This is a genomic window from Lunatimonas sp., assembly GCF_020832325.1.
GTDB lineage: Bacteria > Bacteroidota > Bacteroidia > Cytophagales > Cyclobacteriaceae > Lunatimonas.
The window spans coordinates 1-115,343 of the sequence record NZ_JAFIEU010000008.1; the positions used below are offsets into that span (position 1 = coordinate 1).

At 47.1% G+C, this 115,343-nt stretch carries 90 protein-coding genes and 1 tRNA gene; 49 read left to right on the forward strand and 42 right to left on the reverse strand.

Annotated elements, in window-relative coordinates:
• Positions 1 to 211 precede the first annotated feature (211 nt).
• Positions 212 to 859 (forward strand): hypothetical protein, encoded by a 648-nt coding sequence (locus JJU34_RS02045; RefSeq protein WP_228690653.1) that lies wholly within the window; start codon positions 212 to 214, stop codon positions 857 to 859.
• Here the strand turns inward: JJU34_RS02045 and JJU34_RS02050 are convergent, their stop codons facing one another.
• The 3 genes from JJU34_RS02050 to gltX are packed head-to-tail and all read right to left on the reverse strand — an operon-like array spanning position 860 to position 3,324.
• A complete protein-coding gene (locus JJU34_RS02050; RefSeq protein WP_228690654.1) occupies positions 860 to 1,507 on the reverse strand; it encodes an outer membrane beta-barrel protein in 648 nt (215 codons plus the stop codon).
• Between the two features lie 36 nt (positions 1,508 to 1,543).
• Entirely contained in the window at positions 1,544 to 1,744 is a 201-nt protein-coding gene (locus JJU34_RS02055; protein ID WP_228690655.1) for a hypothetical protein, read from the reverse strand.
• A 41-nt stretch (positions 1,745 to 1,785) separates the two neighbouring features.
• The gene (gene gltX / locus JJU34_RS02060; protein WP_228690656.1) at positions 1,786 to 3,324 is read right to left on the reverse strand and encodes a glutamate--tRNA ligase; all 1,539 of its coding nucleotides are present in this window, start codon (positions 3,322 to 3,324) and stop codon (positions 1,786 to 1,788) included.
• Between the two features lie 152 nt (positions 3,325 to 3,476).
• Between gltX and JJU34_RS02065 the strand changes: the two genes are divergently transcribed.
• From JJU34_RS02065 to JJU34_RS02075, 3 genes are all read left to right on the forward strand, one after another.
• The gene (locus JJU34_RS02065; protein ID WP_228690657.1) at positions 3,477 to 4,076 is read left to right on the forward strand and encodes a hypothetical protein; all 600 of its coding nucleotides are present in this window, start codon (positions 3,477 to 3,479) and stop codon (positions 4,074 to 4,076) included.
• 112 nt (positions 4,077 to 4,188) lie between these two features.
• On the forward strand, positions 4,189 to 4,644 hold the full coding sequence (locus tag JJU34_RS02070) for a hypothetical protein (protein WP_228690658.1): 456 nt from the start codon (positions 4,189 to 4,191) through the stop codon (positions 4,642 to 4,644).
• Between the two features lie 39 nt (positions 4,645 to 4,683).
• Positions 4,684 to 5,121, forward strand: coding sequence for a hypothetical protein (locus JJU34_RS02075; protein ID WP_228690659.1), 438 nt, complete (start codon positions 4,684 to 4,686; stop codon positions 5,119 to 5,121).
• Positions 5,122 to 5,188: 67 nt separating this feature from the next.
• On the opposite strand, the gene JJU34_RS02080 is transcribed toward JJU34_RS02075, so the two are convergent.
• Both JJU34_RS02080 and JJU34_RS02085 read right to left on the reverse strand, forming a co-directional pair.
• Complete coding sequence (locus JJU34_RS02080) at positions 5,189 to 5,638, reverse strand: hypothetical protein (RefSeq protein WP_228690660.1); 450 nt, start codon at positions 5,636 to 5,638, stop codon at positions 5,189 to 5,191.
• Positions 5,639 to 5,709: 71 nt separating this feature from the next.
• Positions 5,710 to 6,018, reverse strand: coding sequence for a hypothetical protein (locus tag JJU34_RS02085; RefSeq protein WP_228690661.1), 309 nt, complete (start codon positions 6,016 to 6,018; stop codon positions 5,710 to 5,712).
• Positions 6,019 to 6,231: 213 nt separating this feature from the next.
• On the opposite strand from JJU34_RS02085, the gene polA reads away from it, so the two are divergent.
• The gene (gene polA, locus JJU34_RS02090) at positions 6,232 to 9,057 is read left to right on the forward strand and encodes a DNA polymerase I (RefSeq protein WP_228690662.1); all 2,826 of its coding nucleotides are present in this window, start codon (positions 6,232 to 6,234) and stop codon (positions 9,055 to 9,057) included.
• 2 nt (positions 9,058 to 9,059) lie between these two features.
• On the opposite strand, the gene JJU34_RS02095 is transcribed toward polA, so the two are convergent.
• From JJU34_RS02095 to JJU34_RS02125, 7 genes are all read right to left on the reverse strand, one after another.
• Entirely contained in the window at positions 9,060 to 9,404 is a 345-nt protein-coding gene (locus tag JJU34_RS02095; RefSeq protein WP_228690663.1) for a HopJ type III effector protein, read from the reverse strand.
• A gap of 63 nt (positions 9,405 to 9,467) precedes the next feature.
• Positions 9,468 to 10,925 (reverse strand): DUF1501 domain-containing protein, encoded by a 1,458-nt coding sequence (locus tag JJU34_RS02100; RefSeq protein ID WP_228690664.1) that lies wholly within the window; start codon positions 10,923 to 10,925, stop codon positions 9,468 to 9,470.
• A 3-nt stretch (positions 10,926 to 10,928) separates the two neighbouring features.
• On the reverse strand, positions 10,929 to 13,274 hold the full coding sequence (locus JJU34_RS02105) for a PSD1 and planctomycete cytochrome C domain-containing protein (protein WP_228690665.1): 2,346 nt from the start codon (positions 13,272 to 13,274) through the stop codon (positions 10,929 to 10,931).
• Between the two features lie 139 nt (positions 13,275 to 13,413).
• Positions 13,414 to 14,946: a RagB/SusD family nutrient uptake outer membrane protein gene (locus tag JJU34_RS02110; RefSeq protein ID WP_228690666.1), complete on the reverse strand. Its 1,533-nt coding sequence runs from the start codon at positions 14,944 to 14,946 to the stop codon at positions 13,414 to 13,416.
• A gap of 109 nt (positions 14,947 to 15,055) precedes the next feature.
• Positions 15,056 to 18,430 (reverse strand): TonB-dependent receptor, encoded by a 3,375-nt coding sequence (locus JJU34_RS02115; RefSeq protein WP_228690667.1) that lies wholly within the window; start codon positions 18,428 to 18,430, stop codon positions 15,056 to 15,058.
• A 168-nt stretch (positions 18,431 to 18,598) separates the two neighbouring features.
• The gene (locus tag JJU34_RS02120) at positions 18,599 to 19,609 is read right to left on the reverse strand and encodes a FecR domain-containing protein (RefSeq protein ID WP_228690668.1); all 1,011 of its coding nucleotides are present in this window, start codon (positions 19,607 to 19,609) and stop codon (positions 18,599 to 18,601) included.
• 222 nt (positions 19,610 to 19,831) lie between these two features.
• The gene (locus JJU34_RS02125; protein WP_228690669.1) at positions 19,832 to 20,431 is read right to left on the reverse strand and encodes a sigma-70 family RNA polymerase sigma factor; all 600 of its coding nucleotides are present in this window, start codon (positions 20,429 to 20,431) and stop codon (positions 19,832 to 19,834) included.
• A gap of 304 nt (positions 20,432 to 20,735) precedes the next feature.
• Between JJU34_RS02125 and JJU34_RS02130 the strand changes: the two genes are divergently transcribed.
• The 3 genes from JJU34_RS02130 to JJU34_RS02140 all read left to right on the forward strand — a co-directional run bounded on the left by JJU34_RS02130 (position 20,736) and on the right by JJU34_RS02140 (position 24,051).
• Positions 20,736 to 22,271: a tyrosinase family protein gene (locus tag JJU34_RS02130; protein ID WP_228690670.1), complete on the forward strand. Its 1,536-nt coding sequence runs from the start codon at positions 20,736 to 20,738 to the stop codon at positions 22,269 to 22,271.
• Positions 22,272 to 22,381: 110 nt separating this feature from the next.
• The gene (locus tag JJU34_RS02135) at positions 22,382 to 23,059 is read left to right on the forward strand and encodes a DUF2182 domain-containing protein (protein ID WP_228690671.1); all 678 of its coding nucleotides are present in this window, start codon (positions 22,382 to 22,384) and stop codon (positions 23,057 to 23,059) included.
• 125 nt (positions 23,060 to 23,184) lie between these two features.
• On the forward strand, positions 23,185 to 24,051 hold the full coding sequence (locus JJU34_RS02140) for an alpha/beta hydrolase (RefSeq protein ID WP_228690672.1): 867 nt from the start codon (positions 23,185 to 23,187) through the stop codon (positions 24,049 to 24,051).
• 386 nt (positions 24,052 to 24,437) lie between these two features.
• Here JJU34_RS02140 and JJU34_RS02145 read toward each other — a convergent pair whose 3' ends face one another.
• Complete coding sequence (locus JJU34_RS02145; RefSeq protein ID WP_228690673.1) at positions 24,438 to 25,769, reverse strand: NAD(P)/FAD-dependent oxidoreductase; 1,332 nt, start codon at positions 25,767 to 25,769, stop codon at positions 24,438 to 24,440.
• Positions 25,770 to 25,942: 173 nt separating this feature from the next.
• Here JJU34_RS02145 and JJU34_RS02150 point away from each other — a divergent pair, with 173 nt between their 5' ends.
• The 4 genes from JJU34_RS02150 to JJU34_RS02165 all read left to right on the forward strand — a co-directional run bounded on the left by JJU34_RS02150 (position 25,943) and on the right by JJU34_RS02165 (position 27,894).
• Positions 25,943 to 26,650 (forward strand): YebC/PmpR family DNA-binding transcriptional regulator, encoded by a 708-nt coding sequence (locus tag JJU34_RS02150; RefSeq protein ID WP_228690674.1) that lies wholly within the window; start codon positions 25,943 to 25,945, stop codon positions 26,648 to 26,650.
• A gap of 30 nt (positions 26,651 to 26,680) precedes the next feature.
• Positions 26,681 to 27,262, forward strand: coding sequence for an inosine/xanthosine triphosphatase (yjjX, locus tag JJU34_RS02155; RefSeq protein WP_228690675.1), 582 nt, complete (start codon positions 26,681 to 26,683; stop codon positions 27,260 to 27,262).
• 76 nt (positions 27,263 to 27,338) lie between these two features.
• Positions 27,339 to 27,653 carry a thioredoxin family protein gene (locus JJU34_RS02160; RefSeq protein WP_228690676.1) on the forward strand — a complete coding sequence of 105 codons (315 nt, stop codon included), beginning with the start codon at positions 27,339 to 27,341 and terminating at the stop codon, positions 27,651 to 27,653.
• A complete protein-coding gene (locus JJU34_RS02165) occupies positions 27,634 to 27,894 on the forward strand; it encodes a hypothetical protein (protein ID WP_228690677.1) in 261 nt (86 codons plus the stop codon). The genes JJU34_RS02160 and JJU34_RS02165 overlap by 20 nt, the downstream gene beginning before the upstream one ends.
• Positions 27,895 to 28,023: 129 nt before the next feature.
• Here JJU34_RS02165 and JJU34_RS02170 read toward each other — a convergent pair whose 3' ends face one another.
• Positions 28,024 to 29,010 carry an NTPase gene (locus tag JJU34_RS02170; RefSeq protein WP_228690678.1) on the reverse strand — a complete coding sequence of 329 codons (987 nt, stop codon included), beginning with the start codon at positions 29,008 to 29,010 and terminating at the stop codon, positions 28,024 to 28,026.
• 73 nt (positions 29,011 to 29,083) lie between these two features.
• Here JJU34_RS02170 and JJU34_RS02175 point away from each other — a divergent pair, with 73 nt between their 5' ends.
• Complete coding sequence (locus tag JJU34_RS02175) at positions 29,084 to 29,989, forward strand: M28 family peptidase (protein WP_228690679.1); 906 nt, start codon at positions 29,084 to 29,086, stop codon at positions 29,987 to 29,989.
• 12 nt (positions 29,990 to 30,001) lie between these two features.
• On the opposite strand, the gene JJU34_RS02180 is transcribed toward JJU34_RS02175, so the two are convergent.
• Positions 30,002 to 30,697: a hypothetical protein gene (locus JJU34_RS02180; protein WP_228690680.1), complete on the reverse strand. Its 696-nt coding sequence runs from the start codon at positions 30,695 to 30,697 to the stop codon at positions 30,002 to 30,004.
• Between the two features lie 87 nt (positions 30,698 to 30,784).
• A complete protein-coding gene (locus JJU34_RS02185) occupies positions 30,785 to 33,259 on the reverse strand; it encodes a bifunctional UDP-N-acetylmuramoyl-tripeptide:D-alanyl-D-alanine ligase/alanine racemase (RefSeq protein WP_228690681.1) in 2,475 nt (824 codons plus the stop codon).
• 179 nt (positions 33,260 to 33,438) lie between these two features.
• Between JJU34_RS02185 and JJU34_RS02190 the strand changes: the two genes are divergently transcribed.
• From JJU34_RS02190 to JJU34_RS02210, 5 genes are all read left to right on the forward strand, one after another.
• Positions 33,439 to 33,780, forward strand: coding sequence for a hypothetical protein (locus tag JJU34_RS02190; RefSeq protein WP_228690682.1), 342 nt, complete (start codon positions 33,439 to 33,441; stop codon positions 33,778 to 33,780).
• A gap of 134 nt (positions 33,781 to 33,914) precedes the next feature.
• The gene (locus JJU34_RS02195; RefSeq protein WP_228690683.1) at positions 33,915 to 34,760 is read left to right on the forward strand and encodes a sugar phosphate isomerase/epimerase; all 846 of its coding nucleotides are present in this window, start codon (positions 33,915 to 33,917) and stop codon (positions 34,758 to 34,760) included.
• A 100-nt stretch (positions 34,761 to 34,860) separates the two neighbouring features.
• Positions 34,861 to 35,346 carry a TlpA disulfide reductase family protein gene (locus JJU34_RS02200; RefSeq protein WP_228690684.1) on the forward strand — a complete coding sequence of 162 codons (486 nt, stop codon included), beginning with the start codon at positions 34,861 to 34,863 and terminating at the stop codon, positions 35,344 to 35,346.
• Between the two features lie 8 nt (positions 35,347 to 35,354).
• On the forward strand, positions 35,355 to 35,969 hold the full coding sequence (locus tag JJU34_RS02205; RefSeq protein WP_228690685.1) for a thioredoxin family protein: 615 nt from the start codon (positions 35,355 to 35,357) through the stop codon (positions 35,967 to 35,969).
• Between the two features lie 125 nt (positions 35,970 to 36,094).
• Positions 36,095 to 36,658 carry a pyridoxamine 5'-phosphate oxidase family protein gene (locus JJU34_RS02210; protein WP_228690686.1) on the forward strand — a complete coding sequence of 188 codons (564 nt, stop codon included), beginning with the start codon at positions 36,095 to 36,097 and terminating at the stop codon, positions 36,656 to 36,658.
• On the opposite strand, the gene JJU34_RS02215 is transcribed toward JJU34_RS02210, so the two are convergent.
• From JJU34_RS02215 to JJU34_RS02240, 6 genes are all read right to left on the reverse strand, one after another.
• Positions 36,655 to 37,992, reverse strand: a complete 1,338-nt coding sequence (locus tag JJU34_RS02215; RefSeq protein ID WP_228690687.1) for a neutral/alkaline non-lysosomal ceramidase N-terminal domain-containing protein — start codon at positions 37,990 to 37,992, stop codon at positions 36,655 to 36,657. The two genes, JJU34_RS02210 and JJU34_RS02215, sit on opposite strands and share 4 nt — an antisense overlap.
• 27 nt (positions 37,993 to 38,019) lie before the next feature.
• Entirely contained in the window at positions 38,020 to 39,189 is a 1,170-nt protein-coding gene (locus JJU34_RS02220) for an AIR synthase related protein (RefSeq protein WP_228690688.1), read from the reverse strand.
• 41 nt (positions 39,190 to 39,230) lie between these two features.
• The gene (locus tag JJU34_RS02225; RefSeq protein ID WP_228690689.1) at positions 39,231 to 41,156 is read right to left on the reverse strand and encodes an OmpA family protein; all 1,926 of its coding nucleotides are present in this window, start codon (positions 41,154 to 41,156) and stop codon (positions 39,231 to 39,233) included.
• A gap of 45 nt (positions 41,157 to 41,201) precedes the next feature.
• On the reverse strand, positions 41,202 to 41,687 hold the full coding sequence (locus JJU34_RS02230) for a hypothetical protein (protein ID WP_228690690.1): 486 nt from the start codon (positions 41,685 to 41,687) through the stop codon (positions 41,202 to 41,204).
• Between the two features lie 168 nt (positions 41,688 to 41,855).
• Positions 41,856 to 42,650 (reverse strand): (Fe-S)-binding protein, encoded by a 795-nt coding sequence (locus JJU34_RS02235; protein ID WP_228690691.1) that lies wholly within the window; start codon positions 42,648 to 42,650, stop codon positions 41,856 to 41,858.
• Between the two features lie 25 nt (positions 42,651 to 42,675).
• Complete coding sequence (locus JJU34_RS02240; RefSeq protein ID WP_228690692.1) at positions 42,676 to 44,001, reverse strand: 4Fe-4S dicluster domain-containing protein; 1,326 nt, start codon at positions 43,999 to 44,001, stop codon at positions 42,676 to 42,678.
• Positions 44,002 to 44,090: 89 nt separating this feature from the next.
• Here JJU34_RS02240 and JJU34_RS02245 point away from each other — a divergent pair.
• Both JJU34_RS02245 and JJU34_RS02250 read left to right on the forward strand, forming a co-directional pair.
• Positions 44,091 to 44,163 (forward strand) — tRNA-Phe (locus JJU34_RS02245).
• Between the two features lie 272 nt (positions 44,164 to 44,435).
• Positions 44,436 to 45,038 carry a DUF6134 family protein gene (locus JJU34_RS02250; protein ID WP_228690693.1) on the forward strand — a complete coding sequence of 201 codons (603 nt, stop codon included), beginning with the start codon at positions 44,436 to 44,438 and terminating at the stop codon, positions 45,036 to 45,038.
• Here JJU34_RS02250 and JJU34_RS02255 read toward each other — a convergent pair whose 3' ends face one another.
• The 5 genes from JJU34_RS02255 to JJU34_RS02275 form a co-directional block, all read right to left on the reverse strand.
• A complete protein-coding gene (locus tag JJU34_RS02255; RefSeq protein ID WP_228690694.1) occupies positions 45,039 to 47,525 on the reverse strand; it encodes a PAS domain S-box protein in 2,487 nt (828 codons plus the stop codon).
• 78 nt (positions 47,526 to 47,603) lie between these two features.
• Positions 47,604 to 51,182, reverse strand: coding sequence for a response regulator (locus JJU34_RS02260; protein ID WP_228690695.1), 3,579 nt, complete (start codon positions 51,180 to 51,182; stop codon positions 47,604 to 47,606).
• A 109-nt stretch (positions 51,183 to 51,291) separates the two neighbouring features.
• Entirely contained in the window at positions 51,292 to 52,323 is a 1,032-nt protein-coding gene (locus tag JJU34_RS02265) for a pseudouridine synthase (protein WP_228690696.1), read from the reverse strand.
• Between the two features lie 185 nt (positions 52,324 to 52,508).
• Positions 52,509 to 53,069: an SMC-Scp complex subunit ScpB gene (gene scpB, locus JJU34_RS02270; RefSeq protein WP_228690697.1), complete on the reverse strand. Its 561-nt coding sequence runs from the start codon at positions 53,067 to 53,069 to the stop codon at positions 52,509 to 52,511.
• 3 nt (positions 53,070 to 53,072) lie between these two features.
• Positions 53,073 to 53,456, reverse strand: coding sequence for a TraR/DksA C4-type zinc finger protein (locus JJU34_RS02275; protein ID WP_228690698.1), 384 nt, complete (start codon positions 53,454 to 53,456; stop codon positions 53,073 to 53,075).
• Between the two features lie 271 nt (positions 53,457 to 53,727).
• Between JJU34_RS02275 and JJU34_RS02280 the strand changes: the two genes are divergently transcribed.
• The 4 genes from JJU34_RS02280 (at position 53,728) to JJU34_RS02295 (ending at position 58,648) form a co-directional block, all read left to right on the forward strand.
• Positions 53,728 to 54,360: a DUF1080 domain-containing protein gene (locus tag JJU34_RS02280; RefSeq protein ID WP_228690699.1), complete on the forward strand. Its 633-nt coding sequence runs from the start codon at positions 53,728 to 53,730 to the stop codon at positions 54,358 to 54,360.
• Between the two features lie 87 nt (positions 54,361 to 54,447).
• Entirely contained in the window at positions 54,448 to 55,542 is a 1,095-nt protein-coding gene (locus tag JJU34_RS02285; RefSeq protein ID WP_228690700.1) for an Ldh family oxidoreductase, read from the forward strand.
• Between the two features lie 220 nt (positions 55,543 to 55,762).
• Positions 55,763 to 56,752, forward strand: coding sequence for a hypothetical protein (locus tag JJU34_RS02290; protein ID WP_228690701.1), 990 nt, complete (start codon positions 55,763 to 55,765; stop codon positions 56,750 to 56,752).
• A gap of 87 nt (positions 56,753 to 56,839) precedes the next feature.
• A complete protein-coding gene (locus JJU34_RS02295) occupies positions 56,840 to 58,648 on the forward strand; it encodes an alpha-L-rhamnosidase C-terminal domain-containing protein (protein ID WP_228690702.1) in 1,809 nt (602 codons plus the stop codon).
• 59 nt (positions 58,649 to 58,707) lie between these two features.
• On the opposite strand, the gene JJU34_RS02300 is transcribed toward JJU34_RS02295, so the two are convergent.
• The 5 genes from JJU34_RS02300 to rhaM all read right to left on the reverse strand — a co-directional run bounded on the left by JJU34_RS02300 (position 58,708) and on the right by rhaM (position 64,938).
• Positions 58,708 to 58,872 (reverse strand): hypothetical protein, encoded by a 165-nt coding sequence (locus tag JJU34_RS02300; RefSeq protein ID WP_228690703.1) that lies wholly within the window; start codon positions 58,870 to 58,872, stop codon positions 58,708 to 58,710.
• Between the two features lie 204 nt (positions 58,873 to 59,076).
• Positions 59,077 to 60,495: a hypothetical protein gene (locus JJU34_RS02305; protein WP_228690704.1), complete on the reverse strand. Its 1,419-nt coding sequence runs from the start codon at positions 60,493 to 60,495 to the stop codon at positions 59,077 to 59,079.
• Between the two features lie 86 nt (positions 60,496 to 60,581).
• Positions 60,582 to 61,631: a GntR family transcriptional regulator gene (locus tag JJU34_RS02310; protein WP_228690705.1), complete on the reverse strand. Its 1,050-nt coding sequence runs from the start codon at positions 61,629 to 61,631 to the stop codon at positions 60,582 to 60,584.
• Between the two features lie 145 nt (positions 61,632 to 61,776).
• Positions 61,777 to 64,593 (reverse strand): glycosyl hydrolase, encoded by a 2,817-nt coding sequence (locus JJU34_RS02315; RefSeq protein WP_228690706.1) that lies wholly within the window; start codon positions 64,591 to 64,593, stop codon positions 61,777 to 61,779.
• Between the two features lie 30 nt (positions 64,594 to 64,623).
• Entirely contained in the window at positions 64,624 to 64,938 is a 315-nt protein-coding gene (rhaM, locus tag JJU34_RS02320; RefSeq protein ID WP_228690707.1) for an L-rhamnose mutarotase, read from the reverse strand.
• Positions 64,939 to 65,151: 213 nt separating this feature from the next.
• Here rhaM and JJU34_RS02325 point away from each other — a divergent pair, with 213 nt between their 5' ends.
• The 4 genes from JJU34_RS02325 to JJU34_RS02340 all read left to right on the forward strand — a co-directional run bounded on the left by JJU34_RS02325 (position 65,152) and on the right by JJU34_RS02340 (position 71,572).
• Positions 65,152 to 65,910, forward strand: a complete 759-nt coding sequence (locus JJU34_RS02325) for an SDR family NAD(P)-dependent oxidoreductase (RefSeq protein WP_228690708.1) — start codon at positions 65,152 to 65,154, stop codon at positions 65,908 to 65,910.
• An 83-nt stretch (positions 65,911 to 65,993) separates the two neighbouring features.
• Complete coding sequence (locus JJU34_RS02330) at positions 65,994 to 69,440, forward strand: ThuA domain-containing protein (RefSeq protein WP_228690709.1); 3,447 nt, start codon at positions 65,994 to 65,996, stop codon at positions 69,438 to 69,440.
• A 190-nt stretch (positions 69,441 to 69,630) separates the two neighbouring features.
• Positions 69,631 to 70,398, forward strand: a complete 768-nt coding sequence (locus JJU34_RS02335; RefSeq protein ID WP_228690710.1) for an NRDE family protein — start codon at positions 69,631 to 69,633, stop codon at positions 70,396 to 70,398.
• 193 nt (positions 70,399 to 70,591) lie between these two features.
• Complete coding sequence (locus JJU34_RS02340; RefSeq protein WP_228690711.1) at positions 70,592 to 71,572, forward strand: YpdA family putative bacillithiol disulfide reductase; 981 nt, start codon at positions 70,592 to 70,594, stop codon at positions 71,570 to 71,572.
• Here the strand turns inward: JJU34_RS02340 and JJU34_RS02345 are convergent.
• Entirely contained in the window at positions 71,562 to 72,905 is a 1,344-nt protein-coding gene (locus JJU34_RS02345) for a HAMP domain-containing sensor histidine kinase (protein ID WP_228690712.1), read from the reverse strand. The two genes, JJU34_RS02340 and JJU34_RS02345, sit on opposite strands and share 11 nt — an antisense overlap.
• An 18-nt stretch (positions 72,906 to 72,923) precedes the next feature.
• Positions 72,924 to 74,585 carry an adenine deaminase gene (ade, locus tag JJU34_RS02350; protein ID WP_228690713.1) on the reverse strand — a complete coding sequence of 554 codons (1,662 nt, stop codon included), beginning with the start codon at positions 74,583 to 74,585 and terminating at the stop codon, positions 72,924 to 72,926.
• 133 nt (positions 74,586 to 74,718) lie between these two features.
• Between ade and cmk the strand changes: the two genes are divergently transcribed.
• The 8 genes from cmk to JJU34_RS02390 all read left to right on the forward strand — a co-directional run bounded on the left by cmk (position 74,719) and on the right by JJU34_RS02390 (position 81,811).
• On the forward strand, positions 74,719 to 75,396 hold the full coding sequence (gene cmk / locus JJU34_RS02355) for a (d)CMP kinase (RefSeq protein ID WP_228690714.1): 678 nt from the start codon (positions 74,719 to 74,721) through the stop codon (positions 75,394 to 75,396).
• Positions 75,397 to 75,407: 11 nt separating this feature from the next.
• Positions 75,408 to 76,307: a 4-hydroxy-3-methylbut-2-enyl diphosphate reductase gene (locus JJU34_RS02360; RefSeq protein WP_228690715.1), complete on the forward strand. Its 900-nt coding sequence runs from the start codon at positions 75,408 to 75,410 to the stop codon at positions 76,305 to 76,307.
• Between the two features lie 133 nt (positions 76,308 to 76,440).
• Positions 76,441 to 77,805, forward strand: coding sequence for a Na(+)-translocating NADH-quinone reductase subunit A (locus JJU34_RS02365; RefSeq protein WP_228690716.1), 1,365 nt, complete (start codon positions 76,441 to 76,443; stop codon positions 77,803 to 77,805).
• Between the two features lie 5 nt (positions 77,806 to 77,810).
• Positions 77,811 to 79,013, forward strand: coding sequence for an NADH:ubiquinone reductase (Na(+)-transporting) subunit B (locus JJU34_RS02370; protein WP_228690717.1), 1,203 nt, complete (start codon positions 77,811 to 77,813; stop codon positions 79,011 to 79,013).
• Positions 79,000 to 79,767, forward strand: coding sequence for an NADH:ubiquinone reductase (Na(+)-transporting) subunit C (gene nqrC / locus JJU34_RS02375; RefSeq protein ID WP_228690718.1), 768 nt, complete (start codon positions 79,000 to 79,002; stop codon positions 79,765 to 79,767). The genes JJU34_RS02370 and nqrC overlap by 14 nt, the downstream gene beginning before the upstream one ends.
• A 27-nt stretch (positions 79,768 to 79,794) precedes the next feature.
• Positions 79,795 to 80,478: an NADH:ubiquinone reductase (Na(+)-transporting) subunit D gene (locus JJU34_RS02380; RefSeq protein WP_228690719.1), complete on the forward strand. Its 684-nt coding sequence runs from the start codon at positions 79,795 to 79,797 to the stop codon at positions 80,476 to 80,478.
• Between the two features lie 13 nt (positions 80,479 to 80,491).
• The gene (nqrE, locus tag JJU34_RS02385; RefSeq protein WP_228690720.1) at positions 80,492 to 81,103 is read left to right on the forward strand and encodes an NADH:ubiquinone reductase (Na(+)-transporting) subunit E; all 612 of its coding nucleotides are present in this window, start codon (positions 80,492 to 80,494) and stop codon (positions 81,101 to 81,103) included.
• A 102-nt stretch (positions 81,104 to 81,205) separates the two neighbouring features.
• Positions 81,206 to 81,811, forward strand: coding sequence for a DUF502 domain-containing protein (locus JJU34_RS02390; RefSeq protein ID WP_228690721.1), 606 nt, complete (start codon positions 81,206 to 81,208; stop codon positions 81,809 to 81,811).
• A gap of 150 nt (positions 81,812 to 81,961) precedes the next feature.
• Here JJU34_RS02390 and trxA read toward each other — a convergent pair whose 3' ends face one another.
• From trxA to JJU34_RS02405, 3 genes are all read right to left on the reverse strand, one after another.
• A complete protein-coding gene (gene trxA, locus JJU34_RS02395; RefSeq protein WP_228690722.1) occupies positions 81,962 to 82,282 on the reverse strand; it encodes a thioredoxin in 321 nt (106 codons plus the stop codon).
• Positions 82,283 to 82,371: 89 nt separating this feature from the next.
• The gene (dnaE, locus tag JJU34_RS02400) at positions 82,372 to 86,658 is read right to left on the reverse strand and encodes a DNA polymerase III subunit alpha (RefSeq protein ID WP_228690723.1); all 4,287 of its coding nucleotides are present in this window, start codon (positions 86,656 to 86,658) and stop codon (positions 82,372 to 82,374) included.
• Between the two features lie 139 nt (positions 86,659 to 86,797).
• Positions 86,798 to 88,477, reverse strand: a complete 1,680-nt coding sequence (locus tag JJU34_RS02405; RefSeq protein ID WP_228690724.1) for a metallophosphoesterase family protein — start codon at positions 88,475 to 88,477, stop codon at positions 86,798 to 86,800.
• Between the two features lie 303 nt (positions 88,478 to 88,780).
• Here JJU34_RS02405 and JJU34_RS02410 point away from each other — a divergent pair, with 303 nt between their 5' ends.
• The 4 genes from JJU34_RS02410 (at position 88,781) to JJU34_RS02425 (ending at position 95,908) form a co-directional block, all read left to right on the forward strand.
• Positions 88,781 to 89,002 (forward strand): hypothetical protein, encoded by a 222-nt coding sequence (locus tag JJU34_RS02410; protein WP_228690725.1) that lies wholly within the window; start codon positions 88,781 to 88,783, stop codon positions 89,000 to 89,002.
• Between the two features lie 203 nt (positions 89,003 to 89,205).
• Positions 89,206 to 92,610, forward strand: a complete 3,405-nt coding sequence (locus JJU34_RS02415; protein WP_228690726.1) for a SusC/RagA family TonB-linked outer membrane protein — start codon at positions 89,206 to 89,208, stop codon at positions 92,608 to 92,610.
• A 38-nt stretch (positions 92,611 to 92,648) separates the two neighbouring features.
• Positions 92,649 to 94,337, forward strand: a complete 1,689-nt coding sequence (locus JJU34_RS02420) for a SusD/RagB family nutrient-binding outer membrane lipoprotein (RefSeq protein ID WP_228690727.1) — start codon at positions 92,649 to 92,651, stop codon at positions 94,335 to 94,337.
• A gap of 197 nt (positions 94,338 to 94,534) precedes the next feature.
• Positions 94,535 to 95,908 carry a metallophosphoesterase family protein gene (locus JJU34_RS02425; protein ID WP_228690728.1) on the forward strand — a complete coding sequence of 458 codons (1,374 nt, stop codon included), beginning with the start codon at positions 94,535 to 94,537 and terminating at the stop codon, positions 95,906 to 95,908.
• Positions 95,909 to 95,960: 52 nt separating this feature from the next.
• Here the strand turns inward: JJU34_RS02425 and JJU34_RS02430 are convergent, their stop codons facing one another.
• The 4 genes from JJU34_RS02430 to JJU34_RS02445 all read right to left on the reverse strand — a co-directional run bounded on the left by JJU34_RS02430 (position 95,961) and on the right by JJU34_RS02445 (position 100,732).
• Positions 95,961 to 97,259, reverse strand: coding sequence for a hypothetical protein (locus JJU34_RS02430; protein WP_228690729.1), 1,299 nt, complete (start codon positions 97,257 to 97,259; stop codon positions 95,961 to 95,963).
• A gap of 139 nt (positions 97,260 to 97,398) precedes the next feature.
• Positions 97,399 to 98,562 carry a DNA-binding transcriptional regulator gene (locus tag JJU34_RS02435; protein ID WP_228690730.1) on the reverse strand — a complete coding sequence of 388 codons (1,164 nt, stop codon included), beginning with the start codon at positions 98,560 to 98,562 and terminating at the stop codon, positions 97,399 to 97,401.
• 11 nt (positions 98,563 to 98,573) lie between these two features.
• Positions 98,574 to 99,824 carry an MFS transporter gene (locus JJU34_RS02440; RefSeq protein WP_228690731.1) on the reverse strand — a complete coding sequence of 417 codons (1,251 nt, stop codon included), beginning with the start codon at positions 99,822 to 99,824 and terminating at the stop codon, positions 98,574 to 98,576.
• Positions 99,825 to 99,856: 32 nt separating this feature from the next.
• Positions 99,857 to 100,732 carry an ROK family protein gene (locus JJU34_RS02445; RefSeq protein WP_228690732.1) on the reverse strand — a complete coding sequence of 292 codons (876 nt, stop codon included), beginning with the start codon at positions 100,730 to 100,732 and terminating at the stop codon, positions 99,857 to 99,859.
• Positions 100,733 to 101,042: 310 nt separating this feature from the next.
• On the opposite strand from JJU34_RS02445, the gene JJU34_RS02450 reads away from it, so the two are divergent.
• From JJU34_RS02450 to JJU34_RS02490, 9 genes are all read left to right on the forward strand, one after another.
• Entirely contained in the window at positions 101,043 to 103,208 is a 2,166-nt protein-coding gene (locus JJU34_RS02450; protein ID WP_228690733.1) for a hypothetical protein, read from the forward strand.
• 96 nt (positions 103,209 to 103,304) lie between these two features.
• Positions 103,305 to 104,714, forward strand: coding sequence for an alkaline phosphatase (locus tag JJU34_RS02455; RefSeq protein ID WP_228690734.1), 1,410 nt, complete (start codon positions 103,305 to 103,307; stop codon positions 104,712 to 104,714).
• A gap of 156 nt (positions 104,715 to 104,870) precedes the next feature.
• Complete coding sequence (locus JJU34_RS02460) at positions 104,871 to 106,109, forward strand: fibronectin type III domain-containing protein (protein ID WP_228690735.1); 1,239 nt, start codon at positions 104,871 to 104,873, stop codon at positions 106,107 to 106,109.
• Between the two features lie 4 nt (positions 106,110 to 106,113).
• A complete protein-coding gene (locus JJU34_RS02465; RefSeq protein ID WP_228690736.1) occupies positions 106,114 to 107,214 on the forward strand; it encodes a sialidase family protein in 1,101 nt (366 codons plus the stop codon).
• Between the two features lie 25 nt (positions 107,215 to 107,239).
• On the forward strand, positions 107,240 to 108,289 hold the full coding sequence (locus tag JJU34_RS02470; protein WP_228690737.1) for a polysaccharide deacetylase family protein: 1,050 nt from the start codon (positions 107,240 to 107,242) through the stop codon (positions 108,287 to 108,289).
• Positions 108,290 to 108,328: 39 nt separating this feature from the next.
• On the forward strand, positions 108,329 to 109,531 hold the full coding sequence (locus tag JJU34_RS02475; RefSeq protein WP_228690738.1) for an exo-alpha-sialidase: 1,203 nt from the start codon (positions 108,329 to 108,331) through the stop codon (positions 109,529 to 109,531).
• Positions 109,532 to 109,903: 372 nt separating this feature from the next.
• A complete protein-coding gene (locus tag JJU34_RS02480) occupies positions 109,904 to 112,147 on the forward strand; it encodes a hypothetical protein (RefSeq protein WP_228690739.1) in 2,244 nt (747 codons plus the stop codon).
• Positions 112,148 to 112,166: 19 nt separating this feature from the next.
• Positions 112,167 to 112,970 carry an aldolase/citrate lyase family protein gene (locus JJU34_RS02485; protein WP_228690740.1) on the forward strand — a complete coding sequence of 268 codons (804 nt, stop codon included), beginning with the start codon at positions 112,167 to 112,169 and terminating at the stop codon, positions 112,968 to 112,970.
• Positions 112,971 to 112,984: 14 nt separating this feature from the next.
• Positions 112,985 to 113,794, forward strand: a complete 810-nt coding sequence (locus JJU34_RS02490; RefSeq protein WP_228690741.1) for an N-acetylmuramic acid 6-phosphate etherase — start codon at positions 112,985 to 112,987, stop codon at positions 113,792 to 113,794.
• Between the two features lie 698 nt (positions 113,795 to 114,492).
• On the opposite strand, the gene JJU34_RS02495 is transcribed toward JJU34_RS02490, so the two are convergent.
• Complete coding sequence (locus JJU34_RS02495; RefSeq protein WP_228690742.1) at positions 114,493 to 115,170, reverse strand: potassium channel family protein; 678 nt, start codon at positions 115,168 to 115,170, stop codon at positions 114,493 to 114,495.
• Between the last annotated feature and the right edge of the window lie 173 nt (positions 115,171 to 115,343).

A 115,343-nucleotide genomic window follows, 5' to 3' on the forward strand; every position in this document is an offset into this window, starting at 1 on the left:
AAAATCAAAATTTTTTTTATCCGATTGAAGAAGCATGGGCCTAATTCAATCGGCAATGGTTGAAGACGCTATATATGTTACCACAATATAGCTAATTTTGCCCTATTGGGCAAAATTTTTAACTCCGTAAAGTAGTATTAAAGACACTTATTTGTCCGTTTTACCCTTTTCAGTATATATAACTATTATCAATCCTTTCTCCATTAAGTCTATGAAAAAACTTGTTTTCAGCATGGTAATGCTATTGGTTACCTCGTTGGCATTTTCACAAACCCACCTGTACGAAAATCCAGATTTTGATCGAATCACCCAGGATCACCAAATCTTGGCTATCCTACCCTTTAAGGCCACGGTCACCCTTAGGCCAAAGCAGATGAAAGAAATCACCGCTGAGCACATGGCAAAGATGGAACTTGCGGAGGGCAGAGAAATCCAGGCAGGTATGTACTCCTGGTTTCTGAAGCGCAAGAAACGGGGCGCGTTGGGTATAGATGTGCAGGACCCCAACACCACCAATGCCCTTCTGGCAAAAGCCAGAATCTCAGAGGACGATTATTCCATGATGACTCCACAGGAGATCGCAGAAGTCCTCGGCGTAGATGCGGTTATCATGGGTACCTTTGAGACTACAAAGCCTATGTCAGACGGGGCTTCTATCGCATTGGGTGTGTTGGTCGGATTCTATGGCAGCACTAACCGGGCAGTAGCAAACATATTTATTTACAACGCGCAGGATGGGGTATTGTTGGTCAACTATAACAAAGCCGTAGCTGGTTCTGTGGGCAGTTCTACAGAAGATCTGGTAAACATCCTAATGCGGAAGGCCTCCCGCAGAATCACTTATACCAAAAAGGTCTGATCACTTAAGAACCCGAAAGAGGTAGGAAAGCGTAAATTCCAACTGTGTAAAGTTCAGGTCAAAAATGCGGTTTTGCGTCTCCGGTCTACCAAATTCATAGGAAAATCGGGCTTCTCCTTGGATCGTATTCTTGCCAAACAATTTTGAAATTCCTACACCCCCGGTTAATCCATACATGATTTTCCGGGGGTCATCTCCAGGCTGTCCATAGGTGGGAATTACCAAGGTGCCTTCGGATACCCGGCTGATATCCCGGACGTTCAGCATGTACCCTACATGCGGGCCTAATTTGATGTGAAAACGCCCAGTATTTCCTATGTAAAAATTGGAAAGTATCGGGATCTTCAAGTAGTCAAAACGGGTTTCGTTGCCCTCGTTTACGGAGTCCACCGCAGCATATCCCGTCGTGAGTAACTGAAATTCAATTTGCCCACCGGCATTTTTCTCAAAAAACTGCTCAATAACAAAGGAATGAGTTTGGGCAGTAAAACCCTTTACGCTTCGTGGAAAGGAACCTAGTGTGACCCGATAAGAGGCGCTAGAAGTAGAATACCCAGTCCGAAAACCAATACTGGTTTGACCCAGCACCGAGAAAATGGTCCCCAAGGCAAAAAAAATCAGTAGTAGCAGGCTGCGTAGAAGATTCATTCCCATACAGGTATCAAAGGTCGAAGAAGTAAGCGCCTACTTCTTTTTTTTCTTTAGCTCATCCAGATCATCCCGGTCTCTTAACTTCTTGTCGTCCACATTCTTATTGAGAAACTCGTTGATCTTATCGATAGAAAAAGAACTGGAAATTTCGCCGAAGGAATTGATATTCATTTTAAATCCCTCCAGCTCCGGATTAACCTTTGGAGTTTCCTCCTTTTTTGATTTCTTACTCATGTCTACTAAATTTAACCGCAAGCCGTCCGGGAATTTACCCATCAAGCTTTCACGGGTAGTATATGTAACGCAAACGCGATTCTTTTGGCCAATTCTTCCTTGCCCAATATCTCAAATACCTGCATCAGGTCAGGACCAGCACCTACACCGGTCACAGCGAGACGAACCGCCTGCATGATTTTACCCAATTTCACCTCAGATTCCTCGGCCGCTTCATGCAGCAAATGCTTTGCAGTATCCGCATCCAAGTCTCCCGCCAAGGCGCTGACCTTTGCCTGGAAAGATGCTAATACCTTCACTGCATCGGCATTCCATTTTTTATCCGCAACTGCCTCGTCGAATGCTTCAGGAGCAAAGAGCATAAACCTGCCTTCCTTCCACAGATCAGCTGGAAAGGTGGCCCGTTCCTTCATGAGCGCAGCAATTTTTTCAGCTTTCTGCTGGGAGATTTCGATCTTTTCCTGAGCTAAATCAGCCAACAGATAAGCCGCGAGCTCGGTGTCAGACTTTCTTCTGAGGTATTGTTCGTTGTACCATTTGGCTTTATGTATGTCGAATTTGGTGCCTGACTTGCCAATACGCTCGATAGTAAATGCCTCCACGAGCTCCTCCACGGAGAAGATCTCCCGATGGTCTCCGGGATTCCAACCTAAAAAAGCTAGAAAATTCAAAAACGCGTCCGGTAGGTAGCCCTGATCTTTAAAACTGTCTGCCACTTGGCCTGTAGCTGGGTCTGTCCACATAAGGGGAAACAACGGGAAACCATGTTTTTCTGCATCCCGCTTGGATAGCTTTCCATTTCCATCAGGCTTGAGCAACAGCGGCAAGTGGGCAAACTCAGGCATGGTATCTTCCCAACCAAAATACCTATACAATAGCACATGCAGGGGTGCAGAAGGTAACCATTCCTCCCCTCGGATCACGTGCGTGATCTTCATTAGGTGATCGTCCACGATGTTTGCCAGGTGATAGGTAGGCATGCCATCTGACTTCATCAATACCTTGTCGTCCAACGTACTTGAGTGCACCATGACCCAGCCCCTAACCTTGTCCTGAAGTCTAACCTCCTCCTTGCGGGGAATTTTCACGCGGATCACGTACGGGTCACCGGATTCCAAACGGGCTTTTACCTCATCGGCAGGCAGCGTCAAAGAATTTTTCATCTGCATGCGGGTGATCGAATTGTACTGGGGAGATACAACCCTTGCAGCCGATAATCGTTCGCGCATCGCCTCCAGCTCTTCGGCCGTGTCAAAGGCATAATAGGCATGGCCCTTATCCAGCAAATCCTGCGCGTACTGCATGTACATCTCCTTTCGCTCCGATTGACGGTATGGACCATATTCCCCCGGGTTCCAAGGGCTTTCATCCGGGCTGATACCCAGCCATTCTAGCGATTCTTTGATATATTCTTCCGCTCCCGGCACAAACCTGGTTTGATCCGTGTCCTCAATCCGGAGCAGAAACTTGCCTCCAGTCTTTCGGGCAAACAGGTAATTGTACAATGCGGTCCTTACCCCACCTATGTGCAGTGCACCGGTAGGAGAAGGGGCAAATCTTACGCGGACTTCTCTACTCATCGTTTCGATATACTATTTTTTCTAAACCGCAAAGATAAAAAATTACGAGGAATGAAAGGGTCTAAGGCCAAAGTATTGTTTTTCCACTCCTTACTAACCTGCACTAAACCTTCGAGAAGATGATTTTGTTGCTACTGTAAATACCCTTAAGAATGACACCAAACAAATCCAACGATCCCATGACCCCTGAGCTGATTCGGCTTATGAAGATATTTGGGGCCGCTTCATTGCTTTTGGTGCTGATCATGTCCTTTTTCAACGAACGAAGGGCATCTAATCGCGGTGATACAGATGAATTCAGTATCACCTCGTCTAGTCGACTGTATTTCAAGAATGTTCGAAGGGCTTACTACGATACCGAAATCCGTGCCGACGCCAAGATGGAACTCTATCGCCTCGGCAGTAGGGTTAGCGATTCTACAGCACTCGTGCTGAACAGTGCACTGATCATCAACAAGGTCAAAGATGCGGCTTACCTGATTTTGGAACCCCAAGGGCAGCTGAAAACAATGGATACTCTCCGTATTCGCTGGACAGAGCCTTCGGGACTTCAGAGAGAAAGTGCCTTCGGTAAAGGGGACCGATATGCTCATTTCTATTTTATTGAGGAAATTTTTCCCCACCTGGAAGAGTCGGTACCCTTTGAGGTGAAGCTTGGAGATGCTTGGGAGCCTATACTCCAAGATGAAAAAGAACGGGATGCCCTGCGGGTCACCGTAAAGGATTTTTTCCGTTTAATTGGCCGTCAATGAGTGACCATTTCGCAGCATTTGACAAAAAATTTCTCTACCTTTAAAAACACCGGCAGACCTAAGGCTGTTTACTGGATGCTTGAAGCAGGTAAAAAACCCAATTTAACCCCATATGGAATTACATCGAATCGATAACCTATGGCATTTCTTTGCGACACAAAACGAGCTGTTCCTCAAAAAGGAGGTTAGTAGGCGTGTCTCTTACCAGGTTCAAAAACAGCATATCGCATTGGTTCACAGCTTCAACCCCAAATTTCCGTTGCAATCTTTCTTAACCGTGCAGCCTAAATCCTTCAGAAACGTGGTAGATACATTTGTCGCAGAAAGAAAGCAGTTTGGAATACAAACTCCTCTAAACCTGTCGCATCAACGCATGTTCTTCCCGAAGGAAATCCTGCTCCTTCGCAATAAATTCAGCCTAAAGGTCGAGCGGGATAGCCATGCTCAGGTCCGAGTGACGCTGACGCCCTTTCTTCCAAAAAACATACAGGATATCCGTACTCCTATAAACCATCTCTCCGAACACCTTTGGGGATTCAGATACTTTTTGGAACTTGTCAAAAATTAACAAAATAAGGAGAATCTTCTCATTAACTTTATCAATGTCATGACAGACACCCCAACGCCACCGGTTTTTGGAATGCCACTACGAGGTATCTTGTTGCTAGCTGGCGTATACACTTTCATTTGGGGGGCCTTTTTCAAGTGGTTTGGCCCTACAGTACTTGGCTGGATGGCCTCTGAATCCGTTCTGAATAGCATTGCATCCACCAATGCGTTCGGAACCTTCGGCATGTTAATCGGCTTTTTGATCTTTCTCAGCGCCTTTTATCCTTTCAGTTGGGTGTATTTAATCGGGTTGGGAATAGTCGGCAAATTGGTCTCCTTAGCGTGGTTTGTGCTCGCCTATTCGGATGTAGTTACCTGGAACAAGCGCTCCTTTTTCTACCTGATAGCCAACGACCTCATTTGGATCATTCCCTTAGCCATTATCGGCTACAAGGCGCTGCAGGGTAGGCGATACCTCGCGACACTGGAGAAATAATGCCAAAAAAAGCCACGGGGACACCCCGCGGCTTCTAACAGTTAACCTAAAAAAAACAACTAAGTATCTAATTTCCCCTACGATTGCTTGGGGCACTTCTCCCACCAGACGCAGGTGCCGATCGCCTCGTACCCGGAGACACGGTGCTTCGGTTAGCCGGCGGGGAAGTACTTCTTCTATTCATTTGTGTGTTAGACCTTTGATTCCTAGGCTGCACACGCTGCTGTTGGTTCGGGGAGGTGCTTCTTCTGTTATTGGGGCTGACTTGTGCCGGCCTCCGATTACTTCGGGGAGCAACTCTACGGTTGTTTTGCAAAGGTCTGTCTTGCTGTATGATTACATTATTTCTGGGAAATAAACCCGGTGTGTAGTACATTCCCGGCGCATAATACATGCCTGGACCGTAATACATCGGATCGTAATATCCATAGGATTGAACTGCTCTATTCGAATTACAAGAGGTAATCAGCAAAAGCCCCATTACAAACAATCCCGATAACATCCATCTTTTCATCATATCCTCCTTTCATCTTTTTGATGAAATATATGAAAAAACCGTGCCAAAAGGATGTTACCACCGCGCCTGTACTAGGTGATCAGTATCAGTATCAGCAAAATGACGATAATGGCGCCCACAGAGAGGTACACACCTCCGCTGATGGCTTTCGCTTCTTTGTTGATTTCCCGGAGCTCTTTTCGTACCTCTCGCTTCTCTGTTTTGCTCAGCTCGGCAAAGTTCATTGCTTTGATCTCTGCTACACGGTCACTAATTTCCTCCATCCGAAGTTCATCCTCTGGGCTTAACGTTTTGGGATCTTTGTCTGCCTTTGCCATGGCTGCCGGAGCCAGAGAGGTGAACAAAAATACAAGGGATAAAAAAAACGCTATTTTTCTCATGTGTTTATAGGATTAAATAAAACATATATTGGCATTCGGAAAGCGGGTGATAGGTGCCTTTAACCGAATTCCCAAAACACTTACCAAATACCGATCCAATTCTGATTGGGCCGGGGAATATTTTGTTCCGCCCATTTAGGGATTAATTTGTAACTTGGCTTTTTATTCAACAAGCCCACCGGCCATCCGGTGTTTTCTACAAACCCGACACCTATGTTAACCAAAGGTTCAAAAAAACTGTTTTTATTGGACGCCATGGCGCTAATTTACCGCGCACACTTTGCTTTTAGCAAAACCCCACGTATCAATAGCAAGGGGCTAAATACTGGCGTGATGCTAGGATTCACCAATACGCTGTTGGAAGTACTGGAAAAAGAAAAGCCTACTCATATCGCCGTGGCATTTGATACCCACGCGCCTACCTTTCGCCACGAGCGATTTGAAGCCTATAAGGCAAACCGCCAAGAGCAACCCGAAGACATTGGAATTGCCATTCCATGGGTCAAGCAAATCGTACAGGCCTTTAACATTCCAGTGTTGGAACTGGACGGCTTTGAAGCGGACGATATCATTGGCACCATAGCCAAAAAAGCGGAGCGAACCAGTTTTGTGGTCTACATGATGACACCCGACAAAGACTACGGCCAACTGGTAGAAGACCATATCTACCTATACAAGCCGGCCTTTATGGGCAATGCGGTAGATGTCATGGGACCAAAGGAAATCTGTGCCAAATGGGATATCGAACACGTGGATCAGGTTCGGGATATCCTGGGCCTCATGGGGGATGCCGTAGACAATATCCCGGGCATCCCTGGTATAGGTGAAAAAACCGCCGTAAAACTGCTAAAAACCTACGGAACCATCGAAGAATTGCTCAAAAACACGCAGGACCTAAAAGGCAAGCAGCGTGAAAAGGTGGAGGAATTCGGGCAGCAGGGGATTCTGTCCAAGGAATTGGCCACTATCAGCCAGGACGTGCCGATTGACTTTGTGGAAGAGGAACTGCGCTACGACGGTCCCGACGAGGAAAAACTCAAAGCACTCTTTGCCGAATTGGAATTTCGAACCCTTACCAAACGCGTATTCGGCGAGGCCATGAAAAAGCCCAACTTGCGCGTGGACGAGCAACTGGGTCTGTTTACCGGCATAGAGGAAAAGGCGACGGAAAATACCGATGCGGCTTCCGCAGAGCCACTGCCCTTGACGGCCGCACCCGATTCCCAAGACACGCTCCACAGCCGACCCCACAGCTACCACAAGGTATCGGGCAGGGAGGCTGTAGGTGAATTGGTAAAGTACCTGCTGCAGCAGCCGGAGATATGTTTCGACACCGAAACTACTTCGTTAAACCCAAACGACGCCGAACTGGTGGGGATTTCCTTTGCCTATATTCCAGGAGAGGCCTACTACCTTCCAGTCCCCGCAGAAGTAGAAGCCGCCCGGGAGATTCTTTCCTGGCTGGAGCCTGTCTTTTCAGCTGAAAAAATCACCAAAATCGGACAAAACGTAAAATACGACCTCCTAGTTCTGAAAAACTATGGTGTGGAAGTCAAAGGAAGGCTCTACGATACCATGCTGGCGCATTACCTGATTGAGCCGGAGGGAAAGCACTCCATGGATTGGCTGGCGGAGCAATACCTTAATTACAAGCCCGTCTCCATCACCAGTCTGATTGGCAAGAAAGGTAAAAACCAGGGAAATATGCGGGACGTAGACGTGGATGAAGTAGTCGATTATGCTTCCGAAGACGCGGACATCACCCTACAGTTAAAGCAGGTGCTGGATCCCTTGGTGAAACAACAGGGTGTAGAAAAGCTGCTGCACGAGGTAGAAAACCCCCTGATCGAGGTGCTTACCGCCATGGAATTTGAAGGCGTGAAGATAAATACCGCAGCGCTTTCCGAATTGTCCGCAGAATTGGAAAAGGAAAGCCGTGTCTTGGAAGCCCGGGTGTTTGAATTGGCTGGGGAGACGTTCAATTTGAGTTCGCCCAAACAACTGGGTGAAATCCTCTTCGTTAAGATGAATTTGGACCCCAAAGCGAAGAAAACCAAAACCGGGCAGTTTGCTACCGGGGAAGAAGTGCTTAGCAAAATGGCCGGAGAGCACGAAATCGCCCAAGCAATTCTAGATTACCGGCAGATGGTCAAACTCAAATCCACTTATGTGGATGCTCTACCGGGGCTGATTAACCCCAAGACGGGGCGCATCCATACTACCTACAATCAGTTTGTCGCCGCCACTGGAAGGCTTTCTTCCATAAACCCCAACCTTCAAAATATCCCCATTCGCTCCGAACGGGGCCGTGAGATCCGAAAGGCCTTTGTCCCTCGGGATGAAGATCACCTGATTCTGGCAGCGGATTACTCCCAAATTGAGCTCCGTATCATGGCGGCCTTTTCGAAGGATGAATCCATGATTGAGGCATTTAAAAACGGGAGGGATGTTCACGCAACCACCGCGGCCAAGGTCTTTCAAGTACCCCTAGAGGAAGTCACCTCCGATATGCGCCGTAAGGCCAAGACAGCAAACTTTGGTATCATCTATGGCATCTCCGCCTTTGGGCTATCCCAACGCCTGAATATTCCCCGAGGAGAAGCCAAGGAAATCATTGATGCCTATTTCAAGGAATTTCCAGCTGTAAAGGACTATATGGACCGCAGCATCGAAAAAGCCCGAACGCAGGAATATGTCGAAACCATCCTCGGACGAAGGCGCTACCTCCGTGATATCAACAGTCGCAACGCCACCATGCGTGGATTTGCCGAACGGAACGCGATCAATGCACCTATACAGGGCTCTGCTGCCGATATGATCAAAGTGGCCATGATCAACGTGCATCACTGGATGAAAAAAGAACAGCTCCGATCCAAAATGATTCTTCAAGTACACGATGAATTGGTGTTCGACGCCCACCGATCCGAGGTAGAACTACTCAAGCGGGAAATTCCGCGCCTCATGGCAGAGGCGGTGGACATTGGGATACCCGTCGTAGCGGAAGTAGGGATAGGTAAAGACTGGCTAGAAGCGCATTAGAATTACTGGGACGGTTTAATTTGGAGCGGTGTGCCGTCGAAAGCCACTCCACTCCATCCATACCGCATAAAATTCCGAATATTTTGGTGGTCATTGCCCTCCAGATTTTTCAGCACATCGGTGCGATAATAGTCCCCAAATAACTGGAGGGTAGTTTCTGCATCCAAGCCCTGTTGTTGTGCAAAAAACAGAAGTTTACAGCTTCCGTTATTCTGACCTGCCTCATTGACTGTATCTCCGTTCGTAAACCGGGTAGGGCGGAATTCATAATGTGCATCGATATGGGCAATCACCTCAGAAAAGGTAATTTCTTGAGGATTTTGACGAATTTGGTCCAAGAGATTCATGTGTTTTTAGGGTAAAGATACGGAAAGAACACGAAGCTCGCCGAAGGAAGGAACAACTTTTGTCTATACAAGCAAGTCATGCACTACCCTGCCGGCCACATCGGTAAGCCGGAACCGCCTACCTAAATGCTTATAGGTTAACTTCTCGTGGTCCAAACCGAGTTGGTGCAGCATGGTAGCATGAAAATCATGTACGTGGACAGGGTCTTTGACTATATTGTAGCTAAAGTCGTCGGTTTCGCCATACACAAGACCGGGCTTGGTGCCTCCACCTGCCATCCAGATGCTAAAGCAGCGGGGATGGTGGTCCCTGCCGTAGTTTCCTTTGGTAATGGGTCCCTGGCTGAAACAGGTACGGCCAAATTCACCACCCCAGACGACCAGGGTTTCGTCCAATAAGCCCCGCTGCTTTAAGTCCAATACCAACGCCGCCGAGGCCCTATCCACATCTTTCGCCTGCCCTGTGATTTCCTTTGGCAAATTTACGTGCTGATCCCAACCCTGATGATAAAGCTGCACAAACCGGACACCACCTTCGGAAAGTTTCCGTGCCATCAGGCAGTTGGCGGCGAATGTACCGGGGGTTAGGCAGTCCTCCCCGTACATATCGATAACCGATTGGGGCTCCTTACTGATGTCCAGCGTCTCCGGTACAGCTGTCTGCATGCGGTAGGCCATCTCGTACTGCTGTATTTTGGCAGCGATCTCCGGATCATGCAATTCCTCGTAGGACCATTGATTTAGCTGTGCCAGCTTGTCCAACATCTCCCTGCGATCATCCCTGCCCATGCCCTTGGGATCCCTCAGGTATAGCACGGGATCCTCACCGGACCCGAACTGTACTCCTTGGTGTATTGGATCTAAAAATCCATTGGACCAAAGCTTGGCATATACGCCTTGGCTATTGCCCTTTCCACGGGAAATCAGTACAGTAAAGGCAGGAAGGTTGCTGTTTTCGCTCCCCAGACCATAGCTTAGCCAAGATCCCATACTGGGACGGTTGCCCTGCTGGGCTCCTGTCTGAAAGAATGTAAGGGCTGGATCGTGATTGATGGCCTCGGTATGCATGGATTTCACGATGCAGAGCTCGTCCACAATCTTGGCGGTATAGGGAAAAAGGTCGCTTACCCAGGTACCGGATGCACCGTATTGCTTGAAGCCGGTAAAAGAGCCTACCAATGGCAGGCCTCCCGGTTGGTTGGCCGTGAAGCCAGTTAGGCGCTGACCGCCTCGTACGTCCTCCGGTAGGTTTTCTCCCACCATTTTCTCTAGCAAGGGTTTGTAATCGAAGGATTCCAACTGAGAAGGTGCTCCGTTTTGGAACAGGTAAATCACCCGTTTGGCCTTGGGCGCAAAGTCAGGAATGCCCGAAAAGGGCAAACGCTCGGGTGCTGCCGACTGTTTAAAAAGATCCGGTATCAATAAGGATCCCAAGGCAACTCCTCCCAGTCCAAGGCTCACTTTTGAGAGAAACCTTCTCCGGGTTTGATTTAGTTGGTATTCGGTCAGTTCCTTGGACATGGCTTAGGATCGATTAATGGTTTCTTCTAAATTATAGAGTGCGGTGATCACCTGCATGAGGGCTGCGGTGGTAATGGGATCGATCTCTTCCTCGATCGGGTATTCTCCCACGTCCAGCAGTTCGTTGGCCTGGTCTAGTGACGTGGCAGCCAGCCTGCTGTGGTAATAATCCAAGAGCAATGCTTTCTCCTTTTCTTTGGGGTGGCGGCAAACGATCACCCGAAATGCCCTGCTGATTTTATCTTCCACCGACGAGGGTTCCAATTCGAGGCGAGAGGCAAAAACCCGGGAGGCCTCCAAAACGGTCGGATCGTTCATCATCACCAATGCCTGTAGTGGGGTGTTCGTATTGCCTCGCTCCACCTCGCATTGATCCCGGTTACTGGCATCGAAAATAAGCATGAAAGGAGGTGGAACCGTTCTTTTGACAAAGTTGTATAAACCCCTGCGGTACAAAGCAGCCCCAGTGTCCTGTTTGTATTCGGATAGGGTGGATCCCCCGGCCGTAGCTCCTTCCCAAAGCCCGGGAGGCTGATAGGGTTTCACACTAGGCCCGCCCAGTTGCTGCACGAGCAGACCACTAGATGCCAATACCATATCCCGGATAAATTCTGCCTTCAAGTGTTGCCGGGAAAACCGGGTAAGGTAGGTATTCTCTGGGTCTGATTCCATTCGTTGTCGATCGGCAACGACCGACTGCCTAAAGGTAGCCGAAGTGACCAATTGCCGCATTAGGCGCTTGATATTCCAGCCGTTTTCCATAAAATCACGCGCCAGCCAATCCAGTAGTTCTGGATGGCTGGGGAGCTCACCCTGCATTCCAAAGTCACCCGGAGTATTGACAATTCCACGGCCAAAAACGTCCTTCCATATCAGGTTTACAAATACCCGCGCGGTGAGGGGATTTTGGGGATCAAACAGCCAATCCACGAGGCCAAGGCGGTTTGGAGGGGTGGAAGACGGAAACGACAATATGGCCTCTGGCGTGGCCGGAAAAACCTCTTCGCCGTAGGCATCGAATATGCCCCGTTCGCGGACATGGTTTTTACGCAGCGTATCCAATTCCCCCATCACCGAGACGATCAGTCGGGCCGTATCCTGCTTGTTGACAAAGGACAGGACGGAGTGCACATCTTCGTCCGTGATTTCCATCAATGGCTTTTTCGCATAGGATGCGGATGTGCCGACTAGGGGGTCAATGGGTGTGGTCGTGGTTCGTCGCTCGTCAATATTATTAAAAAACGAAAACAGCTCGTAATACTCCTTTTGGGAAATGGGATCGTACTTGTGGTCGTGGCAGGCGGCACATTCTAACGTAATCCCAAGCAAAGCCTTGCCGAGTGTATTGGTGCGATCGGCCACGTAGGTCACACGGTACTCTTCCTCGTCGATGGCTCCTTCCTCGGTGATTTTGTGGTTTCGATTAAACCCGGTTGCCAGGAGTTGCTCTTTGGTGGGGTCAGGGAGTAAGTCGCCGGCCAGTTGCCAACGGATAAAGGTGTCGTAGGGCAGGTTTTGGTTGAACGCATGGATCACCCAGTCCCGCCATGGCCATTGGGTTCGTAGGTTGTCCAACTGGTAGCCGTAGGAATCGGCATATCGGGCCACATCCATCCACAGCAGGGCCATGCGCTCGCCATAGGCTGGGGAATCCAGCAACTCATCGACCAAGCGTTCATAGGCGTCCTCCCGTTTATCTGACAGAAATGTTTCCATGCGTGCCAAGTCGGGAGGCAGACCGGTCAGCTCAAAATTTACCCTACGCAACAGGCGTTCCCGGTCAGCGACCGGATTGGGTGTCAGGCCGAGGGACTCCTGTTTGTGCAGTACAAAGAAATCGATGGCATTTTGGGGCCAGGCTTTGTTTTTTACGGTTGGTATTTCAGGTTTTTGTGGGGGTACAAATGCCCAGTGCTTCTCGTACGTTGCCCCTTGCTTGATCCAGGTTTCAATTAGCTTTTTTTGGTGGGATGTGAGTGTCAGGTGGGAAGAAGGGGGAGGCATCACTTCCATTTCATCTGAAGAGAAGATACGGTTCCAAACCTCCGATTCCCGGGGTTTGCCGGGCACAATGCCGTATTTGCCGGGGTTTTCGGCCAAGGTGCTGTAGGCAGCGTCGGCCAGGTCTAGCCGAAGGCCCGCTTCCCGCTTGTTGGCATCTGGCCCATGGCAGGCAAAGCAGTTGTCTGAAAGGATGGGGCGGATATGGAAATTGTAGCTGATCACCTGAGGGATCTCCTCTGTACGGGAAGAAGTACTCCGGTCGCAGGACAACATACCCCAAACCATCAGGTAGATGGCGGAGCAGATGGGCAATAGTTGGAATAGTTTGGGATGCGGGATTGTCATTTTTGTGCTTGTTTTCTGGCACCGTTCCAAATGGAACGGTGCCAGAATTAAAGAATTCGTATAATCTCGAATTGGGCCTAAGTTAACCAAAAACACGGATAGTGGAATAGTCCTTTTTGTTTATCCGGGTTTTAATTGGCTAATAACCTGGGTTTTGCTCTAGATCCCCTATTCTTACTTCTCTTAAGGGAATTGGAAATAATAGTCGTTCAGGCGTAACGTTGTAGCTAACTTCTGGTAGGTATGCCTGGCCTTGATAGAAATTTTTTAGATAAACCCCGTGTGCATTCATGACTTCTATTGCTTTTCCGGTTCGCACTAGATCTAGCCATCTTTTGTTCTCAAAGGCTAATTCTACACGTCTTTCCTTTGCGATAACTTCCCTAAGTGTGGCCTGATTGGTGGTTGTAACCTCACCCAATCCTGCCCTTGTTCTAACGCGGTTTAGGTATTCCAGAGCCTCTGATGATTTATTTTGTTCGTTTAGCGCTTCAGCAAGAGATAGCAGTGCCTCTGCAAACCGGTAAACCGGAAAATTATCGTCGGTATTTCTTTCCAACGAATGGGGATTTCGGTATTTGTTAATGAAGAGGTAAGATCTCTTCCCCGGCGTAGGAACGTAGTTAACGGGACTTTTTAACGTTTCGATAAACATGTTACCAATCTGCCCGGTTCCTTCGACTACACCAATAGACGCCTCCAATCTTAAATCTCCAGGTTCATAAGCGTCCTTCATTTCAAAAGTCGGCGTGTTCCATCCCCCTCCTTGAAGATTTTGTGAGGGGATTCCCGTAATCAAGCTAACATTTGCAGAAAGCGGAATAAAATTATAAAGAAATTCGCTTTGTTGTCCTTGATTTCCTTGCTGAAATTGTACTTCGAAGATAGATTCAACGCTATTTTTGTTGTTCAGTCTATATATGTTATTATAATTGTTTAGTAAAGAATATCCCATACCCAAAACTTGTTTCAATTGGTCTTCGGATTTGGGATAATCTTTCATGGTCAAATAGACGTCGGCCAATAGCATTCGAGCAGCTCCTTGGGTTGCTCGTCCACTTTGTGGAAAGGACGGTGGGCTAAGTTTTTGAATTGCGTTTTCCAAATCCCTTATAATTGCTTGGTAAACCTCATTTACAGTAGATCGGGGCAGATATGCATCCGATGCACCTCTGACAGGGGATAAGTAAAGCGGTACGCCACCAAAATACCTGACCAAGTCGAAGTAGAATAAGGCTCTCAAGAAACTTGCCTGCCCTTCGATTCGATCCTTTGCCTCTTGCGAAAAAGAGCCGTCTTGAATAGTGCCGAGAATTTCGTTGGCTCGCGCGATACCCACATAACAGGAGTTATATTTATTTGCCACAAGACCACTGTTTACATCGTCCATAAAAAAATCTGCATATTCCCGTTCTACAAATCCGGTGCCTCTATTGGTGATATTGAATTCTAGGTGGGTGTTGTCAGATCTCATTTCGCCCATTACCCACGCTGGTATTGATCCGTGGGTCGCCCGTAGAGAAGCATAGGCACCGACCAATGCCTGATTAAAATGTGCCTCTGTTTGATAGAAATTACCTGATGTGATGGAGCTTTCTGGTACAAGATTCAGAAAATCGTCCGAACAAGACGCCATCATCGTCGATATAATAAATATAATTATCCTTTTCATGTTTCTATATTTTGCTTTTAAGTGGTCACATGGAATCTCGCAAATTTACTAGTCATCCCAGTGTGTGACGGCTACGTCATGCTCGATTTCATCTTCTTACTACATGTTGTTAGAAATTAAAATTAATACCTAAAGCATAGGTTCTAGGAACAGGGTAGGGGCTGACGTCCATCCCCTCTCGAAGACCATTAAGGCCCTGCAAACTAGCTTCTGGGTTTGCTCCTTTGTACCTTGTAAGCACGAGGGCTTGCTGGACACTGGCAAACACTCTTGCTGATTTTAGGTATTGGTTTATTGTTGGTATAGTGTAACCCAAAGTGAAATTTTTCACTGTGAGATGCGATGCATCTAAAGCAAGACGATCTTGAACTACCCTTGGGAATGCAGTCGTCCCTGAAAGGGATCGACCTATTATCCCTTCTCCTGGATTCTCGAGCGACCTCCATCGGTTAGCCATGTATTTTTCTACATTGAAGATCCCCTCCAGGGTCTCTGTCCATTCTGCAAGCGCATAGTACATTTTTCCTCCGTAGGATCCTGACATTACGATGTTCATGTCGAAATTTTTGTAGGTAAAGCTGTTGTTAAGGCCGAAGAAAAATTTTGGGTTGGGATTACCTATATATGTTTTGTCATCAACGTCGATGATTCCATCGCCATTTATATCTTTAAATCGGATAGTTCCAACTCTTGAAGTGACATGCTTTGGCTGTGAGTCAAATTCCTCTTGGGTCATATAGATGCCATCAAAGACATATCCGTAGAATTGGCCTATCGGCCTGCCAACCTCTGTCTTCCAGATAGCGGTTCCATAGTCTCCAATACCTCCTATGGGTGTGTTGTTTGTTCCTAATTGGATGACCCGATTTCTATTGAATGAAATGTTAAAATCGGAATTCCAGGTAAATGAATTGCTTCTTAAAACCCTTGCGTTTATTCCAAATTCATAGCCCCAGAAATGAAATTCGCCTATATTATCCTGAATATTTGAAAACCCTGTTCCTGTTGGTATGTCGACCTGGTATAACATATTCGTAGTTCTCTTGTCGTAAAAATCAAGCACGAGAGATATTCGATCATCAAAGAGCCCGATATCTAAACCTATATCGGTACCGATTGTGGTTTCCCATGTCAGAAACGGATTTCCAAGAGAGATTGGGCTTCTCCCTTGAACCAGGGCATTTGAAAAGACATAATTGGTAGAAGCAATATTCCCGAATTGACTGTAGTTACCGATATTGAAGTTTCCAGCGTGGCCATATTCTGCCCTCAGTTTGAGGTAACTGACTTTTGGTAGGCCCATTGCGAAATTTTCGTCTGAAATGATCCAGCCACCGGATACAGAAGGAAAGGTACCCCATCGGTTTTCTGATCCGAACCGGGAAGAGCCATCTCTTCGAGCCGATACTGACAGTAGGTATTTTCCTTTGTAGTTGTAATTGATTCGGCTAAACATCGATAATAAAGACCATTCGGAGACATTACTATTCCCATATCGAATAGCCGCTGCATCAATCCAACTTACCTCGTCGTCCGGAAAATCGGTGCCCGTCAAGGTGTTGTTTTCCATCCGGTATTTCTGGGCAGAATATCCAGCTATCGCATCAATGGAGTGGTCCTTTATCTTTTTTGTATAGTTCAGCGTGTTTTCAGTAAGCCATGAATCATAGGTCTGGGTTCCATAGGAAGCTGTAGCTAACCTCGGAGGAGCCGCAAATATCCCTCCCGAAGTGGATGGGTTGAATACTCTTCGTTTGCTTGCGCCCAAATCAATGGATACTAAACTTTTGAAAGTAAAATCGGAAAGTAGGTTTGCTTCAAAAAAAGCATTTGAAAGCAACCTAACCGTAGCAGAACGGTCGAAAGTTTCGAGCATCGTTTTTTTCCAGTTGGGAAACGTAAATAGCCCTGGGCCGGTAAAGCTGAGCTTTTGGTTTCCATTTTCATCGACGTCATAGGGAGAAAATATCGGCGGCGTGATAATAGCTGCATAAAGAATATTATAAAACCCATCAGTTGCCTGATTTTTACTTGTCTGGTAGGTAGGTGCCAGGTTTACACCTACCTTCATGTTGTTGTTTATCTTGTATTCGTTGTTGGTACGAAGGGAGAACCGGTTAAAGCCTGTATTGATTACTGCTCCCCGTTCCTCAAAATAGCCAACCGTCGTTGCCGAGCTAAAGTTGTCTTTGTTGGCCATGAAGGAAAGGTTGTAGCTATTTTGGGTACCTCCTTGCAGCAGTTCGTCGTACCAGTCGATGTCCGGGCCGTCCCAGGCTTCGGGGTTTTGGTACAACTCTGGAATTCCGCCAGTGAACCCTTCATATCGGATCCTATCTTCATAAATGGCTTTTCGGTCAGCTAAAAATTCTCTTGAATTCATAAGCTTTGCCCTCCCTCGCTGCGGAACCTGCGTGACCCCCTGAATCACATTTACCTGAACAGCAGTCTGGCCGGATTTTGCTTGCTTTGTTGTAATCAGAACAACGCCGTTCGCCGCCCTTGATCCGTATAGTGCTGCAGCCGACGCCCCTTTTAGCACAGAAAAGCTTTCTATCTCGTTAGGGTTTATATTATTTATGTCACCGACTATAGGGAAACCGTCCACCACAAACAAAGGGTTGTTGCCGGCGTTGATGGAAGCTGCGCCCCTAATCCTGATGGCCATTCCTCCTCCGGGCGTACCGGATGCCTGGCTTATTTGCACTCCTGCGATTCGTCCTTGAAGCTTTTGTGCAAATTGACCCACCGGTTGGTCTTCAAGTTGAGTTGCTTCCAACGTCGCTACCGAGCCTGTCACTTCACGTTGAAGCTGCGTACCATACCCTATTACGACGACCTCCTGCAAAGCGGACATGTCCTCTTGCATCACAATATCTATTACACTCCTCCCTCCAATCGATACCCGTTGGCTTTCAAAACCGATAAAGGAAAAAACCAAGGTAGCACTTTCATATACCCGTAATGAGTACTTGCCGTCAATATCTGTTGCCGTACCAATTGGAGTGCCGGGAACTGAGACTGTTACACCGGGAAGTGGTTCACCTTTTGCATCCACTACCCGACCAGATACCACTACATCTACTACCTCATTAGCCATCACAACCGGCTCGCTGGTGCTGGATGGTTTTTTGACGTGGATATTTTGGTTCACCTGCAAAAATTCTAGATCCACCTGCTGGGCGACTTCGACTAATAGCTGATACAACGTTTGCTGACGACGTTCTAATGAAACTGAGATAGTTTTGTTGATCTCGTGATTGGTATAAACGAAATTGTAACCAGTCTCCTTTTCTATTTTTGAAAGGGCAGATTTTAATGGAACATCATCAAAACCGATGGAAATAGTCACTTCATCGATGCCTTTGACTTGGGCATTCCCGCTTTCTGCAAGTAAAAAACTCATGGAAAGACATTGGCAGAGCAGTATGGGAATTATTCGTTTGGTCATATTGAGTACGTAAAATAGTACTATCTTTTTCATATCTTTGGGAAGGTTTATTGTAACATATATTGACATTGTTGCGATAGACGCCGCCCAGTGGATCTGTGGATTTGGTCGTTTACATTCCACTTGGCTGGCTTACTGAGTAGCAGGTGGCATTCGCGTGTCACCTGTTTTTTTCGTTTGATTTTTTAGCTCATAGGCGACTTATGGTTTTATAAATCTGACATGGATTACATTTGTATCGATTTCAAATTGAAACCTCGTCGAAAAACTAAGGCCTGTAAGGATGTTTTTGAGAGTTTCGTTATCAAATCTGCCAGAAACCTGAAGATTTGAAGGAGGTGAATTTTCCAAATGGAATGTAACGTCGAACCAGTTTTCCATCACTCGGATCGCTTCATGAATGGGTGTATTGTCGAAGATGATCAATCCTTTTGTCCAAGCTGTGATTTTTTCATTGTCAAAGGCTTTCTTTTCAGATAGTTTGCCTTGGACTACGGATACCGATTCTCCCACTCCAAGATAAGTATCGGTCTCCCAGCTGTCTATGCTGACTACCTTTACATTTCCCGTGATTAAGTAAATATTAATCCGCTCCTGGGAGTACGCATCAATATTGAATGAAGTGCCGAGGGCAGTGGTAGAGGAAGTACCCGCATTTACAATAAAGGAACGGTTTGGGTCTTTGGTTACCTCAAAATAAGCCTCACCTTCTAGAAACACCTCTCTATAAACACCGGAAAAATGCTCTTGATAATACAACTTACTTCCGGAATTTAGAATAACTTTTGAGCTATCCGGTAGCAGGATAGTAGATTTTACTCCCGATGGCGTTACATGTTCTGTATATACCAAGGGGGTTTCTTTTGAAATGATTTCTTCCCGTGAAAGTAAACTTGCCAAAATACCGACCGAAAACGCCAACCCCAAAATAAATGCAACCCTATAGCCTTGACCAAATAAAGTGCGTCTTACAGGCATTCTGTCCATTCGTTTGATTGTGCTCTGGGAATTTAGCGGAAATACCTTGGTGCTTTTCCGGAAATCTTGGCTTATATTGGTAGTAGCGTCTATGCGCTCCCAAAGGGATTCCTTTTCAGTGTCGGACAGATGGTAGGTGCTACTTGGAAGGTTGACTACCAAGTCTCTCGCCAGTTTGATCTCCCTGATTTTTTCCGGATAAGCATCAATTCTGTTCTCCCAGGTTAAATTCAAGTCCGAATTTGGAGTTAAGACCCAATTCCGAAAGCTTGGGTCAAGAACAAAGTCATCAACACTCCAATTTGATATATCCATTCCTACTGTCATCTATCGACATAAGGAGGAAAACGGCGAAAGTTCACCGCCGATATTAAAAAATATTATTCCACCGGGAATTTCCCCGATTTCTGTATTCGTTGTATAAAGGTTTTAATCTAAAATAATCTGCTAAAAAAATTATAAAATGCAGAAAAAAGTGATGACGGCCATGCTTTTCCTTAAGTTGGAGATGGCCTTGCAGGCCAAGTTATAGACTGACTTCAAATGTAGATTCATGACCGAAGAGGTTTCTTCGTAAGTAAGTGATTCAAAAAAAAGCAGGTGGATTACCTCCTTCTGTCTAAGGGGTAATTTTTCATAGGCTTCCATCAGCCGTCTTCGGATATCCTGATTGCCCTGTTCACGCACCAGTTCAAACTCATAAGAATCAACGCTGATTTGTTCCTCAAAATCATTCACATGGCTTCCATGTATCCTACCCACATTGCCTGCCAAATCCCGGTGAATTTTATTGCTAATCGATCTCAATAAATAAAGTTTCACGTTGTCAGTAACTTTTAAACCTGAATGGTACTTCCATAAATTCTCAAATACCTCATGAATGCAATCCTGTACGTAGCTACTATTTGGCTTTATCGCCATTCCCACGCGAAACATATCGCCAGCATATGCGTCATAGATAATGGCTAAACCCTTTTTTTCACCTTGCCTAAGCATTTCCCAACCTTCTAAAATGCCTATTTTCGAGTGGGTCGAAATTCTATCTAAGGGTAACATGTTGAAAGATTGGGTTTTTTGATATTCTAATATATGGAATAGTTTGAATAAATAATTTGATTTCTAAACTTTTTTCAATCGTTACTTTGGCATGTACGAAAAATACCGAATACTATGACTCGTTTGCCTTTTAACACTTTTCGATTGCTCCTGGAAAAAATGAAATTTCCCGGCAAATAGAATTTTACCGATTATTATCAGTAAATTACACAAGTGGAGTCCAGCTACCACCTTCCAAAAAATGGGGCTATTCCGAAAAGCCATACGAGCAGACAAACCTTTCTAAATTATAACCGCACCGATTATGGCACCATTTACACGAAAGAATGCTTGGAATAACCAAGGCACATTTGCCAATCCTGATCTGCTGTGGTATGCAAAAGGGGTAGGTGCGATGCAGGCCAAAGCGCTTAGTGATGAAAACAGCTGGTGGTTTTTTGCCGCTATGCACGGCGAATACCTCGCTGAATCGAAGTTTCCCGGATGGGGACAAATCCCGGGATTACCGAGAGTACCTTCCAACCCCGTTCCCTCCCCCGCTATACAAGATGAATTTTGGAATCAATGTCAGCACCAAAGTTGGTTTTTCGCACCTTGGCACCGGGGCTACCTCATTGCCTTGGAGGCTCAGATCCGTACTGAAATAGTCGGCATGGGCGGACCAAGCGATTGGGCCTTGCCTTACTGGAACTATTTTGGCCCGAATGATCAATACAAAATACCGCCGGCCTTTACTCAGCAATCCCTGCCCGATGGCACTACAAACCCCCTGTATGTTACCGCCCGATACGGCCCAAAGGGAAACGGAACCGTATACATAGAGATTCCACCCATATCAAAGGCATGTCAAAGCAATACCGTTTATACGGGTACCAATGCCGAAACGCCGAGTCCAGGGTACGGCGGTCCGTCCACGGGCTTTTCACATGGCGGCAATGTAAGCGGAAACCTGGAGAGCAATCCCCATAACCTAATCCATGTGCAGGTAGGTGGGCAGGTTAGTGATACACTTTGGGGACTTATGTCCGACCCCGGAATCGCTGCACTCGACCCCATATTCTACCTGCACCACTGCAACATCGACCGCATGTGGGCTGCCTGGAATGCCGCAGGTAATAAAAATCCCACCGATACCAATTGGCTCGGAGGACCCGCATCCACCGGCGACAGACCTTTCGTCATGCCCATGCCCAACGGTACCACTTGGAACTACAGCCCCGCGGATGTAAATAGTCTTAGCAGTTTGGATTACGAGTACGACGATCTTTTCAGTGGCATCTCAACCGTAACCGTAAATGCCCTTACAAAACGAATGAATATACTAGGCGTCCAACCAACAGACGCGTCAACGGATACTACCATGGAACTCATTACCAATTCAGAACTTGTGGGTGCCAACGACAAAACACTCACCTTGGATGGTGCAGGCTTGCAGACCACCATTCGGTTTGACAGCGGTGCATGGAAAAAGGTTTCCAAGAGCTTTCTGAACGCATCGGAAACCACTATGCCGGATCAGATTTATCTACAGATCGAAAATGTGAAAGGAAACGTGGATGCAAATATTCTGACAGTTTCCGTTAATCACCAATTGGCGGGCCATATTTCTCTGTTCGGATTACGCAAGGCATCGAAACAGGACGGACATGATGGTTCAGGACTTTCCTTTATACTTCCCATCACACCGATTATCGACAGCCTACATCTAGAAAATTCGCTGAACCTCGAAGCATTGGATGTGAAAATTCTTCCCAGTAACCCCATTGGGGAAAAGCAAAAGATAACCGTGGGTAGGATCAGTGTTTATAGGGAGCAGCAGCTGTTGCAAAGACCGCTGTGACGATGAGGAGTGCCCCGCAAACGCGAAGAGCTATTTGCTTCTTCCTCCTTGGCCTAAGCGTCCTTTGCTGGATATGGCTGTTAAAAAACCCAGGGAACCTGTTGCCTTCAATGCATTCTCATGGGCTGCATACCGGACACGGCCATTCCCATGCCATGCACACGGGCGTAGACGACCCGATGATTGGCATGATGATCGGATGGATTCTGATGGTGTTGGCCATGATGTTGCCCAAATTGATTGGAGCAGTTGAATATATCTATCAGCGAAGCTTGAAACGTAGGCAACTGGATCTTTCCGTACTCTTTGTGCTCGGCTATGCAATGGTATGGACGGTAGTTGGGTATCTCATGAATATGCTGATCCTGGCATTGAAAGAGGTGATGCCACAAGCATATATGCCGGCTCTCCTGATCGGCCTCATCGCATTGATATGGCAGGCCTCACCTATTAAGCAACATTTCTTAAATCTCGGACACGCCCACAGGCCCCTAAACGCTTTTGGCTACAAGGCAAGTTTGGATGCTTGGCTATTTGGCACCACCCACGGTATGTATTGTGTTGGTTCCGGATGGGCACTGATGTTGTTTCCTATGCTGCTTACCGAGGGGCATCAGGTGGCCATGCTTTTTGTCGCCGTTATCATGATCAGCGAGCACATGGAACACCCCAGGGTACCGCGATGGCGCATAGACTTCCGGGTAAAGTTGATGCGGGTTTTGGTGGCACAGACCAAAATCCGGCTAAAGCAGGGATCTCTCACACCTAAATGGTATACCTCTGGCTAATCAAAGTCGATTGCTTGATAAAACCAACCGCCAACACGGTAAATCGTGTGCAACGCGATGAATCAAGCTATTCCACCGGATTGATACCGTGCAGGTTAAGAGCACCCATAAAAACTAAAATACAGATGAAGCCCCTCTACAAGACCCCGGAAGCGAAAAAAACCATCTTAGCACTCTACGACCAAAAACTACAAAGTCTTGGCATACCCTACCAAGAAATGGATGTGGAAACGACGTTTGGTAGAACGCGTGTAATCCGAGCCGGACGGGCAGGCGGAAAAGCCGTGGTTCTATTTCACGGAATCAACGCAGGGGCCCCCGTGACCTTAGAGGCTGTAAAGGCTTTGTGTGATACGTACCAGTTTTATGCATTTGATACCCCCGGGCAAACGACCAAAAGTGAGGAAGCCCGCTTGGATACGCGCGGTGACGCATTTGCGCTTTGGGCAGACGAGGTGTTGGACAAGCTTTTCTTGGATACGGCTGACTTTATAGGTATTTCGTATGGTGCGTTTATTCTCCAAAAATTGATGATCTACAAACCCGAACGGCTAAAGAAATGTCTACTGATCGTCCCTGCCGGCCCGTCAAACGGACCATTTTGGACCTCAATGACCAAGCTAACCGTACCGCTGATCCGATTCATGCTTACCAAAAAAGAAAAGCATCTACGTGCCTTTACAAAAGCTTTTGTCCCTGAAGAGGACCAGCACATGCACCAACTTCAACGGGCACTGCTAACCGGTGTACACATGGACTTCCGGAGACCTAGGCTTACGCTTTTCAAAGAAGTCCAACACTTACAGAATCCGGTCTATCTGATGGTGGCAGGAGAGGATGTGTTTTTTCCCGGTAACCTCGCCGCAAAAAGAGCCCGGCGTATATTCCCCAATCTAATAGAAATCTATACGCTAAAAGATAGTAAACACATCCCGAGCGCCAACCTATACAACATCATGCAGCAAAAAATCAAATCCTGGTTAGAGGATTGAGGTAGTATATTGTAGGTGAAATGAATACAAAGAGGAATCTTTCCGAATTCGAATATCCGACCCAGAGCACATCGCATCAAATTTCCAAAGGAATCACCTCAGATTTATAATCCCCATAGGTACCTCTACTAAGTATCCATTGTATGTCTTGCTATTGTAGCAGGGTTACTTTCATTTTTTTTCGCCTAAAATGATACAATTTGATGAAATGGGAATAGATTTCATGTGTCTATAATTGTTTTTCAAAGCTCAGATGGAATCTCGCATGGGAAATAATCATTCCAGTGTGTGACGGCTACGTCATGCTCGATTTCATCTGATTGTTGTTTTGGTCGGTGTGGAAGATATTTCTTTTGGCCTCCAAGATTTGTTTGGCACTGATTTGCTCAGAAGCGGTTTTGTCTGTTTTCTTTTTGCATAACAGACGGATCTTTTTTGCGAACAGGTCGGATCAGTAGCCGCAGGCTGGGATCGAATGCGAGATAATTCCAGGCCCAATCCATAAAGATGAAGAGTTTGTTCTTTACGCCCAATATGGCCATCAAGTGTACAAAAAGCCAGGTGATCCATGCCAGGAATCCCTGAAATCGTATAAAAGGAAGGTCCACTACCGCCAATTTCCGGCCTATTGTGGCCATGGAGCCCAGGTCTTTGTATCGAAAAGGACGCCATGCCCCGTTTTTAAGCAGGTTTTTGGCGAGATTCTCAGCTTGTTGCAGAGCGACTTGGGCCACTTGAGGGTGGCCTTTGATATGGTGGTCGTCGATCATCAAGCAGCTATCACCAAGCGCAAATAGCGATTCATTTCCCTTCACCCGATTGTAAGAATCAACGAGATACCGTCCTGTCGGGTGAAGCTGTTCTTCCAGTATGCCAGATAGTTGATTTGGTTTAATGCCTGCGGCCCAAAGCAGTGAGTGGGTCGCAATGCGATTTCCCTGATGGAGCGTAACTTCCTGCCCATCGTAGTCTATCACGCGGGTATTAACCAATACCTCTACGCCCAGTTTTTCCAAATAGCTTCTCGCTTTACGTTTTGCAGGGGATGACATACTAGCTAGCAAATCCGGGCCCGCTTCAATAAGAACCACCCTCATATTGGCAAAACTCAGTTCCGGATAGTCTCTTGGAAAGACATTGTTTCGTAACTCGGCCACAGCACCAGCCAGTTCAACGCCGGTAGGACCTCCTCCTACAATCACCACGTTCATCATGGCCTTCCGATAGCTGATATCCGAAGTGTTGATGGCAGTCTCGTAGTTTTGAATAATCTTGTTTCGGATATAGAGCGCTTCTGATACCGATTTCATTGGACTACTGTATTTTTCGATGTTTTTCATGCCAAAATAGTTGGTATCTGCTCCCATAGCGAGTACCAAAAAGTCATAGTCTATGTATCCGACATGGGTGTAAAGTCTACGGGCTTTTTGATCGACTCGCTTGGCGGAAGCCATTCGAAATATGACGTTTTGGGCGGCGTGGAAAACCTTTCGTAGCGGAAAGGAAATCGCACTTGGTTCCAGTCCTGATGTGGCTACTTGGTAGAACAGTGGTTGAAATTGATGGTAGTTGTTTTTGTCCAAAAGGATTACCTGGAATGGAGACTTTCGCAGTTTGCGGGCGAGTTTGAGCCCGGCGAAGCCCGCTCCTACGATGACGATGCGTGGACCTTTGTGTTCCGGGATGTTTGGGATGGCTTGATCAACGGTTTTGCTCATAATTGACGGGGTTGTTTCTTATGTTTTATACGGTTTTTAGATCGATCAGCACCATTAAATAAAAGATTTTTTGGTTTAGAGGGGTATTTTTGTGGAATTGATTATTGTGGGTACCTAAACGGTGCTGTTTCGAAAAATTTGTTAATTTTACCACGCTAAATAAATCAATCTATATGGGAAGAGCTTTTGAATTTAGGAAAGAGCGCAAATTCAAACGTTGGAGTAAGATGTCCAAAGTCTTCACCCGCTTGGGCAAGGAGATTGTAATAGCTGTGAAGGCAGGGGGTCCCGATCCCACCACCAATGCCAAACTACGGACGGTGATCCAAAACGCTAAAGGAGCGGCGATGCCGAAAGACCGTATCGAGGCTGCGATCACCCGGGCAAGTAATAAAGATGAAAAAGACTACGAGGAAGTCGTATACGAGGGATATGCCCCACATGGTGTGGCCATTATCGTGGAGACGGCAACAGACAATATAAACCGTACCGTGGCAAATATTCGCCATTACTTCAGCAAGGCGGGGGGATCTTTGAGCACCTCTGGTTCCGTGAGTTTTATGTTTGAGCGAAAGGCAGTTTTTCGCTTTGCAAAAGCTGAGTTTGACATGGAGGAGCTTGAGTTAGAACTAATCGATTTTGGCCTTCAGGACATTGATGAAAATGAAGGAGAAATTTATATTTACACAGCATTTGAAGATTTTGGGAATATGCAAAAAGCACTTGAAGACCGTCAAATAGACGTTATCAGTGCGGATTTTCAGCGTTTTCCAATGTCCTATACCGAGCTGACCGCAGAGCAGGAAGAGGACGTTAACAAGATGATTGAGCGTATGGAAGAAGATGACGACGTCAATCACGTATATCATAATATGGCCTAGGGGCCATATTTTTTACCACCAATCAAAGAAATGGCATTTCCAAAACGAAAGAACCTACAGGAGATCCTTCCACAAGGAAGGGAAAAACTGATTGTAGTAGGGAGTAAGAATCCAACGAAAGTCCAATGTGTTGAAGATGCTTTTCAGGCAGCATTTGAGGATCAGCCGATCGTTCAGGGATTAAATGTTGATACGCAAGTGGGTAGGCAGCCTTTTGGGGATGTCGAAACCTACACCGGTGCCTATAATCGTGCTTCTGCTGCCAAGAGGGCGTTTCCTGAGGCAGACTATTGGGTAGGAATTGAAGGCGGTGTAGATGAAGTCGGCGATCAGATGGTTGCTTTTGCCTGGGTAGTGATCCTAAATGGAGGTACGGTAGTCGGCAAGGCCAAGACCGGTACCTTTTTTCTGCCGGAAGCCGTGAAGGTTTTGGTGAAAAAAGGTATGGAACTTGGAGAGGCGGACGACGTGGTATTTTCTAGGGAAAACTCCAAACAACGGGGGGGTGCTGTTGGGCTACTGACGAAGGGAATCGTCAACCGATCCCTATTTTACCGGCAGGCGGTTCTTTTGGCTTTAATACCCTTTCTGAACAAAGAGCTGTACCAATAGCGCATAGATGAATTCTATTGGGTGATTCATAGGTTATGCATTATCTTTGCGCTGTCAAAAAAATTAGCCATAACACATGTTACAAGAATTAGAAAGCGATACTCTACAGGAAATTCTGTCCGAAAATGAGCTGGTACTGGTTCAGTACGGAGCCACTTGGTGTGGCAACTGCCGCATCATGAAGCCCAAGATGAAGCGACTAAGCAACGAATTTGAGCAGATCAAATTCTTGTATGTAGATGCAGAGAAGTTGCCGGAATCGCGTAAGCTGGCTAAAGTAACCAATCTGCCTACTTTTGCGGCATTTAAGGGGGGTGTTTTGGTAAACCAAACCCAAACGAATAAGGAAGAGGTACTAAAATCCCTGGTGCATGAGATTACCGATAATTAAGCATGTCCTAGGCTTTATCGAAAACAACGATGAAGATTGGGTGGTGGAGACGATTGAGCTGCTGGAATCTATGACCGAAATCTCCTCCCTCAAGGACGAGGAATTGGATGTGATGGGGGAGTTGCTCTCCAACTTGCATGGTACACTGGAGGTACAGCAAATGATAAAGGGCGGCATGGATAAGAAAACGGCCATGAATACGTTTATGAAACGGGTGGTTGGTTCCATCGATTCCGAATAACGAGCTACACGTAGAAGGAGAAAGGTTGTTTATCACCCACCAAAAACCAATTACCTCTATATGTGTTAAGCATGCCAGTTTCATGGCATGCTTTTTTTAGTTTGACAGGGAGGTAGCCGATGGCTGGGACTAGGGCGTTATTTGCCGGAGAAAATTGACCAATGCGTCCTGCCAATCCGGAGCGGCATCCCATTCCTGCCCGATATAAAGCTCGTTCCTTACCAGTAATTTGATATAGAATTTGATCACGATCCGGTTAGTGTCTCTGTCGGAGGGTACCGGTACCCCCATGTTTTTCATGATATCGGCTTCGCGGCCCTCTATCCGCATCAGGATAAATTGGACTCGGTCTTGAATGAGTTGTTGGTTAGTGCGTGATTCGGTCAGAAAGGCAACCTCAAAGGGGTAAATTTCCTCGAATATGCGTTCAAGTCCCTGCCGTTCGGCAAGTTGCTCAGCCTCGCGCTGCTGCGGAGATTTTCCCAGTAGGTCCTGCCGGAATGTGTTTAGAAAACCTTCATCTCCGCTTACCCCGGTAAGCATTACACCTAGTTTAAAGACGTTTAGGTTGAGGGGTGTTTGGGCTAGGTAGGTTGCCGTGCCTCCTCCTGCACCTGTGGGAGGGGTGGGAAATTCCGGTACATCCAAAACGAGAAAGTTACGGCTAGTCTGATTGGCAGTTAGGGACCGTATCTGGGATTTAAAGGAGGCGATGTTTTCTGCCTGAGCGCTCAATCCTTGGCCCGGCCTAATCATCGTGAGGTTTTGGGAAAAAGGGGCGATATGAATATGGAAGTCCCCATTCGATTTTCGCGTGATGACCACTAGGTTTTTGACCAGTCTCTTAGCGAACACTTCCGCATAGGCCCGTTGATTGGCTTCGGTGAGCGTCACATCCTCCAACTCGTAATAGGCGATGGGATCTCCTCCCGCCTCCACCAGGGCATCGTGTACCTCAATGGCGATATCCTGCCAAGTTAATACGGGTTCTACGGCCTGTGAAGCGGAAATCAATATCACCGATTTGCCATCCAAAAAGCCGGCAATGGGCGATTCTTGTGCGAATGTCAATAAGTAGGCTGAACACGTAAAAACAAATGCCAAAATATATTTCATGGACTTGGAAGTTCCTGTTCGCAAAGTTTAGTAATTTCACGAATATACATAACGTAGGGGACACATTTTGCATATGACACGGATCAGGTTTCTGTTTTTATCTTTTTGCTTGGCGCTTTCTGGAGCTATTTCGGCACAAGGCATCGATAAGAGCCGCCTGTTAGAAGACATCAAATACCTTGCTTCCCCAAAACTGGAAGGGCGGGCACCTCTGACGGTGGGGAGTCAGTTGGCACAGGAGTATATTGTGGCTAGATTCAAAGAATTGGGGCTGGTTTCCCAGTACAGGGGCTTTGTCCAGCCCTTTTCCGTCAAAGAGCGGCTTCCGGAAAAGCGAACTCCCTTTGGTGCCAATATCGTCGGTTTTGCCCCGGGGTCAGCTTCAGACAAAATTATCTTGGTCTTGGCCCATTACGATCATCTGGGAAGGAAAGGCAACGACCTCTACCTGGGGGCGGATGACAATGCCTCGGGAGTAGGTGCATTGTTGGCGTTGGCGGAGTATTTTTCACGAGAAAGACCCGCCCATTCCATGATGTTTGCTGCGGTTGATGCCGAAGAAATCGGCATGCTGGGCTCGAAGGCATTAGTGGGCGATTTTCCTTTTCCGCTCGAACAGATTGCGTTGGTAGTGAATATGGATATGATCAGCCGAAGCGTCAACAACCGTTTATTTGCGGTTGGATCTAGGTTTTATCCGCAGTTCAAGCCGGCATTAGTGGCCGTTCAGGAGCGTTTTGATATCGAGTTGGTATTGGGTAATGAAGGGGAGGAGGGTGGTCAGAATTGGACCAATGCCTCGGATCATGCCCCATTTCACCGAGAGGGGGTTCCATTCATTTATTTCGGTGTGGAGGATCACGTGGATTACCACAAGCCCACCGATACGTTTGAAAATATAGATCCGGATTTTTACTTCGAAGCGGTTTCCGTAATCTTGGATTTCATCAAAGAAGTGGACAGCGTAGCAGTACAATGAGCGACCTTGCTGCTAGCGGAACGAGACCGTACTAACGGTTATTTGGCCGAGGGACCAACTTTCATCGCAAAGTTGGTTACGGGCGTTTGTCTGTTTGATCTCGTCTCGGAATACGAATTCTGCGGTGTAACCGCGATGGGGGATGGTGCGGGTGATGTGATACACGGAGCTCCATCCGGCTACATTTTGATATTGGCATCGGCCTGGCAGCTCGCCCGAGGTGGCTCCAGTCTTGGGCCGGTTGAAGCTGGGATGATTACCAGGAAATGACTGATACAGGCAATACGAAGAGGTACATGGACTATTCGAAAAGGTAGTCCGTAGAACCTGATCACCTTCCAGCTCCATCATCCAAAGGTCAGGACCTCCCACGCCTGTCACATTTCCATCCCAACTATCGTGAACGTATAGTTCCACGGTAATCTTCAATGCGTCATGAGCCGGTAATCCGCGGAGGGATAATTTTACGGTATCGTTGTGGTAGAAACCGATTACGGCTTTACCCTGAAAGGTTGTCAAGGTGCCATTTGTAATATTGGAAAGGTCACCGGAGGCGAAATCACTTACATAGACTTGGACATCTTCCTCCAGGGTGTTTTGACAAGCGATTATTCCCAGAAAGGAAAAAATCAACGGCCACCAAACGAGCTGGTGGATAACGGGTACCATGAATCGGCGTGGCTGGTAGGACGTAATCGGATTTTTCAAATGCTAGCAATGTTTTTGTCTCGGGAAAACTCTCTGCAAAGAAAACAAATAATCGCAAGAACTGAACGAGAAATTCAACTGATTGGCTTAATCTAAGAAATATACCCTTTTTACCCTCCGGCTGATGCGTGTCAGTAGTTCATAGGGAATGGTACCTACCCGCTCGGAGAGGTCTAAAAGATCAATCCCTTCACCGTATACAGTGACTACATCCCCTTCCTGGGCCTCTATACCGGTAAGATCCACCATGGTCATGTCCATGCAGATGTTCCCGATCACCGGGGCTCTTTTGCCGTTTACGATCACATAGCCAACTCCGTTGCTAAAACGTCGGTCGTACCCATCTGCATATCCGAGCCCAATGGTGCCAATACACCCATCGGCGGGCATCACGCCCATACGATTATACCCAATGTGCTCTCCTTTTTTCAGATGCTTGATTTGCGAGATGGTGGTTTTTAGCGTGCCTACCTGTTGCAGCTTTCCTTTGGATAGTTCATCGATGCCCACACCGTAGAGCCCTATACCAAGACGAACCATGTCAAAGGTGTGCGCGGGAAAACGTAGGATTCCTGCTGTATTCAGTGCATGAGTCAGCGGCTTGTATCCCAGTGTTTGGATGATCCGTGTACAATAACCTCGAAACTTTTCCAGTTGGGCAAGGGAATAGTCATCGTGCTCGGGATTATCTGTACTGGTTAGGTGCGTGAAAATGCTCTGTACCCGTAGTTCTGGATAGGAGGTCAGCAGGGCGATTAACTCCTGGATGGAGTCTCCGTCAAATCCAAGCCTTCTCATGCCACTGTCCATGTCCAGGTGAATGGCGATTTCCACTCCTTCATTTTTGGCATATTCTCCAAAGAATTTCAGGATTCGGGGGCTGTAAAGCACCGGTTCCAATCCATGACGTACGATTTGCTGTGCATTTTCTGATGCCACATTCAGCACCATGATGGGCAGGGTAATCCCTTTTTCCCGCAATTCGGCCCCTTCATCCGAGTAGGCAACAGATAGGTAGTCTACCTGTAGTTTTTGCAGGTGGTTGGCTATCTCCGTTGCGCCACCGCCATAAGCAGCCGCCTTTACCATGGCCATTAGTTTGGTAGCTGGTGGTAGCCGGCGTTTGTAAAAATAATAGTTTTGGCTAAGAGCATTGAGGTTGATTTCCAAGACCGTTCCATGGATTTGTTCTTCTAGGGCCTGTACAATGCGTTCAAATCCATACGTTCTGGCACCCTTGATCAGGATAAGGTCATCCGAAAAGGTGTTGATTTCCGGGCTGGCCAAGAAAGCCTCCGTATCGGCAAAAAAAGTAGCTGTCGTTGGGATTGATTGAAGGTGGGCAGCGATATCATGGCCTATGCCTATCAATTGGTCGATTTGATAATGATTTAGGAGCTGATTGACACGGAGGTATACTTCTTCTGGATGCTTTATTTGAGGAAAGTCTGAAAGCACTAAGACCCGTTGCCTTTTTTTTCGCTGTGTTTCCATGAAGTCCAGTGCGATTTCAAGCCCTGCCAGGTCGTTGTTATAGGTATCGTCGATCAGCGTACATTGCCGTCTACCGGATTTGATTGCGAGGCGCATATCGATAGCGCTCAACTGTTGGATACCCTCTTGAATCGAAGGGAGGCCTAAGCCTAGGATGGAAGCTGCCACGATGGCATGGCGTAGGTTTTCTAAGGAGGCATCGTCGGTGAAGCGGGTGCTGAAGGTGTACATGCATGAGTCTGGTTTTACCAAGAAGATCCTACTGCTAAATGCCTGTTTCTTCACGCGTAACGTGTAATCCGCCCCCGCCTCATCAGACCAGGATACGCATTTTTCTTTTGGAAAAAGCCTTTCCACTGTACCGGCCACCGTTGGATTGTCTTTTCGGTATATCAGGAGTTTGCTTTGTGCGAAAAGGGATAGTTTTTCTGCTAGTTTTTGACCTTTGCTCGAGAAATTTTGGCCATGTGCGGTTCCGATATTCGTCAGAATGCCGATGTCCGGCCTGATCATCTCCTCCAAGCGCTGCATTTCTCCCGGCTGGGAGATGCCGGCTTCCAACACCGCTACCTGATGGTACGCGGCCATAGAGAAAATAGACAAGGGAACACCGACTTGGCTGTTGAAGCTCTTGGGACTTTTGGCCGTTTCAAAACGATTGGATAGCAGTTGGCCCAACCATTCTTTGACGATGGTTTTCCCGTTACTGCCCGTAATGCCCACTACCGGACCTTTAAATTGTGCGCGGTGCCAGGTTGCCAGCGATTGGAGGGCATGGAGTGGGTTATCCACCAGATAGATATTCGAATCGGTATGCAGGGCGTTCTCGATTTGCCCCAAAGCTTCTTTCGATATCACAAAATTTCTCACTCCCTTATGGTGACAGGCCTTTAGGAACGTATGACCATTTGCTTGATTGCCTTGGAGGGCAAAAAATACCGTACCAGCACCTAGGAAGATTTTACGCGAGTCAATACTTACCTGGGAAACCGGATTAGAGTCCGGCAGTTTGTGGACGTTTGCCGAAACGATGGCTGCTAGCTTTTCCGGAGAAATGGAGGTGATCATAGAGTATGTTGTTAAATGCGTTCAGCGACTCTTCAAAATTACTAAAAATTGCGGTAGGCAGGCAGTGCAGGATTTTTTGAAATTCTCGAAACAAAACGGCTATCTTTTTGATTAATATACTGTTTTTGTTAAATTTACCTGACAATAAAGCTAGTACCACTCATATAGTCTCTGCCGAAATGAACTCATTTTCCAATTCACTCGCTAGAATTCTCTTGACAGGCGGACTTGTCGTGGTGTTTTGCTTCGTAAGTGCATCTTATTCTCAAGCACAGTCAGACAAAGATAGGCCATTTGCAGATGTAGTGAAGCCAAGCGAAACGGTGCAGCAAAACAAAGAATCGGCCTCCGATTATGCTTCCGCCAAGCGAGAATCGGTAGAAAAAGTAGAAGAGGGACGGGAGCAAATTGGGTATAAAGAGCGATCAGAAAGAGACGAGAGAGAGGTAAAGTCAGAAGCGAAATCCACACTTTCATTTAACCTCTTTTTGTACGTTATCGATCGCTTTAAGGAACATTAGTCATTTCCAACATCGATAGGCTACGGTAGATTATCGGGCCAGCTAAACTGTTGATTTTTTTGAAATCCGCCTAGTATTAAGTAACTTGGTTTTTCGGGATATTCCCAAATCGGTACCTAATTAACAATCGACCCATGACTAGTTACACCTCAAGATTGATTTCTTTTTTGCTTATTTATTTAATTTCAGGATTATCACTTATGGTAAGTGCACAGGAGATTGCGTTGCAGCTGTACAGTCTACGAAATCAAATGAAATTGGATGTGGAGCGATACCACGAGATCATTGACCAATGGGGCATTCGGTATATTGAGGGCGGGGGTACGTATGGGATGTCGGATGAAGATTACCGTTCGCTGCTAGAGCGAAATGGTTTGCAAATGGTGTCAATCGGTGGGTCCTTTGAGGAAATGCGGGACAATCCAGAGGCAGTCATTGAGCGAGCCAAGGAGTTTGGGGCGAAATACATTGTTACCTTTTGGATTCCCCATACTTCCGGTCAGTTTGGAATAGAAGAGGCAAGGAATGCGGTGGAAGTTTTCAACGCAGCTGGTAAACTTGCTCGGGATGCCGGGCTTACTTTTTGTTATCACCCTCATGGGTACGAGTTCAAAGCCTACGGAGATGGGACCCTATTTGATTTTATGATCGGATCGGCCCGTGATTTTGATTTTCAAATGGATGTTTTCTGGGTTCAAATGGGTGGGGGTGATCCACTGGAATTGCTCAAAAAACACCCCAGTAAGTTTCCAATGTTGCATATGAAGGACCGAAAGACCGGTACGCCCGGCACCACCGATGGTACCGGAGACGTGGAGACCAATGTAGTACTTGGCACGGGTGATATAGATATCGCAGGTATTATCCGTCAGGCCAAAAAGAATGGTGTAGAGTACCTGATTATTGAAGATGAGTCTTCCCGATCGGTTAGTCAAATTCCACAGAGTGTTTACTTTATCAATCAGATTTTGAACGAGTAATAGGCTTGAATCACAACCTCTTGAGCCTCTTTTCGTATTCTTTAGGGTGTACCTCTTTCATGGGTACCCCTTTTTTTACGCATTGACTTCTGGATAGCTTATGACTTCACTTGTACACGTATGGATGTATTTATCGATTGTTATTGGGGGCCTGCTGCTTCCTGCGCATTTAATGGACAGCGTCCGTATCATTTCGTTTGAGGAATTTGAAAAGATGGCTAACCAGTCATCTGACAAGCTGGTCATTTATAATTTTTGGGCTACGTGGTGCGCCCCTTGTGTAAAGGAAATGCCTGCATTTGAGAAGGTAAATGCTGAAAACGCAGACATTGATCTGGTCTTTATATCGCTGGATGACGGACGGCGGCCCGAACGGGTAGACTCCTTCATTGAGCGTAGAGGGATAAAGGCACCGGTTTTTTTGTTGAACGATGTGGATTTTAACAGTTGGATCGATAAGGTAAACAAGGATTGGTCCGGAGCCATCCCAGCTACGCTTTTTGTCCAATCCGATGGAAAACGGTTTTTCCATGAAGGTGAGCTTGACGAAGACGCATTAATAAACCTAATCACTAAACTTAAATGACGAACGCTATGAATAAACTTACGTTATGGATCGCAGCAGTTTTCATTTGGATGGGAACGGTTTCTGCCTTTGCCCAGCAGGGCTATCAGGTAGGAGACAAGGCAAGGGATTTTGATTTGAAGACAGTCCATGGGGATAGGATCTCCCTAAAAGGTCATACCGATGCCAAAGGGTTTTTGGTGGTGTTTTCTTGCAATACCTGTCCCTATGTAGTGGCCTACGAAGACCGAATGATCGATTTGCATCACAAATATGCTCCTATGGGCTATCCGCTTATTGCCATTAATCCGAACGATGCGCAGATAAGCCCAGGGGACAGTTTTGAAAAGATGAAAGAACGGGCGAAGAAAAAGAACTTCCCTTTTGCCTATGCCTACGATGAAACGCAGGAAATTACAAAGGCCTACGGAGCAACAAACACTCCTCAGGTGTATCTGCTGGAAAAATCAGGAGGAGATTTTATCGTCAAATACATCGGTGCCATCGATAACAATTACCAAGATGAGTCAGCCGTAACCAAGAAATACGTGGACGAAGCCATGGAAGCGGTTCTTACGGGTGCATCGGTACGGGAAGAGCGTACCAAAGCCATTGGATGTACCATTAAGTGGCGTAAACTATAGTCCGGCGTCCCGTAACGATAAAGATTTTCGGCTCTGGCGGCAAACCAATCGCTAAAGCTAAGTACATTTAAGCGAAAAAAGCAGGGACCCCCTTGGGTACCTGCTCACCTAAATGGAGGAACCGGATGCTATTTGATGGACACACTTCGCTGGAAGAGGTTTTTCGGCGCGTAAAACAGGAGTTGATTGAGGGAGCGCAAAGCCCGAATCATCCATTTCGATTTTTCCCCCTATCTACCCACGGATCGGAATCCCGTTATGTAGTCTTGCGGGAATTTACCGATGATTTAACCTTTTATTTTTTTACGGATTCTAGATCCTCCAAGGTAGGGCAGATGATGAGCAAGCCGCAGGTATCTCTTTTGTTTTACCATCCCGAGATGCGGGTGCAGATTCGGGTAAAAGGAAGAGCACAGGTACACCATCAAGACGATACGACCGCGTTATTTTGGCAGGGTATTCAGGGAGAAGCCAGAAAGGCCTACGGTCCCTTGGTACATCCGGGGCACCGCATTGACCATCCCAGTGACGCCCATACATGGCCCAAGTCTATCGATGACCGCTTTTTTACGGTTGTGGAGGTCGTTGCTGATAAGTTGGATGTAATGCAACTGGACGGATTTACCCATATCAGGGCAGGTTTTGAACGAAAAGGTGCAGATTGGGAGTTGCAATGGCTTGCTCCTTAATCGAGTGAGCCAGCTTTTTGCACTAGTCTACCCAAAAGTTCGCTGTGGTAGGCACCATTGTAAGGTCCGAAGAAATTCATATCTCTTACCTCATAGAGCTTTTCATGATAGTACTCATCCGGTGTGATGTATCCGATATAGCCACCGTTAAAGCAGGTTACAAAGAGATTCAGTCCTTCTTCTGCTGCAAGGCGATCCCAGTAGTCATAGAATACTCCGGATATTTCCCCGCTGCTGGAAATAAACAAGTTATCTCCTATCCGGACTACATCCATATGCGCGGGGCTGTCTCCATAGAGCAGGTTAAAAAGCCAAGGCCTAATACGTAAGTTGTCGGCAATCCGAAAATGGGAATCTCTCAATTCGACGGGTACTTTTGCAGCGGCAAAAAGGGTATTGGATTGGGTAGTGGTGGGCATCGTGTCTGCCCGAACCAGTGAGTCGAGTTTAAACGCATATTTCTCCACACTGGCTGGGTCGGATCCAAGGCCTACCGGTCTATGGCTGCCTACGGTACCTGATGCAAACAGGGAGAAATCGGCCTCCTTTTCTCTGTACAGATTGAAGTAATGAGGGTAATCTCCGGACAAGCCCATGAATTTTCCGGGTAGCAGGGTGGAGTGTGCACTGTACGTGGTCAGATGGCAGGATTCACCGGATGCGTTTTCCAGGCGGAGCTGTCGGATAAATGGGTCTATCGGATCATCCGCGATCAAGCGATTGGTAACAAAAGCTTCTGCATCGGTTTTTTTATAGGCTAAGCGAACGGTATCCATGGAATCCCAAGCCTGATGGAGACTTTGGATGGTGCGTTCAGTCAACAGACGAATGACTTCCTCGTCAAATCCCCCCATGGTGAGTTTTCCGATAAGTCCCGGAGAGAATCCTCCATAGCCACTATGGGTGTGTGTGGTCGTAAAATACAACTGGTTCAAGGCCGGATGGCTTTGCTGTACCTGCTTTCTCACCGCATCGGCCAAATAGGGATGTACAAAAAGGATCTCGTAGTTAACAAAGGCCATATAGTGGGTGCCGTTTCCTACGATGATCGTACGCACAAAGTTGCTGTCCAACACGAATTCGTAGTCTCCTCTGGGCTTGTAGGGTATTAAGGGCTTAGGGACATCCGGCGTGATGTTTTCCTTTGCCCATCCGGCAAGTAGGTAGCCGGTATCCGAACGGTTCCAATTGATATGTTCGATGGAATGGATGGTGTTTTGGTAGTAGGAGGTCTCTTTGTACGGAGTCCAGTCCACAACGGTCACTGCGGCGAAAAGCAGTGCAATGAGTAGAAAAATAACGATTGCAATCGATTTTAAGATCTTTGCCAGCATGTAGTTTTAGCGAAAACGGTTCACGGTCTACCCGCTATAGTGAAATGTACCGTGGGGGCTTTTAAGCGTCAGGTTTTGTCCCTGACCTTCTAAAACTTGTCCTACGATTTGAGCGTCTACGCCAAAAGATTTGGAGACCGCAATCACTTCGTCGGCATACTTTTCGTCCAAGTAGAGCTCCATCCGGTGCCCCATATTGAACACTTTGTACATTTCCTTCCAGTCCGTGCCGCTCTGTGCTTGAATAATCTGAAAAAGGGGAGGTGTTTCGAACAGGTTATCTTTCACGATGTGGAGGTTTTCCACAAAGTGCAATACCTTTGTCTGCGCCCCACCACTGCAATGAACTACCCCATGCAGTTGCGATCGGAGGGATTTTAGAATTTCTACCATAATAGGCGCGTAGGTACGTGTAGGAGACAGTACCAACTTGCCCATGTCCAAGGGAGTGCCGGGTGCCGGATCGGTAAGCCCGAAACTGCCACTGTATATCAGATCTTCTGGAACCGATGGGTCAAAACTTTCCGGGTAGCGTTGTTTGATTTCATTGCCAAACACGTCGTGGCGGGCGGAGGTAAGTCCATTGCTGCCCATGCCTCCATTATATTCCTGTTCGTAGGATGCTTGTCCAAAGGACGCGAGACCCACGATCACATCACCGGGACGGATTCGGTCGTTGGAGATTACTTCTTCGCGGCGCATGCGGCAAGTGACTGTGCTGTCCACGATGATGGTTCGTACCAAGTCACCCACGTCGGCGGTTTCTCCACCGGTGAGGATGGCATGCACACCATGGTCACGCAGCATTTGAAGTACCTCTTCTGTACCATTAATAATGGCTGAAATGACTTCTCCTGGGATAAGGTTCTTGTTTCGGCCGATTGTGGATGAAACCAGGATGTTGTTTACAGCGCCCACACAAAGTAAGTCATCTGTATTCATGATGATGGCATCTTGTGCAATGCCTTTCCATACACTTAGATCACCGGTTGCTTTCCAGTAGAGGTAAGCCAACGAGGACTTGGTTCCCGCCCCATCGGCATGCATGACGTTGCAATAGTCCGGATCATTTCCGAGCACATCTTCCACGATTTTACAAAACGCTTTCGGAAAAATGCCCTTATCCAATTTGGAAATCGCCTGATGCACGTCTTCTTTGGAGGCCGATACGCCCCTTTGCATATACCTTTCGTTCATAAGCTGGGTACTTTGCTGGTCAGGGGGCAAAGGTAAACAAATTATTGGGTGATTTCTATGACTTTAAATTCCGTCCTTCTGTTCACCTGATGTTCCTCTTCGGTCTGTGCATTTTCGATGATGAGCTGGCGTTTGCCATAGCCTTTCGCTTCTAGCCTGTCTGCAGCTATTCCCTGAGAAATCAGGTACTGCACGGCAGACTCCGCCCTTCGCTGTGAAAGAGCGTCATTGTACGAGTCACTGGCGCGGGCATCGGTGTGCGAGCTCAATTCGATGCGGATCTGCGGGTTATCCTTGAGTATCTGTACCAGTTTGTCTAATTCAAGCGCTGCGTCTGGCCGTATGTCTGCTTTGTCCAGGTCGTAGTAGATGTTTTCCAACACAATCGCCTTTTCTAAGATCAGCGGATCCAAGATGACAATCGTATCCAACACCACGTTGGTCACATCCTGAATAAGTTCTTCTTGCCGGGGCGTTTTGCCTATGGTGCTGTAGGTGAGGCTTTTATTGAAGTAGCCACTCTTGGAGGCGATAATACTGTAGGTCTGATCCGGTTCTAACTGGAACCGAAGGCGTCCGCTTTGATTGGAGAAGTTACCGTCTACGTTTTGATTATTTTGGTCATAGAGCATTACCCGAACCTGTGGCAAAATTTCCTCCCCACCAGAGTCTGTGGTGGCATAGGTGGTGACATTTAACAACACGTTGACCACCTTTGGCTTCGGGGTAAGGTCTTGGAAAAAGTAGATATCGTCATCCCCTTTTCCACCTTCCCTGTTGGAGGTTAGAAAGCCTTCTTTGGGGTAGTTGGTGAAGAAGATGCCAAAATCATCTGCCGTGGAGTTGATATTAGGTCCTAGATTTCTGATGACTGTTTTACCGTCTTCTTGGCGGGCGACAAAAATGTCCAGTTTGCCAAATCCGGGGTGGCCATCAGAGGAGAAATAGAATTCTCCATTGGGCATGGGCCTTGGGAATAGTTCGTTTCTGGCGGTGTTGATTTCCGGTCCTAGGTTTTGGACATTGCCAAAATCTCCATTTGCCAGCTTCGTAGCCTTGTAAAGGTCAATGCCTCCATATCCTCCGGGGCGGTTGGAAGCAAAATAGAGGGTCTCACCATCTGGACTAAAGGCTGGAGTGGAATTCCAATATTCAGGTTCTTCGTTTAGTGCCATGAAAATGGGTTCCGTGAATCCACCACCTCGGAAGTAGGATGCAAAGAGGCTGACATCTGGGAGGTCCCGCTTGCTCGCAGAATTGCCCCTTGCGTAAATCATGGTATTGCCGTCCGGACTGATGGCGATCGTGCCCTGGTTTAGACCCTGTTCGTTTCTAAATTCCGGGATGGGTTGAATGTTTTGAACGTCTACCTTGATTCCATCTGCCCGGACACGAAACAGTTTGGTATATCCCTGACCAACAGCCGAGTAAATCCCTCCACCGCCTCGGGAACTGGTAAAATAAAGGTAATTTTCGCTCACTACCGGTGCATAGTCAATACCGGGTGTGTTGAGCAGTTCGTAGTTTTCTAACTTGTGATTGGGCCAAATAGGCTCTATGGACGCGGTGTATTCGAGGTTTCTGATTTCCTTGTCTGCCAGGGCCTGTAGTCGGTCGTCTTGCGTGAAGGCCTTTGAAGCTTTAAATGCTTCTGTGGCTTCTTCGTACCTACCTTGACTTTTAAGGCTTTGTCCTTTATGATAGTAATTGTCAAACGTTTCCTCCTGTTCTAGGAGCTTTTCATAGTACGGTAGCGAGTTTTCGATCCGGTTGGAGAGTCGGTAGCTTTCTGCGACGTAAAAATTGGCTTCTTTGTTATCGGGTTCTTTTTCGAGTATTTGGTTGAATGTAGCGATCGCAATTTGATATTCACCGGAACTAAACTGGCCAATTCCTTTTTGGTGTAGGCTTTTGCAGCCTGAGATGAGGACGAGGAGAAGAAGAACGAAAGTAAAACCGCGATTCATGTTTGAGCTATCTGTTGGACGACGCTGTTTAAGATACGAGTTTAATCAATTAAAATACCGTTTTAGCCAACTGTCTTTAGCTGTGATGATCCAATTTTCCATAAGATCTGCTTTTTTGCTGACTGTCGGGTCAATGATTTTTGATTCCGGCAGGATATTTCCAGCAAGCACTTCCGCTTTGATGCCACTTAGCTTGCTGACAGAGAGACTATCCTGGTGTACCACTGCGATCTTTCCGGCATCAAGGAGGTTTAGCCCCAATGTATTTTCAATCTCTCGCAACACCCGGACAGAACTGTCAATAGAACACCCGCTGGCTGGAAAGCTGCGCTCATCTACTGACAGAATGATGACTTGATGGTGTACAATTTCAAAGGAGGTAGCCATGTGTTGTCCATGGGTGTTCCATCCATCGCAAAAGGCCCTCAGTGTATCCGCTATCCATGTGGTTTCGTCCTTCGTAAAGGGCCGATCGGATTGATAGATCCAAATCCGCGAAGAGTAGGGCATTTCTTCAAAAGGAACGTACATAATCGCTATAATTTTTGACTCACCCGATCAGGCTGAAATCTTGTGCTGTAAAGGTTTAACGTGCAATTCAAGGATAATGATACAAAAATCCGTACATCTAAACTCATAAACGCGCTGAAAGTTGCGTTTGTTTTTGTTTTGGCGGCAGCAGTGGCGTATCCCTTGCGTTTATAGGCCCTGATCCTGCGAGATGATTTCTGCCAAATCCATTACCTTGATCTCCTGCTCTTTTTCTTTGTTTTTGATGCCGTCCGATAACATGGTCAGGCAAAAGGGGCAACCGACCGCGATAGTCTTTGCTCCTGTTTTCAGCGCTTCTTCTGTACGCTCTATATTGATGTCCTTTTTTCCGGGCTCGGGTTCTTTAAACATCTGAGCACCTCCGGCCCCACAACACAGCCCTTTTGTCCGACAACGTTTCATTTCTACCAGCTCCACGTCCAAGGCTTTGATTACTTCCCGGGGAGCCTCGTACACGTCGTTGGCTCTGCCGAGGTAGCAACTGTCATGAAAGGTGATTTTTTTACCTTTGAAGGCGCCCCCTCCTTTCAGGACGATTCTGCCATCATGGATGAGCTGCTGTAGGAATTGACTATGGTGGAGTACTTCGTAGGTACCCCCCAGCGAGGGATATTCGTTTTTTATCGTATTAAAACAATGTGGGCAGGCAGTCACGATTTTTTTAATGCCGTATCCGTTGAGCACCTGCACATTGCTTATCGCCTGCATTTGAAAGAGAAAGTCATTGCCGGCCCTTCTTGCGGGGTCACCGGTACAGGTTTCCTCTTCTCCCAGCACGGCAAAGTTAACGCCGATAGCGTTTAGGATCTTCACAAAGGACTGCGTGACGCTTTTGTACCTTTCATCAAAGGAACCGGCACAACCAACCCAAAAAAGCACCTCCGGCATTTCACCACTTCCGGCTAGTTCAGCCATGGTTGGTACCTTGTATGTATTGCTCATCGGTTTAACGTTTAAGATTACAAAGTTAAGATTTCTTTTTCAGCTCATCTGCCCATCGAAACCGGTCCGTAGGGGCAAATTTCCAAGGAGAGAAACTGGTTTCTATATTTTGAAACATGTTATTCCATTGTGCAGGGCTGCTGTTTTCCTCCATAGAAGTGTAGCGTCTCAACTCTAAAATGATGGAAAGGGGGTCAATATTTACCGGACATGCTTCCACACACGCGTTACAAGTGGTGCAGGCATTGATCTCTTCTTTGGTTATGTAGTCTCCCAGCAAGGATTTCCCGTCTTCGAGTCCAGGGCCACCCGCTAGCAGGCTCTTCGTCACCTCTTCTGCTCGGTCTCTGGTATCCATCATGATCTTTCGAGGGGATAATTTCTTTCCAGTGATGTTTGCGGGGCATTCAGCGGTACATCGACCGCACTCGGTGCAGGCAAAGGCATTCATCAGGTTGATCCAGTTAAGGTCATTTACGTCTTTGGCGCCAAACCGGCTTACCTCAGAGGGCTCGTTACCATTGTCTCCGCCTAGACCCAACATGAGATTCACTTCACGGGTCACCTCGTCCATATTTTTCATTTTCCCTTTCGGCTGTAGGTTGGAGTACCATGTGTTGGGAAAGGCAAGAAATATGTGGAGGTGTTTGGAGTACGTAACATAAACGGCAAATGCCAAGATACCGATAATGTGGAACCACCAAGCGGTCCTTTCGGTGAGGATCAGGGCAGTTTCTCCCATTCCTTGAAAAAGTGGCTGAAGTGGGGTGCTGAATAGCAATCCACCCAGTTCCCGGTATCCATCCACGCCCCGTTGAGCTAGTATCTGATCGGTAGCGTTCATGGTCAAGATCGCCAACATAAGCACTATTTCAATAATCAGGATCAGATTGGCGTCCAAGGCCGGCCAGCCTTTTAGCTCATTCATGGACAGACGTGGGACCTTCGTGATGTTACGTCGAACGAGAAATGCCACACAGGAAACCAGGGTGGCGAAGGCCAGAAACTCAAAGATGTTCATGGCGATGGTATAAAAGCTGCCCAAAAAGGGTGCAAAGAAACGGTGGGAGCCCGTTAATCCATCGATCACAAACTCTAATACTTCCAAGTTGATGATGATGAAGGCCACGTAAATCAATAAGTGCAAAAAAGCAGGAAGGATCCGTTTGAACATCTTTTGCTGACCGAAGGCTATCAGCCCCATCGTTTTCCAGCGGGTTGGTTTTTGGTCGTTCCGGGGCTCAGGCTTTCCGAGAAGAATGGCCGTCCGTATAAACTTTATCCGCCTGAAAAGGACCACTCCCGAAGTGACCAATAATGCCAAAAAAAATACCGTGGTTAATATGCTCATTGTGAATAAATTGGTTTATCAATTTAAATTTTCGTGTCAAATCATTTGTACAAACCGCACAAATACCTACCTTAGCATCACTTTAAGAAGGTGATGTAGCTCAGCTGGTAGAGCATCGGACTGAAAATCCGTGAGTCGGTGGTTCGAGCCCACTCATCACCACAAGCCCTGGTTCTACCTGGGCTTTTTTTGTTTTTAGCCTTTTTGGTGCAGATTGGGGCTTGAATGGGGTAAGAGGAGGTCAGAATCATACCGCAAATTAGCAAATAGTCGTTATGCATACTATCTTGAACCTATTTTAATTTAGATTGTTGCTTTTGGGAGAAGTATCTTGGTAGGTGTCCGCTAGCGACCTGTTTTTGCGCACTTGGCCCTAGCCAAATCGTATGGCTTTCAAAGACCAAATCCCCATTACTTATTCAACCAATATACGCATGTCAGCAAATATATACAGAGTGTTCCTTTTTCTTATTTTTCAGGTGTTTCTGTTTAGTGCAAGTAGTGCGCAGGAGGTTCATCGGTATGATATTACCGTAGCGGGCTTCACCATTGGGGAGATGGAAGCAAAGAAATGGGATGCTCGAGACACTACGTATTTTCAGTTGACATCTAAGGTTAGCTTTTGGCTATTTGGCCAAATCAATATAGATTATCTAACGGAAGTCAATTATTTCGGAGAACGATTTATTTCGTCTCGTGTGGAGTCAACAACCAATCGAGGAGATTTTCTGTCCAGGGTTTGGCTAGATGGTGAGGTATACCAAGTAGACGCTAAGTCGTATAAATACGAACTGAGGGACGAGATTTCCGAGGAGGTGACCTATAGTGCGGTCCGGTTGTTTTTTGAGGAACCAAGAGAGACCGACCGGATGCTGGCAGAAAACTATGGCGTGTTTGGAGAGGTGTTCAGAGTAGACAAAGGAGGGTATGAATCATTGGCAAATGGAAATAAAAATCGATACGAGTATACAGAAGGAAAGCTACAGCGCGCCGTGATGCAAAGTCCTATAAAAAACTATGTGATCAAACGAAGATAGCTAGCTGGAACGTTTCAGACTTTGGGTAATGGTTTGAAGTTGAGCTATCTGAAGTTTTTTGAGGGGTTTGGATATGTGCGCCAGTATAAAGGGGTGTCCTTTCCATTTGGATTCCTGTGGTTTATTGCCGTGTTCGTTCATGGTGACAATGGCTAGGTTGGTTTGGATGGCACTCGACCTCAATGCTTTAAACCAGTCTGTTTTCCCCTGTGCCATGGTGTCTAGGTCTAATAGCACCAATATTGACCGATCTCGTTGGTTTGCGTCAAGCAGCGCACTCCAGGCCTCTTCGGCGTCGTGAAACTGTCTAGGACGCTCCGATAGCTCCTGTTGAATAATGGCGTACCTGTTTACCAATTGGCTTAATTCATCCTGGTCTACTATCCAAAGCTCCGGCTCTGTAGTTTCTTGCGCAGATTTTGGTAGATGTAGCGGCGCGGGGGGTTCGGTGGATGGGTCTAGAATCTTTGTTTTCTGTGAAATATCGTTGATGATTTTATCGATTTCAAGTGCCGTTTCCTGTACCGACTGAATCACGTCTTCTCGACTTTTCAATAGGTCATTTTCACCGTAAACAATGTCTTTGTTTTCAAGTAGAGAAAGCAGCATCATCATTCGGGAGAGTGGGGCTCTCACTACATGCGATTGCATCCAAGCGATTTCTTTCAGAATACGGTTTTGTTCTTCGATGGCGGCAATGTGGTTTACTCTTTCGGTGATGTCCAATACGATAGCTACAAAGTACTCTTCTCCATCTACTACGAGTCTTTTGAGGTTAATTTTTACCGGATAGGTAGACCCGTCCTTCCGTTGATGAATCGCCTCTGCGGTAACACTACGATCTTCCTGGTCAAATAGAGGAAGTAGGAAATTTGCCTTGAAATCCTCCGGAGAAATATCCGGTGTCAAATCAGTAAGGCGCATGTGGGTGAGCTCGTCGGTGTTGTATTGGAGGTTTTTGGTAGCAGCGGCATTGGCGGTAGAAATAGCGAGGTCTCTATTGAAGATGTAGATCTCATTTAGCGATTCCTCCACAATTTTACTGAGTTTTCGTTGATTGTTTAATGCCAGTTTTTCTTTGGTCACGTCCTCGGTCAGCATGATGATACCACCTATTTTCTCTCCGTCATACCATGGGTTGATCTTCCATTTCATGTAATTTACAGAGCCATCAGCCCGTTCGAAGCGGTCATCGTCCCGTCCGAAGCTTTTTCCTAGTAGGCTTTGGGCGTGTATTTCCCGCCATTCTTCTCCGATCTCTGGGAAGATTTCATAATGAGATTTACCGATTAAATTTTTTTCGGAGATTTGGTAATCCTCCAGCCATTTTTTTGAGTAGGCCATGTAGCGCATCTCGGTGTCCAGCATCGCAATGGCAGAAGGGGCTTCATTGATGAATTGTTGCTGGTTTTCGAGCAGTTTTTTTCGTTCAGTTATGTCCTGAATAATTCCATATATCCGCACACATTTACCATTTTCTGTCTCGCTATTGATCATCACTCTCACCCATTTTCGTACGCCGGCGAAGGTGGTGATTTTTGCCTCAAGATCTGCTTGGATGCTGGTAAAGACGGTATTTCTGATCGCTTCCTTGATAGCCTGTCGGCAGCCGCCCTCATCAAAAAATGCTAGGGCATTTTCATAATTCTCTTGGAAATCGTCTGGCACATCGTGAATTTGCCTGGTAGCCTTTGACCAGTTTAACTGTTTGGTAGCGGGAAAGCACTCAAATGCTCCCACTAACGCCATTTGCCCGGCCTGCTCCAAAAACTCTTTCATTTTTTGAAGGCTGCGTTCGGTTTCCTTGATCGCAGTGATATCTCTCGCCAGTGCGATAACGCTATCTTCTCCAAAAGGAGACATCCGGGCTTCAAAATCCCGGAGGCCGTTTTCGGTAGGTAGCTGGTATTGGAGAGAAGTAGGTTGACCATCTTTCAAGCAGGATTCTATCCTTGCCATCATTGGTTCCGCCAAGCTGGTCGGAAAGACTTCCCGAATTTTTTTTCCCATAAATTCTGGAACTGGCAGCGCTAATTCATTCGTCCATTTTGACTTCGTTTCTAAAAATCTACCTTCCCGGTCAATGATGAAAAACAAATCGGGAAGGGCTGTAAGTATGGACTCTAGGTACTGGGTGCTATTGTCGGTGTTTTCCTGCCACACGAATACCCAAAATCCATCTGGAGTAGGCTCCCAGGAAGAATTCAGCATGGTTAATCGACCTTCAAAGAGTATTTGGAGTACTTGCTCGAACGGCTGGTCAGGGGACTGACGTAAGCGTACCAGGATTTCGTTCGTTACCGGAACAGGCAAGATCCCCTCAATTGAATGACCTTCCAGCGAATCTTGTGGAACTTGCAGCAGCCCACGGGATTTAGAATCCGATTGGGTTATTATTCCGCTCCGATTAACAAACAAAAGGCCGATTTCCAATCGATTTACGATTTTTAGGGGAAGAGGAATACGTAGGTTACCCAGGTCTTGCATAATAAACCGAAAAGAAGCATGTTTTAACAAAATATACGTAGATGTATCCGTGATTTGCAGGATGCTGGAGCTTTCTTTTTATCCTTCCAGAGGGATGTGCGCCTGTTCTTCCAGTTCACCAGCCAATTTTTGTTTGAGCAATTCCCATTCTTGGGCGATGTCGGAAGCGATCTCTTCCAATCGATTCCAATCCGGAGTGGAAGGGTTAAGTATTTGCCTCATGAAATCCGTCAATTTGCAGAAATGCATGGTTTCAGCCGACTCCATAATACAGCTTGCAACCCGTGTAGCTTCACCAACGTTTTCTTGGGCAATATGGAGAATCAATTCCGATACATCACCTCCCAGTTTAACTGCGGAGGAAATCATTAGTTGGTATATGCGTAGGTCTCCGTCTATAGCTTTTAAAAGGCTGATTTTGTCAAAGGACTCCCGATCGGTTTTTTCCTGGGGGCTGTTTTCACTATTCGTGGTTTGGTAGAGGTATCGCATAAGCAGGGTATACAAAGCCTCCTGTTTGATGGGTTTGGTGAGAAAATCATCCATGCCCGCTTGAATACACCGTTCTTTTTCTTCGGTTAACGCTGTAGCGGTAAGCGCAATAATCGGGATCTTGGAAATGGCTTTATTGGTTAGCGTACGTATTTTCTGTGTGGCCGCTATTCCATCCATTTCGGGCATGTTCACGTCCATTAACACTAAGTCTACGACTTGATGCTGTACTACGTTCAGCGCTTCTAGGCCATTTTTTGCTTCGATGACCTTGGCGTCGGGGAACATTCGGGAGAGAAACGTCCTTGCCAGCAACATATTCATCGGGACGTCTTCGGCGATGAGAATGACCTTGGAGGACCCATGATCGTCGGTGATCGGTTTCACCGGAGCGGCATTTTCCACAGTGGAACCCTGCTTAAGGGATACAAATGCCTGTTTCAATTCCCGGATTTTGATGGGCTTTACCAAACAATACTTGACACCCAACCGATCGCAGGCTGCTTTGAGCGCTGAATCATCCAATGGGCTATGTGCCAAAATTACCGGCAACTCGGCGGCATCAATTTGAAGCTTGTCGCGGATGATCTCTATGGTCTCGATGCCGTCTAGAAATGGCATATGATAATCTATAATCGCTAGGTCAAAATGGGGCTCCTCTTTGATTAATTTTAGGCTTTCGAATCCATTCTTGGCGCTGGTGTGTTCGATGCCCCAGTGGTTTAGGTTTTGCTCGATGATTTTGCGGCTGTTTTCGTTGTCGTCTATGATCAATACATGGTTTATCGCCGCGTTGGAGAGTTTATCGTCTTGCTTTTCCGATAACACCCCGCACTCAATCTGGAAAAAAAACTCAGAGCCTTGTTTAGGTTCGCTGAATAATTCAATAGTACCGCCCATTTTGCTCGCAAGCAAATTGGAAATACTTAATCCCAATCCGGTCCCACCATATTTCCGGGTAGTGGAGCTGTCTGCCTGCGTAAATGCAGTAAATAGTCGGTGCTGTTGTTCTTTTGGAATACCAATTCCGGTATCTCTTACAGCAAAGGAAAAAACACCGGAGTTTTCAGACGTTTCCTGAAAGGTCACCCGCAGTTCTACCTCGCCTTTTTCCGTAAACTTCACCGCATTGGTTAGCAGGTTTATGAGGATTTGCTTGAGGCGCGTTGGGTCAAGATAGGCTTTCTGAGGCGTGTCAGGGTCTATGTTGAGTAAAATCTCCAAATTCTTCTGCCCTGCCGGATATTTGATGATGTCAATAGCCTCCTCAGCGAGTTCCCATACATTGGTTTCCAGTATTTCGAGATCCAATTTCCCTGCCTCGATTTTAGAAAAATCCAGGATATCGTTAATGATGCCTAGCAGGGATTTTCCCGATACGTGGGCATTGGCAGCGTACTGCTGTTGGATAGCATCTAAGTTGGTACCGAGGAGCAACTCCGTGAATCCGATCACTCCGTTTAGCGGGGTACGGATCTCGTGGCTCATATTTGCCAGAAATTCAGACTTGGACTTATTCGCTTCTTCGGCTCTTTCCCTGGCCGTTATGAGTTCATCCAGGGTGCGGTTTTTTAATTCAATGTTTACCAACAACTGGGCTAGAAATGTCAAAAGAATCTTCTCACTCTCCCTGTAGGTGTAGCTTCTTCGGACAAAGTCGAAACCAACAAACCCCATGCATTGGGACATATTCATGATAGGAAGTGTGTAAATGCTTTGGATATCTTGGGTGTCGAGCAATTGGCGAATTTTACTTCTTTTAGGTAGAATGGAAATGTCCTCCCAGAGGATTTCCTTACCATTTTTGTGCATTTCTGCCCACTCTTCAATCTCGGAGATCGGAATTTTTTGCAGTATGCCAATTTGGGGGGCGATCCCTTCTGCACACCATTCGTGGGTGTTGGTGTACGTTCCCTTTTCCCAGTCGTACGAGAAAATGTACGCCCGATCTGCATCGGTAAATTCACCAAGTTTCTTCAGGGATTGTTCAAGCGACTTGCCTACTGCTGACGGTGGCATGTTGATGTAGGTCAAAGCCATTTCCACCAAAATATTTTGCAGGGTGGCAAGATAGTTCAGTTCTAATTCCGCAATCTTGGCCTTATTAATATCCTGAAATACACCGTATAATCGTACACATTGTTGGTTCTTAAATTCGGCTTTGGCCAAAGATCTTACCCATTTTGGGTTTCCCTTTGCGGTGACGATACGAAGGACCTCATCGTACCCTTCCCCGGTCTCAATGGCCCGGTTTACCAGGTATTTGATGCGCTCGCGATAGTATCCATCCTGATAGAATTCGATGCCCGCGTCCATATTGGGGTCAAAATCCGGTGCTACCTCATGAATTTCACGTGTAATCGTGGACCATTCGATTCGATTCGTGACAATATCCATATCCCACGCCCCGATGTTGGCCAGCCTGCCAGCGTCTTCCAAAAGCTCTTTTGTACGACGCAGTTCGACCTGCGATTTGACGCGTACACTCACGTCCCGGGCAGAGGCATATACGCGGTCATCGATCAATACGCCGCGCCATTCGAGGTAGATATAGTCAGATTCCTTGGGCTTAAAGCGGTTGATAAAGTTGAAAAGAGTACCCTCTTCTTTTAATTTTACCAAAGCTGTTTCGGTAGATCCCAGATCTTCAGGGTGGATGAAATCAAAAATGGTCTTCGTTAGTATTTCATCGATGAGATAGCCCATTTTTTCCTCCCACGCCAAATTGGCTCGAAGAAACCGCCCGGATTCATCTACCACACAAAGAAGGTCTAAGTTGGCCTTGCTAAATCCCTCAATGTCCCGCTGTATTTCTTTTTCGGCGGTAACTTCCTGTAGCAGCAGGGCAAGCTCAGAATCGTTTGAACGGATGGATTCGTACTTAAACCACCTATTTAACGTTGGAAAAAATATTTCTGTAAAAACCCCTCTGGAAGGATTATCGGCTACATGGTTTAGGATCGTCCATATTTCTTCATTCTCGGAGCCGTAAGAGATTGGAATGTGCACATCCGCATCGGGCAAGCCAACTAGTTGCCAGAACGAAGTGTTCGCCCCTAGGATTTCAAAACTGGTTTTTTCTGTTTTAGCAAAGCTAATTTTCTTAAAAACCGCGTAACCCAGGGAGCTTTCCCGGAGAAGATTTAGTTGGTTGGAACTGCTCATTCATTGAAAAAAACAAGGTCATTCGAATTATCAATTGAAGTAAAAATACAGTTTTTATTTTAATTTTTTGGAAAATAGGCAGAAAAGGTAGAAATCAAAAAAGCGGTCGTTACGACGGCTTTTTTGATTTACCAAGGTATTTTAGATTGATTACTTCGGACTCGGATAAGAACCTATAGTTGCCTCTAGGTAAGTCTTTTTTAGTTAATCCAGCATACATCACGCGGTCCAATGCAAGTACTTCATAGCCGAAGTGCGCAAATATTCGCCGTACGATCCGGTTTTTTCCCGAGTGGATCTCTAATCCAAGAATTGTCCGGTCTTTAGAAAGTATCTGCAGGTCATCTACCTTGGTGGGGCCGTCTTCTAGTTCTATCCCTTCTAGGATTATTTCGAAATCGTTTTTCGTAATGGGCTTGTCCAAAGTGACCTGATAGATTTTTTTGATCTGATTGGAGGGGTGGGCCAGCCGGTCGGATAGCTCCCCGTCGTTGGTGAATAGCAGCAAGCCCGTGGTGTTCCGATCCAGTCGACCGATCGGAAATATCCGTTCGTCGCAGGCATTGGCAATCAGTTGCATCACCGTTTTTCGCTCAAAGGGATCATCTGTGGTCGTGATAAAATCCTTTGGCTTGTTCAGTAGCAGGTATACAGGCTTCTCGGGGTTTAGTTTTCGGTTTTTATAGGATACCTTATCGGTGCGCTTTACTTTGTACCCGAGGGAGGTGACCACCTCGCCATTCACGATGATTTCGCCTTTTTCAATGAGTTTATCGGCCTCTCTGCGGGAGCAGATTCCTGCGTTGGCGATGTATTTATTTAGCCTGATTTCCTCCTCAGCGTAAGCAACCTTTCGGTCTTTTTCATGCTTGAAGTCGTACTCCGGCCTGGTTAGGGCCTGCTTTCCAGGGCCATCCTTTTTGATGCCGGCAAAAGGTTTTCTTGGATTGGTTTTTTGCTTGGTCGGTGCCTCTTCTACCCATTCATACACGGGTTTTTGGGACTTGTCCCTCCCTTTGTAGAGCTTTTTAGCGCTTGGCTTATCTGGAGACTGACCTTCCGGCTGTTGGTTTTTTGAATTGGCCGGTTTATTGGATTTTTTCGCATACTTATCCCCGTATGCTTTTCGTGGATCTTTCATAAGACTAGCAGCATCTCTGCTGTATTTAAAATGTTTGATTAGTTCGTATTGGAAAACACCGAAATGAGCCACAAAGATAGCTTATTTATTTGGTATTTCTTTTGGGAGCTCTAAAAAGTATCGGTTAGACTCCTGATTCCTAGTGCAGAAACGACAAATCTGCGTGGGGCTTTTTTCTATAGGAATCAATTGCTCTGATTGCCGATTTGATTTTCTTCCTCGGCAAAATCCTTGGGCTGGGGCAAGTCTTTGAGATCGTTGATGCCGAAATAGTCCATGAATTTTTGGCTGGTACCGTAGAGCATCGGCTTACCCAGACTATCGGATTTTCCTTTAATCACGATAAGTTCTTTTTCCAACAGCTTTTGTACGGAGTAATCACAGTTTACGCCCCGGATTTGCTCCATTTCGGATTTGGTGATAGGCTGCTTGTAGGCAATAATCGAAAGCGTTTCCAGTTGGGCTGCGGACAACCTGCGTTGGGATTGGTGTTTTAGCAGGATGGAAATACTGCTTTGGTAGGCCGGTTTGGTTAGAAATAAGTATCCACCGCTGATTTTCTCCAATGCAAACGCAAAATCTTCTTGTTGGTACTTTTCCGTAAGTTCCGATAGGCCAGTTTCGATATGCGCTGTCGGAACTTCGGATTCAAACATCTCTGAAAGGCATCGTTGGATATCCTGGATGGACAAAGCCTCTTGAGAGCAAAATATCAACGCTTCAATATGTCGGTGTAGAAAATCCAAGGGCTATTTTTTGGCAAGTTTTGCCTCTATACTGTGCATGGTGTGAGGAACGGCCTTCAGTCTTTCTTTTGAAATAAGCTTTCCGGTGTCAACGCATACACCGTAGGTGCCATTTTTGATCCTTCTCAACGCATTTTCCAGATTGATAATAAATTTTTGCTGCCTGGCGGCCAACTGACTCAGGTTTTCTCTCTCCAGGGTGTCAGCACCATCCTCAAGCAGCTTGGAAGTAGATGCGGTGTTGTCGGTGCCACTGTCGTTGCTTTTGCTTAGGGTTTGCTTTAGCTGGGAAAGCTCTTCTTTGGCTACTGCAAGCTTTTCATTGATCAGATCTTCAAACTCCTTTAATTCTTCCTGTGAATAGGAAGTTTTTTCTACTTGGCCCATGCGTCTAACGGTTTACTGTTTACTTAATTACTTAGTCAAAAATTGTTAAAAATTTCCCTAAATTACGGCTAGGTTTTTAAATTCAAAACCTATTCATTTTAATTTTGATCGTTTAAATCGAATACTTCCAATAGGATTTGTCCACGCTATCAGTTACCAAAGAAGCGGGTTCCGCTATAGCTTTCTGCCGTTCAAGTAAAGATAGTTTTGACATCTGTCACGGAAAGCCTTACATTTAAGGAACTATTAGAGTCAATAAACCAAAAGCAACATGAAAAAATTAATTTTAATGTGTCTCATGGCCTTTTTTGTCTTTTCGGTGCATGCGCAGAAAAAGAGTAAGGATGGCTTTTATACGCTTTTTGACGGGAAGTCCCTAAAAGGGTGGGAAGTCGGCGTCAATGCCGAATCGTTTAAAGTGGTAGACGGAGCAATCAAAGTAGATGGTCCCCGAGCCCATCTCTTTTACACAGGAAAAGTAAACAAGCACGACTTCAAAAACTTTGAGTTTGAGACCAAAATCAAGACCGAACCCAAAGCAAATTCCGGCATTTTTATCCATACTACCTACATGGACGATGGATGGCCAGATGTTGGGTATGAGATACAGGTGAATCAGACACATGGTGACTGGAGAAAGACAGGGAGTGTGTACAGTTTCAAGGATGTACGGGAAACCTTTGTAAACGATGGCGAGTGGTATACCAAGACGATCATCGTACAGGGAGATAAGATTACCGTGAAAGTCAATGGAAAGGTCATCAACGAGTTTGTGGAAGCCACCGATAGAGGTGATATTGGAGATAGCAAGAAGCGGCTTAGCAGAGGCACGATCGCCCTTCAGGCGCATGATCCAAACAGCGTAATTTATTACAAGGATATTCGCATCAAGCCATTGCCCTGATTAAATTCCTATTTAAACAACGCATAAGGCCCAGCGCTTCCACCTTGTAGTTGGAAGGCTGGGTTTTGTTTTTAACTCCCAAGTATCATGGAATATGCTCCAATTGACCATTTGGATTTGAGAAGATTTGTTCGGGAAGTGTTTGAATGGACCGGAATACCTGCTGCCGATGCTGCGCTGGCATCAGAAGTATTGGCGTATAGTGACGAACATGGAATCGATTCCCACGGTGTAGCCCGTCTGGATACCTATTTTGATTTGATCCAGCAGGGAAAAATCAACAAAAACCCAACGATCCGGATACTACGCGAGAAGGCGTCTGTTGCAACGATTGATGGAGACAATGGCTTGGGGTTAGTGGTTGGGCCCAAGTGTAATGAGATTGCGATGGAAAAAGCCTCGGAATATGGTTCCGGATGGGTCAGTGTTTGCCATACAAATCATTACGGTGCGGCGGGTTACTACCCTGTTCAGGCATTGAGACGGGATCTTATCGGTTTGTCCATGACCAATACCACCAAAGGTGTGGTTCCATTCAATGGTCGCGAGAAAATGCTAGGGACTAATCCGGTGGCAGTTGCCTTTCCGGCTGCTACCCAAAAACCGCTCATTATAGACATGGCCAGCAGCACGGTGGCTTATGGTAAAGTGGAAATTGCAGACCGACAGGGAAAATCCGTTCCCTATGGCTGGTGCATTGACGCTCAAGGTCAGGCAACCGTCAATCCACTGGAGATGATTCAGGGTGGATCTTTGTTGCCTCTGGGCAGTGACGAGGCAGGCAGTGGTCACAAAGGATATTGCTTAGCAACGATGGTGGATGTGCTTTCGGCGGTATTAAGTGGTGCCAATTGGGGACCTTTTGCGGTCCCATTTGCCATTAAAAGCGGAACATCTGACACCAAACAAGTAGGTAAAGGCATAGGCCATTTCTTTGGGGCATGGGACATAAGCGGGTTTCAGGACTTGGAATTTTTCAAGCGATCGGTGGACGAATGGATTCGGGTGATGCGGTCCACCCCACCGCTTCCCGGTGCAACGGAAGTGTTGGTTCCCGGAGATCCCGAACACCGTGCCTATGGGATCCGTATACGGGAAGGCATACCGTTGGATAGGAAAGTACTTGACTCCCTTCGACGGATTTCGACGGTGTCCGGTATAGGGATGCCGGTGTACCATTGAGGTTCTCGGTGAAGAACCAGGAACAGGCAGAGGCCGTTATAGCTAGGTAGAATCATTCATCGTTTGAGCATTGAAGCGAATACCGAAACATGTGGTAAAGTGTTTTAAACCAGTCGATTTAATCGTTTGGGGTAGCCCCGTTTTTTTATGGGTGTTCGTTTTTTTCACTAATTCTTTCGCCCAATCCAGCTATTCTTCTATTGACCTCCGTGTATTGCCCATGGACGTGACACCTTCCCAGTATTTTTTTACGAAAGTGGAGGATAAGCGGTCGGACCGAACACCTGTGGCCTTTTTGGTTTCGTCTGCCAGCGCGGGTGCAAACCTGAATCTGGTCGATTTGCGCGGAGGAACGATGGGCGGTCTAGAGGCCTTTGTGTTTGGCGCTGTACCCAGGAATCCGTCCCTTAGACCCATTAGCGTGCATATAAGGGATTGTAAGATCGTCGAAAAGCTGGCAGATAGCAGTCGGGGGGTCATTGAGGGGGATGTGTATTTGGACTTCGGCTATTTTTTGCAACGAAACGGTGAACCGGTTCATTTGCTGGATTTTCAGGGTGGGATGTCCTATAAGCGTAGGGTAGGTCAGGTGGCCGTGATTGAGCCTATTTTCCGAAAATCCCTAGTCAATGCACTTACCTATTTTCACAATTGGGTGGAAAGGGAAGCAGGTACCAATGAGAAACTAGCGGACCGGGTAAGTGTGTCTATGCGGGATTACCGGGTGGATAATCGGGATGACACGGTGTTTTACGATCCTAAGCGACCTCTTTCCTGGTCGGACTTTAAGGGGAGACCTCGCATGGGCAATTTTGCCGCCTCTATTTTTGCAAGTATCGCCTACGAAGGCGATACCAAACTGGTGGATGGGGAAGTTCAGATCGATTTGATGTTTAAGACCTACATGCTGAAAAACTCTTCTTGGGTAAGGCCGGGCAACAATGACTATGGACTGAACCACGAGCAGCGCCACTTTGACATCGCCCAAATTATCACCGAGCGATTGAAGCGAAGGCTTGGCACGATGGATCTATTGCCCCACAATTTTGACCGGGTGGTATCCTTTGAGTTCTTGGAGAGCTACCGGGAAATGAACCGCCTGCAGGAACAATACGACCGGGAAACCTCCCATGGAATGGATAGAGCTGCTCAAGAGCGTTGGAATGCCATCATAGATGATGAGCTACGATCTTTTGGCGTAATGGATTAGCATGTTAGCGTGCAGGTATCTTGAACAGGCATCGTGGTCGATTTTTCGTTCATATTCCCTATCTTAGGGATCAATTTTCCTTACATTATGAATGAGCACTACGTAGCACCCGGCAGCAATAGGCTTTCGGTCATTGGTTTGATATTTCTTTTCTTCATGAGCCTCAACCCAGTTTTTGCCCAGTTGCCCCCCGCCCTTCAAAAGATAGAAGGGCTACAAGTCACGGATGATTCCCGCGTACGAAAGTACATCTCTCCTACTAAGGTGCTTTGGCAGTCCGTTCAAGACGAACGGTTTATTCAAAACCCAGCCTACCTCTTGGGACCAAATAGGGGACAGGCCGTACTGGCTACCGATCAGCGCTTCTGTATTCTTAGGAGCTCGGATACTGTCAAGCCAGGTATCCTATTGGATTTTGGGATCAACCTACATGGGGGGATTCAATTTGTCACGGGCATGACGGGCAATAAAGAGCCGGTTCGGGTCCGCATTCGTTTTGGAGAGTCCGTATCGGAAGCGATGTCGGATATCGACACGGTGGGCGGTGCCACAAACGACCATGCCATGCGGGATTTTATCCTGCCGTTGCCTTGGTTGGGAACCATCGAAGTGGGTAACTCCGGATTTCGCTACGCGCGCATAGACATGGTGGATGCGGATCGGGAATTGATTCTTAAGGAAGCGAATGCTGTATTTTCCTACAGGGATATCCCTTATGTGGGAAGTTTTCGGAGCAACGATGAGCGATTGAATCAGATTTGGGATATGGGTGCTTACACGGTTCACCTCAATATGCAGGAATACCTGTGGGATGGTATCAAGAGAGACCGGCTGGTTTGGATAGGTGATATGCACCCCGAAGTGTCTACGATCAATGCTGTGTTTGGGTACAATGACGTTGTACCAAAAAGTTTGGATCTGGTACGCGATATCACCCCGATGCCGGAATGGATGAATGGGATCAGTACGTATTCCATGTGGTGGATTATCATTCACCGGGATTGGTACATGCAGCATGGTCAATTGAATTACTTGAAGGACCAAACGGCCTACTTGGAAAAACTGACTGAACACATGATCAGCCGGGTAGAGGGCAACCGGGAAAAATTGGACGGAACGAGGTTTTTGGATTGGCCATCGAGTGAAAACCCCGAAGCCATCCACGCCGGACTACAGGCGATGCTTATTTGGGCCTTTGACGCTGCGGGCGATATTTTCCAAGTGTTGGCTGACCCGGCGATGGAGCAGCGGGCCAAAGAGATGGCTACTAATCTCCGAACCTACCTGCCACCTCATGGCAATTCCAAGCAAGCCGCTTCCCTGATGGCCTTGGTCGGGCTAATGGATGCGGGTGAAGCAAATAGAGAGGTGGTAGCCAAAGACGGAGTGAAGGATTTTTCCACGTTTTACGGCTACTATATGTTGGAAGCCAAGGCCAAGGCAGGAGATTATCAGGGAGCACTGGATAATATACGCGAATATTGGGGAGCCATGATCGATTTGGGAGCGACTACCTTTTGGGAAGACTTCAACATAGACTGGATGGAAAATGCGGCCAGAATCGACGACTTTGTGCCTGCGGGAAAAGTGGATGTACATGCAAGCTACGGAGGCTACAGCTATGAAAAGCTACGGCATAACCTCAGCCATGGCTGGGCTTCCGGCCCTACAGCGTGGATGAGTAGGCATGTTCTAGGCGTTCAGGTCGTTAATCCTGGCGCGACCACTTTGCTCATTCAGCCAAACCTTGGGGATCTGGAATGGGTGGAGGGTACTTACCCTACCTCAAAGGGTCCCGTACAAATTCGGCACGATAGACGGCAGGACGGTTCGATCAGCACCAGCGTGACGGCACCCGACGGCATACAGGTACAAGTTATGGCGCCCAAACCTTGATAGAATAAACTCTTGGAGCAATGGGGCTTCGTGGAAGATCGGTTGTAATCGCCCCTCTTTTATTTGTTCATCCAGGTGGGCGCGGTTACAAACCAGAGGAGAGTCCCAACGGCCATGAGGTTTTTACAGTTTTCCGCTGTGATGGAGCCCTGAAATACCAGAATTGCCGGAACGATAGAAAGCCCCAGTCCGATAAATGAGGTGATTTTTATGAGGTGTTTCATCTGTTTATTTTTTGTTTTTCAAAGGTCAGATGGAATCTCGCATGGGAAATAATCATTCCAGTGTGTGACGGCTACGTCATGCTCGATTTCATGTGTTTATAATTGTTTTTCAGCGTTCATCGGCCGCATCCTACCATTCCCCCAGTGTATGCCGGCTAGGTCATACCTGTCCGCCTCTGGCAAACTTTATTTTGCTGGGCTCTCTTAGGCCGGCAGTTTTGAATTTACCGCTACCGCTTTCTTTTGGTTTATTTTTGCTGCGATGATATAGACAGCCACAGCTACAAACCATCCCGGAAGGCCAAGAAAGAATATTTCTACCCCTCCGAAGAGATTGAGCCCAAGGCAGAATACTAGGGTAATACCCCAAGTAAGTGCGGCAGACCAGTTTAATTTGGATCCGCTCAAGAAGGCATAGTTTGACTGTAACCCGATTTTTTCGAAGAGGTAGATGTCGATGAAGATTACTGCTCCTAGCGGCATCAATATAAGCCCGTACAATGCCACAAATTCTAACAGCATCATCACCAAGGCGGGAAAGCAGGCGGCTATGGTGGTTACCAAACCCACAAACAGGGTCACTTTCCAGGTTTTCCATTTTGGATTGATAGACTGTATGGCCAGTCCTGCCCGGTACAGGGTGGGGTTGGCGGTTGTCCACCCCGCTATGATGACGCAGATGGCCCCCGCTATACCTACGGCACTGTAGGCAATCGGCCCTGGCGCAAAGGTCAGGCTGTTTTGGGATTCGAGTAGAAACAGCGAATACAGAATGCCGGAGGCAAGCCAGGCGACAAAATGTCCCAGAAACACACCTGTAGCGGAGGAGAATCCGTATTGCCACTTTTTGGCATAGCGCAATATGGACATGTCAGCCAAACCGATATGCATGGCCATGTTGCAAAACCAGGCAAAGAACATCACGTGCCAAAAGGTAAATTTACTCTGTCCTTCCAACGGAACACCGGTCCAGATAACCTCTTTGGCCACCGGCCAAAATTCACTGATCTGGGTAACGCCTAGGCGGGGTAAAACAGCGATGGCAGAGGCGATGAATATCATAATCATCCAGGGTGCTGCTACGTTGGCAAATTTGGAAACGAGATCAAATCCAAACATGGCGACCACGGTGGTGATGGCCCCTATCGCGAAAACTGTCAAAATCCAGCCGATGCTATTCGGGTACACATCGGTCAGTTGAGGCATGGGCAAGTCAAATGGGATACCAACGGCGGTGGCCGATACGGCAATCATCGCTCCGGCCAAAAAGCAGAATAGGCCGGCATTTACCAAATTATACAGGGTAGTAAAGCGGTGTCCGGCGATTTTCTCCAATTGATAGTACAGCGTGACGCGTGTTTTTACGGCGATTTTTCCGGTGTAGAATGCCCAGCTTAGTACTGCCAGGATATTTCCAATGATTAACCCGCTCACCAAGTCCACCGCACCGGCTCCGTGGGCTACAAATAAGGGCCCTATGACAAATTCCGTGCCGGCGGTATGTTCTCCCGCATAAGTACCCAAAAAACTCTTCCAGCCCTTTAGCTTGTTTTGCGGGATGGGTTCCTGTTCGTATTCATTTACCGCATCCAGTCGTTGCACTAGCGCTTTTCTATTCCACATAAAAACTTGCTTATACCAGTATGTTTGTCTTTCAGAATGTTTTTCTCAATCCAAGATGTGTAGGGAAAGTCTACCAAAGAAGGATATCAGACGGATCCCCTGTTGATAAAGTTAAATACATTTTTGACCGATTCTTTCTTTTGCTTCCGGATCATGTAGGCAGCTGTCTCACCCATTAGTTTGAAATCCGTAGAGATGACCGTGATGCCAAGCAGCTCTTTCAGCGGGGTGTCGTTGTAGGAGATGATCCCAATATCCTCGCCCAGTGCCAAGTTTTGTTCCCGTACTTGCTTGACCAGATTGACTAAGTCGTTTTCTTCAATTACAATAAACACGTCGCCGGAGCGTAATTCCATGTCCGTATATACTGTCTCTAGGATTTCGTGGTCAAATTCAAAGTCCTTGCAGAATTTTTTAAACCCCTGCATGATCTCTTTTGGATAGGGATATAGGGTTTGCTGTGGGTATACCAACAGGAGCTTTTCGTAATTTTGCAACTGAAATATACCTTCACACAGAGCTTTATAAATATCGTGTTTGAAGTCTTGGTAAATGGAGGCTACTTGTCCCTCAAAATCTGCCAGGTAATTATCCATGATCAGCAGCTTTTCGGAGGGGATTCTTTTGAGCGTTTCCATTACGCTGCAATCAATATTGTAATGACTTTTGTCATCGTTTTTAAAATGAGGCATGACCACAAAGTGGTCGTAAGCACCCATGTTCTCTTCCAGGATATGTAGTAAGTTTTTTGGGTCACAATGGTATATCTGCAAATCTACCTGTACGGAGGTTCCCATGCTATCAATAAATGAGTTATAAATGCGTAACTTGTAGTTACTCAGCTTATTCATCAGGAATAGCACCGTTTCCTTATTGTGGGAAATATTCCTTGCCACATAGTATCCTTTGCCCTTGACCGATACAATGATTTTCTTTTCTTTGAGCTGATTATACGCCTTTTCCACGGTATCCCGGGAGAGGTAGTATTCCTCGCTGATTTCATTGATAGAGGGGATTTTATCGCCCACTGTCAGATGTTGGGACTCGATGTCCTCGATGATTGAATGGGCAATTTGTAGGTATTTCGGGATTCTGGAGTTTTCATCCAGTCGGATCAAAGTCTTAGTTGCTAACATGACTCGGTTATTTTAGTTTGCCAATTGGGTTTAAGTGAATCGCTGTAATTTATCAATGAAATCGGGTATTTCCGAATATATGCAATCCTTAATTTTTACTTGCCTAAGTAATCCATTCTAGGCCGATAAATTCGGCAAAGTTTTATCAGCGGTAAATTTCAATAGTAACCGGGCCTGCGATACCGGAAGGCATCACTTCCCAGCCGGAGGCGTCAAACGGTTTGTAGTCGATGTTTACAAAGTTGATTTCGTGATAGTTGCGCCATTCTTCTCCCTGCTGGTCCATATGCCGGATCCGGTTGGCCATCAGGTTGGCGACTTCCACTTTAAGGATATTTTTTCCAGCCACAACGTGGTCACTGATGTCGATTCGGAATGGCAGTCCATACACATAGCCCACCTCTTTACCGTTTAGCCAGACTTTGGCGCTTTCATGCACCGTTCCCAAGTCGAGGATGAGTACCTGTCCAGATTGGTCACTTAGGTCAAAGGTGGTTTCGTAAGCGCCGATGCCTGAAAAGGATCGGTTTCGGTTGTCCCCCCAGCTGGTCCATGGCTGTACAGTTTCCATGCTGCTGTTTTCGGGCAAAGCGGGACCGCCGGAAATAAATGTCACCTGCCATGGTCCGGGAAGTGTAAGTGTCTGCTGCTTGTCATTTCGGTAAGGCCAGGCGTTGATCGAAGCGGTTGTATTTGGCAATATTTTCACTATCTGGGATTCACCCGCTTCAATTTGAACCCTCACCTTCCACTGATTGGCTTCTTGCTTGGATTCAGCTTTCCCAGTGCGGCCGTGTTGGGGGTCCAATAGGATGGCTTCTTTGCCTCTGTGATTCAAAGGTATCCACGCATCTATGGTCGTGGCGGTATGGTTTACCAAATAATAGTAGGCTTCTTCGTCGGAGATGCGCCGGATAAACTTCAGTCCGGAGTCTGTCAGTGTTTCCCTTTCTACACCGGTATAGTTGAGAGCGTTTTGAAAGTCGCTACTGACTACTAGGAGGCCTTGACCATGCTTTGCCTCCCATATCCCGGAAGTTACGGGGCGAAAAGCGATACTTTCCCAAAGCTGGGCCAGCTTGGCTTTTTGTTCGGAAGCTTGGTAATATCCCGGGGCATCCTGTGGTTTTTTCTGAAAGATGATTCGTGCGCCGTTTTCAGCGAGGGCCATCAATGTCTCCAAGGTTTCCGGACGTATATAGGTCAGCTTCGGAACAAGAATAGCTTGGGCCAAACTTCCTCCTACCATGGCCAATTGACCGTCCTGCACCCGAAGGCTTTTCAACAGGGCATCAGACACAAAATCTACCGAATAGCCCTGGCCTATAAGTTGCTTGGAGGATTGGTAAAAGGGAGTGGGGTGCAGCCATTCGTCGATGTTGTGAACGGTGATCATTTTCGAAAGTCCCTTGGGGTCAGCCCAGACATCGTAAATGGGCCAATACATGAGAATCTCGTGCGAAGGCATTCCTGCCTGCAGCACGGATTGACTACGGGCAACAAAGTCATTGAATCCTCTGAAATGGCCCCACAGGCTGTTGTGGGTGGTTAGGTTCAGCGAAGCGTAAAACAGCCATCCTGGAAAAGCGAGCTCTTGGGGAGAGTACGTCACGCCGTGGTAAAACATGTGATTTATCCCGGCCAAAAAGGCCTGTTCCAACTCCGGTTTTGCCTGCGAATAGGAAGACTTGAAATGTTCGCCCAACCACGTAAAGGTTTCCGAAGAGACGAGGTTTTTTCCGGACAGGTGTGCAGCCGAGGAGGCAAACTTAAGCATTATCGGATCTGGGTCCACATTGCGAATGTCAGCGCTATCTCTTCGTAAACCGGGAATGGGGAAGTAGCTGGAGCCAAACGTTTCACCTTCGGGAATGTCCACTGTTGCGTAGAGGTCTAGCAGGTTTCCCGGTGACCCATGTGCTTGGTTTTTGGTTTTCTTCCCGTGCTTATGTGCCCAGTCTGTCCACTGCTGGGTAAAATTCTCCAGAAGCATGTCGCTGATGGTTTCCCGGTAATCCGATTTCAGCCGGGTGCCTGCTTCCGTCTGATCAGCCGCCAACAATGTCGGTAGGTGATGTTTTAAATCGTAGCCACGTTTTTTCTGAAAATAGTCGAAAAATCCCTCGGTGAAGTCTGATCCATATACTTCAAAGCTGTCGTTGTAAAAAGCCCGGATTGCGGGGGTGTTTCCGGAAAATGCCTCTTCGAAATGGGAGAGATAGGATTGTACCGACTCCCGTGAGTAATGGTCTAAGGTAAATCCCTGCCCGCCAGGAGCAGCCCGCTTGACCTGTTGGCCTGTTTGAACCTTGAAAATAGCCAGAATCTTGTGGGCTCCTTTCCCGTTCCAATTTAACGAGCCGTCCCTCTGTAGGCAATGGGTGATCTCGGCAGCCTTGCCATCCGCTGCATATGCCATGATATGTGCTACCTCATAGGCAACGCGCTCTGCTCTGTAGTCTTCCATTTTCACCGGCCGGTCGAGGTTTGTTCTGTCCCACGTGTATTGCTGCACCAGCATACGCTGGGCGGCCATTTCAGGCTTCACCCAAGGTCCCCCAAAGGGCCATCCGGTACCCTGGGTCAGGTCTATACCCATGTGATGTGTATTGGCTTCTGAAACGGTATGGTGCAGTAATTCCAGCCATTCTGGGCTCAGGTATTCCACGAACCGATCTTCAAACCCTTTAGCTCCGTAAATGGGGGCAATTTCCAGCCCTCCAAGGCCAGCGTCCGCGTATTCTTTCAATAAGTGCGTGATATTCTCTTTGTCTACTGCATTACCCATCCACCACCAGCGGGTCCAGGGTTTAGCGGTCCGTGATATTTCGGGCCAATAGCCGGGATTTTCTTCCGTTCGTTGCTGAGGCGATACCTGTCCTAGGACTGGGAATCCTAGGCAGATGAGGCAAAGCTTGAAGATGAGGTAAATACGGGTATTTTGGGTAGAGGTTTTTTCCATGTGTAAAGGTTTGGTCAACTGGCCGAACACCTATTTAAGGCTGAAAACTTTGGTCAAAGACTTGGTGATGGGAGAGTGGTCGGGATGGGTCTCCATGATATCGGCCATGTAAGCCCACCACTTTTTTACCACTTCGTTGCTGCCCAAATCCTGAGAGGATCCCTCACCCGCTGTCTGCTGAAACGCGAAGAGGGTATTGGTGGCATCGTCGAGGAATATATGGTAATCGGTGATGCCGGATTCTTTCAGCAGAGATTGTAGGGCTGGCCAGATTTCATCGTGTCTTCTCTGGTACTCCTCTGCAAACCCAGGCTTTAGTCTCATGGTAAAAGCAACTTGCTTCATCTGTCTCCTCATCGTAGTTGTTTCGAAATCTAGGTGAATTTACCTTAAAATGTAAATTTAACAAACAAATCACGCAAACGCTGTCCTGTACTTTCCCGTAGCCCATTTACCTTTTTCGTAAAATAGTACCGTTACTTATATAAAAAACGCAAGGCCCCTATGGATTCCTGCGGCTGATGTATTAGTTTAGGGGGCTATTTAGAAAAATCCAAAATGACAAAATTACGATTTGAGCATCGGGTAGCTGTGGTTACCGGTGCTGCTGATGGAATTGGCAGGGCCGTAGCCGAGCGTATTGCCGAAGAAGGAGGCAAGGTGGTCCTATGGGATATTCAAGAGAGCCTGCTGCAAAAAAGGCAAGAAGAGCTTCAGGCCGCCAAACGCGATTGCATGATCCAAGTGGTGGATGTTTCGGATGAAGAGCAGGTGAAAAAGGCATTTGCAGAGGCTGCGGATTTTTTTGGACGCATAGACATTTTGGTACATGCTGCGGGGATCGTAGGACCTACGCAGACCAAAATTACCGATTATGCTACGGAGGCCTTTGACCAAATTTATAAGATAAATCTGCGGGGTTCCTTTCTAGTGTGTAAGCATGTGATTCCCCACATGGAAAAAATTGATTACGGCAGGATATTGCTTATAGCATCCATCGCCGGTAAAGAGGGAAATCCCTTCATGGCGGGCTATTCGGCCACTAAGGCAGGTGTGATCGGTTTGGTAAAAAGCTTGGGTAAAGAATTGGCGGCTACCGGAATTACTGTGAATGGAATTGCGCCCGCAGTGATCAAAACGCCCATGAATTCGGATACCGCACCCGAACAACTGGAGTACATGGCATCCAAGATACCTATGCAACGCTTTGGGACAGTGGCTGAGACAGCTTCCTTGGCCGCATGGATCGTTTCCGAAGAGTCCAGTTTCAACACCGCTTTTGTATTTGATCTTTCGGGAGGAAGGGCCACCTACTAGGACCTTATTGACCCGACCTTTGAAATCGAGGAATTTGTCCTATCAACGGAAAATATTGACACCTATAACTAATCATGAATACGATGAATAAATGCCTAAAACCTATTGGCGTGTTGCTTTTGCTGCTTTTTGCCTCGATGACTGTGTTTGTTTCCTGCACCGGGAGGTCGGGCAACCCCAAAGTCTTGGTGTTCAGCAAAACAGCCGGATACTACCATCAGTCGATTCCCGATGGCATCGCAGCCATACTGCGGCTAGGTGCCGAACATGGATTTGACGTGGACACTACCAAGAATGCAGCCATGTTTACCGAGGAAATTCTGAAGGACTATGATGCAGTCATATTTCTCAGCACGACCGGAGACGTGTTGGATCACTACCAACAAGCTGATTTTGAACGCTACATTCAGGCTGGTGGCGGTTTTGTGGGCATCCATGCTGCTGCTGACACAGAATATGATTGGCCTTGGTTTGCAAAAATGGTGGGTGGCAACTTCTTGGATCATCCAGGGATCAACGATCCACACCCCAACGTGCAGGATGGGATGCTGGACGTGGTGGATAGGGACCACCCCACTACCCGCTTCCTGCCGGAAAAATGGGGTAGAAAAGACGAATGGTACAGCTACAAAAACTTCAATGAAGCGGTAAACGTGCTGATTACCTTGGATGAGGACAGCTATCAGGGAGGTGTGGACATGGGATATCATCCGATTGCTTGGTATCATGAGTACGACGGTGGCAGGGCTTTCTACACCGGTGGTGGGCATACCAGCGAGTCGTTTACCGAAGAGTTGTTTTTGAAACATATTCTGGAGGGCATTCAGTACGCTATTGGAAAAAAAGGCAAGCGGGACTATTCGAAGGCTGTCAGCAAGCGCGTACCCGAGGAGGATCGATTTGAAAAAACCACACTTGCCTCAGGGGTATTTACCGAACCCGTCGAGATGGCTATTTTGCCTAATCTGGATATTTTGGTTGCCCAGCGAAGGGGCGAGGTGCTTCTTTACAAGCAAGATGGGTCTGTAGTTAAGCCTGCTGGACTACTCGATGTATATTGGAGAACGGACGTACGTGGTGTAAATGCCGAGGAGGGTCTGTTGGGATTGCAGATAGATCCGAATTTTGCCACCAACCGATGGGTATATCTTTTTTACAGCCCAACGGGTGAATGGGTGAACAGGCTTTCCCGCTTCAAATTTGAAAACGATGAACTGAATATGGCTTCAGAGCAGGTGATCCTGGAGTTTTACTCGCAGCGGGATATTTGCTGCCATACTGGCGGATCCATAGCTTTTGACAAGGATGGATTGCTCTATGTCTCAGCTGGTGACAATGCGACACCCTTTAACCAGGCCAATTCCCGGTTTACACTGCGTGGATACGCCCCTATTGACGATCGCCCTGGAAGGGAACAGTACGATGCGGCTCGTTCTTCCGGAAATAGCAACGATTTAAGGGGTAAGATCCTTCGGATAAAAGTCAACGAAGACGGAAGTTACGATATCCCTGAGGGGAATTTGTACCCGAAAGGTCAAGAAGGAACCAGACCGGAGATTTACGTGCAGGGTAACCGAAATCCCTACCGTATTTCCGTTGACAAAAAGACGGGATACCTTTATTGGGGTGAAGTGGGTCCTGACGCGCGGGCCGATAGTCTAGGGATAAGAGGCCCCATGGGGTACGATGAGGTAAACCAAGCAAAAAAGGCAGGCAATTTTGGATGGCCGTTTTTTGTGGGCGATAATTATCCCTATACGGCATACAATTTCGATACAGGGGAATCGGGTATTACATTTGATCCCCAAAAGCCGGTGAATATATCCCGAAATAATACGGGCATTCGTGAACTGCCGCCGGCTCAACCCGCCTTTATTTGGTACCCTTATGTGGAATCCGCAGAGTTTCCCCAAGTAGGCACAGGAGGCAGGAATGCCATGGCCGGGCCGGTGTATTATTCGGACCTTTACCCCAATGGGGGAGGTCTGCCGGACTATTTTGACGGCAAGCTGTTCATCTATGAATGGATTAGGGGCTGGGTAAAAGTTGTCACGATGGATGAAAACGGCGACTACGAGAAGATGGAGCCATTCATGCCAGGCACCCGTAACAACGCATTGATTGATATGGAGCTCGGTCCCGACGGGAAGTTATACTACTTAGAGTATGGGAATGGATGGTTTTCCAAAAACCCGGATGCGGCGCTGTCAAGGATAGACTACAACCCAGGCAACCGGGCGCCCGTGATTACATCGATCCGTGCAGACAATACTTCCGGTGCATTGCCCTTCGAAGTGAACCTACAGGCAGAGGTTCGGGATCCTGAGAAAGATAAACTCAGCTTCCAGTGGGATTTGGGAAATGGGGAAGTAGTGGAAACCAGCGAGCCCACCCTAACTTACACCTTTAATCAAGTGGGTGACTACGCTATTCGTCTCCGTGTTACGGACACGGGCGGCCTCACTACGGTCTCACAAGCTGTGGAGGTATATGCCGGTAACATCACACCATTAGTCCAAATCAAGGTAGCAGGTAATCAATCCTTTTATTTCCCAGGCCAAAAAGTGAATTACGAGGTGAATGTAGATGACCCAGACGATCCTAGTGCAGCTTCCGATTTGTCCTCTCTATATGTGGTGGCGGATTATATGGAAGGGTTCGACCAAGCAGAGGCGTCTATGGGGCATCAGGTGATGACTGAGGCGATGGCTGGAAAGAGCCTAATGGAGTCGCTCACTTGCAAGACCTGTCACAAGGTGGACGAGCCGTCCATTGGACCCGCCTACCTAGAGGTAGTTAGAAAATACCGCAACAGCCCAACGGCGGAGGCACACTTGATTAATAAGATCATGAAAGGAGGGTCCGGTGTATGGGGTGAGACCATGATGCCTGCCAACCCAGATGTAAAGGAAGGTGATGCGAAAAAGATCATTGCTTATATACGTTCCTTGGCTGATGAATCTAGCCGGCAGCCGTCGTTACCGGCTATCGGTTCATTGGATCCAACCCTTGGCAAACCGGTGTCGGATTTTGGAACACTTCGGATTACCGCTACTTACACGGACAAGGGTGGCCAAAACATTAAGCCTCTTACCGGAGGAGGTGTACTTTACTTGAGAAATCCCAAGCTAGATTTTGCAAGTATGCATAAGGAAAATTTTGGCACGGTTGACGTACAGGGTAGGACCATTCTGATTTCGGCTACCGATAAGGAAAGTTGGGTAGCTATAGGAAATATTGACTTAACGGGAGTTCAATCTCTGGAAATGCAGTTGGGAAGTCGCCAACCGATGGTGTATGGCTATCAGATCACTCTAAGAAAAGGTAGCAGTGACGGGGCTGAAATCGCCTCGAAGGTTGTTCGGGGTGCTGATATGAAGGAGGCGCAAGGTCGTTTTTCTGGGATGGTACGTTTGCCCTTTGCCTCGGGCGTAGGTGGTAAGCAAGAGGTGTATTTGGTAGTATCCCCGTTGAATAATGAGGAGTCTGTAGCCATGTCTATAGCCGCTGCCGAAATGAAAGCACGGTAAAATCCTTTCGAATGGTTGTGGCGTCCTGTTCCAATTTATGCTGGAGCAGGACGCTCTTTTCTTTGGCGAATTGTCCTTCAGAGGCGTGTAGCCAAAGGGGTTATCCAAAGATCGGGAAGGTGGAAAAAACTTCTTTGGCTTTGTGTTTGTTAGCATACTCGGTGTAGTTGGGATTAATTGAGGAAGTTTTATGTGTCTGATCGCATTCAATTGGATAGATCATCCAATGTACAAAATGGTGTTAGTGGCCAATAGGGACGAGTATTTTGAACGGCCAAGTGCTTCTTTGCATGTATGGGAGGAGGGGTTTTATGCTGGAAAGGATTTGAAAGCAGGAGGTACTTGGATGGGTATCCATCCGAACGGAAGGTTTGCTGCGCTGACAAATTTTAGGGATATTCCCAATGAATCGGCAAGCAGAAGAAGCCGGGGGGAGTTGATTCCTGCATTCTTGTCTAGAAAGGATTCTGTGCCGACATTTATCACAAACCTTCAGGAGACAAAGAATCAGTACAACGGATTTAACCTGTTACTTGCAGAAAACGGAGAAATGTGGTTTATCTCCAATTACCAACGCTCGGTTCAGCGCGTCACTCCAGGATTGCACGGACTAAGCAATGCCCTGTTGGATACTCCCTGGCCGAAAGTGGAAAAAGCAAAGCAGGAAGTGGCCAATTTGATTTTGCAAAAAGAGATCAGGCTAGAGGAAGTTGGTTCATTGTTGCAGTCACGGGAGTTGGCGTCAGCGGAAAGGCTGCCCACTACGGGACTGTCTGCACATTTGGAAGAAGCAGTATCAGCCCAGTTTATCGAAGTGGAGGATTATTACGGGACAGTGAACACCACGGCGCTTTTATGGAAGCATAGTGGTGAGGTTGAATTGTTGGAACATCGATTGATTCCGCACCAGGTAAGCACCCGGAAGGCTTTTTCAATGGATGCGATACTGATGAGTTGAAACGAGCTTCGTTCGAACGGTCCTCTCAAGTCCAATTTGGTAAGCGTGTTTTACGTTGGGATGTTTTTCCCATATGCTGGATTTTACCCGGTAGATATATGCCCCGATTAGTTGGAGCGGAATAGGCTTGACATGGTTTTCCATCAATCGTTGGTGGGCAGAGGATTACCAACGAAATAGCAAATATATTACTATGAACAAATTGGATGTGTTGATTATCGGAGGCGGCCCGATAGGCATTGCCTGTGGTGTGGAAGCTGAGAAAAAGGGGTTGAACTACCTCATTATCGAAAAGGGTGTCCTCACAAATTCGATTTTCCATTACCCGTCAAATATGACATTTTTTTCGACCTCCGAAAAGCTAGAGATGGCCGACATACCCTTTATGTCGATTGCCAATAAGCCAACACGTACAGAGGCGCTCGAGTACTACAGGCGAATTGTCAAGCATTATCGATTAAGGATACACCTCTACGAGGAAGCGCTCACGTTGATGAAAAACCCTGAGGGCGTGTTTGAAGTACTAACCAACAAGGGTGCTTATCGTGCAGACCATTTGGTGATGGCTACAGGTTTTTACGATCTGCCCAACAAGATGGAGGTACCCGGCGAGGATCTTCCCAAAGTATCTCATTACTACAAAGAGCCATGGCCCTATATAGGGCAAAAGATCATTGTGGTAGGAGGGGGAAATTCTGCGGTGGATGTTGCCCTCGAAACATGGAGGAAAGGAGCAGATGTAACGATGGTCGTAATGAAGCCTACAATTGATCAAACAGTGAAATACTGGGTGCTTCCAGACATTGAAAACCGTATCAAAGAAGGTTCCATCAAGGCATATTTTAACGCAACCATTTCCTCCATTGAGGCGGATCACGTGTGGGTGGAGACACCGGATGGAAGCGTCAAGCTTCCGAATGATTTTGTGTTGGCCATGACAGGTTATAGACCCAATTTTGCGTTGCTGGATCAACTAGGCGTAGCCCTGAGCCTCGACGAGCACAAAAAACCCTGCTACGATAATCAGAGTCAAGAATCCAACGTTTCTGGGCTATATCTCGCGGGCGTGGTGTGCGGGGGCTTAAATACACGTGAGTTTTTTATAGAGAACACCATAGTGCATGCAGCCTACATTATGAACGATATTTCCGCGAAGAAAAAGGCTATTGGTTGAGCAGCTCTTGGTCCGATGTGAGCTTGGCTGGAAAGCGCAGTGTAAAGGTACTACCTACACCTTCTTTGCTCCGGACCTCGATGCTCCCGCCTAGTTTTAGGGCGTTTTGGTAGCAAATGTGGAGCCCCATCCCAGTACCTTTTTCGTTTGCCGTACCGTAGGTGGGCTTGATTTCCAATTGGAAAATATTGGTAATTTTTTGTTCCGGAATACCTATGCCGGTGTCTTCGACCGAGATGATGATTTGACGGTCGTCGCTGCTGATTTCACACCAGATTGTTCCTCCTTTATTGGAAAACTTGATCGCATTTTGGATCAAATTTCTGACAATTAACAAAATTCGGTCTGTCTCACCGTTCACCTCGGGGTTGCCGTTAAAGTTTACATTTAGCGTCAGTTGTTTTTGAGAGGCGATAGATGTCATGATATCTAGCGTATCTTGCAATAGCGACTTTAAATCGACTTGGCGGATTCGGTTTTGCGTTCTGTTTAATTCAAAAGAAGACCATTCAAGGATATTTTCCATCATCCGGTAGGTCCTTTTGGTGTTTTTTAGTAGTTCGCCGTGAATAAAATCCATTTCTTCTGCAGTAAGGCTATCGGCTTGATCAATTAGCTCCAAGGTCTGCAGAATGGAGTTAAGTGGGTTTCTCAAGTCGTGGGCGATGATGGCAATGATCTTATCCTTTTGCTGGTTGAGATTGTTCAGGTCCCGGTTGAGTAGTGCTAGCTCGTTGCGCTTGAACTCCGCCTCCGATTTTTGAAACTGGTAATATTGTTTGAGGGTGGTTAGCAGTAGGGTGATGCCTAGTATAGACCCAATATAGGTCAATACATGGTCTATGAACAAATAGTTTTCTGACGTATAGTTCGCCGGTATCCAGCTGGAATGGTAAGTTCCCAGATAGTAAAGTACCACAAAAAATGAAATATTGACAGCGGTCCATCCTGGAATCATTTTCAGAGGCGCAATGCTGATAAGCACCACATTCATCAGAATAAAGATATAGGAAGTAGGTCCTAAGACGCCATCGTTTAAAAAGAAATTGATAGTGATCAGCGGATAGCTGAGTCCACCGAATAGGTAGAGGGATAGCTGATAGCGGTTTTTTATCCGGATTAAGTAATAAATGAACGCTAGAGGGCCTAGTGTCAGAAAAGAAATCAGTGTTAACCAAGTTTGTCCGATAAAGATATTGATTACCCCCATAGCTACTAGGTATACCGCAATGATGAAAAGCATGGAGTTAAAAATCTGCTTTTCCATTACCGGAGTTCGGTACCAAAAAAACCAAGACTTTATTTGCTCCTTCATCCTATTCCAACTAGCCATACACCTAGGGATAACTTTCTAAATCAGGTCGTTGTATAAAGGTACGAAATTAAATGAATTTCCATCAAACAGACCTTTGTCGCTAAGCTTTAAATCGGGGATCACCAGGAGGGCCATAAAGCTCAAGGTCATGTAGGGTGAAGCCAAAGTACACCCTAAGCGCTCTTTGGCCAAACGGTCTAGTTCAGTGTAACGTGCCGCTGTTATAAAGGCATCTTCCGTGGTCATCAGGCCAGCAACAGGAAGAGGTAATATCTTGCAATTTTCTCCATCACATAGTGACAGGCCTCCTTTTTGGGAAATGATCGCATTTACCGCCTCTGTCATGGAGCGATCATTTGCTCCGACCACTACGATGTTGTGCGAATCGTGGGCTACAGAGGAGGCAATGGCACCCCTTTTCAATCCGAAATTCTTAATAAACGCAACAGCGGGCGGCGCTTTTTTGTAGCGGTTGACCACGGCCAGTTTCAGGACATCCTGTGTCGTATCGGAAATCAGATTGCCTCCGGAAGGAGATAGGGTGGCCCAGTCCTGCTTGGTGACCAACTGCCCTTCCTCCGCAACGATGACTCTAACGGCCTTTCCCTCATCGTTGACCCGAAGGGATGCTTCTTGGATAGGGCCTACTGCAAACTGGTTTATAGTTTCCGTTTTTACAGAGGGGATCAGGGTATCGTGCAGGTTGGAAACGACAAGGCCATTAATATAGGTTGACTGTACGGAAAACTCCTTCAGATCCTCCACTACGATGAAATCTGCCGGGTCTCCTTTCCGAAGGGTGCCCACCTCCAATCCATAGTGGTTTACTGGGTTGATGCAGGCTGCCTGCAGCACATCAAATACGTTTTTTCCCAGCTTGATAGCTCTAGCCACCAGTTGGTTGATATGTCCTTCTAGCAGGCTGTCCGGGTGTTTGTCGTCTGAGCAGAACATCAGGCTTTCCGGATACTTGTCCATCAAATTGATCAAGGCGTCGAAATTTTTGGCGGCACTACCCTCCCGAATGGCTATTTTCATTCCCAATTGAATCTTGTAGGCTGCTTCCTCGTAGGTAAAGCATTCGTGGTCGGTACTCATGCCGGCTTGGATGTATGCTTTTGCCCTATCCCCGGTTAGTCCCGGGGCATGCCCATCGATCGGTTTTCCTGCCTTTTTTGCCCATTCGATTTTTTGCGTGATCGTTTCATCCCGATAGATCACGCCTGGCCAATTCATCATTTCCGCCAAGTAGTGGATGCGTTTATCAGACATCAACTTGGCGATCTCGGAGACCCCAATGGTCGCCCCAGCCGTCTCAAAGGTGGTGGCCGGAACACAGGATGGAGCACCGAAATAGAACTTAAAATTGACAGAATTACCATTTTCAATCATATAGTTCACCCCCTCCATACCGCAAACATTGGCGATTTCGTGTGGATCGGAGACAGTGGCCACCGTGCCGTGAAGGACTGCAAGCCGCGCAAACTCGGATGGAACCAAAAGAGAGGACTCGATGTGAATGTGCGCATCAATAAATCCGGGAAGGATAAATCGCGTAGGGGCACTTTTCAGGGGTGTGATAGCGGCAATGCGACCATTACGTACGGAAATTTCTGCTGGGTAAATGACCTTATGGTAAATGTCTACGTATTGCCCCGTTATGTTAACGATATTATCGTCAGTTGGCGTTTTTATCATAAATAGCAAAATAAAATCCAAGCATCATTGAGAAATAAAAAATTCTAAATGGCTGTACTATACCTGTAATCGATTTAAAACTACTATATTTGCAGCCGAATATTCAATTGACGTCAAAAGCAACTTTTCCTTAATGAAAAAAATCATTATCGCTATAGATGGCCTTTCTGGATGCGGAAAAAGCACCACGGCGAAGTCGGTGGCAAAGGTGTTGAAATATGCCTACATCGATTCTGGGGCCATGTATAGAGCTGTGACTCTCTATTTTTTGAACAAGCACACTAATTTAAGTAATATTCAGGAGATACGGCAATCATTAGAGTCGGTAAATATCGATTTCCATGTAGATGACAAGGACGGAAGCCAGCGCATTTTTTTAAACGGCAAGGATGTAGAAGACGAAATTAGGGGGATGCCGGTCACTGACCAAGTAAGTGAAGTGAGCAAAATCAAAGAAATTAGACAGGCATTGGTGGCTAAGCAGCGGCAGCTAGGCTCTAAAAAGGGGGTGGTGATGGATGGACGCGACATAGGCACGGTGGTTTTTCCGGATGCTGAGTTAAAAGTCTTTATGTCTGCAAAACTTGAGGTGCGGGCTGCACGTAGGTTAAAAGAGCTTCAGGGGCGAGGTCAGCATGCGGATTTGGATCAGATTAGGGAAAATTTGGCTAAACGGGATCACTTGGATAGCAGCAGAGCCGAAAGTCCATTGGTAAAAGCAGCGGATGCCGTGGAAATAGATACCAGCGACCTGCAATTTGAAGACCAAGTGGCAAGGATTTTGGAGCTTGCGAGGGATAAAATGAACTGAACGACAACGGCATGGAAGTAACAATTGATAAAAATTCCGGTTACTGCTTTGGGGTGGAGTACGCCATCCAAATGGCTGAGGATGAAATGGAGGGTGAAAACACGCTTTATTGCCTGGGAGATATCGTCCACAACGATATGGAAGTAAAAAGGCTAAGCGAAAAGGGCCTGAAGGTGATAGACCGTGACCAGCTGAAATGTCTGTCCGATTGCAAGGTGCTCATTCGGGCGCATGGCGAGCCACCCGAGACGTATAGGTTGGCCATAGAGAATAACATTGAGCTGATTGACGCCTCCTGTCCGGTGGTATTGAAGCTTCAGCATCGCGTGAAGAATGCCTTTGACAAAATGGAGCGTGAGCAGGGGCAGATTGTTATATATGGTAAGAAGGGCCACGCCGAAGTAATCGGTTTGACGGGTCAAACGCTGGAGAAAGCGATCGTGGTCATGGAAGACAAGGACCTAGATCGAATTGATTTCAGCAAACCCGTGACGCTTTTTAGCCAGACAACAAAAAGTACGAAGGGTTTCTACGCGCTGAAGGAAAAGATTGAAGATCGGATACGACAGGCAAAAGGCTCTCTGACGGAGCTTGATTTCAACGCGAATGATTCCATTTGCAGACAGGTATCCAACAGGGAACCGCAGCTTTCACGCTTCGCCGCTGAAAACGACGTAATCGTATTTGTATCGGGCAAGAAAAGCTCTAACGGGAGGGCGTTGTTTCAAGTATGTCAACAGGTAAACACCCGCAGCTATTTCATCGAGAACGAGGAGGAGATTGACCCTTCTTGGTTTGAGTCGGCTACCAAAATTGGGATCTGTGGTGCTACTTCTACCCCCATGTGGTTGATGGAGCAAATTCGGGATTTTATCAACAGACTGGAGGACAAAGCGGTATTAGCCCAGTAATACAACCAAGCATTGATGTCTGTGCTAACATGGCACAGCCTGCAATAAATAGCGGATTTAACTTCTAATAACTGATGTAATTTATTAGATTTGAGCCGTTTTTCAAAGGATCATGTAGTTTTAAAATTCAAATATGTCAAAACTAGTAAAGCTAAAGAAAGGGTTTGATATAAACTTAGCCGGTAAAGCCGAGAAAAAAGTTGAGGGCTTTTCAGCGGTTAAAACCTTCGCTATCAAACCGACAGACTTCCTTGGAATGGAAAGGCCCAAGGTGCTAGTCAAAGAAGGGGACACAGTAAAAGCAGGTACCCCTTTGTTATTTGATAAAAAAATGGAAAAGGTGCAGATGGTGGCACCGGTATCCGGCGAAGTGGTCGAAATTAAGCGGGGAGAAAAAAGAAAACTTCTCGAGATAAAAATTTTGGCAGATAGCGAAATCGTCTTCGAGACCTTCGAAAAATTTTCTGATGCGGACATACAGGCAGCGAGCCGGGAGAAACTGATAGACCGGATGGCCCAAGGGGGCGTTTGGCCACAGATCATACAGCGCCCGTTTGGCATCATCGCTAATCCCGATGACGAGCCAAAATCCATTTTTATCTCTGGCTTTGACAGTCACCCATTGGCCCCCGATTACGATGTTTTGTTGAAGGGTCAAGAAAAAGCTTTTCAGACTGGTATTGACATATTGAAAAAACTGACGAAGGGAAAAGTTTACCTAGGAGTAAAAGCGGAAGGTAGCAGCCCCGCGGCCTTCGATAATCTAAAAGAAGTAGAAGTCACCAAATTTTCCGGACCGCATCCTGCGGGAAATGTGGGCGTTCAGATACATCACGTAGACCCTATTTGTAAAGGCGAAATCGTGTGGACCGTAAACCCCTACGGAGTAGTACAAATAGGAAAGTTGTTTCTTAACGGGGTGTACGATGCTTCCAAAGTGATTGCGCTCACCGGTTCAGAGCTCAAAAAGACCGTTTATGCACAAACCTATATGGGAGCCTGCGTGGACAGCTTTGTGGCAGGTAATACCAAATCCGATAACGTACGGGTGATATCCGGCAATGTATTGACCGGTACGAAGATTAATAAAGACGGATATTTGGGGTATTACGATCACCAACTAACAGTTATTCCGGAAGGAGATTATTACGAATTTATGGGGTGGCTAAAGCCTACTTCGGATAAATTAAGTTACCATAGAGCGCTTGGCCTGCTATCCTTTTTATTTCCAAAGAAGGAGTTTGTGTTGGACACCAATACACGCGGAGAGGAACGCGCATTTGTTTCGACTGGAGTATTCGAGAGTGTAACCCCCATGGACATTTACCCCGTATATCTCATGAAGGCTATCATGGCCGAAGATTATGACGATATGGAGGAGTTGGGAATCTATGAGGTGATCGAAGAAGATTTGGCATTGTGCGAATTCGTCGATGTCTCCAAACACCCTGTGCAGGAAATTGTTAGAAAAGGTATAGAACTGATACAATATAGTTAATCCATATGAAGTTTTTACGAGATCTGTTAGATAAGCAGAAGCCACTCTTCCAAAAGGGCGGCAAGTTAGAAAACTTGTACTATTTGTTTGAAGCGGGTGAAACGTTCATGTTTACACCCAATCATACCACGAGTACAAGAGGAGCGCAGATTAGAGATGCGATCGACCTGAAGCGGATGATGATCACCGTGGTAATCGCCATGATCCCCTGTCTGCTTTTTGGAATATACAATGTAGGACACATGCATTTCCTTGCGGTGGAGGATGCCTCTGCCACCTTTGGAGATAAGTTTCTGCTAGGCGCCACGCTCGTTCTTCCCATCGTGTTGGTGTCCTATGCGGCAGGGGGGCTTATTGAGGCTGTCTTTGCTGTTGTCAGAAAACACCCAATCAACGAAGGTTTCCTGGTAACAGGTATGTTGATTCCTTTGGTAGTACCTGCAACTACGCCTTTGTGGCAGGTTGCATTGGCTACGATTTTTGCTGTGGTAATCGCCAAGGAGGTTTTTGGAGGTACTGGGATGAATATCCTGAACGTGGCCATGACGGCTAGGGCCTTTTTGTACTTTGCGTATCCTGCACAGATTTCCGGAGATACCGTCTGGACCTATTTGGGAGATAAAACTCCCGATGCATTTTCCGGTGCGACGGCGCTTTCGGTAGTCTATCAGGCGGGTCAGTCCGGTGAAAATGCCGTTGCAGCATTAAATGGTCACAACGCGGGCATCATGGATGGCATGTTTAGCTTTGCCAATATGTTTTTTGGGTTTATTCCAGGATCAATTGGCGAAACATCTACATTGATGGTGTTGATCGGCGCTGCCATTTTGATATTTACGGGTGTGGCTAGTTGGAAGATTATGGCTGGTGCTTTTGGAGGTGCTTATCTGATGGGCTTGGTAATGGAGCTGCTGGCAGTTAACGAGTATATGGCGCTACCGTCTCATTATCACTTGGTGATGGGAGGCATTGCTTTCGGGATCGTATTTATGGCCACTGATCCGGTTTCTGCTTCCCAGACCGAGGCAGGGAAATGGATATACGGATTGTTGATTGGTGTTTTGACCATCATTATCCGGGTAACCAATCCGGCTTATCCAGAGGGAATCATGTTGGCAGTTCTCTTTATGAACGTCTTCGCTCCCCTTATAGATCATTATGTAGTTCAGGCAAACAAAAAAAGGAGGTTACAACGTGCAACAGTCTAATGCTTATGTGATTACGTTTTCCGTAATCCTAACCATCGTTTTGGGCTTATTACTTTCTGGTACAGCAGAAGTATTGAAGCCGATACAGAAAAAGGCGGAGGCCTTGGATACCAAGAAGCAAATTCTCGGAGCGGTAATTTCAGCGGAAGACATCCGTAAAATGAAAGCGGAAGAGATTGATGCCTTTTACGAGAGTAGAATATCCTCCAAGGTAGTTAATATAGAAGGCGAGGAAGTCACTGAACAAGACGGTGTGGCTGTTACTGCTGAAACCGTTGATGTAGGTAGAAATTATAAGAAGGCTCCTGCCGATAGGTTGTACCCTGTCTTTATCTTTCACAAAGAAGGTAATGAGGAAGCCGTTGAAGCGTATATTTTGCCAGTGTATGGTGCGGGACTTTGGGATAGTATCTGGGGTTACCTTGCATTACAGACCGATTTGAATACAATAGAAGGAGTTACGTTTGCTCATGCCGGAGAAACCCCCGGTCTTGGAGCTAGAATCACCGCAGGAGAGGTTCAGTCTCGCTTTGAAGGCAAAAAGATATTTGACGAAAGCGGAAACCTTGAGTCTGTAAGCATGCAGAAGGGAGAAGGAAAAGACTATTCCGGAGATCCTCATAAAGTAGATGGCCTGTCTGGTGCTACCATTACTGCGGTAGGCGTAAACAAGATGTTGGAGGCATATCTAGGCCATTATAAGGCATATTTGGATAAGAAAAAATCCAACAAGGATGTTATGGCCATTAATTAATTTTAGAACGTTTCAATTCTATATAAGATGAGTGCAGAAACCGCTGAGAAAGTAAACGTAGTAAAGGAAGTAGAGCCTTTATTGTCCAAGAGAAGAAAGAAATTGATCACCGATCCCCTGGTGGATGACAACCCGATTACCATTCAGGTATTGGGGATATGTTCCGCATTGGCGGTGACTACACAGATGCAACCTACATTGGTTATGGCGCTGTCTGTAATATTTGTAATGGTTATGGCAAACCTAACCATTTCCCTATTGCGAAATACGATACCCACCCGGGTTCGTATTATCGTACAGCTCGCCGTAGTAGCGTCGTTGGTTACATTGGTGAATGAGATACTGAAAGCTTTTGCTTTTGATATGTACAAAGAGCTGTCGGTGTTCGTAGGGTTGATTATTACCAACTGTATTGTCATGGGACGACTAGAGGCTTATGCGTTGGGTAACAAGCCTTATGATTCTATTTTAGATGGATTTGGAAGCGCCCTAGGTTATTCTTGGATCATCCTAGCAGTAGCTTTCTTCAGGGAATTATGGGGTTCAGGATCGGTATTTGGAGTTCCGGTATTCGATGCAGTTTCCGGGCTATTTGGCGAAAACTTCAATTTAGCAACCAATGGTTTGATGGTAAGTCCAGTAGGCGCTTTTATTATCCTTGGGCTAATCATCTGGGTACAGCGTACCAAGACTGGATATGTAGAACACTAAAAACGAAAGAGAAATGGAATTATTCAGCTTAGGAATCCGATCGATCTTTATCGACAACATGGTTTTCGCCTACTTTTTGGGAATGTGTTCTTTCTTGGCCGTTTCTAAAAAAGTAAGCACTGCCTTGGGCTTGGGAGCAGCCGTCATTTTCGTGTTAACCATCACTGTGCCGTTAAACTGGTTGTTAAATGAGTTTATACTTAAGGAAGGAGCACTGGCCTTTTTGGGAGAGGGGTTGGCATCTGTGGACCTCAGCTTCCTTCGATTCATCATGTTTATTGCCATTATAGCCGCCATGGTCCAATTGGTAGAAATGGTAGTTGAAAAATTTGCTCCAGCGCTCTACGGTGCCTTAGGAATCTTCCTTCCACTGATAGCGGTAAACTGCGCGATCTTGGGGGGGTCTCTTTTTATGGCACAGAGAGACTATACTCTGGCAGAGGCCACAGTATACGGCTTTGGATCAGGGACTGGCTTCTTTTTGGCTATCGTAGCTTTGGCAGCTATCCGTGAAAAACTAAAGTATTCCAATGTGCCAAACGGGCTAAAAGGCTTGGGTATTACCATGCTCATTACCGGCTTGATGGGCATTGCCTTCATGTCCTTTATGGGGATCGATTTGTAAAGTCAATGGTAGTCATTAAGTTAAAAAAGCCCTGTTTTCTGAAAGCAGGGCTTTTTTTGGTACACTTTTTATTGTTGGTTCCGATTATAAATTAGACTTGCCATGTCCAGCTTCACATCTAAAAGAATCCTCGGGTATTTCTTCCGTGGATTGTTGTTTGTAGTTCCATTTGCGCTTACCGCGTATATTATCCTTTTGGCAGTACAATTTCTCGATAACTTGATTCCGATTAATGTTCCCGGTCTCGGTATTTTGCTTGTATTTGCGATCGTGACCTTAGTAGGCTACATGACCAGCCTATTCTTAACCCGGTCCATCTTTGAGGAGCTGGAAAAGATTGTATTTAAAATTCCTCTGGTAAATATTCTATATACCAGCATCAAAGACCTGATGTCTGCTTTTGTAGGGGATAAAAAGAAATTCAATACACCTATTATTGTGAAGCTCTCAGAGAACATGCACCGGTTAGGGTTCATGACTCAAGGTGATCTCAATACTTTGGGTGAACCTAGTCTGGTATCGGTTTATTTCCCCCATTCCTATAACTTTAGTGGCAACCTGTATTTGGTCCCTCGGGAAAATGTTCGGGTACTAAAAAATGTCAACAGTACCGAGATCATGAAGTTTATCGTCTCAGGAGGGGTTTCGCAACTTAGCCAACCGAACGCCAACTCAGTACCTACTGAGGAACCTGGTGGGCTCCTTTAAAAGGGTCATAAAGTAAGTCAGATCGTAGGTAGACGACGTGTAATTGCGCATTCCTTAAAGATAAAACGAAGAAAGCTGCCTTAAATGGGCAGCTTTCTTCGTTTTATGTAGTATTCGCTGTAGAATTTCGAATATAATTTGCAGTTTAGTTTAAAGATGAGCTTCTAGTTTTTGGCTCAGTATGGATTTTGGTGCTGCGCCGATGTGCTTTTCCACTACTTGACCATCTTTGAATATCAACAGCGTCGGGATACTTCTTACACCAAATTTCATGGTAATTTCCGGGTTGCTGTCTACATCCAGTTTACCTATGACAGCCTTCCCTTCGTATTCACCGGCCAACTCTTCCACAATGGGACCAATCATTTTACAAGGTCCGCACCACTCAGCCCAAAAATCTACTAATACAGGATGCTCTGATTTCAGTACTTCCTCAAAGTTAGCGTCGGTAATTTCTATTGTTTTTGCCATTTCTGTTTAGTTATCAATTTATTACAGATCATATAAGTAAATAAGTAAAACCCATCTTATGTCAATTAGTTCCTAAAGGCCTTTATTTTTTACAGGATCTTGTAGGCAAGCTCGGGAATGGATCTTAACGCCTCGATCATTTCGTTAGAAGGATCCACCGTGAATTTTTTGGACATGAGGTCTAGTGCGATCTTCTCTTGGTCGTCGATGATGTTGATATAGAGTTTGGCAGATCCTTGGTATTTTTGAGTGATTTGCTCCAACTTCTCCATGAGGTCGTAGGTGAGGTCATCCAGGGCAATATGTACCCGTATCCCTTTGATCATCTTTTCCCGTAGCTCATTCAGTAGGGAAATATTGTTGATCTTAAATTCTACTTCGGTGGGTTTGTATTTGTTTGGATAGATGTTTCCGGTAAGGTAAAGGAACCATCCGGTCATGAAGTACTCCTTGTACCTCACATAGTCATCACCAAAAATAAAAAAGGTATGGCCACCATGGTAATCCTCCAAGGTTAACGTGCCGAAGGGCTTACCGGTCTTGGTGGTTCGGTGGGCAAACGAGGTAACGGCTCCAGCGATTTTGACTTCGCCCCGCGACTTGATGCTTTCGAGGTTAGCCAATTCGGGCAGGTGGGTGTTCGTAAAGGCTTCTATTTCAATCTTAAATTGATCCAATGGATGCCCAGAAATATAAAGCCCTACCACTTCCTTCTCGATATTGAGCTCTTGGAGTTGGCTGAAAGGTTCCATCTGTGGCACATTTGGGAGAGGTATGGCCATGCCGGAACTGCCGCCGAACAGTGACACCTGCGAGCTTTCCTCTTCCTGAATGACTTTTTGCGCATATTTGATTGCTTTCTCGATCAGAGGGAGTTCGCCTTCAGCAGCCTCCAAATATTGCCTTCGGTGATATTCCCTAAAGCAATCAAACCCTCCGGCCATTGCCAGGACTTCCAATGTCTTCTTGTTTACTGCCCTCAGGTTCACCCGCTTTACAAAGTCAAAGAAGTCTTTGTAGGTGCCGGTCTTGGTACGTTCTTCAATAATGGCATTGACTGCCGCACCTCCGGCACCTTTGATAGCGGCCAGGCCGAAGCGAACTTGGCCTTCCATGTTTACGGTAAATCCATTGTTGGACTCATTGACGTCCGGGCCCAATACCTCTATATTCATGCGCTTACACTCTTCCATGAAAAACGTAACCTGGGTGAGGTCGTTCATATTATTGCTAAGTACGGAGGCCATGTACTCTGCGGGGTAATGCGCCTTTAGGTAGGCGGTTTGATACGCTATCCATGCATAACAGGTAGAATGGGATTTGTTAAAGGCATAGGAGGCGAAAGCTTCCCAGTCTTTCCAAATTTTCTCCAATTTGATCTTGTCGTGTCCTTTTGATCCAGCCTGTTCGATGAATTTGGGTTTCATCTTATCCAGTACGTCCTTTTGCTTCTTGCCCATGGCCTTCCGGAGCACATCTGCTTCACCTTTGGTGAACCCTGCCAGCTTCTGGGAAAGCAACATCACCTGTTCTTGGTAAACGGTGATGCCGTACGTCTCCTTCAGATACTCCTCCATGTCGTCGAGGTCGTACGTAATGGGTTCTAGACCGTGTTTTCGGGCGATAAATTTCGGGATATATTCCAGTGGTCCGGGCCGGTACAAGGCGTTCATCGCAATGAGATCCGCAAATACCGTTGGTTTTAGTTCCCGCATGTATTTCTGCATGCCAGGAGATTCATATTGAAAGATTCCCACTGTCTCGCCCCGTTGAAACAGTTCGTAGGTTTTTTCGTCGTCTATGGGGAACGCTTCAGGATCTAACTTAATGCCGTGCCTCTCTTCCACAATTTTTACAGCATCCTTGATCAAGGTGAGGGTTTTCAACCCCAAAAAGTCCATTTTCAGAAGGCCTGCACTCTCCACCACGGAGTTGTCAAATTGCGTGCAAACCATCTCCGAATCCTTGGCCAGTGCCACAGGTACATAGTTGGTGATGTCCGCTGGGGTGATGATGACCCCGCAGGCATGGATTCCTGTGTTTCTTACAGATCCTTCTAGGATCTTGGCTTGATTTACCGTCTTGGAGTTGTCGTCTTGCCCCTTCGAGATACGTACCAGTTCCATGGCACGCTGGATGTTTTCGTTGTTGTTCTTTAGCTTGTCCGAAAGTTTGGCGTGGTCTTTTGCTAGGTCAAACAGCGCTTTTAGCTTCAGGTCGGGCACTAGCTTGGCCAGGCGGTCAGCCTCTGAAAGCGGCAGGTTGAGTACCCTCGCAGTGTCCCTGATCGCCGATTTGGCTGCCATGGTGCCGTAGGTGATGATTTGGGCCACTTGGTTGGCACCGTACTTCTTGATCACATAGTCGATCACTCGCTGTCGCCCCTCGTCGTCAAAATCAATGTCAATATCTGGGAGGGAAACCCGGTCTGGATTTAGAAATCTCTCAAATAGTAGGTCATAGGCGATGGGATCCATGTTGGTGATACCGACGCAATAGGCTACAGCGGAGCCCGCAGCGGATCCCCTTCCCGGTCCCACCGATACGCCCATATCCCTAGCGGCACGGGTGAAATCCTGCACAATCAAAAAATAGCCCGGATAACCGGTGCGCTCGATGGTTTCTAACTCAAAGTCTAGACGCTCTTGGATCTCCGGTGTGATTTCTGGATATCGTTTTTTGGCGCCGACGTAAGTTAGGTGCCTGAGGTAGGCATTTTCACCCCTTTTCCCTCCATCTAAGGCATCTTCTGGGTGGATAAACTCTTCGGGAATGTCAAATTTGGGCAGCAATACTTCCCTTGCCAGCTTATAGGCTTCGATGCTTTCTGCGATGTGGTGGGTGCAGGTAATGGCTTCCGGTAGGTCAGCAAAAAGTTTCTTCATTTCGTCCGGAGACTTGACGTAAAACTCCTCGTTGGGAAATCCGTAGCGGAACTCCCGCCCCCGCCTCCCAATATATTTCTTGGGTTTTTCTACCAATTCGCCGTCTTTAACGCAAAGAAGAATATCGTGCGCATTGGCATCCGATTTATAGCTATAGTATGCATTGTTAGCAGCGAAGTACTTTACGTCGTGCTTGCGTGCAAACTCCAAGAGCACTTCGTTAACCTTTTCTTCTTCAGGTATTCCATGCCGATTCAGCTCCACATAAAAATCGTCGCCAAACGTTTCTTTCCACCACAAAAAGGCTTCCTCGGCCTGTGATTCACCCACATTGAGAATCAAAAAGGGGATTTCTCCCCAGAGTCCTCCGGTGGTTGCGATCAGGTTGTCTTTGTAGGTCAGGAGCAGTTCCTTATCAATTCGGGGTACATAGTAGAAGCCTTCAATGTTTGCATAGGAGGCCAGCTTGGCCAGGTTGTGGTAGCCGGCTTTGTTTTTGGCCAGCAAAACGGTTTGGAAACCATCGTCTTTGGTGCTTTTGTTTTTTCGGTCCCGGCAGATGTTAAATTCGCAGCCTAGGATCGGCTTGATATCGTTTGCAAGGGCTTCCTTCACAAAGTTGAAAGCCCCCATCATATTGCCGTGATCAGTCATAGCGATCGCAGGCATACCCTGTTCCTTGGCTATTCGGATCAGAGTGGGTATTTCTGAGGTAGCCTGAAGGATGGAGAATTGGGTGTGTACGTGCAGGTGAACAAAGGGGACATCCCGAAGGTCGGCGATATCTGCTTTTCCCGCCGCTTTCAAGACATCTTTGGCTGCGGCTTTTTGTTCGTCCACGGCCACATCAAAGTTCGCTGCATCCAGATTGGGTGCTTCGTAAGTAACCTCCGAAATTTTTAAACCTTCCTCTGGGGCAATCACTCCGGCGCTAATTAGGCCAAAAAAACATTTGGCCGTAGCATCCACGTCGTAGGCAGCATCGTGCGCAGCATCAAAGCCCACACCAAATAGTTTTTGATGAAGTTCGGTCAAGGTGGGCCACTTGTATTTTCCTCCCTTGCCACCCGGTATGGCGCAAAAATCGGTAGAAAGGTCTTTGGTATCTAGTGTTTTTTTGGAAAGGAAATCGGTAGTGATTTCTTTTCGTAAAAATTCTGCACCGGTTACGTTGATGTCAAATTCCACATTGTGTCCGACCAGGTAGGTAGTCTTTGCGAGATCTTCCTGAAACAGTGCCAAGACGTCTGCCAGTGGCTTACCCTCCTCGTTGGCACGCTTTGTGGAGATCCCATGGATTTTTTCGGCGTTATAGGGAATTGTAAAGCCCTCCGGCTTTACGATGTGATTGTGTTGGGAAAGGAGCTTGCCCTTGGCGTCGTGCAGCTGCCAAGCAAGTTGAACCAACCTAGGCCAATTGTCTAGATCAGTGATGGGGGCATTAAAATTTCTGGGTAATCCGGTGGTTTCGGTATCAAAGACAATATACATGCAGATCTCCTGGTTTTTTGGAGATCTAAGTTAACGCTAATCTTTTTGTTCTGCCAATGCAGGGTAGGAAATCATGTCCATTAAAAATTCAGGGGACGTGAGAGTGTCCCCTGAATGATCGAATCGTGTCGCAAATGGGCTAGTCTTTTGTTAAGGTAAACTGATCCCTGATGTTGCCGCTTAGGTCGTAGACGGTATAGCGTACGTTTCTACCATCAATTTCCATGTACTGGTACAGAAATTCGGCGGCAAATTGAACCTCCGCATAGCTCCCTTTTTCGGCTTCTTTATTTTTCCCCTTGGTGCCGATGGAGATCACATACCGGGTACCCTTCTTAGGGTTGGTACTTGCTTCACTGTTTATCAGGGGTTTGGAGCGCATGTAGTAATGAAAATGCCCACCCATAACCATGTCTACCTCGTATTGATCAAAGAGGGGTACCCACTGCGAAATAATGTCCTCGTAGGGTTCTACGGCATTGTATGGAGGGAAGTGGGTAACCACGAATTTCCAGTCGGCGGGATTGTCTTTTAGTACCTGCTCCATCCACCCGCTCTGCTTGGACAAGGGCAGCGTGGCATCCAACATGATGTAAAGCGCATTATGGTAGGTGAAATAGTAGGACCTTCCACTGGGTAATTCCGCCGGTCCGTTTTCGGGATAGCTAAACATGTCCTCAAACATCCAAGCACCCAAGCCATCCTGACTGTCGTGGTTACCAGGCACCGTCATTAGCGGTCGGCGGGCAATGGTTTTTCCTGCATAGCCGAAAAGTTGATCCCAATCGTCGCGGTGCAGGCCAGTGTTTACCAAGTCACCGGCAATGATGTAAAACCGGTTGTCTTTATGGCGTTGGTCCGCCTGGTGGATTAAATCTCCCCACTGATCGGTATTGTGTACATCGCCAAACCACACAAAGGAGAACGGAGCGTTCTTTTCGTCCGAGGTCTGGAAATTTTCTGGGTTTGTCCAACTCGTTTCTGGGCTGCCTACTTGGTACATATAGCGAGTGGCAGGTTGTAGGTTTTGGATCTTGGCGGTAAATCGGTGGATGTACCGGTCGTTTTCGAGTAATCGGTCTTCCATGAGCGCAGCTTCCGCAGTTTGGGTAAGCGTGTCTGTGGAACCTTCTTTCCAATACCGGACGCCGCTAGCTTCCACCGAAGCATGGGTCCGCCACTGAATGTCGATGGAGTTTCGAGGATTTCCGCTCCAAGTTAGCGTGACTTGATCTGGAACGGTGGAGGAAGGGAAATCTGTAGCCCGAAAGGCACCAATTAGGTGGGCTTCACGCGCCCTACCGCGAATAGTGGTCAACATGGGCTTTCCTTTCATTTCCTGCGGCACCTCGGTCAGGGTAAGTCCGCTCCAGTCGTGGTAGGTAAATGCGCCCACATCAAGCGTCTCAATGTGTTGGTTTTCAGGGAATACTGGCTCGATTTCCAATTGATCGGATACATTTTTGGGGGCCAAGCTGATAAAATATACGGGCCGATGTTTATCAAAACCGTTGATACCCAGGTTGATTTCGCCTTTTGGAAAGTCTTTTTGCCAAACTTCGTAGGTTGAGTGGGTATTTTTCACACGCATTTCGGTGCGGGTAAATCCAGATTCCTCTAGCCAAAAGGGAATGGTTTTTTGATCCGAATCACGCATCAGGGAAACGGTAACGGGTACATTGACACGTAGCACCCAATATTGGGTAGCCATCACCTGTTTTTCATCATCAGTCAGGTAGGACCGAATAAAGGACTCGCTGATGGTGTCTAAGGTGGGTTTTTCAAATTGCTCGTAAAAACGGCTAACCAGATCGTCCATCGTTTCGGATAGGGTTTTCGAACTGGTTGGGGAATGTTTCCTATTTGCGCAGGAACCGAGAACAACGATTAGAACGCCCAGTAGGAGCTGCTTTTTAAACATGATAGGCTTTTTTGTGACTTGTGAACATTTCTATATAAAGCTACTGCAATCCGTCAAAAATGGGCTAGCAGTCTATTTGGTAAATGACCTCATGCCAAGGCAATCATGATGTTAGGATAATCTTGGGGAAACAAAAAAACAACAAATGGGAAGTAGCCTCTTTTTTACCCTTTCATGTATATAGGTTCGGAGGGTGACTCAATGAAAAAGACAACATCAGATGCTTTGATTCAAAAGCTGGTTAAAGGAAAAATTTCCCGAGAGGAATTTGAACAGCTGTTGCTTGCCCTCGAAGACGAGGAACAGGCGGTTTTTCTCGAAAACAGTATGCGGGACCATTTCAATGCTGTAATGGATAAATACGAGAAGGAGCAAAAAGCAGTTTCCGGTAAGGAAAACAGTCCGGATAAAAGTATGAATTAAGCGAATAGAAATCAATAGAAGGAGTGCAATAACTAGTAAGAAAAAAAGGATAGAAATTAGCCAGAAAAATAAAAGTCACTATTACCAAAGTATCAGCATCCGGGGAGCGAATTGGCCGGATGCGATTTGCAATCGGTTTGGAAACCTGCTTTCCAATGGGAATAAACCTAAGATTACTCTAAAACATAACAAATCTAAAACAAATGAAAAAACACCGTACAAACAAAATGTTCAAGTGGATGGTACCACTGCTGTCGTTTGGCTTGTGCTATGGATCGCCCTATGCGTCCATGGCTGCTACGACAAATGCCGGGGCAGGTGCCTTGGATAACGTCACATTGGCAGAAGAGGCTCCTGAGGCCGTTGCCGTCACTGTAAGAGGCAAAGTTACTGCAAAGGGAGACAATATGGGCCTTCCTGGCGTAACCATCGTCGAAAAAGGAACCAATAATGGAGCGGTCACCGATATCGAAGGTGCTTATTCGATCGACGTAGCTGGCGAGAATTCCGTTCTGGTATTTTCTTACGTGGGTTTTGACACCCAAGAGGTTCGTGTTGGCAATCAATCTACCATCAATATTTCGCTCGCCGAATCCATGTCTTCCATGTCTGAAGTAGTAGTTACTGCCTTGGGTATAGAGCGAGAGAAGCGATCACTGGGCTATGCAGTGGCAGAAGTAAAGGGCGATGATGTCCGAAACGTAACCCAAGAAAATGCCATCAACGCACTGGCTGGCCGTGTAGCTGGTGTAACGATCAACCAAACCAGCGGGGTAGGTTCTTCCTCCTCAATCATTATCCGGGGTGCTACATCCCTTACCAGCGACAATCAGCCGTTATTCGTGATTGATGGAGTTCCAGTGGCAAACAGCCTCAGCAATATGCGGGGCATGGGTGGTCGAAACGAGGTCGATTATGGTAACCAGATTTCCGACCTTAACCCCGACGATATCGAGAGCATCTCCGTATTGAAGGGTCCGAGTGCAGCAGCCTTGTATGGTACCCGTGCCGGTAATGGTGTGGTGTTGATCACTACCAAAAAAGGTAAAAAGGGAGAGCGAATGACGGTTAATTTCTCGTCTTCCAACGTATTTGAAACGCCTGTTAGGTATTTGGACTTCCACTACAAATTCTCCAATGGAAACCGTGTTGGGTTGTTGGATGAGCGTTCTGCTTATTGGACTGGCATTCCGTTGGATCAAGGAATTATGGCAGTACAGTGGAATAGCCCTGTGGATGCAAACGGTAACCGAGTACCCATGGAGATGAGGTCTTATCCGGATAACATGAAAAATTTCTTGGAGACGGGAATAACCTCTACAAACTCGCTTGCGATTACCGGGTCTACTGATCGTACTACCTACAAGCTGGGATACACCAACATGTCGCACAACGGTATGATCCCAAATTCGGATTTGTTTCGACACAACCTGAATTTCTCCGTAGGATTTGATATTTCTGAGAAGTTGAGATTCTCCACCGATGTAAACTTGTCCAAATCTTTGTCAAATGACCGTCCATCTACAGGTAACCGTGGTGCCAATGCGGCAGAATCGGTATACGATTGGTCTCACGTGAACATTGCAGATATGCGTGATTACTGGCTGCCCGGTCAGGAGGAATTCCAGCAGAGAGCCCCTGCTGACAACATGGATAATCCCTACTTCATCGCTTACGGAATCAATAACGCATTCGTAAGGGACAGGGTATTTGGCAACGTGAAGTTGGACTACAAATGGAGCGAAAATCTGAATTCTCATATTCGTATGAGCTACGATACCTACGCAGAAAACAGGGAGACCAAGATTCCTTACTCGTATACACAAGAGCGTAGAGGTGCGTATCACTTGCAGGATATCGCACAGGCGGAATCCAACATTGAATTCCTCACCACCTATAACAAGTCTGTTGGTGAATTTAACTTCTCTGTATCTGGAGGTGCCAATGCCATGAACCAAAATTTCCGTGATAACTACATGGGAAGCCGTGGAGGTGTGGGTCTGGTAGTTCCTGGATTATACCGAATCAGCAACATTCCTCAAGATGGCATTGCCTATTCCAACTTTGCTTCTAGAAGAGCGATCTACAGTGTGTTTGGATTGGCTTCCATTGGATTTAAGGACCAACTGTACTTGGATTTGACTGCCAGAAATGACTGGTCCAGTACCCTTCCTGCGGCAAATCGTTCTTACTTCTATCCCTCGGCGTCTTTGAGCTGGATGGCAAACTATACCTTTAACCTTCCTCAGGAAGTTTCCATGTTGAAATTCAGAGCAGGTATTGCCCAGGTAGGTAACGACACCAGCCCATATGCGCTGTCACCTGTTTTGGGAACTGGAAATTGGGGTAACTTGGTATTTAATACTTTCCCCGGAAACCTCCTCAATCCAAACCTACGACCTGAGATCAATACTTCTCAAGAGTATGGTATGGACTTGAATTTGTTCAACGACCGGTTGAGATTCGAAGGAACCTATTTCTATCAGGAAAACAGAAACCAGATTTTGAACGTACAGGGACCTTCTTCATCTGGATTCCCTACCCGTCAAATCAACGCCGGTATGATCTCCAGCCGTGGTTGGGAAGTTATGTTGGGCGGCACACCAATCCAACGGGCTAACGGACTATCCCTTGATGTAAATGTGAACTTCACCCGAATGAGGACTCGATTGGAGAGCCTGACAGACGGTATGGACTTTATCACCCTTTGGGATGATAACAACGGTGGTGCGCAGACCTTTGTCGGCGAAGACATCGGAAACCTGTACAGTAGAGGATTCCGGTTTGTGGAAGATCCCAATTCTGAATACTACAGATGGCCAATTTTGACCAATACTACCGGTACTTGGCAGCCTGACAACCGTAGAGAGGCACGGGTAAAAGTGGGTAACTTCAACCCGGACTTTATCATGGGTATGCAGACTGGTCTGCGGTACAAGAAGTGGAATTTGCAAGCCAGCTTTGACTGGAGAATGGGTGGTCAGTTCCAGTCCTTTACCTACCGATACGGTGGTTCCAACTGGAAATCCCAATTGCAGATCGACAACTTGATTCCAGGTGGATTGTATTCAACGGATGAATTGGTGGCCTTGCTGAAATCCGATCCAGAGAAATACATCATTCCACAAAACGGCAACTTCCCACGCGTGGGTGGCTATACCCAAGAAATGGGTGGATTTCCCAACCCTCTGGGCAATGGCGTAGCATATGATGGTGTATTTATCCCAGGTGTAATCGAAGTGGCGCCAGGGGAATACATTGAGCACTTGGGTGGTGAAGGAACCTTTATCCGACCTGCTTCTAACCAATTCGCTTGGTCTTACAACCAGCAGGTGACGTATGATGCTTCCTTTATCAAATTGAGGGAGCTCTCAATAGGATACGATCTACCTACCTTCAAAGGCATCCGTAGTGCTAACGTATCTGTCTTCACCCGAAACGTGATCCTTTGGACTGCAGCTAATATTGGTATCGACCCAGAGCGGGCGTTCCAAATCACCGGTGGCCGTCAAGGCGATACAGCGAACGTTTTCCGTCAGGGAATCGAGTTGCAGAATGTGATGCCTTGGACCATGCCGTTTGGATTTAAGTTAAACATGACGTTTTAATTGACCTTGGTTAACTAAACACTAAAAATTGAGAGAAGATGAAAATAGTTAGTTCATTTTATAAGTTCATGTTCGCATTCGTGCTGCTGGCAGCCGTTTCGTGTGACAGCCTGGACGAGATCAACGACAATCCCAATGGGATTTCGCCAACCTCAGCCAACCCCAATTTGCTATTGCCTGCTGTGATGAGACAGGCGGCATTGAACATCAATAACATGGGGTACGGAGACCTAGCCGGTACCGTGCAGCATACCCAGAAAGATGGCTGGTTTACCGGTCACAATCAGTATGAATGGGGACTTCAGGACTGGAACGGATGGTACGATATGCTTCGCAACAACCGGTTTCTAATGGAGCGTGCGGAAGCGACTGGTTTGGATTTCCACCGTGGCATCGCACTGACCATGAAGTCCTTCTTATTCGGAACGATCACCGATCTGTGGGGTGACGCACCCTACACCATGGCCCTTCGCGGAGATCAGCCGGGACTTGAAAACGAGTTTCCAGCATACGATAGCCAAGAAGTGATTTACGATGGCGTAATCAACGACCTGAAGGCAGCAGCACAAATTTTCGCTACGGGAAGCAACTCGGGTATCATCCCTCAGTACGATCTGTACTTTGGTGGCAATGCGCAGCGTTGGCATAAGTTTACGAACTCGCTGTTGCTCAGGTATTATATGAGGTTGCAGGCCAAGAAGCCGGACTTTGCCCGAGCAGGTATTGAGGAAGTATACAGAACTGGAATTTTCTTATCTGCCGCTGACGATGATGTCACGATGAATTACATCGGAGCTTCTGCGGGAGATTCCTGGCCAAGCGCCACGGATTTTGATGCAGGCTCAAACTTCCGAAGGATCAAACCTACCACTACCCTGATTGACCGAATGTTGGAGATTAACGATCCTCGGATACCTGTGTGGTTTAGACCTGTACATTGCCAGTGGATTGAAGACCCGACGTTGACTACTGCGATTGATCCGTTTATTCGCGAAAATGGCGTAATCCTAAATGGAAGGGTTTCGTTTAACGATGCAGAGTATGTACAGCGAATTGCAGCCGGTAATGTGTATACCAGACATTATAACCCTGCTTTGCTGGGCCGTCAGCTGGATACTGGCAGGTACGTAGGGGTTCCTCCCGCATTGGAAAACCCCAGTGCGCATAATCTGAATCCAACGGAAGGACAGCAATTGGAAAATCAGCACGTTTCCCAGCTTTCTGACCACTATAGGCGCAGAAGTGGCGGCATCCTGAGAGCACGGATCATTTCTGCTGCAGAAGTACACTTTATTCTAGCCGAAGCTGCACAGCGTGGCTGGAACGTGGGTAATGCACAAACCCATTACAACAATGCGGTGAAATTTTCTCTGGAAACATGGGGTGTAGGTGGTAGCTACGAAGAATACATTGCGCGGCCTGGAGTCGCTTACAATGGAAGCTTGGAGCAAATCATCGAACAAAAGTGGATCGCGTCTTGGACTACGGCTTCCGAGTCTTGGTTTGATTTCCGCAGAACCGGATTACCTGCTTTGGTGCCTGGGGAGGCTTCTGCGGAGCCAGTGTTGCCCGTAAGGTTTACTTACGGTAACAATGAAATCAACTTCAATGCGAATAACGCCAATGCAGCCATCGGCAGGCTAGAGGTTACCTATGCTGCCGGTAGGGGTGCCAATAACCAATGGTCTAAGCCTTGGTTGATCCAAGGTACCGGCAAGCCTTGGTAAAAGTTGAGTTATTAAGTGTCATTTTTTACGCCCTGATTTTCACGAAAAATCAGGGCGTTTTTATTCAAACTTTCCTTAGGGATAATTTATAAAAAACGCTATTTGATATCACAACTTTCACGGCCGGGTAGTCGGTGAAGGCCCAATCGGCGTATACAAATAGGGTACTTTTTGCCTTATGTAAATTCCATACGAAAATGATATATTTCCTAAAGATGAATGAAGCGAAAAAGAAACGTTTTTGGCACTTGAACTACCTACTAATAGGCTGTATGATGCTGGGCATGTCAGTAAATGCACAGCAAGCCTTGGATGTGGATCAGGTAGAGGTACAACTGAGGGGATACCTGCCTTCTCCCATGCCTGATCGGGTGATCCTGAACCTGTCTGAATCCCCCCTGAACGTCCTAAATGTCAATTGGAGAACTTCGGTCGATCAGACAGAGGGAGTTTTGGAGTGGTCGGAGGCGACGCACTCTTCTTCCTTTTTTGAAACGATCCGTTCCCAGCAGGCAAAGAGCGAGTTTTTGTCGGTCCGTCACGAGACAAACTCCACTATAGAGGCGTATTACCATAGTGCCCAGATGACTGATCTGGTACCGGGCAAAGTCTATGTGTACCGGGTAGGAGCAGGAGACCATTGGAGCGAGTGGTTTCAGGTTAGCATCCCCGATCCGGAGAAGGAGGGCCTTTCGTTTTTGTATTTGGGAGACGCTCAAAATGGAGTTCGGGATCATTGGTCCAGGCTTATCCGCCAAGCATACAAGCATTTCCCGGATGCAGCTTTTTCCATTCATGCAGGCGACCTCATCAATCGACATAACGATGACTTTGAGTGGGGAGAGTGGTTTTATGCCGGTGGATTTATTCATGCAACTGTGCCCAGTATGATGACACCCGGCAACCATGAGTACGGCAAGGATGAATTGCTCTCACCACAATGGAGGCCGCAGTTTAACCTACCACTAAATGGCCCAAAAGGGCTGGAGGAAACCTGTTACCAGATTAACTATCCCAACCTAAAGCTCGTATCTCTGAATGCGGAAGAAATCGAGGAATCCCCTTATTTAAAGCATCAGCAAGTGATTTGGTTGGATTCAATTTTAGCCAACGACCCCAGGAAGTGGACCGTGGTTACGATCCACCACCCCTTTTATTCCACGAAGGCCAATAGGGACAATGCAGATCTACGAAAACATTTCAAGCCGATAATTGACAAATACCAGGTAGATCTGGTATTGCAGGGGCATGACCATGCGTATGGAAGGGGGATGATCGGACCCAGTCAACATGGGGGTATCGATGAGGTTAAAGCAGAAAAAGAAGGGACGGTATATGTGGTGTCCATGGCTGGGATCAAGATGTATGACGCCGAAGATTACCCTTGGATGGAGCGGAAGGCCTCTAAGACCCAAACCTACCAGGTTATCCATCTATCAAATGACAGCAAGCTGCAATTCGAAGCGTATACCATTCATGGGGAGCTCTACGATGCCTTTGAGTTGATCAAAGGACCGGATGGTCGGAACGAGTTGGTAAACCGCATACCGGACACACCGGAGTACGAGTAAAAGAAGGAGGCTGTCTCACCCGGGGAGACAGCCTCCTTTTAGTTTACTAAATTTAGTCTAACTCAAATCTTCGGTTCATGCCGGGCATTTCGCCGTGGGTGCTGATCGCAATCAGGGCCAGAATAGCTATGAACCCAATCACCCCCAAGAGGGCATAGGTCCATTTGACAGGAGCTATGGGACGGGGAGCAAAGGAAACGGATACTTTCGGCATAGCCCATAAGATGACCAGAAAATTGGCGATGTACAGAAACTGTTCTATCCGATAGAAACTCAGGAACGATCCGGTAATCAGGATGGTGTAGAGAATATACAAACCAAAATAGCCGACAAATACCTGTTTGATGCTCTCCCGTTCTATGGGGCTGGAAAGGTCGTTTTTGTGGCGGTTAAACTTTCTGATCCAAGTAACCGCAAGTGCCAAAAGCGCCAAAAATGCGACCCATTGGACCATTCGGAACAGGGACGCTGGATCTGCTACCTCTAGGCGTTCTAGGGTGGGGCTGAGGTCTTTCATGATGAAGGACTGTTGCCAAACAAAGAAGGGAATGAGCAGGACCAATCCGACCAATGGAATGAGCAGGTTGGAGTTTTTAAGGACCACTTTTTCTTCCTTGGGCCATTCCGAAGTGTAGGTTGCGTATGCCATGCCGGCTCCGCCAAAAAAACCCAGTGAATACTCCATCACGTTCCACATGTTGAAAGGTACTTGGGCTACGTTACCGAGGACCTGAAGGAAGTTGCCAAAAGCAAAGCCAAATCCCCCTCCAAGTCCTGCGAATACCGCTACCCGCATCGCGCTGTGTTGTCCGGTGCGAGCCAAGTAGTATAGAAGCGCAATCCCAATTCCTGCGCACACCCCCCAAGCCTCTGAACGCGGAGGTGTCATTTCTATGCCCAGTTGTTCGATGATGAAATAGTAGAAAATCACCCCGCCCACAGTCAGTTCAGTAATCACTTGGTGCCATTTCACTTTATTTTTTGTGGTATCTGCGAGGACCAATCCAAACAGGCCACCTCCGATAAAGCCGTAAAGCCCACCAATGACCAAGAGCATTAGTAGTCCATAATATACATTGACAAATTCGACTCCCCTTCCGTATCCGACTACTGCACCGTAACTCATCATACCTCCGAGTCCCCATCCTACGGCACCGGCAAACGCTGCTTTGATCGCCTTAGGGTACCAGTCTTTTCGGCCAGCGAGCAGCAGGATGGCCAAGCTTCCGATTCCTCCAGCCCAAGCAGCGCCCTGTTCGTGACCAAACTGCCCGCGAATGGCCCAGGCTGTGGCGAGTGCCATGCCTGCTAGGATAATAGCAAACCATGTATGCTTTGTCAATTGCTTCATATGTAGTGAGTTTTTTTGTAAAGGATATACCTGAGGCCGGCGGATCGTACTATCAAAAAATCAGGATAAGTTGGAAAAGAGTCCGTATTTTATAAAACTGGTTTCTACCGACGATGTATGCGGAAAGGGGGGGGTGGGGTTACTTGCCCGCTAGGTATTGTTTGCGGTATTCCACGGGGTTGCAGCCCTTTACCTGCTTAAACTGGCGGGCGATGTTTTTGCTGTCATTCAGGCCCAGATCCATGGCAATTTCGAAAACAGTCTGATCTGTCTCCAGTAGTTTTTGCGCAAACTTCTCAATGCGCAGGTTGGAAATATACTTGTAGATCGGAAATCCAGTGATCTGTAAAAAGCGCTTTTCCAGTGTTCTTCTGGAAAGGGGGACTTGTTTGACCACTTCGTCTACCTGTAGGTTTTTCTCAATGTTTTTGTGAATATATTTGAGCGTGGAAGCGATATGGTCATCGTTGGTAGCATAGATGTCCGTAGACTGACGGGTGATGATTTGGGTGGGTTTCACTACGATATCGTAATGACTCTCAAATCCGTTTTTGATCATATGATCCATCAGTTTGGCGGTGTCGTATCCTCCTTTTTCTACGTCCATGGCAATGCTGGATAGGGGAGGGTCAGACAGTTCACACAGCATGACGTCATTGTCTACCCCCAGTACCGCCACCTCTTCCGGAATCCGGATTTTGTTCTGCTTGCATGCTTCGGTAATGTGTAGTCCCTGATTGTCGTCACAGGTCATGAGTGCGATGGGCTTGGGTAGAGATACCAGCCATTTGCTTAGGGAATTGCTTTTGTAGTACCAAAGATCCGTGGATCGGGATTTTCGGTGTTCAAAGTAGTGTACTTTATAGCCTACCGAATTGATTTTTTCTTCGAAGCCTTCGGCCCGTTCTCTGGACCATACGATGTCATTGAAGCCATAGAAGGCAAAGTTTTTGAATCCTTTTTGGAGAAAATAAGAGGCCCCCATCAGTCCGGTTTCCCGGTAGGCCCCGGTGATGTTGGGCAGTTCTTTGAACCGTTCCTTGAAATCCTGAGCCACTACTGGAATCCTAGATTCTAGGATGAGTTTGATGTCCATGTCGTTGTAAAGCTGCCCAATGATTCCATCGGCCCCCCATTCTTTTGCCCAGTTGATAATGCCCTCTATGCCGATGGTTTCCCGATAATAGAGCGGCATACGGCAGTAGGTCCATGGGCCGTGTTCGGAGGAGTATTTCGATATCCCTTTCAATAAGCTTTTGCTGTATTCTTCCGCAAAGTCCAATAAAAGGATAATCTTATACATCGCGATGGGTTTTAGTTAAAGAGGTCTTTGAAACTCTTTACGGTCGCATTGGTCACCAGGGGTTTGGCCCATACTCCAATGCTGAGAATGTACCCCAATGTGATCAGGAGAAACAGCATGGCCACTTTCAAGCCTACCAGTTCAGCAATTCCGCCCACGATCAGAGGAACCACAGCACCACCTGCGATGCCGGTACAAAGGATTCCAGAGAAGGTACCGTGATGCTTGGCCACGGAATTAAGTGCCAGGGAAAAGATGATCGACCACATCACCGAAGCAAAGAAACCCACCAAGGGGAATGCGACAATCGCGACGGCGGTAGGCCCGAAAAGTCCCGCTAGCAGGGAAACGATGGCTCCGGAGGTAAATAGCATCAATACCCGCCGGCTGTCAAAGAATTTCAATAGCACCAACCCGAGCAAACAGCCTACTGTCAGTAGTCCCCAAAAATAGGAGATCACAGATGCGCCCACCGTAGAGGGATCTACTCCATGATAATCCTGTAGGAATTTGGAGGTCCAGTTGGCTACGCCCTGTTCGGTGCCTACGTAGGAGAAAATGCCCAAGAAAAACAAGATTACCATACGGTCACCCAAGAGCTCCTTGAGGGAGGATCCGGCATCGATTTTCTCATCCTCTTTCAGTTCCACGGTGGGAAATTTTGCCAAGAGGACAATGATCACCATGACAAAGGCGGTGACCGCAAATACCCAATAGAGAGAAACCCATTTGAGGTTTTCTGGGACCAGCCCATTTAGCAGGGTAATCAGTCCAGAAGTATTCTCCGTGTGCATATTGTTCACCAGGTAACTGTAGAGCCAAGGGCTTAGGAAACTAGCAGCACCAAAGGCCAACTGGCCCAATACCGAGTTGAAAGCAAAATGCTTATCACCTCCCGCGGTGCGTAGAAGTGGGTTGATTACTACCTGTAGCATGGCCATGCCAATTCCAATGATAAATAGGGAGCTGAGTGCAATGCCAAAGCTGGGGATTAGTGCAAAGAGGAGCGCACCTGCAAATGCCATGATAAATGCAGCCGCCAATACCTTTTTTTCGCGGTATTTTTCCACCAAAATCCCGGAGGGTATGGACATCACAGCATAGGCGACAAAGAAGGCAAAAGGAAGGAATCCGGCCAGCCCCAAGCTCAATGTAAAGCTATCGATGATGTCTGGGATGATGGGTCCCAAGATGTTTGTCAAAAATGAGATGACAAAAAAGATCAATAAAATCAGCGCAACTATAAGGTTATTTTTCTTCATTTGGAAGTACGTTTCGTTGGTGGGGATTGACATTACAGGCTATTGGATGGATTGACGATTGTGCCCGCATGTTCTAACGCTTGGTCCACCAGTGCCGCAGCACCTAAAAGCGCGATGTTTTCATTATTGGAGACGAGTATATTTAGCTTCTTGATGATTTCCGGATAAATGAAGTCCTTAAAACTTTCCTCCATGCTATCTTTGAAGAAGTGAAAGGCTTTGGCGAGGGATCCGCCGATGATGATGGCCTCCGGATCGTAGGTGTACAGCACTGCCTGCACGGCGGCTCCGAAATGGAGTCCAAACTCTCCCCACTGGGACAGAGCCTCTGGATTTCCAGCCTTAGCTGCCTTGTAGGCATCCAACGCAGTGGTATCGTAGAAGCTGCTGAAAAAATTACCACTGGCGTAATATTCAATATTTTTATCTTTGTAGGGAAGGAGGCCGATTTCACCGGCGCCACAGTTGATTCCGGTGTATAGCTTGTTGTCAATGATAATGCCTGAACCCAGACCGGTGCCTATAGACATGCCCACCATGTTGCTATACTGGGTTCCCAGTCCAAAGCGGTGTTCACCAATGGCAAAACAATTGACATCGTTGTTTACAAAAACCGGAATTTCAAATTCCTTTTCCAGTATAGCTTTGAGTTCTACCTTTTTCCAGGATGGGATGTTGGTCACATTGTAAACGATGCCGTTTTTCACATCCACAACAGAGGGTACCCCGATGCCAATCCCTTCCACTTTATGATCCATCAGCGGTCTGATGAAGTTGATCACTTGCTTCAAGGTGGAGGAAAGGCTGTCTTTGTCCTTTAAAAGAGCCTTTGTCTGGGAGATAATCTCTCCGTTCTTTTCGATCCCCACTTGGATTTTTGTTCCTCCTAAGTCAATGCCTATATTCATTTTTTTACTCTCTGTAGGTTGAATGTTGTAAAAAGTTTTTTCTTATTTAGTGCCGTGGCCGCCTACTGTTTTCTGCGAAGATCGCTTTTTTTATCCACATATAGGGCTATTTCGTTTCGGAAGCACTTGGTGGATCGGCTCATTTGGTTTTCTCTTTATACGTGGAAATAGGCATTTGGGCTATTTCCCTGTGTACAATTTTGCGGATAGCCCGTATCGTCCTTTTTCCGTAATACATGCCGTTACCCGGCAACTTATGACCGGCGTTGGTTAAAAAATCAGCTTACAATATACTGGAATATATTTTATTATGGTAAAAAATCGTGTTTTTCACTTCCTGGTGTCCGTAGCATTTGCTTTATGCAGTACTCAGATGTATGCACAGGGAGATTCCTTTATTCAAACTATCTCGGCGAAGTATAGTGTGCAGGACAAGAGACTTCTACCCAATTTTTCTAAAACGGTGATCGACTACGACGATCAGGTGTTTGTGTTGAGTGATCAGGGAGTTTATTTTCTTTTTGAGGGTCAACTGATACCCGACAATAGGTACAGCTCCCTAGCTGGAAAAACACCCTTGGATCTCACCATTCAGGAGGATACAGGCTACCTCTATTATCTGTACGAAGACCGGTTTCTCAGCAATGCCCGGGCAGGTAAGCCATTTGGTAGATTGCCGGAGCGGACCTATAGTCGGTTTGCCGTCAATGCAGATGGGAATGTACTGCTTACAGGTAGCGGCAAGGCTGCGCTGTTTCAGGACGGTCGATTGGTGGAGTTAGGGAAGGTATCCGGCCAGGTTCAGGAGGTCTATGTGCATAGGGGAGTCTTTTTTGTGCAGGCAGGCGACAAGGTGTTTCGGGTAAATGGGAACAACCAATTGGAAGAGATCCTCGCAGTGAAGGGACTTCAAGCCCTCGCCTTTCGGGGAGCTGAAGTTATCGCGGGAACCTCTACAGGTTATGCGGTCTTTTCATTAAGTAATCGGACCCAATTGGTTCCTTGGCAGGAAAACTTGCCCGTTCCGGATGTGAAGTATCTTTCGGTAAGTAGCGAAATGGTCTGGGCAGGAACAGATCAGGGAGCCTTTAGGCGTCTTCCCGATGGGAATTTCCGCTATTACGCGTCCAAGCGTTGGTTGATGGAGGATGAAGTGATGGATATGGCATTTGATTCGAAAGGAGATGCTTATTTACTCACTAAAAGCGGGATCAATCACCTGATATTTAAAGAAATGACCTTGGCCGAAAAGGCGGACCACTTCGAGTCAAAGATTAGACAACGGCATATACGCTTTGGATTTTCTACCGAAACGCGTGTAAAGGATCCTGAAAATCTGGGAAAATCGGTTCTGGTGGATGATGACAACGACGGGCTTTGGACCTCTTTTTATTTGGGCAGTATGGCCTTTAAGTATGCCGTTACGCAAGACAGCAAAGCGCAGCGGTATGCCTGGGAGTCCTTTGAGGCATTTGAGCGGCTGCTTTCCATCAATCAATTGCAGGGATTTCCATCCCGCACCTTCGAGCGTGCCGGTTTCAAGGTTTCTGGCCCCACCAAATGGCGGGAATCTCCGGATGAAGGCTGGGAGTGGAAGGGGCATACCAGCAGTGATGAGTTTGTGGGATACATTTTTGTGGCGGCGGTGATGGACCAGTTTGTGGCAAAAACCGAAACCGAGCGCACCCGTGTGGCAGCCTTTATCGACGAGATACTGATGCATATGATTGACAATAATTATTATTTTGTAGATATTGACGGAAAACCTACACTTTGGGGCAGATGGAATCCGGAATACATCAATTCATACCCGGAAACAGTAGTTGATAGGAAGCTGGGAAGCACGACCCTCATTGCAGGATTGCAGTTGGGTTATGCGCTTACGGGAAAGGAGCTTTACCGGACAGAAGCATATAGGTTGATGGAAGAAGAAGGCTATTTGGAAAATATCAACATCGATCTATCTAGGATCCGGTCTACTCCTGACGTCTACTTCGAAGGCCACAATATGGGAGATGGGGGATGGAATCACTCGGACGATGAAATGGCTTTTCTGACCTACTGGGTGCTGTACCATTATGCCTTCAACGAGGAACTCCAAAAGGACTGGGAATGGGTGATTGAGAACCACTGGAGGATTGAGTTGCCGGAGAGAAACGCACTTTGGAGTTTGATCACATATGGCACGCAGGGTGCAATTGACCGCCCCTCGGTATTTTGGCATTTGGAGGGGTTTCCTTGGCAGTTGGTTAGGCATCAGGTGAAGAATTCTCACCGAAAAGACCTCAATTTCCTGGAGGAAAACTTCAGGGGACAAACCACCGATGTGTTGTTGCATGCCGATGAGCGGAGTATTGAGCGGCACAATGCCAATCCTTTTGACTTGGATTCTGGCAGGGGAGGCGCCACCGAGCTCACCGGAGACGAGTTTTTGCTTCCCTATTGGATGGGTAGGTACTTGGACGTAATTCCATAAAAGGTGGGAAGCTATTCATCATAAAATGATAACTTTAGGCGCTAGGCAGGATAGTGCCTCGATATTACCTTTGAAAAGCAATTGTATACAATAGATATGAAAAGACGGGATTTCTTTAGAAAAGGGGTATTTGCCTCGTTGGGCGCCACGGCATTGGGCGCAGGGTCTGCCTTTGCAGCACAAACGGAAGATGCCTTCCGAAAAACCGCCAAAAACGTGATTTTTTTGGTGAGCGATGGGATGAGCACCGGCACACTAAATATGGCAGATATTCTTTTGAAGCAAAAAGAAGGTCGAAAAAGCCGCTGGGTGGGCTCTTATCAGGGTAATATTCTGAAACGTGCCCTGATGGAGACGGCTTCTTCAAACTCGGTGGTAACGGATTCTGCGGCCGCCGGTAGTTCCTGGGGAGGAGGTATGCGTGTACCCAACGGGTCCCTGAACATCGGTGCAAACGGTGAGGAGCCGATTCCCATCCTGCAAAAATTCAAGGCTGCCGGCAAATCGGTGGGCTGCGTTACTTCGGTACAGATTACCCATGCCACACCGGCCTCATTTTGCGTCAACGAAAAGAGCCGTAATGCGATGCCCGTAATCGCGGAGAAATACCTTAAGCTGCGTTTCGATGTGATGTTGGGTGGGGGCGACGAGCTTTTCAATGGTGGTAAGCGTGAAGATAAAAAGGATTTATACAAAGATTTTCGGGCGGCGGGTTTTTCAGTAGCAAAAAACCGGGAAGAACTGATGAAGGTTCAAGGCAAGGGACCTTTGTTGGGGGTTTTTAGTGAGGGTGGTATGCCCTACGCCATCGATAGGGAAAATGATCCCGAGGTAAAGAAAGTGACTCCATCGATGGGAGAGATGGTCAAAAAGGCGATAGAAATCCTAAGCCAAAACCCGAATGGGTTTGCCATGCAGATTGAAGGTGGCAAAGTGGACTGGGCAGCTCATGGAAATGATGCGGCCGCGTTGTTGTACGATCAAATTGACTTTGACGAAGCCGTTGGCATCGCGTTGGACTTTGCAGCCAAGGATGGCGAAACGCTGGTGATTATGACCACCGACCACGGGAATGCCAATCCCGGGCTTTTTGACGGCGGTGTGAAAGGAAAGTTTGGAACGCTGTTTACTGCCACCCGATCCAACGAGTGGATCCTCAAGCAGTTGAATGGAGACAATACCCCGGATCAGGTGATTGACCTGATCAATTCCTACCAAGGAATTACCATCAAGCCGGAGGAAGCCATTGCCATACTAAAGAATTATCAAGTGGTGAATGACGAGGGGCTGTATGATACCGGCAAGATCCCGCTAAAGCTGTTTTCGGAGATTCAGATGCCCTATACAGGCATTGGCTGGGCAGGTACCGGCCACTCCTCCGATCACGTGGAGCTCGGTATGTTTGGTCCCGGCAGTGAGCACTTACCTGCATTTATCGAAAATTACAAACTGCACAACTTCATGTTGAATGCAGCGCATGTGCCGGCCATGGCCTACGCCTGGTAATTTGCTTTCCCTTTACCATACCCGGAGGGTCTGTCCTCCGGGTTTTTTTAACATCCTGCAACTGCACAGAATAGCCCATTCAGGCTACTACTGCGTATTTAAAACTAAACCAATGTCCCAAATATTCAGGACAGCACTTCATTAATACCCAAACACATGAAATTTACACTTAACAAGTTCACAAGGCAGTTGTTCGCCATAGCCTTTGCACTCATCACCTTTGGGGCCACCGCACAGCAGGAGCCCTTGGGCATATTTTTGACTTGGAAAGAGGATCCCCTCACCACCATGGTGGTGGACTGGCACCTAGAATCTAATACACCCAAAGAGCTTCTTTTGAAGGAAAAGGGTGCAGAAACCTGGCAAACAAAAACCAGTGAAGTACTACCCTTTCCGTTTTCAGACCGAAGCATTCACCGTGTAGCCCTTTCCGATCTCAAGCCGGGGACCTCCTACAGCATACAGTTTGGGGGCCAAGGCAGAGAGTATTATTTCAATACCATGCCCGCCGATATCAGCAAGGCTTCCATCCGTATCGCCATTGGCGGAGATTCCATGCACGATCAAGCATTTATGGAAAAAACCAACACCCAAGTGGCCAAGTACGACCCACATTTTGCTGTCATCGGTGGTGACCTAGCCTATGCCAATGGTGATCCCAAAAACCTCATCCGCTGGTATGCCTGGTTTGACGCCGTCAAAAACACATTGATACGGGAAGATGGCAGGATCATCCCCGTTGTAGTGGGTATAGGCAACCACGAGGTGCAAGGAGGTTCCTTTGCCAAGCACGAGGATTTTGCATTTGACGATGCCAGCAGGGCCAAGATTGCACCCTTCTATTACGGGTTGTTTGCCTTTCCCAATCAGCCTGGTTATGGTGTCTTAGACTTTGGGAAGTATTTCAGTTTTTTCCTGCTGGACTCTGACCATTCCAATCCAGTGGATGGTGTGCAAACCGAATGGTTCAAACGGGAACTGGCTATCCGGGACGATGTTACCCAAATCATCACCATGCACCACGTGCCGGCCTATCCTTCAGTGAGGGATTTTAACGGCACTACGCAATCCCGTGTAAGAGAACATTGGCTGCCACTTATCGAGAAGGCCGGTGTGAAGCTGGTGTTTGAAAACCACGATCACGCATACAAACGAACCTATCCCATCAAGAATAATGAGGTAAGTCAGGACGGGGTCGTTTACATCGGTGATGGATCTTGGGGTACGAGTCCTCGGGAGATTCACGATCCTGAAACAACCTGGTACCTGGATGCCGCTCAGTCGGTGCGCGCATTTACCTTGGTAACCCTGCAAGGCAGCAGTTTTAATATCATATCCGTGGATGAAGACGGCAACGTGATCGACTCCTATCCCACAAATCCTCTATTGAAGTAACTATATGAATCGTTTTCTATTGACGGCTGCTGGGGTAGCCCTGCTTGCCTGTACCGCTTCCTGCGGAGGAGGTGCTTCCGAATCGACTGCTCAGGCCGAGCAGGTGGCCGAGGCCAAAATTGTCGGCATCAATACCTTGGAGTATGAGCATATTTTTGGGGATGACAGACCCTTTGCGCAGTGCCATGCATCCACGATTGCCCCGTTGGGTGATGGCACCTACATGGTTGCTTGGTTTGCTGGGTCGTACGAAAAGCACGATGACGTAGGGATTTGGTTGTCCCAAGGCAAGTTGAACGATTGGTCGGAGCCAAAGATGGTGGCCAAGATTCGAAACGACCCTCACTGGAACCCCGTTTTGTTTAATGCACCTGATGGGAAAATGTACCTGTATTTTAAAGTAGGGAAGGAGATCGACGATTGGGAGACTTGGGTACAATACTCCGAGGACAAAGGAAGTACCTGGTCTGAGGCACGTGAGTTGGTACCCGGAGATATCGGAGGCAGAGGCCCGGTGAGAAATCACCTATTGGTGCTTTCTGACGGAACCTGGCTGGCCCCTGCATCGCTGGAAAGGGATCGGGTTTGGGATGTGATCGTTGACCGCAGTGAAGATGGCGGCAAAACCTGGGAAGCGACGGAAAAGCTGGAGCTGGACAGGGAGAAGGTTACAGGGGAAGGCGTGATTCAGCCAGCCCTATGGGAGTCTAAGCCCGGCCATGTGCACATGCTGATGCGAAGCTCTGGCGGATATATTTGCCGCAGTGATTCAGAGGATTATGGTAAAACCTGGTCACCTATAACGGTTACCGATCTACCCAATAATAACTCAGGAATTGACATTGCTCCGTTGGGCGGCGAAAAGCTAGCGCTTATTTTCAATCCTGTATCCGGTAACTGGGGCAAGCGGTACCCCATCACAGTGGCCATTTCCGAGGACAACGGGAAAACCTGGCCTGTACGATACGATATCGAAAAAGGTGAAAATGAAAAAGACGAGCTTTCCTATCCGGCAATCTTTTATGAGGATGGTAAGCTGGTGGGTTGTTATACCTGGAACAGACAGCGAATTGCTTTCTGGAAAGGCGAACTGGTTCGGGAATAATTGGTAAAAACAAAGTATTAGAAACATGTTGAAGTTAGGAGTTTTGCTCGTGATGGTTGTGGCGTTTGGAACGCAGCTTTTGGCACAAGAGGGACAGACGTATGCGGAGAAATTGGGGTACCCGTCTGGAGTCAAAGTGGTGATATTCCACGTAGATGATGCGGGTATGTCGTATGAATCCAACACCGGAACCATCCGATCTATTGAAGAAGGAGTGGCCACCTCGTGCAGTATCATGTTTCCCTGTCCCTGGTCGGCGAGTTTCGCGCAATATGCGATCAAGGAACCCATGGATGCCGGGGTGCATCTGACCCTCACCTCCGAGTGGGGACACTATAGGTGGCATCCAGTAGCGGGCCGCGACGTGGTTCCTACCCTGATGGATTCAGAGGGTGCACTTTGGCGCTCGGTAGAAGAGGTGGTGAAAAACGCCTCTCCCGATGAAATAGAGCTAGAGATCCGTGCGCAGGTAGATCGGGCGCTTGCCCTGGGCTTAAAGCCTACCCACTTAGACAGTCACATGGGCACCTTGTTTTATCACGCACCGTTTTTGGAGCGTTATATCAAAGTAGGTGCCGAATACCGTATCCCGGTTATGTTTCCAGGAGGGAACAATAAGCTGTTGGGTCTGTCGATGAATGATAACCTGATCAAGCGCCTAAAGAAAGAAGGAACGTATGTAGAGGGCATGGAATTGCCCAAGAATGACCTGATGGTGCAAGCACCAGAGATCGGTAAAAAGATATGGAGTCTTGGTTTGCCGGTGCTCGACGACCTGCACTCGGTAAGTGGTAACTGGAAGCCCGATGGGAACCCGACGGCCGAGGAGTGGGGCAAGTACAAGACTGAGCAGTTCAAGGAGGTGCTTTCGCAAATGGAGCCTGGTTTGGCGATGATTATCGTGCATAGCAACGGAGACAACGAAGTGTTTGACCGTATCAGTGGGTCCGGAGGGTCCCGATATGCCGATATGCTGGCAATGATTGATCCCGAATTGAAAGCCTATGTGGAGGCAGAGGGGATTCTGCTTACTACTTGGCAGGAAGTTATGGAGCGTCGCAAGCGCGTCCAATAGTTTTTCTCAGATCCAATAGATTATCAACCCCAACATACGATGGTTCGGATTGCAATGATAGGAGTACTTGCTTTGGCGAGTATGCTGCCGGTATACGGGCAGATAGTACCCAAAGAAGTGGCGGTAGAGGAGGAACAGTTGATTTTTCCTATACAGCAGGAACATGCCCACGGCAGCACCTTGGTGGAGTTGCCAAATGGCGACCTGTTGGCAGCATGGTTTCAGGGGTCTGGGGAACGTAAATCTGATGATGTCCGGATCATGGGTGCCCGCCTCCGGAAGAGGGATAAGCAGTGGGGGCCTCCCTTTTTGATGGCCGACACACCCCACCTGCCGGATTGTAACCCTGTGCTGTTTCTGAATCCCGATGGAAAGTTATTCTTGGTGTGGATTGCGGTGCAGGCCAACCGCTGGGAACATTCCATTTTACGGGTAAGAACCTCTTCAAACTACAGCAATGCCGGTGCACCTATCTGGGATTGGCAGGACAATATCTTGCTAAAACCGGGGACCGAGTTTGCCGAAGAGGTGGAAGCACGGTTTAAAGAAATGCCCGATACGGGGGCCGGCTGGGCAGAATACGCGCCTTCGTACGACGACATGATCATCGAAGCGTCTAAGGACAGTAAAAAGAGCAGCATTGGGTGGATGACCCGTATCAAGCCCTTGTTTTTGCCTTCCGGGAGGATCTTGCTTCCGCTGTATTCGGATGGATATAATTTTTCGCTCGCGGCGATTTCAGACGATGGAGGAGAGACATGGACACCGAGTCTACCCATCGTGGGACGGGGTCCCATACAGCCGGCATTTGCCCGAAAGTCGGACGGCACCATCGTGGCGTATATGAGGGACAGCGGAGATGCCCCGGCCCGCGTTCACAAGAGCCTTTCCAAAGACAACGGATACTCCTGGACGGTGTCTGAAAAGACCGATATTCCCAATACAGCCAGCGTAGAACTCCATGCGTTGAGCTCCGGTCATTGGGCTTTTTTGGGCAATGACGTGGACGATGGCAGGTACCGCGTGGCGCTTTACCTATCAGACGACGAGGGCGAATCCTGGAAGTGGAAGGTATATTTGGAGGACGGCGAAAAAGGTCAAGGAGGTCACTCCTATCCCAGCCTAGTAGAGGATGGAAAAGGGAACCTCCATATCAGCTACTCCTTCCACGAGGCCGGCGACCGCAAGTCAATCAAATACCTGCGGGTGAATACCAAGAAGATAGTTAGGTACAAGGATTAGTTCTGGAAAAAAAATGGAGATTTTTTTTCGCTCCGATAGTACGAAAAACCACCCGATCGGTATTATAGGCGAGTGTGGTTGTTGATCCTGTTTAGGCAGGTAATCTGGTTCACTCATGTAGTTAGGTTAGGTAAGTTTTGTCCGCTTTTGGCTTTGCCTGGGCGGACAAATTTCTTTTACCCCAGCAAATTTCTCGTTTCCTATTACCAAACCGTTTCGCTTTCAAGGTCCGTTCGAACCAGTCAGGGAAAGAAAGTGCCCCATTGCATTCCCCATATCCTGCATTGCATTGTGAAGGGGCATGGCAAAGCAGCCTATCCCCATCGAAGGCGGAATCAAACAATGTCCATTGAAGAACAAATAATCATATACATGAAGAAAATAGTTTTGGGTTGTTTTATTTCCCTGGCCCTGATGTCGTTAGGGTCCTGCGGAAAAGTATCAGAGGATGGGGTCAGACCGGAACCGGGGCGTTCGGTGCATGTAGATTCCCCCTTTCTACAGGAGATCAGTGTCAAGTATTATTTTGACGAGGCAGGTGCTATCTTGAAGAAGGTACACATGGATCGAAACGGTACGGTGCAGGTGCTATCGGATCAGGGCCTTCTCCGGCCCCACGACGGGCAGTTTTTGTATCCAGGTTCGCTGATTGACGACCGTACTTACCTTCCCATGAAAGACAAGAATCTTAAGGATCTGACCATTTACCAAAACCAGTTTGTCTATTTGGATGATCGGTCAGTTCTCAGCAACGCATGGGCCGGGTCATTGTTTGTGAAGCATGCTCTTTCCAAAGCTACGTTGTTTCAGCCGGGAAAGGATTTTTCATTCCTAGTAGCCGCTGAGGGAGCTCTGGGGTACTTTGCGGATTCTACCCAGGTGTGGAGCGGAAGCCTGAGCGCAGGAGCGGCATTGGCAATGGAGTATGACGCCCAAAAGGAACTGTTTTATCTTCTAACTCCTACCAAGGTGCTGACGTTTGCCGCCGGTTCCAACGTCCTCAGCGAGGTGTTTTCAGGTTCCGGCTTTACCAGTTTTGCACTGACCAACGGAGGACAGCAATTGGTTATTGGCACCAATGATGGTTATCTTCAAGTGGATACCGGTTCTTGGAAGCAGCTGGGAGAGCGTAACAACCGTCTGCCCTGGCCGGAGTTGACGGCTGTCGCAGAAATTCATGGCCAGCTCTGGTTTGGATCTACCCGAGGGGCTTTTATGCAAAAGGAAGATGGCCGGTTTAACTACTATTATGGCGAACGTTGGCTACCGGGAGATCGGGTTGCCCATTTGGCGCCGGGTCAAGGAAAAGACGTGTTGATTCTTACCGACAAGGGCCTGGCTAAGCTAGAGTTTTTTGAGCATACCCTTCACCAAAAAGCCGAGTATTTTGACCGACAAATGCGTGAGAGACATATTCGGTACGGATTCAATGCCACCCTGGTGGGCATGGAAAAAGGAAACATCAATTCTGGCCGTTTGGGAGATTCTGACAACGACGGCCTGTGGACGTCCATGTACCTCGGTGGTGAGGCGTTTCGATATGCGGTGACTGGCGAGGAGGAAGCACTTCAGAACATTCGGGAATCCCTGGATGCCATGGAGCGGTTGTATACCATCAATCCCATAGAGGGGTTTCCTTCGCGTTCGTTTGCCAGAAGGGGTTACATCAACCAATTGTCGGATCCTGAACGTTGGCAACCGGCTAGTCATCCCGAGTGGGACTGGAAGGCCACTACCAGCAGTGATGAGGCCATTGGGCACGCCTTTGTGTTTGGTGTGATTGCCGAGCTGGTGGAGGATCAGGAAGTGAAAGATCAGGCCGTTCGTTTAATCGATGCACTCATGCAACATATTGTCGAGAATGATTGGTACCTGATCGATTACGACGGGAAGCCCACGCTTTGGGGCAAATGGCATCCGGATTATGTCAATAATTTCCCCCGCATGGTAGGAGACCGGAAGCTTAATTCATCCAACATCATTTCCATGCTGCAAACAGCCTATCACTTTACCCAAAAGGAAATCTACAAGACCAAGGCTTTTGAGCTGATGAACGATCACGGGTACTTGGAAAATATGATGGTGCCGATGGAGCTAATCGGTAAGGCGGAAGAAGGAACGGACGAATGGGCAGAGATGCTGTCTGAGTCTTGGAATCACTCAGACGATGAGATGTATTTCCTAGGGTATTGGGGCCTTTACCGCTATGCCTTTAACGATACGCTGAAAGCCAAATACAAAGAATCGATCATTGACCACTGGGAGTCCGAACGGCCGGAAAAGGAGGGCCTGTGGAATATTTTCACCGCGCTGGTTGCACCGGATAATTTTGACCTGGAGGAGGCGGTGTGGTACCTGCAGGAGTACCCTTTGGACCTGATCAACTGGAGTGTGCAGAACAGCCACCGAAAGGACGTTACCCCGATCGCTGAGAATTTCCGTAGGCAAACACTCACCGAAGTATTGCCGCCCGATGAGCTTCCCATACGCCGCCACAACGCCAACCGTTTTGGGTTAGATGCGGGAGGAATGGGCCGATCGGAGAACAGTCCCGGGGATATTTGGCTACTTCCTTATTGGATGGGCAGGTATTTGGGTGTAATTTCTGCGCCGTAAGGACGTTCCAAAAAAAGGCATGAGGTTTACCGACAAACTGAGTACAGGACAACGGGTATATGGTACCTGCGTAACCGCCTTCAACCCACTATGGCCAAAGGTCTGGGAAGGGGTAGGTTTGGACTTCGTTTTTATCGATACCGAGCATATCGCTCTGGATCGTAGTCAGGTTTCGCAGCTGTGTCAGGTGTTGCGGGCTTCGGGGGTTTTTCCCATTGTCCGCATTCCCCAACCCGACCCCTTTCTGGCTTGTCAGATGATAGATGCCGGGGCGGGTGGGATCGTAGCGCCTTATCTGGAGTCCGTGGACGAGATCAGGGACTTGGTAGGTGCCACCAAATACCGGCCGTTGAAAGGGGCGCGCTTGGCCCGTATCCTGCGGGGCGAGGAGTCAGTGGCCCCCTCGCTACTCGACTACCTGAACCAGTACAACCGGAATCAATTCTGCATTGCCAATATTGAGAGTGTGCCTGCCCTGGAGCGGCTGGAGGAATTGCTATCTGTTGAGGGCCTGGATGCGGTGTTTATTGGCCCCCATGACCTGTCGGTGAGCATGGATTTGCCGGAACAGTACGATCATCCGCTATTTGTGAAAGCCGTAGATGCGATCGTTCAGGCCTGCAAGCACAGGGGGCTGCACGTGGGGGTGCATTTTTCCGAATCTCCCGAACGCCAAATTCAATGGGTAAAGCGAGGGGTTGATTTAATCATTCACAGTTCCGATTTTGCACTGTTTTATCAGCGGCTGCAAGCGGACGTACAGTATTTGAAACAGCATTCCGGGGACACCGCTACCGATGGGTCGGGGCCTAGTGCTATTTAGCCATAAAACGAACTATGACAAAGATTACCGAACAGGATTCATTGTACAGACATCTGGAGAAGATGTCTGTAGCCGAGCTAACCGCTCGAATCAATCAGGAAGATAAAAAGGTGGCTTTGGCCATCGAGCAGGCTTTGCCTCAGATCAATGCCGTGATCCAAAAAATTGTGGAGCAACTTCAGGCTGGTGGCCGCTTGTTTTACCTTGGTGCAGGCAGTGGTGGTCGTCTTTCCGTGCTCGATGCCATCGAGCTACCTACCACCTATGGAGTACCCAAGGGGATGGTGAACGTGATTCTGGCCGGTGGCGTGGAGTACTTAATTGAAGCCAGGGAAGAGGAGGAGGACGACCGGGAAGCAGGTTGGAATGCGCTACAAGCACAGCAGGTCTCGACCAAGGACTTTGTGCTCGGTATTTCTGCCAGTGGGACGACGCCTTTTGTATTGGAGTCGCTAAAGGCGTGCCAGGCAAATGGTATCCCTACGGGCTGTCTGGTAAGTAATCCGCAATCTCCTATTGCGGCGCATGCGGATTTGCCCATCGAGGTGATTACGGGTCCGGAGTTTATCACCGGCAGCACGCGGATGAAATGTGGCACAGCGCAAAAGATGATCTTTGACATGATCAGTACCACCACCATGGTGCAGTTGGGCCGGGTGGAGGATAATAAGATGGTGAATGTGTTACTAATCAACGACAAGATTACCGACCGCGCGGTTCGGATGCTCATGGAGCGTTCCGGAATAACCGACTATGCCGAAGCCAAAGAGCGACTTCTGTCAGCCGGTTCGGTTAAGAAGGCCTTGGATGCGCTGGATAGGTAGGTTCTTTGATAGCAGTTTTGATTTCGTTAATCGCCTTGGGATTGGTATTCCAGGGCGATTTTTTTACTGCTTTTTGTCGTTATGGCGATATTGAAAACGATCGGTTTTGAGCAAGGATAGTTGAACCCACATCACTTGATATTCAGTATTTATTTGTACTTTGTAGTTTGAACCCGAGAAAAATATGATACTTCAAGCAAAAAAAATACCAGGCTTCGACGAATTGCTTGCGACTTTGATTGTACAATTTTCAGATTATGCGGTATATACCTGTTACTCTATACCTCAGAAAAGTATCATTGTACGAAAATCTGCCACAGTTGGAGCTCAAATAACTATTCGAGATAGCGAGATTCTAGTTGATGCCTGTTGCCCTAACGTTTTTATTTCAGCCTTAGTTGGTTTGACAAGTACAATTTTCCCACCCTATCATACCTTCGAAAGTAAGATTACAGATTTCTTAAGAAAGAATTATTGATGCGCTTTACACGCTGTCCATCAAAACTGGTTTTTTGCTCATTCAGAGAAGGGTTTGTATGTGTAATTTTGTGTAGATCAGAATACAGTTTTGGAAAAACATAATTCAAGTTTTTTCGTTAGGCAACGGCTGATGTAAGTGTCACAGTTTGTTATACCTGTAAAACTTCTACTACCCACCGCTGGTGACTGGGGAGCTATTCAGGGTAATAAGTTGTCATTTATTTCTTTTGCTCTGCAGCGATGGATACCAGTTTTGAAATGACTACCGCGGGATATAAAATACCTAAAACCGACAGGAAGGAGGCTAGCATTTTGGCGGCGATACCGCCTGCATACATGTCCCCAAAGCCCACGGTGCTGATGCACACAAGACTGAAATAAATGTAGGTCCCGTAGTCCCCGTCTTTGCCCATCAATGCAATATCCCCTTCGATTGCGTGGCCGGTTGTCAGGTGAATAAGTTCAAATCCGAAAGCTCCCGCTAATGCCAGCAGCAAGTAAACGTTGACAGCACCGATGACTCGATAGGTGTTGATCTCCTGATCGCGGAACAGCAAACTGATGTTGATGATCGCCAAGAGAATTAGATTCAATATGATCACCAGTCGCTCCATAAGATAAAACTCGTAGGGGTTGTCAGAAAACCGAATCAATCGCAACCCTAGGTGCAAGGCGAGTAAAGAAATACTTGCAACCAGATAGCTCTTTCTGTGGGACGAAAAAACGCCGACAAAAAAGAGGAGGATGAACATGAAATTCAAGAAAATTGCCGTGTCCTCTTTCCTGTCTATTAGTACCGGTAGTATAAAAACCGTGAATACCAGCATGCCCAGTAATGTCACAAAGGAGGCATCGGATACCCAGTATTTTTTTGTTTGGACGAAGTAATTTTTCATAAGCCGAGTGTCGGTTTCTAGAAAATAAATATAGGCTAACTAGAAGTAGGATTTCATTGAGAAACAGAATAAGTTATCATTTTATCGACTAGGAATAGGTCTATGTGAGAGTTTGTATGGGTATGATATCGGTTTATTGGCCAAGAATCTGTTCAGAATTTAGTTGGCCTTTT

Excerpts from the sequence above, each read along its gene's own strand:
- JJU34_RS02045 (WP_228690653.1), top strand. The coding sequence starts at position 212 with ATGAAAAAACTTGTTTTCAGCATGGTAATGCTATTGGTTACCTCGTTG.
- JJU34_RS02050 (WP_228690654.1), bottom strand. The coding sequence starts at position 1,507 with ATGAATCTTCTACGCAGCCTGCTACTACTGATTTTTTTTGCCTTGGGG.
- JJU34_RS02055 (WP_228690655.1), bottom strand. The coding sequence starts at position 1,744 with ATGAGTAAGAAATCAAAAAAGGAGGAAACTCCAAAGGTTAATCCGGAG.
- gltX (WP_228690656.1), bottom strand. The coding sequence starts at position 3,324 with ATGAGTAGAGAAGTCCGCGTAAGATTTGCCCCTTCTCCTACCGGTGCA.
- JJU34_RS02065 (WP_228690657.1), top strand. The coding sequence starts at position 3,477 with ATGACACCAAACAAATCCAACGATCCCATGACCCCTGAGCTGATTCGG.
- JJU34_RS02070 (WP_228690658.1), top strand. The coding sequence starts at position 4,189 with ATGGAATTACATCGAATCGATAACCTATGGCATTTCTTTGCGACACAA.
- JJU34_RS02075 (WP_228690659.1), top strand. The coding sequence starts at position 4,684 with ATGACAGACACCCCAACGCCACCGGTTTTTGGAATGCCACTACGAGGT.
- JJU34_RS02080 (WP_228690660.1), bottom strand. The coding sequence starts at position 5,638 with ATGATGAAAAGATGGATGTTATCGGGATTGTTTGTAATGGGGCTTTTG.
- JJU34_RS02085 (WP_228690661.1), bottom strand. The coding sequence starts at position 6,018 with ATGAGAAAAATAGCGTTTTTTTTATCCCTTGTATTTTTGTTCACCTCT.
- polA (WP_228690662.1), top strand. The coding sequence starts at position 6,232 with ATGTTAACCAAAGGTTCAAAAAAACTGTTTTTATTGGACGCCATGGCG.
- JJU34_RS02095 (WP_228690663.1), bottom strand. The coding sequence starts at position 9,404 with ATGAATCTCTTGGACCAAATTCGTCAAAATCCTCAAGAAATTACCTTT.
- JJU34_RS02100 (WP_228690664.1), bottom strand. The coding sequence starts at position 10,925 with ATGTCCAAGGAACTGACCGAATACCAACTAAATCAAACCCGGAGAAGG.
- JJU34_RS02105 (WP_228690665.1), bottom strand. The coding sequence starts at position 13,274 with ATGACAATCCCGCATCCCAAACTATTCCAACTATTGCCCATCTGCTCC.
- JJU34_RS02110 (WP_228690666.1), bottom strand. The coding sequence starts at position 14,946 with ATGAAAAGGATAATTATATTTATTATATCGACGATGATGGCGTCTTGT.
- JJU34_RS02115 (WP_228690667.1), bottom strand. The coding sequence starts at position 18,430 with ATGAAAAAGATAGTACTATTTTACGTACTCAATATGACCAAACGAATA.
- JJU34_RS02125 (WP_228690669.1), bottom strand. The coding sequence starts at position 20,431 with ATGTTACCCTTAGATAGAATTTCGACCCACTCGAAAATAGGCATTTTA.
- JJU34_RS02130 (WP_228690670.1), top strand. The coding sequence starts at position 20,736 with ATGGCACCATTTACACGAAAGAATGCTTGGAATAACCAAGGCACATTT.
- JJU34_RS02135 (WP_228690671.1), top strand. The coding sequence starts at position 22,382 with ATGCATTCTCATGGGCTGCATACCGGACACGGCCATTCCCATGCCATG.
- JJU34_RS02140 (WP_228690672.1), top strand. The coding sequence starts at position 23,185 with ATGAAGCCCCTCTACAAGACCCCGGAAGCGAAAAAAACCATCTTAGCA.
- JJU34_RS02145 (WP_228690673.1), bottom strand. The coding sequence starts at position 25,769 with ATGAGCAAAACCGTTGATCAAGCCATCCCAAACATCCCGGAACACAAA.
- JJU34_RS02150 (WP_228690674.1), top strand. The coding sequence starts at position 25,943 with ATGGGAAGAGCTTTTGAATTTAGGAAAGAGCGCAAATTCAAACGTTGG.
- yjjX (WP_228690675.1), top strand. The coding sequence starts at position 26,681 with ATGGCATTTCCAAAACGAAAGAACCTACAGGAGATCCTTCCACAAGGA.
- JJU34_RS02160 (WP_228690676.1), top strand. The coding sequence starts at position 27,339 with ATGTTACAAGAATTAGAAAGCGATACTCTACAGGAAATTCTGTCCGAA.
- JJU34_RS02165 (WP_228690677.1), top strand. The coding sequence starts at position 27,634 with ATGAGATTACCGATAATTAAGCATGTCCTAGGCTTTATCGAAAACAAC.
- JJU34_RS02170 (WP_228690678.1), bottom strand. The coding sequence starts at position 29,010 with ATGAAATATATTTTGGCATTTGTTTTTACGTGTTCAGCCTACTTATTG.
- JJU34_RS02175 (WP_228690679.1), top strand. The coding sequence starts at position 29,084 with ATGACACGGATCAGGTTTCTGTTTTTATCTTTTTGCTTGGCGCTTTCT.
- JJU34_RS02185 (WP_228690681.1), bottom strand. The coding sequence starts at position 33,259 with ATGATCACCTCCATTTCTCCGGAAAAGCTAGCAGCCATCGTTTCGGCA.
- JJU34_RS02190 (WP_228690682.1), top strand. The coding sequence starts at position 33,439 with ATGAACTCATTTTCCAATTCACTCGCTAGAATTCTCTTGACAGGCGGA.
- JJU34_RS02195 (WP_228690683.1), top strand. The coding sequence starts at position 33,915 with ATGACTAGTTACACCTCAAGATTGATTTCTTTTTTGCTTATTTATTTA.
- JJU34_RS02200 (WP_228690684.1), top strand. The coding sequence starts at position 34,861 with ATGACTTCACTTGTACACGTATGGATGTATTTATCGATTGTTATTGGG.
- JJU34_RS02205 (WP_228690685.1), top strand. The coding sequence starts at position 35,355 with ATGAATAAACTTACGTTATGGATCGCAGCAGTTTTCATTTGGATGGGA.
- JJU34_RS02210 (WP_228690686.1), top strand. The coding sequence starts at position 36,095 with ATGCTATTTGATGGACACACTTCGCTGGAAGAGGTTTTTCGGCGCGTA.
- JJU34_RS02215 (WP_228690687.1), bottom strand. The coding sequence starts at position 37,992 with ATGCTGGCAAAGATCTTAAAATCGATTGCAATCGTTATTTTTCTACTC.
- JJU34_RS02220 (WP_228690688.1), bottom strand. The coding sequence starts at position 39,189 with ATGAACGAAAGGTATATGCAAAGGGGCGTATCGGCCTCCAAAGAAGAC.
- JJU34_RS02225 (WP_228690689.1), bottom strand. The coding sequence starts at position 41,156 with ATGAATCGCGGTTTTACTTTCGTTCTTCTTCTCCTCGTCCTCATCTCA.
- JJU34_RS02230 (WP_228690690.1), bottom strand. The coding sequence starts at position 41,687 with ATGTACGTTCCTTTTGAAGAAATGCCCTACTCTTCGCGGATTTGGATC.
- JJU34_RS02235 (WP_228690691.1), bottom strand. The coding sequence starts at position 42,650 with ATGAGCAATACATACAAGGTACCAACCATGGCTGAACTAGCCGGAAGT.
- JJU34_RS02240 (WP_228690692.1), bottom strand. The coding sequence starts at position 44,001 with ATGAGCATATTAACCACGGTATTTTTTTTGGCATTATTGGTCACTTCG.
- JJU34_RS02250 (WP_228690693.1), top strand. The coding sequence starts at position 44,436 with ATGTCAGCAAATATATACAGAGTGTTCCTTTTTCTTATTTTTCAGGTG.
- JJU34_RS02255 (WP_228690694.1), bottom strand. The coding sequence starts at position 47,525 with ATGCAAGACCTGGGTAACCTACGTATTCCTCTTCCCCTAAAAATCGTA.
- JJU34_RS02260 (WP_228690695.1), bottom strand. The coding sequence starts at position 51,182 with ATGAGCAGTTCCAACCAACTAAATCTTCTCCGGGAAAGCTCCCTGGGT.
- JJU34_RS02265 (WP_228690696.1), bottom strand. The coding sequence starts at position 52,323 with ATGAAAGATCCACGAAAAGCATACGGGGATAAGTATGCGAAAAAATCC.
- JJU34_RS02275 (WP_228690698.1), bottom strand. The coding sequence starts at position 53,456 with ATGGGCCAAGTAGAAAAAACTTCCTATTCACAGGAAGAATTAAAGGAG.
- JJU34_RS02280 (WP_228690699.1), top strand. The coding sequence starts at position 53,728 with ATGAAAAAATTAATTTTAATGTGTCTCATGGCCTTTTTTGTCTTTTCG.
- JJU34_RS02285 (WP_228690700.1), top strand. The coding sequence starts at position 54,448 with ATGGAATATGCTCCAATTGACCATTTGGATTTGAGAAGATTTGTTCGG.
- JJU34_RS02290 (WP_228690701.1), top strand. The coding sequence starts at position 55,763 with ATGGACGTGACACCTTCCCAGTATTTTTTTACGAAAGTGGAGGATAAG.
- JJU34_RS02295 (WP_228690702.1), top strand. The coding sequence starts at position 56,840 with ATGAATGAGCACTACGTAGCACCCGGCAGCAATAGGCTTTCGGTCATT.
- JJU34_RS02300 (WP_228690703.1), bottom strand. The coding sequence starts at position 58,872 with ATGAAACACCTCATAAAAATCACCTCATTTATCGGACTGGGGCTTTCT.
- JJU34_RS02305 (WP_228690704.1), bottom strand. The coding sequence starts at position 60,495 with ATGTGGAATAGAAAAGCGCTAGTGCAACGACTGGATGCGGTAAATGAA.
- JJU34_RS02310 (WP_228690705.1), bottom strand. The coding sequence starts at position 61,631 with ATGTTAGCAACTAAGACTTTGATCCGACTGGATGAAAACTCCAGAATC.
- JJU34_RS02315 (WP_228690706.1), bottom strand. The coding sequence starts at position 64,593 with ATGGAAAAAACCTCTACCCAAAATACCCGTATTTACCTCATCTTCAAG.
- rhaM (WP_228690707.1), bottom strand. The coding sequence starts at position 64,938 with ATGAAGCAAGTTGCTTTTACCATGAGACTAAAGCCTGGGTTTGCAGAG.
- JJU34_RS02325 (WP_228690708.1), top strand. The coding sequence starts at position 65,152 with ATGACAAAATTACGATTTGAGCATCGGGTAGCTGTGGTTACCGGTGCT.
- JJU34_RS02330 (WP_228690709.1), top strand. The coding sequence starts at position 65,994 with ATGAATAAATGCCTAAAACCTATTGGCGTGTTGCTTTTGCTGCTTTTT.
- JJU34_RS02335 (WP_228690710.1), top strand. The coding sequence starts at position 69,631 with ATGTGTCTGATCGCATTCAATTGGATAGATCATCCAATGTACAAAATG.
- JJU34_RS02340 (WP_228690711.1), top strand. The coding sequence starts at position 70,592 with ATGAACAAATTGGATGTGTTGATTATCGGAGGCGGCCCGATAGGCATT.
- JJU34_RS02345 (WP_228690712.1), bottom strand. The coding sequence starts at position 72,905 with ATGGCTAGTTGGAATAGGATGAAGGAGCAAATAAAGTCTTGGTTTTTT.
- ade (WP_228690713.1), bottom strand. The coding sequence starts at position 74,585 with ATGATAAAAACGCCAACTGACGATAATATCGTTAACATAACGGGGCAA.
- cmk (WP_228690714.1), top strand. The coding sequence starts at position 74,719 with ATGAAAAAAATCATTATCGCTATAGATGGCCTTTCTGGATGCGGAAAA.
- JJU34_RS02360 (WP_228690715.1), top strand. The coding sequence starts at position 75,408 with ATGGAAGTAACAATTGATAAAAATTCCGGTTACTGCTTTGGGGTGGAG.
- JJU34_RS02365 (WP_228690716.1), top strand. The coding sequence starts at position 76,441 with ATGTCAAAACTAGTAAAGCTAAAGAAAGGGTTTGATATAAACTTAGCC.
- JJU34_RS02370 (WP_228690717.1), top strand. The coding sequence starts at position 77,811 with ATGAAGTTTTTACGAGATCTGTTAGATAAGCAGAAGCCACTCTTCCAA.
- JJU34_RS02380 (WP_228690719.1), top strand. The coding sequence starts at position 79,795 with ATGAGTGCAGAAACCGCTGAGAAAGTAAACGTAGTAAAGGAAGTAGAG.
- nqrE (WP_228690720.1), top strand. The coding sequence starts at position 80,492 with ATGGAATTATTCAGCTTAGGAATCCGATCGATCTTTATCGACAACATG.
- JJU34_RS02390 (WP_228690721.1), top strand. The coding sequence starts at position 81,206 with ATGTCCAGCTTCACATCTAAAAGAATCCTCGGGTATTTCTTCCGTGGA.
- trxA (WP_228690722.1), bottom strand. The coding sequence starts at position 82,282 with ATGGCAAAAACAATAGAAATTACCGACGCTAACTTTGAGGAAGTACTG.
- dnaE (WP_228690723.1), bottom strand. The coding sequence starts at position 86,658 with ATGTATATTGTCTTTGATACCGAAACCACCGGATTACCCAGAAATTTT.
- JJU34_RS02405 (WP_228690724.1), bottom strand. The coding sequence starts at position 88,477 with ATGGACGATCTGGTTAGCCGTTTTTACGAGCAATTTGAAAAACCCACC.
- JJU34_RS02410 (WP_228690725.1), top strand. The coding sequence starts at position 88,781 with ATGAAAAAGACAACATCAGATGCTTTGATTCAAAAGCTGGTTAAAGGA.
- JJU34_RS02415 (WP_228690726.1), top strand. The coding sequence starts at position 89,206 with ATGAAAAAACACCGTACAAACAAAATGTTCAAGTGGATGGTACCACTG.
- JJU34_RS02420 (WP_228690727.1), top strand. The coding sequence starts at position 92,649 with ATGAAAATAGTTAGTTCATTTTATAAGTTCATGTTCGCATTCGTGCTG.
- JJU34_RS02425 (WP_228690728.1), top strand. The coding sequence starts at position 94,535 with ATGATATATTTCCTAAAGATGAATGAAGCGAAAAAGAAACGTTTTTGG.
- JJU34_RS02430 (WP_228690729.1), bottom strand. The coding sequence starts at position 97,259 with ATGAAGCAATTGACAAAGCATACATGGTTTGCTATTATCCTAGCAGGC.
- JJU34_RS02435 (WP_228690730.1), bottom strand. The coding sequence starts at position 98,562 with ATGTATAAGATTATCCTTTTATTGGACTTTGCGGAAGAATACAGCAAA.
- JJU34_RS02440 (WP_228690731.1), bottom strand. The coding sequence starts at position 99,824 with ATGAAGAAAAATAACCTTATAGTTGCGCTGATTTTATTGATCTTTTTT.
- JJU34_RS02445 (WP_228690732.1), bottom strand. The coding sequence starts at position 100,732 with ATGAATATAGGCATTGACTTAGGAGGAACAAAAATCCAAGTGGGGATC.
- JJU34_RS02450 (WP_228690733.1), top strand. The coding sequence starts at position 101,043 with ATGGTAAAAAATCGTGTTTTTCACTTCCTGGTGTCCGTAGCATTTGCT.
- JJU34_RS02455 (WP_228690734.1), top strand. The coding sequence starts at position 103,305 with ATGAAAAGACGGGATTTCTTTAGAAAAGGGGTATTTGCCTCGTTGGGC.
- JJU34_RS02460 (WP_228690735.1), top strand. The coding sequence starts at position 104,871 with ATGAAATTTACACTTAACAAGTTCACAAGGCAGTTGTTCGCCATAGCC.
- JJU34_RS02465 (WP_228690736.1), top strand. The coding sequence starts at position 106,114 with ATGAATCGTTTTCTATTGACGGCTGCTGGGGTAGCCCTGCTTGCCTGT.
- JJU34_RS02470 (WP_228690737.1), top strand. The coding sequence starts at position 107,240 with ATGTTGAAGTTAGGAGTTTTGCTCGTGATGGTTGTGGCGTTTGGAACG.
- JJU34_RS02475 (WP_228690738.1), top strand. The coding sequence starts at position 108,329 with ATGGTTCGGATTGCAATGATAGGAGTACTTGCTTTGGCGAGTATGCTG.
- JJU34_RS02480 (WP_228690739.1), top strand. The coding sequence starts at position 109,904 with ATGAAGAAAATAGTTTTGGGTTGTTTTATTTCCCTGGCCCTGATGTCG.
- JJU34_RS02485 (WP_228690740.1), top strand. The coding sequence starts at position 112,167 with ATGAGGTTTACCGACAAACTGAGTACAGGACAACGGGTATATGGTACC.
- JJU34_RS02490 (WP_228690741.1), top strand. The coding sequence starts at position 112,985 with ATGACAAAGATTACCGAACAGGATTCATTGTACAGACATCTGGAGAAG.
- JJU34_RS02495 (WP_228690742.1), bottom strand. The coding sequence starts at position 115,170 with ATGAAAAATTACTTCGTCCAAACAAAAAAATACTGGGTATCCGATGCC.